Below are 107,757 nucleotides of genomic sequence, written 5' to 3'. Positions count from 1 at the left end.
ACAAGCGCAGCAGTCATCACCCCAGACTGCCGCAAGATCACGCCAACTGAAATGGCGTCTAAGCAGGCCGACCGGAGCACCGAGGTGCTCCGGTGACATGTGCAAAGGCCCCCTTGACCATCGGGGGGGAGCGCCAAAGGCTCGTGGAACGCTGCCGCACCCGTCCGATCGCGCACGCCGCCGCCGAGGCCGGAGTCTCCCGCCCCTGCCTGTCCAAGCGGAGGAACCGGTACGACATGCACGGCGAAGCAGGACTGCAGGACCGCCCAAGCGTCCCGCGATCCTCACCGTCGCAAGCCAGGGACCCCCCACCACTGGCCCAATTAAACGCTGCCGCACTGATAGAGGGTCTGCGTCGCGCCGACCTCACCCCTACCGGGTCCGGGGGACCCGTTGGCGTCCGCAGCCGACGACTGCGTTCCGCCGTAGGCCGAGGCCGGTACCAGGGTGCAGCTGGACTCGACCCATTTGGTGATCCGGGTGGTGCTCGTCGTACTGTCGGCGTTGCCGCCGAACATCGCGCCCATGCCCCGGCTGCTCCCGCTGACCAGCACGTACTTGAGCTTGCCCGAGTTCACCAACTGCTGGAACTGACGCGGTGTGGGGAACGGAACCCGGCCCGTGAAGCCGCCCAGCGGAAGCACCTCGGCGCCCTTGGCGAGGATGTACGGGGAGGCACCGCTCCAGCTTGTGGTGGCGAACACGTACTGCGCGGAACCTCGGTGGGCGGTCGTGAAATCCAGCAACTTCTGCTGCTGCGTGGTCAGTTGACCGCCGCTGTCGCCGAAGCCGCCCATGCCGCCACCGCGCGCAGTGCCCTTGCCGCGGGCGCCGCCCCACGGCGACTGGCCCATCCGGCCGGCCGCCAGGTTCGACTGGCCGCGGCCACCGCCCCCGCCGCCCCTGCCGCCGGACGGACCGACCGAGCCCATGCCGGAGCTGCCGTACGACGGGTTGAACACCTGCACCGCCCAGGCGCTGGGTGCGAACAGCACCGCCGCCAGCGAAGCGGCGAGACCGGCGAGGGCGAGCCGCCCGCCGGACCGGACGCCGGTGCGGGCGAGGGCGAGCAGCACGACGGCGGCCACCGCGAGCACGCCCACGGCGGGCGCCAGCCACGGCAGGTAGGTCGGGAACCCGTCGGCTATGTACGCCCCCCACGCGGCCGTCGCGGCGACCGCACCGGGCAACAGCCAGGCGCGGCGGCCACCGGCCCGGTATGCGTGCCACAGCAGCGTCATACCGCCACCGGCGAGCGCCGCCAGCGGCACCGCGATCACGCCCATGTAGTACGTGTGGCCGCCGACGCTGCCCGCACTGAAGACCAGAAAATACGTGGCCAGCCAGGTGCCCCACATGACGAAGCCGAGGCGGATCCGGTCCGTACGGGGCTTGCTGCGGCGCCACCACAGGCCGCAGGCAATGGCGATGGCGGCCAGCGGGTAGAGCCAGCCGGTCTGCGAGGCGAGCGACGAGCCGAACATCTTCGACCAGCCGTTCTGGTCACCACCCCAACCGCCGCCTCCGCCGCCATACCCCTGCAGGCCACCGTGCCCGGCGGCCGACTGCTGCCCGGCCGCCTGCTGGGCGGCACCTGCGGCCCGCGGTCCGGAAGCGGAACCGAAGGGTTGAGCCGAGGCGGAGTCGGAACCGGAGGCACCGCCGAAGCCGCCTTGTGTACCGCGGCGGTGACCCCCGGTACCGCGGTGGCCCGCGCCCGGGTGCTGTCCTGTCCCAGCAGTGCCGGGCCCGCTGGGCGCGGTCGCGCCGGACTGGCCACCGTTCTGGGCCACGCCGTAGCGGCCGCCCACGTTCTGGCCCGCGCCCAGGGCGCCTGTCGCACCGTGCCGGCCGCCTCCGTGGCCGCCGCCCTGGGTGGCGCTGATGCTGCCGGTGGAGGCGGCGCTGATCCCCAGCGACGAGAAGCGGTTCAGGAAGTTGTAGCCCACGACCATGCTGAAGGCGGAGTTGTTGGTGGTGCCGTCCACATAGGGCCGGTCCTTGGCCGGGGTGAGGGTGACGGCGAGCATCCAGGAGCAGGAGACCGCGGCCATCACGACGGCGGACACTGTGAGGTGCGCCAGCCGCTTGCGCAGCGCGATCGGCGCCGAGATCAGGTACACCAGCGCCAGCGCGGGCAGCACCGCCCACGCCTCCAGCATCTTGGACTGGAAGCCGATGCCGACCCATACGCCCGCCATGACCAGCGGCCGCAACCGGCCTGCTTCCGCGGCGCGTTGGGTGGCCTCCGCGGCCAGCAGCACGCAGAGCGTGAACAGCGGATCCTCCACCGCGGTGCGGAACAGGCCCACGACGACCGGCGTGACCAGGAACGCCGTGCCGGCGATCAGCGCCGCGTTGACCCCGGCCCAGCGGCGGACCACCCGGTAGAGCACCAGGAGGCCGGCCACTCCCTCGATTACCTGAGGAAGCGTCAGCGCCCAGGGGTGAAATCCGAAAATGCGGGCTGAAATGGCTTGCGGCCAAAGGAATCCTGGCAATTTATCCAGCGTGATGGAATTTCCCGGGTCGAAGGAACCGTAGAAGAACGCCTTCCAGTTTTCGGTCATGCTGCGCGCGGCGTTCGCGTAGAACGTGTGGTACTGGCTGTGGTCGATCCCCCACGCATAGAGCGTGGCGGCGAGCACGGTGATGACCAGAAGAGCGGGCCGCGCGTACGCCGGTTGGTCCGCCGGCGATCTCCATGGCGCGCGACGGATCGCGCCGTTGGGGACGGTCGGGTCGAGGACTGTTGTAGCCATGTTCGGCAGTCTTCGTCACGCACGGGGGTTCCCCACGCCAAAGCGGTCATATTCAAGGAACTTCTCACCGGAACAAGAAGAAGCTTTGAAAACACCCTGGGGATGCCTTTAATCGGCATGATCCCCTTCATCACCCCTCGAACATTTCGGCACGCAGAGTAGAGGCACAGCTCATTCACAGGGAATTCATGTAAAGGTCGGCGCCCGGGCCCAGCAGTACTGCGGTCATCGCCCCTCAGCCCGGCCGGCCGTGGGAGCCCTCCTCCAGAGTCGCGCGAAGGGTGGCCAGGGTTGCGGCGATGCGGGTCAGCTCGTCAGGGGGAACCGCCGCGGTCAGCGAGATGAGTCCGCTTTCGACAATGGGGCGGGAAGCGGCCAGCTGCCTCTCACCCTCGGATGTGAGGCGGAGGACGGACCGTTCCTGGGGATGTCCCGTACATCTCACGGCGGTTGGCGGGCGGTCACGCTCCCTCTCCTGAGGGACGTCACTTACATCTCCGTGCGGACGCCGACGGAGAGGCACGGTCCTAGCGTCTCCACCATGACAAGAACCCGTCGTACAGCCACCGCTGTCGTCCTGGCGCTCGTCCTGCCGCTGCCCGTCGTGGCCGCAGCCCCCGCACCGGCCACCGCGCCCCCCGTGCACCGCGCACGCGCGGCCTCCGACGCCGCCGTCTCTCCGGCCGAACTGCCCGCCCCCACAGGCCCGTACGCCGTCGACCGTGACATCCTGCACCTCGTCGACCAGCATCGCCAGGACCCGTGGGTCCCCTCGGCCGGGCAGCGGCAGCTGATGGTGTCGGTGTACTACCCCGCCAGGCCCGGCACCGGCGGCCCCGCCCCCTACATGACCACCGAGGCCGCCAGGCTGATGCTCCAGCTGAAGATCCCAGGCACCACGATCCCACCCGAGGCGGTCAGCGAGACCCGCACCTGGTCGCACACCGGAGCGATCCCGAGGCACGGCAGATACCCGCTGATCCTGCTCTCCCCCGGCTTCACCATGCCCCGCACCGAGATCACCAGCCTCGCCGAGGACCTGGCCAGCCGCGGTTACGTCGTCGCCCTGGTCGACCACACCTACGAGAACTCCGGCACCACGTTCCCCGACGGGCGGACCCTCACCTGCGTCGTCTGCGACGACCCCGACACCTACCCGCCCGAGGCCATCGAGGACAGCCGGGCGAAGGATCTCTCGTTCGTCATCAACGAGTTGACCGACCGCCGCCACCCGTCCTGGCGCTACGCCCACCTGATCGACGGCAGAAGGATCGGCATGGCGGGCCACTCCCTCGGCGGCGCCTCAGCCGTCCCCACCATGGCCCACGACAAGCGTGTCCGGGCAGGCGTCGACCTCGACGGCACTCTGTTCTCGCCCGTCCCCGAAGACGGCCTCGGCGGCCGACCGTTCCTGATGATCGGCCATCCCGTCGGCACCCACGAGGATCCCTCCTGGACGGCCGCCTGGAGCCGCCTCAGCGGCTGGAAACGCTGGCTGACCGTCACCGGCTCCAACCACGGCAGCTTCACCGACATCCCGGTCCTCGCCGACAAACTCGGCATCCCCGAACCTCCGGGCACGACGCTGTCCGCCCAGCGGGCCGTCGACCTCACCCGCACCTACGTCACGGCCTTCTTCGACCTCCATCTACGGGGCATTCCCGAGCCCATCCTGAACGGACCCACGCCGGCCTACCCGGAGGTCACCTTCCATCCGCAGTGATGGGGCCGCGGCCGCAAGGACTCGCCCACCGACCTTGCGCGAGGCCCGCGGCCGGCCCACGCGGCCGAGCTGCTCGACCGCCCGATCACCAGCCGAGAACTGGGACGTGCCGGGTTGTCCAGAGCGAGAAGCTGTCGCGCGTCCGAGCGAGGCCACCGTGACACATCGACCGCCGGCACCAGGCACCCGTCGTCGAAACGCCGAAGCGGCAACCCGGCCAGCCCGGCCTGGACCACGGCCGACATCGATCCGGCCGGGATCCAGGCCGCAGCACACCGCGCCGTGCCCACCGCCATGCTCGGGCAGTGCGGCTCCCTGCCCCCGCCCAGGGATGAGTTCGCCACCATGGGGCTCAAGGGGTCCTCGGTCCGTGGCCGGAGCCTACAGACCGCCGACCTCGGCTCGGGGGCGCCAAAGGAGCTTTGGACAAGCCCGGTTGGCGGCTGGCCGGATCCACGCAATGCGTCCTTCTGGCATGGGACGGTGCCCTCCAGCGACGGTGAGCACCCCATGACGGGCTCCCGCTGCCGCAGGAGGCACGGCCCGTAGCATTCCGGGCGTCGTCACCGACGGGCGAACACTTGACGCTCCCCGGTCCCCCGAGCGAGCCACCCGGCTGTCCTCTCCCGGGGGAGGCGACTCCCGCCACAGGACGTTAGGCTCACCGTTCAAGGCAGTCCGGCCCGCGGTGCCATGTGGTGCGGATACTGAACAGGTCGTACCGAAAGGGCGGACGGCACGCGGGACCACGGCCCGGTCCTCATGCCTCCGGAGTGGGACCCACGGGATCGTGAAAGATGATGATGGAAGACCAAGCAGCGCCTGAACCATCGGGCCCGGAATCCCCCTCGCCAACGGCGCGTGCGCAGGACAAGGCCCTTTTCGCACGGGTGAACCCGGTGGCCGCCGCGTCCGCCCGACTCCGCGTGCCGTCGCGGTGGTGGGGAGCGCACCCCGTCGCCACCAGGGACTGTGGGGTGGCGCTCGTCTTCACGGTGCTCTCGTTCGCGGCGCCGCTGTCGCGGTTCGGGGTGCAGTTCGGCGACCTTCCCACCCGTGACGCCTCGGTGGCGAGTGTGCTGCTGTCCCTGGGGCAGACCCTGCCGCTTGCGGTGCGCACCCGGTGGCCGGCCGCCTGCCTCGCCGTGGTGGGGACCTCGTTCGCGGTGTACGAGTGCCTCGGCTGCCCGCCGGCCTTCGGCAGTCTGGGGCTGTACGTAGCGCTGTACTCCGCGGGCGCCCACCAGGACCGCTTCCGGCGGGTCGTACCAGTCGCGGCGACCGGCGGATACGTGGTCTTCGGCGTCGCCTTGCACGTGCTGGGCTCACCCGAGGGCCTGACCGACTACGTGCTCTATTACATGGTCCTGGCGGTGGTGTGGGGTCTGGGTGTCCAGGTACGCGGGCGGCGGGCGCAGGAGGCCGAGCGCCGGCGCCTGTCCGCGCAGATGGCCATCGCGGCGGAACGCAGCCGCCTGGCCGGGGAGTTGCACGACGTGGTGACCCACCATGTGACCGCGATGGTGGTGCAGGCAGGTGCGGCGCAGTACCTCACCGAGTCGCCGCACCGCCTCCATGAGGCCCTCGACGCCATCGCCGGCACCGGCCGCCACGCCCTGGCCGAGCTGCGATTCCTGCTCGGCGTACTGGAGGCGACCGGTGATGCGGCGCCCCGGGAACGGGCACCGGTGCCGGGCCGGGTGCCTGATCTGGTGAAGCAGACACGAGCAGGCGGCCAGCCGGTCGAATTGGTCGAGGACGGAGAGCAGCCGACGATGGCCACAGGTGCCCAACTCACGGCGTATCGCGTCGTGCAGGAATCCCTGACGAACGCCGTGAAGTACGCCGCGGGCCGGCGGACGCTGGTACGGCTCGCGCACACCCCCGACTGGACGGACGTCGAGGTCACCACCGCGGGAACGGCCGGCGGCGCTCCCGCGTCCGCCGCCCCGCTGGGCGGCGGCCCGCACGTCTCGGGCGGTCGGGGCCTGGCCGGGCTGCGGGAACGGGTGGAGATGCTGGGGGGCGAGTTCACGGCGGGGCCCTGCCCGGAGGGCGGGTTCCGGGTGCACGCACGCATCCCGGCGGGAGGTGCCGTATGAGCGTTCCGCCACCTGCGATCAAGGTGCTGGTGTGCGAGGACCAGGGCCTCGTGCGTGCCGGCTTCGTCACGATCCTCTCCGCCCAGCCCGACATGGAGGTCGTGGGCGAGGCCGTGGACGGCCGGGAGGCGATCCGCAGCGCGCTGGAGCTTAAGCCGGACGTCGTGGTCATGGACATCCGCATGCCCCTGCTCGACGGAATCGAGGCCACCCGCATCCTGGCGGGGCCCGACTCCGCCAGCCCCGCCAGGATCCTCGTCGTGACGACCTTCAACGTCGACGAGTACGTGTACGAGGCCCTGCGCGCCGGCGCCAGCGGCTTCCTGCTGAAGGACGCCCCGCCGCCCGAACTGGTCAACGCAGTACGCGTCGTCGCCGGAGGCGAATCCCTCCTGGCCCCCGCCGTCACCCGCACCCTGATCGGCCGCTTCGCCGAACGCGTACGCCCCTCCGCCGCCCCTGCGTCACCCGAGCGCGAGCGCCTCAAGGTCCTCACTCCCCGCGAGCACGAGGTCCTTCTCCTCCTCAGCGAGGGCCTGTCGAACGCCGAGATCGCCACCGAACTGGTCATCAGCCACGAGACCGTGAAGACCTACGTCTCGCGCATCCTCACCAAACTCGACCTCCGCGACCGCGTCCAGGCGGTGGTCCTGGCGTACCGGGCGGGGTTGGCGGGCCGCGGCGACCGAGCCTGAAGATCCTGTGACGCCGGCCGGGCCCGGCGCACGCGGGGCCTTGGCCGCGCTCATTTCCTGGCCGGCCACCCCACCGAGGCGGTATCCGGGCCATGGACCGGCTCGCCCGATCGGCATGGTCCCGCGCCCCGCATGGCTCACTGGTCCACCAGGACCGGGCCACCCCCGCCGTTCCGCCACCCGCGGAATGCCGACAGAAGCAGGATGCCCGACAGCGCTGTCCGGTTGTTCGGACGCTTTGCCCCTCGGGGTGATCCGGGCGGCGCGGAAAGGTTGCAGCAGCGGCTCGATCCTCGCCCACAGCTCATCCGTAACCCCACGGCGGCCGCTGCGTTCCAAGGGGCGGCCCCGGGATCCCCCGAGCGAGCTACCTGTTTTGTCCTCTCTGCCGTGACCCGCGCCACCGGTTGTCTCTTGTTGACTCGGATCGTCAACACAACGGCCGAAAGAGGGCCGACCATCCGAGTAGCCAAGGACAACGCCATGACCTCGACACGCAGTTACGCGAAGCACGGTTTTCCCAGAGGGCGCCGAATCGCCGCGGCTGTGCTGGTCTCCACGCTGGCAGGAACCGCACTGGTCGCGTGTGGTGCCGACGCCAAGGGCGTGCAGCCGGCCAAGGTCTCCGGCAGGAGCGTCGACGAGACTGCGGGTGGCGCCAAGATCACCTGGGGCGAGTGCCCGGCGCCGGCCCAGGGGCAGACCCGTGACGCCCGCCTGATCTGCGGGACGTTGGAGGTCCCCTTGGACTACCAGAACCCGGGTGGCACGAAGATCGACGTGGCGGTCTCCCGGCTGTCCACCGCAAAGCCCGGGAAGCGACGTGGTGTCCTGCTGCTGAACCCCGGGGGGCCGGCCCTGGGCGGTCTCGACATGCCCGAAAGCATGGCTTCCACCCTGCCGAAGTCCGTGCTGGACCGCTACGACCTGATCGGTTTCGACCCGCGCGGAGTCGAACACAGCACCCCGCAGAGCTGCGGACTGAAGGACCCCAGCGTGTCCGGGCTCTTCCCCTATCCCGCCGCGGACGGCTCGATCACGAAGAACGTGGCCCTCGCCGAGGCCGACGCCAGGCAGTGCGCCGACAAGGTGGGCAAGAACCTGCGGTACTACAACACCGCCAACACCGCCCGCGACATGGACCGCATCCGCCAGGCGCTCGGTGAGAAGAAGCTCTCCTACTGGGGCCAGTCATACGGCACCTACCTCGGCGCCGTTTACCGCTCCCTCTTCAAGGGCCACACCGACCGGATGGTCCTGGAAGGCAACGTCGACCCCACCAAGGTATGGGCCGACCAGGTCGCGGACACCTGGGGCAAGGGCATGGCCGACCGGTTCCCCGACGCCGCCCGCGTCGCCGCGGCGCAGGACAGCACCCTCAAGCTGGGCACGAACGTCGCGCAGGTGACCCACACCTACCTCGCCCTCGCCGACCGGCTCGACCGCGCGCCCGTGACGATTGCCGGCACATCGGTCTCGCTGGACGGGGCGCTGCTGCGCAACATGACCTACGCCCTGCTTCTGCACAACGACACGCTTCCCGTGCTCGCCAAGTTCTGGAAGGCCGCCGCCGACCTGACCGGCGGCAGCACCACGGCCGCCGACACCGCAGTCCTCAAGGAGGTGTTCGCCGACACGCCGCCGTCCCCGGGCATCCCCACGGACAACCAGGCCACCATGTTCATGGCTCTGACCTGCGGCGACGCCGAATGGCCGCACGACGTCCACGGCTACGCCGTCCGCACGGTCGCCGACCGCGAGAAGTGGCCGCTCACCGCGGGGATGCCCGCCAACATCTGGGCATGCGCCTACTGGGACAAGCCGGCTGAGGCGACCGTCAAGGTGACGCCCGGCGGCCCGCGCAACACCCTGATCCTGCAGAACCGCCGGGACAACGCCACCCCGTGGGAAAGCGGCGTCGGGCTGCACAAGGCCCTCGGAGGCGGCTCCGCCTTCGTCGGCGTGGACAACGGTGGTCACTACGTCTACGACGAAGGCTCCGCCTGCGCCGACAAGGCCACCGTCGGCTTCTTGACCACCGGCCACCTGCCGGGCAGGGACGTCTACTGCACCGACGTCACCCACAAGTAGCCCGCCCGCACGCGGTGTTTCCTGTGTGGTCCGCGGCGATGGCCGAGAACCGCTGCATCGGCATTCGAATCAGCCCCGAAGAACAGATCCACTCCCTTCGCACCTCCGCCGGCCCCCCGAACGCACCGTGGCTCCCGGAGGCGTAGCGCCAGCGGTCAGAAGCTTGAGGAACCCGTTCGGGTGATCTTCCGATGAGTCATGGCGGGACTCGGGGCACGGTATCCGTATGAACACACAGATCGACTGGCCGAAGAAAGTCATTCTGCGAACGCTCACAGTCAGTGCTGCCCTGGTCTTTGCTCTTGCAGCAGAGTCGGCAACAGCCGCGTTCGCTGCCCCCGCGCCGCTCACCCCGCACGCCATCTCAAAGGCACCGGCCGCCGGCGGCGACGAGAGTACCGCCAACTGCGTCGTCACGGTCTGGGTCCCGGTCTGTCTGTGACAGGTGCGGCAGCAGGCCCCAGCCAGCCGGTGGAAGGGCGGTGAGGGTACGCGGGACAGAGAACGCCGCGGCCTCACCCGAGCCGCCCACTTCACGCGTGCTCGCTCCGGAGTGCGCGATTCGCCGGGGCCACGGCCTTGAGCGACCGGGCCCCGGCGAAGTCACCACGTCAGCGGATCATGACAGCGGCGGGTAGGCGTTCTGCATGAGCTGCTGGAACTGGGCGGAGAACCAGTGCCCCGCCAGCGGTGCGTTCGGCAGGGCGCCGGTGGGGTTGTTGCCGTTGCGTGCGTTGCCGCCGTAGGTGGGGTCGCACATGCGGTCGAAGCCCTTGCCCTCGTCGTTGGAGACGGCGGAGCTGGAGCCGTCGGACTCGCCCGGCGGCTTGACCCACACGTAGGCGTCGATCCCGGCAGCGGGGGCCGCGGTGGGCCGCTGGCCAAGTCCGGCGCCGCTCTGGTTGCACCAGTTCCCGGCGTGGATGCGCCGGTCGATGCGGCTGCCGTTGACGTAGTCGTCTACGGAGGTCTGCGGTCCGGGGCCGGTGGGACGCGCGGAGCCGCCCCAGCCGTTGCGGGAGGTGTCGATCAGCATGCCGATGCCGGAGTTGAATCCGGCCGCGACGAGCTTGTCGCGCATCGCCTGGGCGAAGGACTGTTCGTCCACGTACTGGTTCCAGTCCACCCACTTGGACTGGCGCACCGTCTGACCGTTGACGGTGTCGGTGATCTTGAAGTTGGGCTCCTTGACCGGGCTGTAGTTGGCGGTGTTGACGATGAAGCCGGCGACGTCGTTGACGCTTGCCCCGTTGCTGGTGGCGACCTTGGCGAACTCCTGGACGGCCGGGCCGAGGTTGGAGTCCCAGCCGAGCCAGCCGTGGTGACCGGCGTCGATGTAGTTGTAGACGTTCGGGATGGCGCCGAGCTTGTCCAGGGCGTACGAGACGCCCTTCTCGTAGTTGCCGTTGCTCTTCATGGTCACGCAGGCGTCGGTGGTGGTGGGGGTGCCGCCGGCGTTGGTGACCAGGTTGGGCAGCGAGTCGGGTTCGATGACGGTGGCGATCCGCAGCCCCGCGTACTTCGGGTCCGAGATGACCGCGGCGATGGGGTCGATGTACTGGGACTTGTACTTGTCGAGGTCGTTCGGGCCGAGTTCGCCGTTGGAGGCCAGAGCCGCGCAGTCGCGGCCAGGCAGGTCATAGATGACCAGCTGGACGACCAGGTCGCCCGAGCCCTTCTGCTTCAGTGCCTCGTCCAGGTGCGCGCGCAGACCCATACCCCCGTTGACACCGTTGATCGCGGCGATCCGGTCCAACCACACGGCGGTCGGCTGATCGGCGATACGGCTGCCGCCCGGCTCGGCGGCGGCCTTGGCCGACCACTCGGGGTTCACGTACACCTTGGCGCCGACATAGGGGTTGTCGACGCGGTTGCCGGTGTCGCCACCGCCACCACCGCCGCCGGTACCCCCGCCAGTACCTCCGCCGGTGTCGCCCCCGCTACCTCCGCCAGTGCCGCCGCCACTGTCGACGTTGCAGGTGACGCCGTCGAGCGTGAACGTGGCGGGCACGCTGTTGGTGCCGCTGTAGGAGCCGTTGAAGCCGAAGCTGACCGAGCCGCCGCTCGCGAGGGCGCCGTTGTAGCTCTCGTTGGCCGCGGTGACATCGGCACCGTTCTGGCTGATCTTCGAGTTCCAGAAGTTGGTGATCTTCTGGTTTCCGGCGTACGACCACTTCACCGACCAGGCCGACTTGGCGGCCGCGTTGTTGGTGATGGTCACGGCGGCGGTGAAGCCGGTGTCCCACTGGCTCTGGATCCTGTAGTCGACGGTGCAGGGGACGGCCGAGGTGGCAGCGCCGGCCTGGCCGACGACGAGCGCCGTCCCCGACAACCCGGCGACCAGCGTCAGGGCTGCGAGCAGCGATGTCCTGGTGTGACTCATGAGTGCGGGTTTCCTTCTTCTGTGGGGAGTTACGGGGTGAGGGCGCGCAGGTGGTCGCGCAGCCCGACGCCGTACGCGGTGGGTGTGCCGTCGTAGGCGGAGATGAGGGAGGGACCGGAGGAGCAGTCCCAGGTGTTCCAGGTCCAGCCCAGATAGGACAGGCTGTGGTCGTCGAACCACTTCATGACCTGGTCGGTGAAGAAGTGCGAGCAGGTGTTCTCGCCGATCTCCCCGGCGACCAGCGGCACTTGGGCGGCGACCGGGGCGAGGGTGGAGTTCCAGCAGCCGGCGCTCACGCAGGCGTTGAAGTTGTAGACGTGGTACGCGGCAGCGAGATTGCCCGCAGGGTCGGCGGGTTTGTACGCCAGCCACTGACTGAGGTCGTTGGAGTAGGCGAGCCCGCCGGCCATGACGACGTTCTTCGCACCCGCCGCGCGGACGGCGTCGACCAGATCCTGCATGCCGGCGACCTCGTAGGAGATCCCCGGGCAGGTGCCTCCGTCCCGCCAGCACTTCCAGGCATCCGTCGCGTCGGCGGTCGCCCGGTCCGGGTAGGGCTCGTTGAACAGGTCGAACACCACCGCACGGTCGTCCTTGAAGACGCCTGCCACCGAGGACCAGAAGGACGGTGCGTACCGCGCGTCCGGCATGGGCTTCTGGCAGCCGGCGTGCACGTCCGAGCAGCCGGCCGAGTTACCGGTGTACTGACCGTAGGTCCAGTGCAGGTCGAGAATCGGCGTCAGCCCGTGCGCCTCGGCTCGCGCGACCACCTCCTTGACGGCATTGACGTAGTTGACTCCGCCGAACTCGGGTTTGATGTCGGAAAGTCCCAGCCAGCATTCCTCGTTGAGCGGGATGCGGATCGCGGCCGCCTTCCAGTCGGCGATCGCTTCGATCGCCGCGTCGTCCATCGGCCCGTCCCAGATGCCGCGGCCCTGTACGCACATGAACTCGCCACCGGAGCGGTTCACGCCGAGCAGTCGGCGCGGTGTGCCATCGGCGTCCACGAGCTTGCTGCCCGAGACATGCAGCGCGGGCGCGGTGCGGTTCGGCGGTGGATCGGTCGGCGGCGGTGCCGTGGGACCGGTGTCGACGTTGCAGGTCGTGCCGTTGAGCTGGAAAGCCACCGGCACGGCGTTGCTGCCCGACCATGAGCCGACGAAGCCTGCGCTGACACTCGCCCCGGAACCGAGGGAGCCGTTCCAGCTCTCGTTGCCCGCGGTCACGGTGGTGCCGGACTGGGACCACTTGGCGTTCCAGCCCTGGGTGACCTTCTGACCGCCTGCGAAGTCGAAGCTGAGGCTCCAACTGCTCAGCGCAGCCAGGTTGTTGGTGATCTTCACGGAACCCTGGAAGCCGCTGTCCCACTGGCTGGTGACCGAGTACTCCACCGAGCAGGCGGGTTGCGCTCCCTGCGCCGTCACCACGGGAATGGTCATGGCCCCGACAAGGGCGGAGGCGCCGGTGACGGCTAAAAGTACTGAACGCGGGGGGGGGTCGCATGAGCGACTCCTTGCAGCTTGGCGCGCCGTGACGGACGCGTCGACTGATTGGAACCGCTCCCACTGGTGCGGACGAACGTAGCGTCAACCGGGCGGGTTTCATAGGGGTCCTGCGAAATATTTCGGTGCGACGAGCCGCTTTGAACTTTCAACTCCTCAACGTCTTGACCGCGCCCGCCTCGATCCCCACCATGGGAGCGCTCCCACTGGTTTCAAGTCTTGACCTCTCCCCACGAGTCGCGTGATCAAGGAGGAACCAGCGCATGGATCCCGGACGTAAACGCAGAGCCGTACGGCGGATGTGGACCGCCGTGGCGGCAGCGTTCGCCCTGCCCCTGTCGATGCTCGCCGCCGGCGCAACCACTGTGCAGGCGGCCGGTGTTCAGTGCAGCATCGACTACAAGACCAACGACTGGGGTTCCGGCTTCACCGCCGACCTGACCATCACCAACCGCGGTACCGCCGCCATCGACGGCTGGACGCTGACGTACAGCTACTCGGGCAACCAGCAGCTGAGCAACGGCTGGAACGGCACCTGGTCGCAGTCCGGCTCAGCGGTCACCGTGAAAGACGCCGGGTACAACGCGAAGATCGCCGCGGGCGCAGCCGTCTCCACCGGTGCGCAGTTCAGTTACAGCGGCACCAACACCGCCCCCACCAGCTTCGCGATCAACGGCACCACCTGCGCCGGCGCGCACCAGCCGCCGGTCACCGTGCTGACCAGCCCCAGCGCGGGCGCGGTGTACACACAGGGCGACGCGGTCCCGCTCGCGGCCACCGCCGCCGCGGCCGACAACGCGACGATCAGCAAGGTCGAGTTCTACGACGACACGACCCTGCTGGGCACGGACACCAGCGCGCCCTACACACTCTCCGCCTCCGGCTTGACCGTGGGCAGTCATTCGCTGGTGGCGAAAGCCTACGACAGCCTGGGCGCCTCCGCGGAGTCGACGCCCGTCGGCATCACGGTCGCCTCGGGGCCCGCCGTGGTGGCGTCGACGAACCAGCTCGCCGTACAGCAGGGCAAAACAGGCACGTACGAGGTGAAGCTGTCCGCCCAGCCGTCCTCGAACGTCACCGTCAACACCACCCGAGCGGGCGGCAATTCGGGCCTGTCGGTGACCGGCGGCGCCTCGCTCACCTTCACGCCGTCGAACTGGAGCACTCCACAGAAGGTCACCATCACCGCCGACAGCTCCGGCACCGGCGCGGCGACCTTCGAGTCGACGGCCGCCGGGTTGGCCAAGGCGACGGTCACCGTGACGCAGATCGGCGGTACGAAGACGTACGACGCCCGCTTCCTGGACCTCTACGGGAAGATCACCAACCCGGCGAACGGCTACTTCTCCCCCGACGGCATCCCGTACCACTCGGTGGAGACGCTGATCGTCGAGGCCCCGGACCAGGGCCACGAGACCACCTCGGAGGCGTACAGCTATCTGCTGTGGCTGCAGGCGATGTACGGCAAAGTCACCGGTGACTGGTCCAAGTTCAACGGCGCGTGGGCCCTCATGGAGAAGTACATGATCCCCACCCACGCCGACCAGCCCACCAACTCCTTCTACAACGCCTCCAAGCCGGACACCTACGCGCCCGAGGAGGACACGCCGGACCAGTATCCGTCGAAGCTCGACCCGTCCGTGTCGGTCGGTTCGGACCCGCTCGCCAGTGAGCTGAAGTCGACGTACAACACGGACGATGTCTACGGCATGCACTGGCTGCAGGACGTCGACAACGTCTACGGCTACGGCGACACGCCTGGCGGTACCTGCGAGGGCGGTCCGACGGCGAAGGGCCCGTCGTACATCAACACCTTCCAGCGCGGGCCGCAGGAGTCGGTGTGGGAGACGGTGCCGCAGCCGACCTGCGACGCCTTCAAGTACGGCGGCAAGAACGGCTATCTGGATCTCTTCACGGGTGACTCGTCGTACGCCAAGCAGTGGAAGTTCACCGACGCACCGGACGCCGACGCGCGTGCCGTGCAGGCCGCGTACTGGGCCGATGTGTGGGCCAAGCAGCAGGGCAGGGGCAGTGACGTCTCCGCGACCGTCGGCAAGGCGGCGAAGATGGGCGACTACCTGCGCTATGCGATGTACGACAAGTACTTCAAGAAGATCGGCAACTGTGTCGGTCCGTCCACCTGCCCGGCCGGCACCGGCAAGGACGCCTCGCACTACCTGCTGTCCTGGTACTACGCCTGGGGCGGCTCGAACGACACGAGCGGCGGCTGGGCCTGGCGCATCGGTTCCAGCTACGCCCACAGCGGCTACCAGAATCCGCTGGCCGCCTACGCCCTCAGCTCCTACGCCGACCTGAAGCCCAAGTCGGCCACCGGGGCGACGGACTGGTCCAAGTCGCTGCAGCGGCAGCTGGAGTTCTACCAGTGGCTGCAGTCGTCCGAGGGCGGGATCGCGGGTGGCGCGACCAACAGCTGGGCGGGCCGGTACGCGACACCGCCGGCTGGGAAGTCGACGTTCTACGGGATGTACTACGACGAGGCCCCGGTGTACCACGACCCGCCGTCCAACCAGTGGTTCGGCTTCCAGGCCTGGTCGATGGAGCGGGTCGCCGAGCTCTACCAGCAGACGGGCAACGCCCAGGCGAAGTCGATCCTGGACAAGTGGGTCAAGTGGGCGCTGTCCAAGACCACGATCAACCCGGACGGCACCTACCAGATCCCCTCCACGCTGCAGTGGTCCGGCCAGCCCGACACCTGGAACGCGTCGAGTCCCGGCTCCAACAGCGGGCTTCACGTCACCGTCGCCGACTACACCAATGACGTCGGCGTGGCCGCCGCGTACGCCAAGGTCCTGACGTACTACGGCGCCAAGTCCGGTGACGCCACCGCCAAGTCGACGGCGAAGGCGCTGCTGGACGGCATGTGGAACAACTACCAGGACAGCCTGGGCATCGCCGTCCCCGAAACCCGCACCGACTACAGCAGGTTCAACGACAGCGTCTACGTACCCAGCGGTTGGACCGGCACGATGCCGAACGGGGACGCGATCAACTCCACGTCCACCTTCCTCTCGCTGAGGTCCTTCTACAAGAACGACCCGGCGTGGTCGAAGATCGAGACCTATCTCAAGGGCGGCGCCGCGCCCGTCTTCACCTACCACCGGTTCTGGGCCCAGGCGGACATCGCCCTGGCCATGGGTTCGTACGCGGAGCTACTCGAGTAGCCCCCGCCTGGCTCCGCGTGCGCGACCCCGTCACAAGGAGACGGGGTCACCCGGCCGGGCGGCCCCACCCGCACAGGGGACCGCCCGGCCGTCACACCAACCGGGTGCTTCGGTGGCGAGTTCGCCAACCGGCAATGCCCCGTACGCGTACCCCCATTCCATCATGGACGGGAGCGCTCCCAAATCACACAGATGCAGAAGGGAAACGAAACACTGTCCTGATCCATGCGGCCAGGTCGCTCACCAGTTCCCGTGCCCCTGGCAAAGTCGTGTGCTCGCGCCTCCGCCCCCGTAAGATCGGTGATCTCGTGGGGGGAGGTGGTCATGGGCAGACGGCGGCCGGGGACGCCGACGCTGGAGGAGGTGGCTGCCCGCGCCGGGGTGGGACGGGGCACCGTCTCCCGCGTCATCAACAACGCGGCAGGCGTGAAGGAGTCGACACGCCGGACCGTGCAGCGAGCCATCGAGGAACTGGGCTACGTGCCCAACCTCGCGGCCCGTTCACTGGCCGGGCGGCGGGCCGACGCGGTCGCCCTGGTCATGACGGAACCGGACTGGCGGCAGTTTGCCGAGCCTTTCTTCTCCGAAATCGTCAGCTCGCTCGGGGACGCACTGTCCGACACCGGAATGCAGCTGATGCTGACCCTGGTCCGCTCGGATGCCGAGCGGCAGCGCTTCCTCGAGTACGCGCGCGGCGGCCGGGTCGACGGCGTTCTGCTGATGTCCGTGCACGCCGGCGATCCACTGCCGGACATGCTTGCCGAGGCCCGGTTGCCGACCGTGCTGCTGGGGCGCCGCTCCGGCGACGAGTACGTCAGTTACGTGGACGTGGACAACGTCGGCGGAGCCCGCAGCGCCGTCTCCCATCTCTTGGAGCGGGGCCGCCGAGCGATCGCCACCATCACCGGGCCGGCCGACATGTACGTGACGCAGTGCCGACTGCGCGGCTACCAGGAGGCTTTGGCGCTGGCGGGCCTGGAGGGCGAGCAGACCCTGGTCGCCGAGGGCGACTTCACGACGGAGAGCGGACGCCGTGCCATGGCCGCGCTCCTGCGGCGGCATCCGGAGATCGACGGCGTCCTCGCCGCGTCGGACACCACGGCTGCGGGAGCCCTGGAGACGCTCCACTCGGCTGGGCGTCGGGTGCCGGAGGACGTCGCCGTGATCGGTTTCGACGACTTTCCGCTGGCTCAGCGGACGACACCGCGACTGACCACGGTGCGTCAGCCGATCGAGGCGATGGGGCGGGCCATGGTCCGGCTGCTGCTGGAAGAGATGGAGGAGGGCGCCGTGGCCTGGCGGCACGTCATCCTCCGCACGGAGCTGATGGTGCGCGAGTCCACCTGACCGTCGCTCGGCGTATCCCCGGGGGCGCCTCTCATGCCGCACGCTGTGATGCAGACCGTTTCTGACCTGCGGCTCCCAAATCGGCTCGCCCTTCTTTGCACCGAGAGCCTTGTCATGGACCTGAACCATCTCTAGTGTCCGTGCCGAACGGCGGAATGGGAGCGCTCCCAATCGCCGTCAATGGGAGCGCTCCCGCAGATCCCCCCATCCCCCATCCCTCCCCAGAGGATCCGCATGCGACCTTCACGACACCATGCCCACAGCGCGAGGGGAATGCTCGGCGCGCTGCTCACCTCGCTCGTCTCGCTCGCCGCGCTTCTGACCACCGCGTCGGGGGCCCAGGCCGACACCACGGTCTGCGAACCATTCGGGTCGACGACCATCCAGGGCCGCTACGTCGTCCAGAACAACCGCTGGGGCACCAGCGCCACGCAGTGCATCGCCGTCACCGACTCCGGCTTCAGGATCACCCAGGCCGACGGATCCGTCCCCACGAACGGCGCTCCGAAGTCGTACCCGTCCGTCTACAACGGCTGCCACTACACCAACTGCTCGCCCGGAACCAACCTCCCCGCTCAGCTCGGCACCATCTCCAGCGCGCCCACGAGCACCTCGTACAGCTATGTGAACGACGCGGCGTACGACGCCGCCTACGACATCTGGCTCGACCCCACGCCCCGCACCGACGGCGTGAACCGAACCGAGATCATGATCTGGTTCAACAGGGTCGGATCCGTTCAACCCGTGGGTTCGCCGGTCGGCACCGCCACCGTGGCCGGGCGTGAGTGGCAGGTGTGGTCGGGCAACAACGGCTCCAACGACGTGCTGTCGTTCGTCGCACCGTCGGCGATCAGCAGTTGGTCCTTCGACGTCATGGACTTCGCGCGGCAGGCGATCTCCCGCGGACTGGCGCAGAACAGTTGGTACCTGACGAGTATTCAGGCGGGCTTCGAACCATGGCAGAACGGCACGGGCCTCGCCCTGACCTCGTTCTCCTCGACCGTGAACAAGGGCTCCTCCGGTGACCCGGGCGGCCCCGGAGGCTCCGCCGCCTGCAAGGTGGCGTACGCCACGAACGTCTGGCAGGGCGGCTTCACCGCAGACGTCACCGTCACCAACACCGGTTCCTCCCCGGTGAACGGCTGGAAACTGACGTTCACCCTGCCTTCCGGACAGCAGATCACCAGCGCCTGGAACGCGAACGTCTCTCCCTCGTCGGGAGCTGTCACGGCGAGCAACATCGGCTACAACGAGCAGATCACCGCCGGCGGCCAGGCGTCCTTCGGGTTCCAGGGAACCTACAGCGGCGCCTTCGCCAAGCCCTCCGGCTTCAGCCTGAACGGCACAGCCTGCACCACCGCTTGACCTACGGCCACCCACACGGGGCCCGCCCGATTCCGCCCCGCGGACCGGCGGGCCCCGCACCCGTTCGGCAGTGCTGGGCAGAAGACGACGTCACAGCGATCGCGCCCAGCCCTGCTCCCCTGTCGTCGACGCCCCAGACCCTGGCCCGACGGAAAAGTCGGCGGCAGCCTTTTCACCACCCCTCACCGTGATCCACCACTAGATGATCTTTGAAAGCGGGCCCATGCGGCCCCACGGCAATGCTGCGGTTTCAGCAATCCAGGCAGTACGGACCGGAGGGCGCCCTCGGAAAGTCGTCTCGTCCGTCCAGCCGACCGCAGAGGCGTTCGGCCAGAGTGAGGTCTTCGGGGAACAACCCCACATGCGGCCTTCTGGGGTGCTGTAGTCGACAAGGGACCAGTTCGCACAACCCCATGCCAGGAGCGGTACAGCAGATGGCGTGTTGGCCCGTAGGACTTTCTGCCGCTGCTGAAGTGGGTCCGGCTGGACCGCTTTCACTACGGCAGGTAGTGCATTTCGGGGAAGGTCCGCGAGGGGCCGTCGAGCAGGTGGGCGCGGTGGTGGCGCAGGTGTTGGTCGAAGAAGGCGAGCGGGTATGCCTGCTGGATCTTGACGGCTCTGGCCGGGGCGAGGGTGCCGATCCAGGCCTTGAGCTCTTCGTCGCTCATGCCGACCAGTTTCGACATCTGCGGTATGAGGACCTGGGTGTCGCCGTAGGACGGGTGGATGGCGCCGTCGGCTTGGACGTTGAGGCGCCAGCCCTTCAAGTGGGACCAGAAGACAGCCACGTTCGGGTCCTGGGCGCGGGTGAACTCGGCGGTCATCATCATGAACGGCCGGTGCAGGTCGGTGGTGATCGTGGGCGTGGGGCCGGGCTGCATCGGTCCGTCCAGGCTCAGCCCGGCCCGCACGCGCCGGTCCGTCAGCAACACACAAGCAGTGGCGGTGCCGCCCTTGGACCAGCCGAACATGCCGAGGCGTGACGTGTCGAGCACCTCGCACAACCTGTCGGGCAGTGGCCGACGTTCGTAGTCGGGGTTGTGCCCGGCGGCGAGCTGCTCGACGCAGTCGAGGACGAAGCGGATGTCTGTGGCGTAGTCCACCGCGTGCATGGCGTGTCGGCCGTCCCTGATCGGGGTGATGACCTGGCCGTCGGGCAGCTGGCTGAACGCGTCGTTGATGTGGTCGACCGTCACCACGACGTAGCCGTGGCTGGCGAGTTCCTGCACGATGACGGTGTGGTCGGAGCGGTGGCTTCCGGCGCCGTGCGAGTACACGATTACGGGCAGCCTCCCGCCCGTACGGTGGACTGGGGCACCCTCGTGACCGGCCGTCAGCGGGGCCAGGACGACGTCGGGCGGGAAGTCGGCGGAGGCGAGCAACGACCGCAGCACGGCGGCGGGCATCCACGGCACGCGCGGGTACCGATCGGCGTCGGCCCGGGCCGGGTACCAGAGGCTCGCCATCAGCTGGCGATAGTGGCCGGGGCCGGCGTCGGGATCGGGGCGGGAGGTGTCGACGAGGTGCAGCTCCACCACGCCCACAGGGTGCGGGCCGTTGGGCTTCGGCAACGTCAAGCGCGCCGGGGCCGAGCCGGACGGGGCCGGCATGGCGCCCGGTTCGGCCGACGCCTGGTCGGCCCAGCCAGGGCTCGCGGCGATGAGCGGCATGGTGGCCCCGGCCGCGAGCGCGGCGGCCATCATCCGGCGGCGCGTCATCCCGTCCCGGCTTGTGAACGGCGTGGTGGTCACTGACCCTCCCCAGTTCTTGATTCCCGGATATGTCACGGCACGCCGGTCCGGCAGTCCGTGAACGCGGTCAGAACGTTGTCACCCTTGCCACTGCGGGGGCATCCGCCCACAGTTGGCCAACGGGAGGCGCGTATCGACCCGTGGGCTGACATCCGCAGGCTGAACCGGCTTCAGGGAATTGGTCTGAACTGGGGCATGCGATAAGCCGGTGCTCTCCTTGCCGCCGTCTGCGATGCGCGGCACGCTCTGCCGGGCGCAGCCACTTCGTGCCAGCAGAGGTGGTTGGTGGCGGCCTCGTACGTCGCGCCGATCCCGCCGGCCCGGGTCGTCGGGTCGGGTTGCCACCCGGGCGCTCCCGTCGGAGGTGGGACGTGGTAGGTCTCGGTGTCGTAGCTGTTGTAGGCGCCGTCGACGACCAGCACGGTCGCCTCCGTCGTAGGGTCCGTTCGCTGTCGAGGCCGAGGTGCGTACGCCCGGTCTGGCGGGCGGGGTGCCGCCGATGCGGCTGCCCACGACCAGGTCGACGTCGGCGAACGTCGGGCCGGCCGCGTGCAGGCCGTACGGCAGGGAGGCTCGGTCGAGGCGACCCCGTGGCGTCGCCCGCCCCGGCGCACGGCCTCGGCACGGGCCCGTCGAGCCGTCCATCTGCGCGTGGCCCGCGTTGCTCCAGCGGAAGCGCATGCGGGCTCAGGGCAGAGGCGGAAGACCAGGCCGCCTGTATGCCCGTGCCTTGTGGTGCGGCTCAGGTGGATCGCGGCCAGGTCTGCAGCAGGGTGGCGAGGCGTGCGGTGGTGCAGGCTGGATCGCGCAGCATGTCACGGAGGGCGACGGCGTCCTCCCGGGTGGGCTTGACCGGGATCCCGGAGGCCTCCAGGTACATCACGCCTGTGGCCGCGGCCACGGCCATGTTGGAGCGCTCCAGCCAGCGGCAGCGCCCGAGGATGTGCACCAGCGCGGCGGCGCGTGCGTAGGGGCCTTCGTAGACGGGAGTTTCCAGCAGTTCGGCTCTGTGGCAGGCGACGGCGGCCACGGGTATCCCGTAGTCGTCGGGGGCGGGGTCTGCCGCGCCTGCGACCTCCGCGACCTGGAGGATCCAGGGGACGTCAATATGCAGGTCCATTACGCGGCGTGTGCCCCCGAGGAGCGGCGGTCGGCGTCCTCGGCCTCGTCAAAGACCGCCTGGTGCTCGTCGAGGAAGCGCCTGGCCGCGTCCAGGCCCCGCTGCCGCATCCCGCCGACGTCCTCCCGCACCAGAGCAGCGATGTAGTCGCCGACGCTCATTCCGCGGTCCTTGGCCCGGGCTGTGGCCAGCTCCGCGATTTCGTCGTCGACCCGCCAGCCCTTCTGTGTCTTCGCCATCCTCTGATGGTAACAGGTGGTACCAGGGCGTGAACGGCCTTCCGGCGCAGGGCGGGATTGGCCTGCAGCCGCGATCTGACACCCGTCGGGGCCGTCCCGCCGCCCGGGCAATGTCAGTGGTGGCAGGCAGGATGAAGGGCATGACAACACCTGCAGCTGTGATCACGGATGTAGCCGCCTACGCGCAGGCGGTCGAGGACGCGGTGAAGGCGTCGGCCGCCTACTACGGGGGCGGCTCCTCTCCCCTGGATGACGACGCCTACGACCGGCTGGTGCGGGGCATCGCCGCATGGGAGGCCGAACATCCTGACCGGGTGCTGCCGGATTCGCCGACGGGGAAGGTCGCCGGCGGTGCGGTGGTGGGCGATGTGCCGCACACGGTGGCGATGTTGAGTCTGGACAACGTGTTCTCGCCGGAGGAGTTCACCTCCTGGGCCGCCTCTCTGGCCCGGCGCATAGGCCACGAGGTCGAGCGGTTCAGTGTCGAGCCGAAGCTGGACGGGCTCGCGGTCGCCGCCCGCTACACCGGCGGCCGCCTGAGACAGCTGATCACCCGGGGGGACGGGACGGCCGGGGAGGACGTCTCGCACGCGATCGGCACCATCGAGGGCCTGCCGACCGAACTCGCCGAGCCGGTCACCGTGGAAGTCCGGGGCGAAGTCCTGATGACGACCGCCCAGTTCGAGCACGCCAACGAGGTGCGTACCGCGCACGGCGGGCAGCCGTTCGCCAACCCGCGCGGCGCCTCTGCGGGCACCTTGCGCGCCAAGGAGCGCTCCTACACCATGCCGATGACGTTCTTCGGCTACGGCCTGCTGCCCATGGCCGACACCGAGACCGAACTCGCCGCGCGGCTGGGCGCGAGCGCGCACAGCGATCTGATGGCGCAGGCCGCCGCGTTGGGGATCAACACCACCGCCGCCACCGCGGTGCCCGGCGTCACCGCCGACACCGTGGAGCAGGTGCTGGCCCGGGTGCAGGAGATCGCCGGGCTGCGGGCCGAGTTGCCGTTCGGGATCGACGGGATCGTCATCAAGACGGACCTGGCCGCCGACCAGCAGACCGCAGGGTCGGGTTCGCGCGCTCCGCGGTGGGCGATCGCCTACAAGCTGCCGGCCGTCGAGAAGATCACGCGGCTGCTAGGGGTGGAGTGGAACGTCGGCCGCACCGGCATCATCGCCCCACGCGCCGTCCTGGAGCCGGTGGAGATCGACGGCGCCACCATCACCTACGCCACCCTTCACAACCCGGCCGACATCACCCGCCGCGACCTGCGCCTGGGCGACCGCGTCATGGTCCACCGGGCCGGCGACGTCATCCCCCGCATCGAGGCCCCGGTCGCCCACCTGCGCACCGGCGAGGAGCAGCCCATCGCCTTCCCCGAGACGTGCCCGCGCTGCGGATCCGCCATCGACACCAGCCAGGAGCGCTGGCGATGCGAACAGGGCCGCAACTGCCACCTCGTCGCCTCCCTCTCCTACGCCGCAGGCCGCGACCAGCTCGACATCGAGGGCCTGGGCGCCACCCGGGTGGTCCAGCTCGTCGAGGCGGGCCTGGTAACCGATCTCGCCGACCTGTTCACCCTCACCCGTGACCAGCTTCTCGCGCTGGAACGGATGGGCGAGACCAGCACCGACAACCTCCAGGCCGCGATCAACACGGCCAAGGGGCAGCCGCTGTCGCGAGTGCTGTGCGCGCTCGGGGTGCGCGGCACCGGCCGCTCCATGTCCCGCCGTATCGCACGGTACTTCGCCACCATGGACCACATCCGCGCCGCCGACACGGAAACGATGCAGCAGGTCGAGGGCATCGGCACCGAGAAGGCCCCCTCGATCGTGGCCGAACTGGCCGAACTCGCCCCGCTCATCGACAAGCTCGCCGCCGCCGGGGTGAACATGAGTGAGCCCGGTGCCACCCCGCCCGCGCCGACCACCGGGGACACGGGCGCCGACGGCGGCGGGGATGCGGCAGGCGGGCCGCTGGCGGGCATGACCGTCGTGGTCACCGGCGCGATGACCGGTGTGCTGGAGAAGCTCAGCCGGAACCAGATGAACGAGCTCATCGAACGAGCGGGCGGCCGCTCTTCCTCCAGCGTCTCCAAGAAGACCACCCTGGTGGTCGCCGGCGACGGCGCCGGATCCAAGCGCGCCAAGGCCGAAACCCTCGGCATCCGCCTGGCGAACCCGGATGAATTCGCCGCCCTGGTCGCCGACTTCGTCGACTGAGCTCTCCGGCAGGTGAGCCCCGGCTCACCACCACAAAGGCAACAGGCCCGCCCGTCACCACTTACGGCCCCGGCTGGTCTCCCCCGTCCAGCCGGGGCTTTCCCGTGCCTGTGGCTGGTCCCCGTCGGGGACCACGTCACAGGCACCGTCCACCACGTCTGTGCAATCTTCCCGACGCTTGACCCATAGGATTTGAACATGTTCAATTACGCGGGAGTCGAGAAGGAACTGCCGTCGTCCGCGCGGCAGATCTCATGAGGAGGCACGGTGGGTTCGGGTGTTTTGGATGTCATCGCATACGCCTTCCTGATCTACACGATGCTGATGGCGTTGTTCTGCGTCTTCGTCGGGTCCAGGACCTCCTGGAGGATGGGCTGGCTCATCTCAGCGCCAGTGATCTTCGCGCCATGGGGTTTGGTGCTGATCGAGTTCGCCGTCCACTGAGGTCTTTCAGCGTTGCCGCTCCAGGGCGAGGGCCGCTACGGAGACCGACGACGGCCAGTGCTCGGTTGACGGCTCGCTTGCCCGTGTCGGCCGAGTGCACCACGCTGAGCCCCGAGCACGAGGACTGCCGGCGAGCCCAGATCGCGCACCGATGAGTTTCTCGCGCCGCGCCGGTCTATAAGCCGGACACCCACGGACGGAAGGCTGGGCCATGCGGAAACTGGTCTACGGCATGAACCTGACCCTGGACGGCTACATCGCCGCGCCCGGCGACGACATCGGCTGGAGCGGACCGCCCAGTGACGAGCTGTTCCAGTGGTGGCTCGAGCACGAGCAGGCGAGTGGCCTGTCCCTGTACGGGCGCAAGCTGTGGGAGACGATGAGTTCCTACTGGCCGACCGGCGACCAGCAGCCGGGCGCCACCCCGGCGCAGATCGAGTTCGCGCGGAACTGGCGGGACACGCCGAAAGTGGTGTTCTCCGCGACGATCGACAAGGTCGACTGGAACACCCGCCTGGTCACCGGCGACGCGATCGCCGAGATCACCCGGCTCAAGGCCGAGGACGGCGGCCCGATGAACATCGGCGGCGCAACGCTCGCCGGGGCGGCCATGCGCGCCGGGCTGATCGACGAGTACGCGATCGCCGCCCATCCGGTCCTGGTGGGCGGCGGCACGCCGTTCTTCACCGCGCTGGACAACTGGGTGAACCTGAACCTGGTGGAGACGCGGACGTTTCCCGGCGGCGTGGTCCTGACCAGGTACGAGACGAGGCGCTGAGCAGCAGCACCCAAAACAGCCGGACGCCGGACGAGAGACCGGTCATGACGGTGGCTGGACGGCCAGGAGCAGAGCGATGTTGGTCATGGCGCCTTTCGCCGCGAGGCTGTCAGTCCGGGATGATCCACGGATCGTCATTGGTCTGCCGTGGACCGGCAGTCGTTCCACAGGGCGGCGAGATGGGCCGGGATCTGGGTGATGCCGGCGCATCCGCGGGCATTGGCAGGGAAACTGTCGCTGGCCACATAGCGCCAACCGGCTCCCGGGCGATCGGTGAAGTACTTCATCGCAGCTCCGTCGTCCTGCAGGGCGACCTGCTCCGCCTCCGTGCTGCCGGGAGTGAGTCGGAAGCGGGTTCCGGCGTAGAAGGTCCCCTTGCAACTGCCGTAGTAGAAGGTGCCCTTGACTGGGGCGATGTGGGTGAGAGGCGGTTGAGCGTGTCTGCGGTAGGCCGCCGTGACGCTGAGCTTGACGGCGGGCGACACCGGCAGCGATCGGCAGCCGTGAGCCCGGGCCAAAGAGCCGGCGGCCGTGTGCCCGGCCGACGGACTCGCCGCCGGGGACGCCACGGCCGACGAAGTAGGCGTGTGCGCCGCGCTCGGAGTGCTGCTGGTCGCGGTGCTGCCGTGCTGCGTGCAGCTCGTGAGCAGGGCCACCGCGGCAGCGGCCATACCCAGAGTGACACCGCGATGCGGAAAACGGTTCCGGCGTGTCATTTCGAACCCACCCCTCTCAAAGCGTTCATACAGGTCCGGGATGACGTAACTCGGATACGTTTTCCGGTCTTGGGCACAGAGACGCTGCGCCGTGCACCGCGGTTTCATCACGTCCGCGTCGGCTCACCGGGCCGCTGCAGCACCATCCGCACAACGGGCCAGACCTCGATCCCGCCGTGGCTCAGGCGGCCGGAGCCGTCAGATACGTCAGGTACACCCCTCCCCCGCAGTCGGGCATCTTCCGTAGCGTCCAGCGGCCGTCGAAGGTCGTGGAGGAGAAATTCGACTCGGCGTCGTCCTCCTCCACCTCGCCCTCCCGCAGGGTGTATCCGGCCTCGGGGAGCCGCTTCTGCAGGAACGCCAGCGTGCGGTCGAAGCCGCTCCTGACGACCATGGCGACGACGAGCCGCTCGCCGGAGCGGCGCTCCATCGAGGTCACGACCGCGCCATCGGGCACCGGAAGGTTCGCCGGGAAGTCCTTGGGCATCGGCGGTGAGGCGGCACTGGGACAGCCGCCGGGCGCGGTGGCGATCGGCGTGGCGGCCAAGGGCCCGGCATTCCTTGTCGGCGCCGAGCACCCGGTGACAGCCGCCAGACCGAGGACGACGCCGGCCAGTACGGCAGCCAGAGGCCAGGACTTCACCTACTGACCTCCTGTCGGCTTCTTGCGCTGGCCGGCGACCATGGCGTCGTACGCGCCGTACAGGGTGTTGCCGGAGGTCTGGCGGGCGATGGAGGCCAGTGCGTCGTAGTTCTGCGCGCCGCCGGTGGCGCAGGCGCCGGTGCAGCCGTCGGCGTAGGCGGCGAGCACACGGCCCCGGGCGTCGAGGGTGATGTCGTTGAAGTCCAGGAGATTGCGGTCCTTGCCACAGGTGGTGCCACCCGTGCAGATCGATCCCTTCTGGACCGGGTCGGTGGGGGTGGCATCGACGGTGACCCAGGACTGCCCTCCGTCGTAGGTGGTGGCCACGTACAGGTGCCAGACGCCCGTGAAGTTGTTCGCGTCCTGATAGTTGCCGCCGGTGGTGGTGCCCAGGAACGCGAAGGCGGCGCGGTTGTCGTCGCCTGCGGTCACGGCCGGGAAGACGATGTTCTTGATGCCGAGGGACGCCCCGACGTTCTGGTCGTACAGCCACGTCCTGCCCTTGTCGTGGCTGACGGCGATACGTGCGGTGCCGTCGCTGTTCTGGTAGCCCATGTACACGGTCCCGCCGGCCCCGATGCCCACGCTCGGGTCGGAGTCACCCGGGGTGCTGGAGGGGTTCTTGCGGACGCTCCAAGTAAGCCCGTTGTCCTCGGAGACGGCTACGGCCTGGTTGCCGCCGCAGCCCTTGTTCGGCACATACACCGTGCCGTCCGGTGCGACCTTCACATGCCCGTGCAGGCCGCCGCAGTCCAGCAGCGAGTACATCGGAACGGCCGGCCCATACGTCAGACCGCCGTCCCGGCTGACCGCGCAGGAGGCGTCGGCGATGTCCTGGGAGCAGTAGTAGACGGCGTTCGGATACGACGTGACAGGGCCCGGACCGCCTGGGACGAAGGGGCCGCCGCCAATGCTCTGGTGGTCGACACCGGAGTTGATGCCGGAGCCGCCCGTCGGCGTCCACGTCTCGCCGTCGTCCTCGGTGTAGCAGGTCAGGGCGGTCTTTCCGGCCAGCTGCGACTCGAAGGTGCGGTGGGTGGCCTGATCGGTGAACAAGATCGGGTCGAGGCTGGTGGTGCTGCCCTGGGGGCACCCGTTGGCCGCACTCGCGCTCTTGTCCTGCCAGGTGGCGACGCCGGCGCTGTCATAGGTGACCTTGAGCGTCGAGGTGTACGCCTGGAACAGCGCGGCGCCGGTGGCACGGTCGACGCCGATCGAGGGTTCACCGGCGTCATGTGCGTGCGCGATGCCGTCGGGTGCCGACGAGTTCGCATACGTAGGGGGGACTGCTGTACTCGGTGGCGGATCGACCGGGTTGGCGACCAGGCTCGCGGTGCCGGTGAAGCTGTCGCCGAGCGGCGCGTACGGCACCACACGCACCGTGTACGACGCAGCCACCGCCGGCAGCAGCACGCTCTCGGGGTCGCTGGCGGAGGCCGCCGCGGCCACTTCGTGGCCCTCCGGATCGAGGACGTACAGGTCGAAGTCGGCGGCGGTGTCGGGCCACTTGACATCGATGCGCAGGCTGTGACCGGCGTCGTAGCCCACGGGCACCGACACCTTCAGGGTGTAGTCGTCGCAGAGCTGCGGGCTGCCGCAGCTCACCGTCCCGGTGGTGCCGGAGACGTTGGGAACGGCGAAGGGACCGGCGCTCCACGTCGTCGTGGGTGCTGTGTCGCTGACCGTTCCGGAACGCGGGGTGGCGGCGTCGGCCGACACGCTCGGCAGAGCGCCGACGACGAGCGCCAGCACCCCGAGGACGACACGCCCCCGCGAGCGCGGGTGACGCTGACGACAGAGTGCGGAGAGAAGAGCCACAAGCACCTCAAGGGTTCCGAGTCGGACGAGGGACGATCGTGTGCGGCGTCAGGGACGGGGCTTCGTCTGCTCTACGGGGAGGCGTGCGACGTCCGTCGCGGGAACTCGAACCGTTTCCCACGGCGGGTGGCGAGGCGCAGGAAAGGCCTGGGAAAGGTGCAGTCTTCTGCTCGTTTGGCGTCCATAAAACACCCATTCATGCGCTGTGGTTTCATGGAGGTGCGCACTTCGTGGCGTACACCACCGACAGAGAGTTGTGAGACATGGCGGCACCGCAGGCCCGGTGGAGCGCGCTGCTCGAGATGCTGACGCGCGACGGGCGGATCGAAGTCGAGCCGGCCGCAGAGGAGTTGGGGGTCTCCGCCGCGACCATCAGGCGCGACCTCGACGAGTTGGCCCGCCAGCAGATGGTCACCCGCACGCACGGCGGAGCGGTGATCAACGCCATCGCCTATGACCTGCCACTGCGCTACAAGGCCGCGCGCAACGCTCCGGAGAAGGAGCGGATCGCGCACGCGGCTGCCGCGCTGGTGAAGGCCGGCGCCGTGGTGGGGCTGAACGGCGGCACCACGACCACCGAGGTGGCGCGGGCGCTGGCCACCCGCGCCGACCTGAGTTCCGGCGGTGCGGAGACGGCGGTCACGGTGGTGACCAACGCTCTGAACATCGCGAACGAGCTGGTCGTACGGCGCCATGTGAAGCTCGTGGTGACCGGCGGAGTGGCCCGTCCGGCGTCCTATGAGCTGATCGGGCCGCTGGCCACCGAACTGCTCGCCGAGATCGCGCTGGACCAGGTCTTCATCGGGGTGGATGCCATCGACGTGGCCCACGGCGCGACCGCCCACCACGAGGGCGAGGCCAGCATCAACCGGGCGCTGGCCCGCCGCGCGCAGCAGGTCATCGCGGTCGCCGACGCCTCCAAGCTGGACCGCCGGGCCTTCGCCCGCATCTGCCCGGTGGAGGACATCGACGTCCTGGTGACCGACAAGACCGCCTCGGACCAGCTGACCGAATCGTTCACGGCGGCCGGGGTCGAGGTCATCCGCGCCTGACTCCGCACGCCGCTCCGGTGACGGTCAAAGGGGCGGATCCCGGCGTCATCCGCGGACACCGCCCGCCGTCAACCCGGCCACCAGGTGGCGCTCCACGAAGACGAACAACACGACCACCGGCACGATGGCGATGATCGAAGTGGCGAACAGGTACTGCCACTGCTCGTGGTACGAGGTGACGAAGCCGGGAATCGCCCTGGTCAGCGTCATCCGGTTGCTGGACGAGGTGACGGTGAGCGCCACCACGTACTCGTTCCACGCACCGATGAAGGTGTACACGAGCGCCGTCACCACACCGGGCATCGCGAGCGGCAGGACGACACGGGTGAGCGCGCCGAACCGCCCGGTGCCGTCGAGCCAGGCCGCCTCCTCCAGTTCCCGGGGGATGCTCGCCAAGTACGCGTTGAGGATCCACACGCAGAACGGCAGGTTGAACGCCGCGTTCACCAGGATGAGGCCCTCCGCGGTGTCGGTCAGGTCGAGGCTGACCATCTCCCGGTAGATGCCGACCAGCAGCGCGGTCGGCGCGAACATCTGGGTGACGAACACGAGCAGCAGGAAGGCGCCGCGCCCGCGGAACCGGTGCCGGGCGGTGTAGTAGGCGGCGGGCAGGCCGACGGCCAGGGTGAGCAGCGTCGCCGCCCCGGCGACATACAGCGAGAAGAGCAGCGCGTCCCCCACGTGCGGGTCGGTGAGCGACCAGATGTGCGTGAAGTTCGACCACTGCCAGCGGGAGGGCAGACAGGACGGCGGGGACTTCATCAGCTCGGGTGTCGGTTTGAGCGCCGTCAGCAGCATCTCCGCGTAGGGCGCGAGAAACGCCACCGCCACCAGCCATCCGACGGCGGTGAGCAGAACCGTGCGCAGTTTCATCGGTCGTGGCGGCCTCCTGCGCGGCACGGCCTTGCGGGGCATGACGGCGGTCCTGCTCACGCGGTGTCCTCCTGTCGGCGGACGACGCGCAGATAGACCAGCACCACGACCAGGACCAACCCGAAATTGACGACGGCCATGGCGGCCGACTCCCCCACTGACTGGTTGTCGAAGGCGAGTTTGTACAGGTAGGTGGTGGTCGTGTCGGTGGCGAAGCCGGGGCCGCCGCGCGTCATGGCCCAGATGATGGGGAACGAGTTGAACACGTTGATGACGTTGATGATCGCGGCGACCACCAGCGAAGGACGCAGCAGCGGCAACGTGATGGCCAGGTAGCCGCGGACCGGTCCGGCGCCGTCCACCCGCGCCGCCTCGTACACCTCGGCGGGGATGCTCTGCACTCCGGCCAGCAGGACGAACGAGGTGAACGGCAGGGAGACGAACACCGCCACGCCCATCATCGCGACCAGCGCCTGCCCGGGATCGGCCAGCCAGTTGACGGGGGCGTCCAGCACGCCGAGGTCCATGAGCAGCCGGTTGACCACGCCGTAGAAGTCGTTGAGCATCCAGCGCCAGATGAGCGCCGTCATCAGCACGGACGAGGCCCAGGGCACGATCAGCGCCCACCGTACCAACCGGCGCCCGGGGAACCGGGAGTTGAGCAGTTGGGCCAGGCCGAGCGAGAGCAGGATCGTGACGGTGACCACGCCGATGACCCATACGAGGGTACGCAGCAGCACTCCTTGCAGGTCGTCCTCGGCGAACAGGTCGGTGTAGTTGCGGAGGCCCGCGAACCCCTGGGATCTTCTGCCTGAACAGCGGGTAGACCAGGCCGTCGCGGGCGAAGTCGGAGAACTTGTTGTAGTTGAGGATGTCGGGTTCCTGCTTGGTCTGGACGTACGTCTTGACCTTGGAGTCCATCTGCTCCCAGTCGACGACTTCGAGGTTCACCCGGTAGCCGGGGTTCGCGGCTTCGAAGTCCTTGATCAGTGCCGTCCAGTAGGCCTGGGTGTCGTCGTCGTACTTCGCCGCGACGAACCGGATCGTCCTGCTGTTCTTTTATGCGTGATTTGCTGCTTTATCAATCAACAAACGACATGATGCTCAATGAATCGTGCACGGTGTCAAGGGCCTTCATGTCACGCATCCGTCAAGCAGTGCGCTGCCCGACGGCCGACGGCAGGCCGCGGCAATGAGGCCTAGGCGGGCGGCCAAACTGTTTATAACGGAGAGGCAAATTCTGCGGCGCCGAGATCCAAGCCCCGCACCCCACCTGTTGACAGGTGGCAGCTACAGCAAGAGCATGTGCGAAATTGCTTGGAATCTTGCAAGAGCACGCATCATCAAGCAGACCGCACGCCCTGCCCGGCATCGCGCCTCCTCGTGGCCGTGCACTCCGCACGCCAACCGCACGTCGCACCGCCCCTCTTAGCCCCGTCCTGTCCGACAGGAGGACCCGAGTGCACGCCCGACTGAGCAGCCCCGGCGGCCTGTTGATCGCTGCCGCTCTGACCGCCGCCCTGTTAGCGGCGCCGGTCTCCGGATCCACCGCCGCCGCCCTCCCTGCCGCAGCCCCCACCGAAGCGCCGAAGGTCACCCGCACCGCGCATGCCGTCACGGTCTCCGTACCAGCCTCCGTCGACGCCCCTGGCTACAGCCTCGACGTAGCCACCGACGAACTCGCCCTGACCACACGCCGTGCCGGGAAGACCGTGCTGGCCACCGCCTCCGGCGGCACCGGTGCCCTGCGCTTCTCCGCGGCCGACGGCAGCCTGCAGCACGCGACCGGCGTCACCGGCTGGACCTGGAAGAACGGCGTACTGACCGTCACCGCCGCCAGCACACTCGACGGCGCCACAGTGGAGGCCCGGATCACGCCCCGGGCCGACCGCTACCAGCTCGACTGGGACGTCCACGGCGGCGGCCCGAAGCAACTCGGCCTCGTCTACGACCTGTCGTCGGCGGGTCACTGGTACGGCCACGGCGAGGCGGAGACGCCACAGGGCGGACCGGGGGTCGACCAGCCGTGGCCGCTGGACAGCGGTCAGGTGGAGCACACCGGCTTCGGCCCCGCCTCGTACAACATGATCGATCCGTTCTGGTACACCTCGGCCTCGACCGGACTGCGCGTCGACACCGGCGACACCATGGACGTCAACATCAACGGCGGCAAGGACGGCCTCGGCCGCTTCACCGTCGACTCGGCCGGCACCTACAAGGCCACCGTCTTCGTCGAGTCGACCCCGCTCGCCGTCTACCGCGACTACATCGGCATCGTCGGCAAACCGGCCAAGAGCGACGCCACGTACGAGCAGTACGCCAAGCCGCTGTGGAATTCCTGGGCGCAGTTCTACACCAAGGTCGACCAGCAGAAACTGCTCGCCTACGCCACCGAACTCCACGACAACGGCCTGGGCGGGCACACCATCCAGCTCGACGACAAGTGGGAGTCGAACTACGGCAATCTGACCTGGGACCGCAAGACCTTCCCCGATCCCCGGGGCCTGTCCGACAAGATCCACGCCATGGGGTTCGACTTCGGCCTCTGGGTCACCCTGTGGATCAACCTCGACTCCGCCAACTACCAGTACGCGGCCGACCACGGCTATCTGCTCATGGACGCCAAGGACACCAGCAAGCCGTGCCAGGTGACCTGGTGGAACGGCCAGGCCGGGATCATCGACCTGGCCAACCCCGCCGCCAAGGCCTGGTACGAGGGCAACCTCAAGACCCTGATGGACAAGTACCGGATCGACGGGCTGAAGTTCGACACCCGCTTCTTCGACGAGAAGTGCGCGCCACGCGCGGGCCACCAGGCCACGGACTACCAGAAGCTCGGCACCCAACTGGCCGACGCCTACGACCTCCAGGGCGCCGGCATCCGGGTCCACTGGAACTCCACCGCCCACCAGGCGGGCTTCGTCACCCGCCAGGTCGACAAGGGCACCGGCTGGGACTCCCTGAAGGCCTCGGTCAGCCAGAACCTCGCGATCTCCACGATCGGCTACCCGTTCGTCGAGTCCGACATGATCGGAGGCTCCGGCGGCCAGGCGGCCCCCACCAAGGACGTCCTCATCCGCTGGGCGCAGTCGGCGTCGCTGATGCCGCTGATGTACGCCTCCACCTCACCGGTGGAGACCAACGACGTCACCACCGGCCAGAAGGTGACGTACGACCAGCAGACCATCGACCTGTACAGAGCGGCCATCAAGGCGCACGAACGGCTGGCCCCCTACATCTGGGACCAAGTGCAGTCCACGCTGAGGACCGGCGACCCGATCATGCGCCCGCTGTTCTTCGACTTCCCCAAGGATCAGGCGAGTTACACGGTCGCGGACGAATGGATGCTGGGCCCCGCCGTCCTGGCCGCCCCCAAGCTGGGCTCCGGCGCCACCCGTACGGTGTACCTGCCGTCCGGCACCTGGTTCGACGTCAACCAGGGCACGGTCATCCACGGCCCCGCGACCCTCAAGGGGTATGCCGCGCCGCTCGGGGTGACGCCCACGTTCGTGAAGCTCGGCGCCAGGGGCGCGGCGAAGGCTGTCCGGGCTCTGAAGCGCGACGACGTCCCGGCCGCGTCCGTCCTGATCGGTCCGGACGCGCCCGGCACCGGGTCCGGCAAGCCCTTCGAGGTCACCACCACGGCCACCAACTGGGGTACCGGGGCCATCGGTTCCGTCCGCGCCGCCCTGGCCGTGCCCGACGGCTGGACCGCGCGGCCCACCGGCGCCACGACCGCGCGCTCCCTGGCCCCCGGCGCCGCGTACACCACCACCTGGACGGTCACCCCGGCCGCCGACGCCACATGGGGCGGCCATGACCTCAGGGGCACGGTGACCTACAAGACCAGCGCCGGGAGGACCGTCACCGTCGACGACACGGTGCGGGCCACGGTGGAAGCGGCCCCCGGCGGCGTCCACGACCCGTACCGCACGACACAGACCACCGACGCCCAGTACGCACAGGCCGGCGACCAGTTCGCCATCTGGGCGGGTGGGCAGGACCTGTCCGGCTGGAAGGACGAGAAGGGCGCCGTCTACCTGCCCGGCGCGGCCGGCCAGCACTCCACGGTCCAGACGGAGCTGGTCTCGCAGAGCGGCGACAGCCCGGCGGCCAAGTCAGGGCTGGCGATCGCGAACGACCTCACCGACCCGGCGAAGGGCGGCTACGCGGTGCTGGCCATGACCAGGAGCTACGGGCTCGAGTTCATGACCGACAGCAACGGCGACGGCGTCCTCGACACCTGGGCCGGCGGCGGCTCCACGTACTACCCGGCGCACCTGCGGCTGGTCCGCGACGGCACCACGTACACCGCGTACGCCAGCAAGGACGGCCAGAGCTGGACGACGGTCGGCACGGCCCAGGTGCCGTCGGCCGCCGGGAGCGAGGACACGGGGCTGGTCGCCAGCGCCGTGAACGCCAATTTCCCCGGGTCCACCTCCGAGGCCGTCTTCAAGGCGTTCTCCGTCACTTCCTGAATCCCCGTCACTTTCCGAGAGGGACCCGGACCATGTCACGCGTTCCGACGGCCGTCGCCGCCTTCGTCGCCGGGGTTGTCATAGCCGCGACAACCACGGCGATCGCCGGCACCGGCAGATCCGCCACGGACGTCAACGAGAGAGCCACGACCACCTGGCTGACCGTCAAGGTCGCCGACGCCATGGGGACCAGGGACACGATCACCTGGATACCCACCGGCTCCTTCGCCTCCTCCGCCGAGGTGCGCGTCCCCCGCTACCCGACCGCCGCCATCCAGGGCAAGGACACCCGGAACCTGTCCCTCTCCGCCGTCCGCAACGAGCAGGTCTCAGCCCAGCTGGCCATCGCCTCCGGGCACGACCTGCACGACGTGCGGGCGAGCGTCGGCGACCTCACCGGACCCGGCGGGGCGAGGATCTCCGGCGCCGGGACACAGGTCCGGTTCGTGAAGTACGTGCCCGTGCAGCGCTCCAAGACCGAGATGGACTGGTCGGCCACCATCGACCAGGTCAGCTCCCCGACCGAGGTCTCCGGCGACCGCAACCCGGACGTCGTCGGCGACGCGCTGCAGGAGGGCCCCTCGGTCGACGTACCCGCCTACGCGGCACAGCCGCTGTGGTTCACCTTCCACATCCCGAAGACCGCGGCCCCCGGCACCTACACCGGCACGGTCAGGGTGACCGCCGACGACGGCACCAAGGTCACCTACCCGCTCTCCGTCCAGGTGGCGAACGCCGCCGTGCCGGACGCGAAGGACTCCAGCTTCTTCCTCGACGTGTGGGCCCAGCCGGAGACCATGGCGCTGAACGCCGGTGTGGAGCCCTGGTCGGACCGGCACTGGAAGCTGATCGAGGCCTACGACAAGGACTTGGCGGGACACAGCCAGAAGGTCGTCAACACCACCATCGTCGACAACCCGTGGCACCACCAGTGGTCGCTGGGCACTCGCCGCTCGCAGACGGCCACGCCCTACTCCAGCATGGTCGCCTGGAAGTGGGACGGCAGCCGGTTCTCCTTCGACTTCTCCCGCTGGGACAGGTATGTCCGCACGGCGCTGAAGGCAGGCGTCGGGCCCGACATCGGGGCGTTCTCCATGCTGGCGTTCCAGGACGGCGAGCACCTCACCTACACCGACACCCGGACCGGCAAGAGCGTCTACGAGAACGTCGACCTGGGCGGCACCCGCTGGCGCGAGGCGTGGGGGACCTTCCTGCCCGCCTTCGTCAAGCATCTGCGGGGCAAGGGGTGGCTGGACCGCACGTATCTGTCGTTCGACGAGCGGCCGGTCCCATCCATGACGGTCGTCAGGGACTTCGTCCACGAAGTCGCGCCGGATTTCGACCAGCGGATCTCCGTCGCCGGCTCGGCCGGCACCGCCGACCTCGCCTCCGACCTGTCCGTCAGCTGGGACACCATCGACCGGATGACGGCCCAGCAGGCCGAGGAGCGCCGGGCCGAGGGCAAGGTCACCACCTTCTATGTGTACGGCACCCCGGCCCACCCCAACACGCTGTCCTACTCCCCCGCCGTGGAAGCCAGGATGCTGCCGTGGATCGCCGCCCAGCGCCACCTCGACGGCTTCCTGCGCTGGTCGTACAACAGCTGGACGTCCGATCCCTTCAGCCAGCCGGTGTACATCTTCACGCAGGGCGACGAATACATGGTCTACCCCGGCAGGAACGGCCCGATGTCCAGCATCCGCTGGGAGCAACTGAAGGAGGGCATCGAGGACTTCGAGCTGATCGACGAGCTGCGCAAGAAGGACGGTGGCACCGCCGACGGCGAAGCCCTGACCCAGGCCCTCAGCACGGCGACGCGCAACCTTGACGGCCGTACGAAGGACGTAACCGATGTCGAGACCGCGCGGGCCGCGGTGGTGAAGGCGCTGACGTCATGAGAAGAACCTGGCTCGCCCTCCTCACCACCGCACTCCTGGCCGCCTGCTGCCTGGCCGCGCCCGCCGTGCAGGCCGCCGCCCCCAGGACGGCGCCGGCTGCCGCGCCGCAGGCGCATACCGTCACCTACGACCGGTACTCGGTGCGGATCGACGGGAAGCCGGTGTACCTGTGGGGCGCCGAGCTGCACTACTTCCGGCTGCCGAGCCCCGACGCCTGGCGCGACGTGCTGGAGAAGATCAAGGCCGCCGGATTCAACTCCGTGTCCCTGTACTTCGACTGGGGCTACCACTCCACCGCCCCCGGCTCCTACGACTTCACCGGCGTCCGCGACGTCGAGCGGCTCCTCGACGAGGCCGAACGAGCCGGCCTGTATGTGATCGCGCGCCCCGGTCCGTACATCAACGCCGAGGTCTCCGGCGGCGGGTTCCCGGCCTGGCGCAAGACGCACGCGGGCGTGAACCGCACCGCCGACGCTGCGTACATGAAGGACGCCCGGGAGTGGATGAGCCGCATCAACCCGATCATCGCCCGTCACCAGCTCACCCATGGCACAGGGTCGGTGATCCTCTACCAGGTCGAGAACGAGTACCAGGGCGGCGGCCTGTCCGCCGACTACATGCAGACCCTCATCGACTGGGCGCGCAAGGACGGCATCGACGTCCCGACCTTCGTCAACGACGGCGGCCCGAACCGCAACTGGGTCAGCGGCAAGGGTGCCCCGGACATCTACGGCTTCGACGCCTATCCGCAGGGCTTCGACTGCTCGGCCCCCGACGCCTGGAAGGACCTGCCCGACTACTCCTACGTCAAGGACTTCAAGCCCCAGTCCCCGCTGATCATCCCCGAGGCGCAGGGCGGTGCCTTCGACGCCTGGGGCGGCTCCGGCTACGCCGCCTGCCGCCGGCTCACCGGTACCGATTTCACTCGCGTGTTCACCAGGATGAACATCGCCGCGGGGGTCACCGGCCAGTCGTTCTACATGACGTACGGCGGCACCAACTGGGGCTGGCTCGCCGACCCCAACGCCGTCTACACGTCGTACGACTACGGCGCACCGATCACCGAGTCACGCCAACTCACCGACAAGTACGAGGAGTTCAAGCGGCTCGGCTACTTCGTCAACGCGGTGAAGCCGTTGGCCCGCACCGACCGGGCCCAGGCACCCACGCCGAGCGACGCCGCCCTGCGGATCGACCGGCGGGTGAACCCGGACGACGGCACCCAGTTCTTCACCCTCCGGCACGCCGACACCCGCGCGACGACCACCGAGGCCACGACCTTCTCCCTGTCCGGCCGGGACGGCGACTACCCGCGCGTCCCGCAGCAGGGCACGGTCACGGTCGCCGGCCGGGACGCCAAGATCCTGGTCGCCGGCTACGACCTCGAACGGCAGCGGCTCGTCTACTCCACCTCCGAGATCATGACCCACGCCCGCATCGGCGCCGACGACGTGGCGCTGCTGTACGGGAGGAGGGGTGAGGCGGGAGAGACCGTACTGCGGTACAGGGGCAAGCCCAAAGTCACGGTCCTGGACGGCAAGGCGGACGTCACCTGGGACGCCGGACGCGGTGACCTGCGGCTGAACTACATCCACCAGGGCCTCGTCCGGGTACGCGTGGGCGACCTCGTCCTGCTCATCGCGGACGTTCAGGAGACAGCGCAGTGGTGGCGGCAGGACACCGACGCCGGGCCGGTGCTCGTGCGCGGCCCGTCCCTCCTCCGTACGGCCCAAGTCGACCACGACACAATGAAGTTGACGGGCGACTCGACGAAGGCCGCGAAGATCGAGGTCATCGCCGACACCACGCACGTGACGTGGAACGGGCGCCGCACCGCGGGCACCTCCGCACCCCGACCGGTGGAACTCCCCGCCCTCACCGACTGGCGAACCCGGGGCGAGAACCCCGAGTCCACAACCGACTTCGACGACTCGGCATGGACCGTCGCCGACCATCTCACGGCCGACAACCCGGACCTCGCCGGGTACACCCCGGTCCTCGCCATGGACGAGTACGGCTTCCACCAGGGCGACGTCTGGTACCGGGGCCGCTTCCGCACCACGGGCCGCACGAGCGCGGTGACCCTGAACGCGAACACCGGCCCGCACGGCCTCTACGCGGCCTGGCTGAACGGTCGCTACCTCGGCCACTTCGGCGACGGCAGACACACCTTCGACATCCCCGAGGGGACCCTCGCGGGCACCGGCGACAACGTGCTCTCCGTCCTCGTCGAGAACGCCGGCGACAACGAGGAATGGGGTCACGACTACTCCAAGGAACCGCGCGGACTGCTCTCCGCCGACCTCATCGGCGCCGACTCCACCATCACCTGGAAGATCCAGGGCACCCGAGGTGGCGAACACCCCCTCGACACGGCACGCGGCGGATACAACAACGGTGGCCTGTACGGCGAGCGCTCGGGCTGGTCGCTGCCCGGCTACCCCGACGCGTCCTGGACCCGTGCGACCCTCGCCGCGCAGTCCGCGAAGTCCGGCCCCGGCGTGCGCTGGTACCGCACCACGGCCCGGCTCGACCTGCCCCGCGACCAGGACACCCCGCTCGCCCTCGAACTCGCCGACGGGACGGGCGGCAAGGGCTACCGGGCACAGATCTTCGTGAACGGCTGGCTCATCGGCCGCTATCTCGCCGACACCGGTCCGCAGGCCCGTTTCGTCATCCCGAGCGGCCTGCTCGACGAGCACGGTACGAATACCATCGCCCTCGCTGTCTGGTCCACGCAGGACCGCTCCGGACCCGGCTCCGCACGCCTCGTCGACCTCGGCGCGAGCGCGGGCGGCATCCCGATCGGCACCGTGCGGGCACCGTCGTACGACGCGAAGACGTACGCGAACCCCGCGTCGGGTGCCCAGGTGACCCTGGCCGCCGGGCCCTTCCTGAGCGCGGGTGAGGCGGGCCGGGCGACCGTCTCCTTCCACGTCTCCACGAAGGCGGCACACGACGTGGACCTGTCGCTCAAGGCCCCCGACGGCTGGACGACCAAGGCCGACGGTCCGACACACTTCGCGCGAGTCGCCCCCGGCGCCACGGTCACCACCGAGTACACCGTCACTCCGCCGGCCGGCACGGTGCCGTACGCCCTGCTGTCGGCGACGGCCTCCTACCGGCAGGGCGGCCGCACCTCGCAGACCAGTGGTGAACGGGCCGTCCAAGTACCGCCGCGCCCACCCGCCGGGGACGTGTACGTGAGCGATCTGCCGTTCGTGCGGGCCGTCAACGGCTGGGGTCCGGTCGAGCGGGACACTTCGAACGGCGAGAACGCGGCCGGTGACGGGCACACCCTGACCGTCGCCGACACCACGTACGCCAAGGGCCTCGGTGTGCACGCCGACAGCCAGGTCCGCGTCCATCTCGGCGGCGTCTGCAGCCGGTTCACGGCCACCGTCGGCGTGGACGACGAGGTCGGGGACGGCGGCAGCGTCTCCTTCAAGGTCACCGCGGACGGACGCGACCTCTTCACGACCCCGACCCTCCGGGGCCCCGACCCCGGTATGCCGGTCGACGTGGACGTCACCGGCGCCCGCTGGCTGGACCTGACGGTGGACAGCGGCGGGGACAACTCCACGGACCACGCCGACTGGGCCGCCGCCCACCTCACCTGCACGGGAGGCAACGGATGAGCCCCGCGAAGCGATGGCGTGCCGCTCTGGCCGGCCTCGCGTCCACCCTGCTGCTGATCGCGCTCGTGACCACGGCCCCGGCTCGCGCGGCGGCCCGGCCCACGGACCTGGCGACGACCGCCCGACCCTCCGCCCACGCCATCACCTACGACCGCTACTCCGTCACCGTCGACGGACGACGCATCCTGCTCTGGTCCGGCGAGTTCCACTACTGGCGGTTGCCCAGCCCCGGCCTGTGGCGCGACGTCCTGCAGAAGATCAAGGCCGGCGGGATGACACTACGTCAGCGATCTGCCCTTCCAGTCGTCGAGCAACGGCTGGGGGCCGGTCGAACGCGACCAGTCCAACGGCGAGAACGCACAGGGCGACGGACAGCCGATCCGCCTGCACGACGTCACCTACGCCAAGGGGCTCGGCATGCACGCGGCCGGCTCGGTGCGGGTGTGGCTCGGCGGCACCTGCACGAGGTTCACGGCGGCGCTGGGCCTGGACCAGGAGACGTACGGCCGGTCGGACGGTCCGGCCACGGTCGCCTACAGCGTCCTCGCCGACGGAGTGAGCGTCTACGAGAGCGGAACCGTCGACCGCGACACGGCGACCAAGAGGATCGACGTGGACGTCACCGGGGCCCGGCGACTCGAACTCGTCGTCTCGGACGCCGGGGACGGCAACGCCCTCGACCACGCGGACTGGGCCGACGCCAAGCTGAGTTGTGGTGGCGGCGCCTGATGCCCCGGCGGCGGCCAAGCAGCGTGCCGCGGCTTGCGCCAGGCACACCTGCACAGGACGCCGGGCCTGAGCGCAACGAGCCGCCCCTAAGGGCTTTGCCCAGGGCAGTTGGATCGCATCCCACGAACACCGCATGAAGGGGAGGACCCATGTTCGGACCGCTGGGACACCCGCGTGGGCACCGAAGATCAGCGGCCCTGGCCGCGGGGGCTGTACTGGTGGCCCTGCTGCCGGCGGCCTCCGCCGAGGCCGGGTCCCGGCCGCAGCCGTGGACGGGGACGTGGGCGACCGCGCAGCACGCCTCGTACGACCCGGGTACCTCCGAGGTGACCGTGCGAATACCGGTGCATGTCAGTGCGGGTGGGACGAGCGTGCGGATCCGGTTGACCAATGAGTTCACCGACCAGCCGGTGACGATCGGGCACGCGACCGTGGGGCGGCGCACGAGCGGCTCGTCCGTGTCCGGCCCGCGCAGCCTGACGTTCGGCGGGAAGGGGACCGTGACGATCCCCGCCCACGGCCAGGCGGCCAGCGACGGGGTGCGGATTCCCGTCGCGGCCCGCAGCGACCTGGTGGTCAGCCTGTACTTCCCCGGCAGGCTCACCCACGTCAGCCAGCACTGGATGGGGCTGCAGACCGTCTACTGGACGCCCGACGGCGGCGGCGACCACGCCCGGGACGCCGGTGGGGGCGCGTTCACGAGGACCGACACGACCTTCCCCTTCCTCACCGGTGTCGACGTGCGGGGCGGTACGGCACAGGGCTCCGTGGTCGCGCTCGGTGACTCCATCACCGACGGGGCCGCCTCCACCGCGGACACGAACCGGCGCTGGCCCGATTACCTGGCGGAACGGCTGTCGGCCTGTACCTCCACCGCCGGGGTGTTGAACGAGGGCATCAGCGGAAACCGCATCACGGCAGGCACCGACGGCAATCCCTCGGCGCTGGACCGTTTGCAGCGCGATGTGCTGTCCCAGCCGGGCGCCCGCACGGTGATCCTCTTCGAGGGCGTCAACGACCTCAGCTGGGGCGGCGCCACCGGCGACCAGGTGATCGACGGCATGAAGGAGATCGCCCGCCAGGCCCACGCCCGCGGACTACGGGTGATCGGCGCGACCGTGGTTCCGTACCGCGGCTGGGGCGAGTACTGGACCGAGGCCAAGGAGGCCGACCGGCAGAAGGTGAACGCGTTCGTGCGCGACGGCGGTGTCTTCGACGGCTATGCCGACTTCGACAAGGCGGTACGCGATCCGGACGACCCCACTCGCTACGCCGCCGCCTTCGACTCGGGTGACCACCTGCACCCCAACGACAACGGGATGAAGGCGTTCGCCGACGCGGTCGACCTCGCCGGACTCCGGGTGGCCCGCGACTGCCCCTCGGCCCGCGTCCGGTTCAGCCCCGTCCGTCCGAGCCTCCCGGTCGGCCGCGCCACCGAGATCACCGCGACCGTCACCAACTCCGGTCCCGGGGTGGTCGGCCGGGTCACCACCGGACTGCGTCTGCCGCACGGCTGGACCGCCGAGGCGGAGGGCCCGACGGGGACCGGCTCCCTGGCTCCGGGCGGGAGTTCCACCGTAACCTGGCGCGTCATCCCGTCCGCCGACACGCCCTGGGGGCCGTACGACATCGGCGTACGCACGTCCTTCCGGCAGGACGGCCGGACGAGGCACGACACCGACACGGTGACCGCCGACGTCACCCCCGTCCCGTCCGCGGTCCGGCCCCCGTACCGGACCTTCGCCACCGCCGACGACGCCCAATACGCCCAGAACGGCGGCCAGTTCGCGATCTGGGCAGGCGGCCAGGACCTGGCCGGCTGGAAGGACGAGAAGGCCGCCATCCATGTGCCGGACGCCATGCCCGCCTCCGGCAGCGTCACCGCCCGCCTCGTTCAGCAGACCGGCAGCGGACCCTCCGCCAAGGCCGGGATCGCCGTCGCCAATGACCTGACCGCCCCGGAGAAGGGCGGCTACGCGGTGCTCACCATGTCCAGGAGCTACGGCGTGGAGTTCATGACCGACAGCGACGGCGACGGGAAGCTCGACACCTGGACGGGCGGCGGCTCCTCGTACCACCCGGCCTGGCTCAGGCTCACGCGCGACGGCACCGCCTACACGGCGTACGCCAGCGCCGACGGCACCACCCGGCAGCGGATCGGGACCGCGACCGTGCCGTCCGCGGCCGGCGGTGGCCTCGACGCCGGGATGGTCGCGAGCGCCGTCAACCTCGATCATCCCGGCCGGACCACCACAGCCGTCTTCGACTCCTTCTCGACCACCCACTGAGAGGTCCCCCTGTGAACCTCAGCCGCAGACGCTTCCTGACCACGGCCACCGCTCTCGGCTCAGCAGTCCTCCTCGCCCCGCCCGGCGCCGCCCGCGCGATCAGCGGCGGCATCCCCGACTACCGGCCCACGAAGCCATCCCTCGACACACACCCCGTACCGCGCTGGTACAAGGACGCCAAGTTCGGCATCTTCGTCCACTGGGGTGTCTACTCGGTTCCCGCCGGCTCCGCCCGGCAGATGGCCGCCGAGTGGTACCTGTGGTACCAGAGCTTCGACACCGACCCCACCTGGAAGTACCACCGCGACACCTACGGCCAGGACTTCCTCTACGACGACTTCATCCCGCAGTTCCGGGCCGAGAACTACGACCCGGACGCCTGGGTGCGGCTGTTCGAGCAGGCGGGTGCCGAGTACTTCGCGCTGACCAGCAAGCACCACGACGGTTTCGCCCTGTGGCCGAGCCAGGTGACGGACCGTCACGCGGGGCGGTACGGGCCGAAACGGGACCTGGTCGGCGAGCTGATGGCGGCCGCCCGCAGACGCGGCACGGTGCGCCCGGGCCTGTACTACTCGCTCGGCGAGTTCTTCAACCCGGCGCTCGGCCGCCCGATGAAGAACGCCTACACCGGTGCAGAGGTCCCGATGACCGGCTACCAGCCCGTCGCGGACTACATCGGCGACTACGAGCTCAAGCAGCTGTACGAGATCATCGACCGCTACGACCCGGACCTGCTGTGGGCCGACGGCCAGTGGTTCCGCCCGGCCGGGAATCCGCCGTGGCGCAGCGAGGAGCCCCTCGCCCACTACTACAACAGGGCGAAGAACCGCAGCCGGCCCAAGGGGGTCGTGGTCAACGACCGCTTCGACACGCACTTCGACTACGCCACCTACGAGCAGCGCACCAACCCCACAATGGACGCACAGAAGTGGGAGTGCTGCATCACGATGGGCTACTCCTGGGGGTACAACAAGTTCGAGATCGAGGAGGACTACAAGACCTCCGAGTTCCTCGTCCATCTGCTCGCCGACGTCACCAGCAAGAACGGCAACCTGCTGCTCAACATCGGGCCCAAGCCCGACGGCACCATTCCCGACGTGATGCAGCGGCGGCTGCGGGACATCGGCGCCTGGCTGAAGGTTAACGGGCCCGCGGTGTACGGCTCCACGCCGTGGCTGCGGGCCGAGGAGGAGGGCAGCCCACTCGGCATCCGGTACACCGTCAGCCCGGGCAAGTTCAACATCATCGTCCTCGGCGCTCCCCGCGGCACCCTCTCCCTGCCCGCGGACATCCCCCACTCCGCGACCTCGCGGATCGGGCTGCTCGGCCACAACGGGCCGCTGAAATGGACCCGTTCCGACGGTAAGGTCCACATCAGCGTCCCGGAGACGCTGCCCAGCGAGATCGCCAACACCTTCACCGTCGACTGGGAGCGGCGGTGAACGGCGTGAGCACCCGTACGGACACCCTCGGCCCCACCCTGACCGTCACCACCGAACCGGCCGAGCCGGCCGTCGGTGACGCCGTCACCGCGACCGCGGTCCTCGTCAACGACTGCCCGTTCCCGCTGCGCGGTGCCGTCCTGTACCTGGTGGACCCGGGCGCGACGACCGCCGCGCACACCATCGCGCTCGGTGACCTGCGCCGCGGCGCGAGCATCAGCCGCTGCTGGCGCACGTCGATGCCGACCGACGTCGCCGGGGACATCGCGTTCACCGCGCACGTCGTCTTCGACGTCGACGGCCGCAGCTCCGACTGCGCGCGGGCCGCGAAGACCGTCAGCGTGCCCTATGAGCCGAACGGCGTGCGGGAGCCGTACAAGACGTTCGCCACCACCGACGACGCCCGGTTCGGGCAGTACGGCAGCCAGTTGGTGATCTGGGCGGGCGGCGCCGACCTGTCCGGCGGCCGGGACGAGAAGGGCGGCATCCGCCTGCCGGGCGCCGCCTCCGCGTCGAGTGTGGTGCAGGTCAAGACGGTCGGCCTCACCGGGAGCGACAACCCCAGCGCCAAGTACGGCATCGCCGTCGCCAACGACCTGACCGCGCCGGACAAGGGTGGCTACGCGGTGCTCACCATGTCGCAGTCCTACGGTGTGGAGTTCATGACCGACAGCGACGGTGACGGACACCTCGACACCTGGGCCGGCGGCGGCGCTTCCACCCACCCCGCCTGGCTGCGCCTGATCCGCTCCGGCACCACCTACACCGCGTACTCCACCACCAATGGCCTCGCCTGGAACGAGATCGCGAGCGTGACCGTGCCCTCCGCGAACGGTGCCCTGGATGCCGGGGTGGTGGCCAGCGCGGTGAACCTCAACCATCCCGGTACGACGGTCCGTGCCGTGTTCGACCAGTTCACCGTGGAGGAGTCGTGACCGCCTACCGCCCCGAGGAGGACTTCCTCCCGCCGCCCGTCTCACTGACCGTCACCCCGTCGGACCCCGAGCCCGGCAAGACGGTGACCCTGACCGCCACCCTGACCAACACCACCCGGATCGCTCTGCGCGGCACCGTGCTCTATCTCGCCGTGAGCGACAGCGGGGAACCGGACAGCCTGGGCAGCCTCGCGCCCGGGCGGTCGGTGACCCGCACCCTCCGGACCCGGCTGGCCGAGAACGCCGAAGGCCGGATCTCCTTCACCGCGCACGCACTGTTCGACGTGCACCGCCACGGCTCCGACTGCACGCGCGCGACCTCCTCCGTCGTGCTGCCGTACCGCTCGCTCTCCGGAGCCTTCGACAACGCGGCGATCGCCTCCGACGACGCCCTCGCCGTCGCCGACATCGACGGCTCGCACTCCAGCCTGTCCGCCCAGGCGCTGGCGTCGGTGGGGCTGACTCCGGGCGCCGAGGTCACGTACGGCGGTGTGACCTTCACCTGGCCGGACACCGCGCCCGGCAACCTCGACAACGTCGTCAGTGCCGGTCAGACCGTGCTGCTGTCAGGCTCCGGCTCCCGCCTGTCCTTCCTCGGCACCACCACCTGGGGCGCGGGCAAGGGCGACGGCAAGGTCGTCTACGCCGACGGCACCGAACAGCCCTTCTCCGTCGCCGTCCAGGACTGGTACGGGGCGAGCCCGGCCGCAGCGGTGGTGGTGCCGTACCGCCACATCGCCACCGGCCGGGACGACAGCCCCGTCAGCCTGTTCACCTTCGGCGTCGACCTGGCGGCCGGCAAGGAGCTGCGCTCCCTGGTCCTGCCCAAGGTCAGCGACGGCCTCCAGTCGGGCGTCCCCGCCCTGCACATCTTCGCCATGACGGTCAACTGAGCGTCAACTGAGCTCTGCCGGAAGGATGTTCATGCACGACAACCGAGGCGACCTCGGCACCGCCGGTGTCACCCGCAGACGGATCCTCACGGGCGCGGTGGCGGTGGGAGGCGCCGCGCTGCTGGCCCGGCCGCAGGGCGCGTACGCGGCCGACGGCGCCCTGTTCGACCCCGCTCCCGCCGCGGCCGCGCTGAAACGGCTGCTGCCCGACCACCACCGGCAGATCACCCTGCGGGCCGTCGCCGACGACACCGACCACTTCCGGGTCACCGGCCGGACCGGGCACATCACCGTGGAGGGCACCAGTCCCGGAGTGCTGCTCGCCGGCCTGCACACCTACCTACGGCGGACCGCGCACGCCTCCGTCTCCTGGACCGGCGAGCAGCTGAACCTGCCGCGCACCCTCCCCGCACCCGCCGAGGAGATCACCGGAACGGCGAACGTGCCGCACCGGTTCGCCTTCAACGACACCAACGAGGGCTACACCGGCGCCTACCGCAGCTGGGACGCCTGGCAGCATGAGTTGGACGTGCTGGCCCTGCACGGGGTCAACCGGGTCCTCGTCTACATCGGTGGCGACGCGGTGTACTACGACACCTTCCGCCGCCTCGGCTACTCCGACCCTGAACTGCGCGCCTGGATCCCGGCCCCCGCCCACCAGCCCTGGTGGCTGCTGCAGAACATGTCGGGCTTCGGCGGGCCGGTCTCCCGGCAGCTCATCGAGCGGCGTGCCGCACTCGCCCGGAAGATCGTCCGCCGGATCCGCGAGCTGGGCATGACGCCGGTCCTGCCGGGCTACTACGGCACCGTGCCGGACGACTTCCCCGCCCGGCACGGCGGGGACGCGGCGGTGGTGGCGCAGGGCACCTGGGGCGCCTTCAAACGCCCCGACTGGCTCGACCCGCGCACCGCGGCCTTCCGTGAGGTGGCCGCCGCCTTCTACCGGGCCCAGTCGGAGCGGTTCGGTGACAGCACGATGTTCAAGATGGACCTGCTGCACGAAGGCGGAAACCCCGGAGACGTGCCGGTCGGTGAGGCCGCGAAGGCCGTCGAGGCGGCGCTGCAGAAGGCACATCCGGGGGCGATCTGGGCGATCCTCGGCTGGCAGACCAACCCGTCCCGGGCGCTGCTCGACGGCGTCGACAAGAGCCGGATGCTGATCGTGGACGGTCTGTCGGACCGCTACACCACCGTCACCGACCGCGAGAGCGACTGGGGCGGCACCCCGTACGCCTTCGGCAGCATCTGGAACTTCGGCGGGCACACTCCGATCGGCGCCAACGCCCCGGACTGGGTGGAGCAGTACCCCAAGTGGCGTGACAAGGAGGGCAGTTCACTCGCCGGTGTCGCGGCCATGCCGGAGGCAGCGGACAACAACGCACCCGCCCTGGCCCTGTTGACGGACCTCGCCTGGACGTCCGGCACCGTAGACCTGGACGACTGGTTCGTGGCGTACGCCCTCTCCCGCTACGGCGGCCCGGACCGGCACGCAGCCGCGGCCTGGCGGACGATCCGCGACACCGCGTACAACATGTCCCGCGCGGACTCCTGGAGCGAGGCGCCCGACGGCCTGTTCGGCGCCCGTCCGAGCCTGACGGCGAACAAGGCCGCCGCCTGGGGCCCGGAGAAGGACCGCTACGACACCACGGCCTTCGACGCAGCGCTCACCGAACTCCTGGCCGTGCGAACCGAGTTGAGGGACAGCTCGGCCTACCGGTACGACGTCGTCGACGTGGCCCGGCAGGTCCTGTCCAACCGCAGCCGGGTACTGCTGCCGCAGATCAAGGCCGCGCACGAGGCGCGAGAAGAAGCCCTCTTCGGCAGGTTGACCAGTACTTGGCTGAACTGGATGGACCTCCTCGACGACCTGTTGGCCACCTCCGGCCCGCATCTGCTCGGGCGGTGGCTCGCCGATGCCCGGGCCTGGGGGGCCGACCGGGCCGAGAAGGACCGCCTGGAGTACGACGTCCGCTCCCTCCTCACCACCTGGGGCGGACGCGCCAGCAGCGACGAGGGCCTGCACGACTACGCCAACCGGGAGTGGTCCGGGCTGGTGGGCGGCTTGTACCGCACCCGCTGGAAGACGTTCTTCGACGCCCTCGCCAAGGGAAAGGACCCGGCGCATATCGACTGGTTCGCCCTGGAGGACCGCTGGGCGCACGCCCACGAGACACATCCGACCGAACCCCACGGTTCCCCGTACGCGTTGGCCCGCCGCGTACGCGACCTGCTCGCCGCCACTCCCCATCAGGCGGCCCTCACCGCGGCGGCCGACCGGGCCGCGGTGGCCGAGGGCACGCCCGCGACGGTGACGGTCACCTTCACCAACAGGAACGGTTTCACGGCGGCGCGAGAGGTCACCCTTTCCCTCACCGTCCCCAAGGGCATGACGGCGAAGCCGCTCGATCCGGTGCGTACGGCCTCGGTGGCGTCCGGCGGCACGTTCGCCGCTCGCTTCGAGGTCTCTCTGGCGGGCAAGCCGACGGAACTGATCGGCCAGGTCGTCGCGGTGGCGGCGTACGCGGGAGGCGGGAAGGCGGTCGCGCCGGTACGGCTGCTGGCCGCGACCGGCGTCACGGACCCGTACCGTACGGTCTCCTACAACGATGCGGTGTTCGGCCAGTCGGGCAACGAGATCGCCATCGAGGGTGCCGGGGCGGACCTGTGGGGCGCCACCAATGAGTTCGGGGCGGTGTACCGGGCGGGAGCCTGTCTCGACAAGACCGTTGCCGAGGTCACGGTCACCGCGCAGGACACGACCGGGGGTTGGGCGCGGGCGGGCCTCGTCGTCCGCAACGACCTGGCTGCTCAGGGAAGCACGGGCTATGTGAACCTGGCGGTCACACCGTCCAACGGGTGTGCGCTGAGCTGGGACGCCGACGGTGACGGCCGTTTCGACTCGATCGAGCTGGCGGGCTCCTTCACCGCGCCGGTGCGGCTACGGCTGACCAGGTCCGGCGCCTCGTACCTCGGGGAGGCCAGCACGGACGGCACCATCTGGACGACGGTGGGAACCGCCACGCCGTCAGGTGCGGCAGTTGCACAGGACATCGGGGTGTTCATGACCGCGGCCAACGGCTGGAACGGCACACGGGGCATGGCCACGTTCGACGGGTTCACGGTGGCCTGATCTCTGCGACGGCGGCCGAGGATCGACCCCGGCTCGCAGGCGACACGGGAGACGAAGCCAACGCGGAGCCGGCGGCGGCCAGTCGCCGGCTCTTGACCGATGCCTTCGAGGCAGCGAGCCCGAGACGGTGCTTGGATGGCGGGGATCCCGAGGGTCTCCAGACATGGGTGCGGCCGCGGGCGAGTCGGTCCTCGACGTGTCGACGGGAAGCAGGGACTCACAAGTGGCAGAACTTTGGGTGCGCAGCGGAATGGACCCGGAGGCCCCGGAAGCGGTCGTGGTCGCGGTAGTGATAGATCCGCACGGGTCGCCGGAGGAACGCGCTGTCGGTGAACTGTTCTCGTACGCGTACGAGGGCGAAGACTGTTTCATGCTTGTCGGCACGGACGGCTGGGCCGAGCGGCGCCTGCATGGGGAAGTCCTGAGCGTTGAGATCGTTGTCCACCGGGCTGTACTTGAGGCGTTGGCGATTGACGCAGCCGGATTCCCTGAACGCCCGCTTGTCGAACCGGACGCGGTCCGGCTGCTACGGGTGAGTACTCCTGTCGCTGGACGCCACTATGAACAGGCACTCGATGTGACGGCTGTGCTGAAGGCTCCGGCCCAGGTGACGCCCCAGCAGCTTGTGGCCGACCTCCATTCCGGTGAGGCATGGCCGCTGTTCCTGGCCCCACGCCCTCCGGCGATGACCTGAGAAGCCACCGCGACGGCCGCCACTTCACTGATCGGACCGGGTACTTATGCCTCCAGACGATCCAGCCAGGCGTCTTGACCGTCCGCCAAGGGGAAAGCCAGGGGTAGCGGCTCAAACCGGCAATGGAATGTCATGCCTCGGTCGCGCCCGCCGCCCGTCACGTGGTGGTCCCAGGCATCCGGCACATCCGCATCGCCGTCCACCTCCAGTTCGAAGAAGGTCGTGTGGCGGGGAAACAGGAGGATGGGGTGCGGGGTGTGTTCCTCCGCGAGGGGACGCAGCACCCGAACACATGTCAGCCCGCACTCTTCTTCGACTTCCCGCAGCACTGCCTCTTCCAGTGACTCCTGTAGGGCCACACCCCCCCCGCCGGGATGTGCGTGCCGGGCGGCAGGTCCGCGTCATGGTCGAACACGAGTAACTCCACCGAACCTCCCGCCCGTCGACGCAGCACATACGCAGCCACCCGGATACGCAACGTCAACTCACGCATTCGCGCAGCGTAGGCGCTGCACCTCCTCGGTCGCGGGGGAATTCGGTGTTCTTCGGGTACGGCACCATGTCAAAATCCGGCGCATGGCCGTTCGATACCCATCTCCGCTGCGTCCCGGTGACCGTGTTGGCGTCACATCTCCGTCGAGCGGCGTCGCCAAGGAACTGCGTGAGCGCCTCAACGTCGCCGTTCGTGCCGTTCAGGACCGCGGGTACGAGGTCGTCATCGGCCGGTGCATGGACGGCTCCGGGCACGTCAGCGCTTCCGCCACTGACCGCGCGAGCGAGCTGATGTCGATGCTGACCGACCCCACGATCAAGGCCATCGTGCCGCCCTGGGGCGGAGAGACCGCGATCGACCTGCTCCCACTGCTCGACTGGGACAAGCTGCGGAAGGCAGAGCCCACCTGGCTTGTCGGATTCTCCGACATATCGACTCTGATCACGCCGCTGACCCTGATCACCGGGACGGCGACCATCCATGGCGACAACCTCATGAACACGCCCTATCGAGTACCTGAAGGGCTGCGGTCGTGGCTCGACATCGTCGCAGCGCCCCCGGGGCACCGGTTCACCCAGACCCCGCCCGGTCGCCACCGGACCACCGGCTTCGACAACTTCGCCGCCCACCCCGACATACGCGAGTACACGCTCGACTCCGCGGGCGCCTGGACCCGGCTCGACGGCGGCGGCGACGTCGAGGCCGAGGGAAGGCTGATCGGCGGCTGCATCGAAACTCTGTGCAATCTCGCGGGTACGGCCTACCTCGACGTCTCGGCCTTCGCTCGCGACGCATCACCGGACGGGCTCCTCGTCTATGTGGAAGCAGCCCAAGACGACGCATTCACCATCTGCCGCAATCTGCACGGCATGAAGCTCGCCGGATTCTTCGACCGGGCGAACGCCGTACTCGTCGGGCGGACCAACGCACCCGACAACCGTTCCCTGACCCAGCACGAAGCCGTCCTCGACGCACTCGGTTCTCTCAACCTGCCGATCCTCGCCGACATCGAGTGCGGCCACGTCCCGCCCTATATGCCGATCGTCAACGGAGCGCACGGCCGCATCATTCACACCCCGAGCCGCAGCGAACTGACGCAGACCTTGAACTGAGACATCGGACCGATCACCCGTGGATCAAGATGCCTGTTCTGGCCTCGGTGTGCGTCATGCGATGCTCACGTCATGACTGATCAACCCGAGCTTGCCATCGTCCGCTGGCCAGGTCAGGCCCCTTCCGCTCAGAATGGGCCGGCAGATCTGCTGGCGGCCTACCATCTGCAGACGCAGGCCGAGAAGGGGGAGGCCGTCTCCGGTGTTGATGGGTTGCCGGATCGCTACCGGGTTGAGATCGCGGATCCGCAGACCGTGTTCGTGGACGATGTCGTGCTGCTGGCGTTGAGCGGGGACACCCCGGTGGGCTGTCTGGTGGTGACCGCCTCCGGCGACGGACGGTCCGAGGTGAAGAGGCTCTGGACGGACCCGGCGTTCCGAGGGCGGGGCATCGCGTCCAGCCTGGTCAGCGCCGCGCTCGTGCATGCTGCGGAAAGCGGCGTCAGCGCGGTGCGGCTCTCGGTGTGGAAGTGGCGGGCGGGCGCGATCGCCCTGTACGAGCGGCTCGGATTCACCGTCACCGAGTCATGGGACGAGCGGGACCAACTGGTCTGCATGGAACGAGCCGTGTGAGTGTCACGGCCAAGGGGCATGTGTGTGCCCCAGTAGGCGTCAGATGTCGTGCGGCGAATGGGTCGGCGTCAGGTGTGTGGGGCGAAGGCGGATGTGGACAGTGCGGGGTGGTGCTGGGCGGAGCGCGCGGCGCGGGCTGCTCCGCGTATGGCGGCGTTGTGTGGTCGGGGTACTGGCTGGACGGGGCTGTGCAGGCGTGCGGCCAACTGGTGGGTGAACTCGGGGTGCAGGGCGGCGCCGCCGGCGAGCAGTGGGCCGCGGTCGAGAGCATCGACGAGTTGCGGCTGCGGGTGGTCGCACAGCATTTTGGTGATCATCGTCGTGACGGCGGTGACCAGTTCGGCAAGGCTGCTGGTCGCAAGGTCGCTGGTGCCCATGGTGCCGCGGCAGGCTGCGGTGACGGCTCCGTCGGTGAGCAGGGCGACTTCACTGAGGTGGGCGCCGATGTCAAGGACGAGCAGCGGCTCGCAGAGGTCGGCGCCGGAGTCCAGGGCGATGGCCTTGACGCTGTCGATGGCCCATACGCTGCGCGGTCGCAGGATCTGCAGGGCACCGACGGCGGTGGTGTGGTGGCGGGCGTCGCTGAGGACGGGGGTGGTGAAGACGACGACGGGGTGGGCGCCGGCCGGTAGGCGGCCGGCGAGCAGCCGGGAGATGAGCATGGTCAAGGCCGCCGGGTCGACGATGGCGCCCCGGTGAATGGGGCAGGCCGTGGCCGTGCCACGGGGGGTGGCGGTGGGCACGTCGAGGATGGTCGCGTGGCCTTGGGTCCAGATACGGGTACGGGCGCTGCCCAGATCGAGAGCGATGGCGGGGCAGTGGCGCTGGCGCATGCCGACGCCCCGGCCGTGAGGGTTGGGCTGGGTGTGTGGTGCGCTTGCCGTGGTGCCGCGCAGGACCATCGTCGGCCTCCTTCGCTGCAAGCTGGGTGGCGGGGTACGCGGTGGGGCCCGGTCTCCCCTTGTTCCTCCACCTTGGCCGGGGCAGACAGCCTGCGGCCATCGGTCGGCGCACCCATTTCCGGTGACTCGGAGGGTGCACCGCGGCATCGGCCGGCGTGAACCGCACCCCCTACGGCTGTCCACCGGTGTGAGCCGGCCGTCCGGGAATCTGCTGCTCGGGTCAGGGTCTGCGGGGTGGGCGGATGCGTTCGCCGCGCCGGTGGAGTTCCACGGCCACCGGAGCAGCGGTGAAGACGGACGAGTACGTGCCGACGGCCAGCCCGATGAGGAGCGCCAGGGCGAAGTCGGTGAGCGAGGGCCCGCCGAGCACGGCGAGCGCGGCGAGGATGAAGGCGGCGCCCATGCCGGTGTTCACGGTGCGGGGCAGGGTCTGCAGGATCGCCTGGTTCGCGATGTCGGGCAGCGGTGCTTGGGGGGCCTTTCGGGCCAGTTCCCTGACGCGGTCGAAGAGGACCACGGAGTCGTTGACCGAGTAGCCGATGACGGTGAGCAGGGCCGCCAGGAACACGCCGTCGATGGACCTGCCGAGCCAGGCGAAGACGCCGACGAGGATGACCACGTCGTGGGCGAGGGCGATGACCGCGGCGCTGCCGAACACCCAGCGGAAGCGCGCGGCGAGGTAGACGAACTGGGCGCCGAGGGCCACGGCGAGCGCGATCAGGGCGCCCCGGCGCAGCTCCTCGCCGAGGCTGGGGCCGATCAGTTCGTCGCGGACCTTGTCCGCGCCGCCGGCGAGCTCGCGCACGGTGCCCGTGACCTCGGCCTCCTCGGCGTTGTTCAGCGGCTCGGTGCGAACCGTCAGGCCGGTGTCACCGGAGGACCGCACGACGGCGCGGGGGAATCCGGCATCGGCGAGCGCGGTGCGGGCGGTGTCGGCGTCGACGGGGGTGCTGGTGGCGTACTCGATGAGGCGGCCACCGGTGAACTCCACGCCCAGGTCGACGCCGCGCACGGCGATGCCCGAGGCGGCCAGGACGAGCACGGCGGCGGAGGTGGCCAGCCAGCGGCGGGGGTGCCGCATCAGCTGGGGGTTGCGGCGGGTGAGGCGGTCGCGGACGGCACCGGTGGCCGCGATGCCGGTGAGGCGCGGGCGCCGACGTATCCGGGGGCGGCTCGCGGCGTACTCGGCGAGCACGCGGGTGATCACCAGGGCGCTGAACATGGAGGCGAGCACGCCGATGCCGAGGGTGACACCGAAGCCGCGCACGGGCCCGGAGGCGAGGAAGAACAGCAGGGCGGCCGCGATCAGTGTGGTGATGTTGGAGTCGGCGATCGCACTGAAGGCGCCCCGGAATCCGGCCGCCAGCGCCGAGCGGGTACTGGCGCGGCAGCGGGCCGCGTACTCTTCTCGGGCCCGTTCGAAGACCAGCACATTCGAGTCCACGGCCATGCCGATCGCCAGGACGAAACCGGCCAGGCCCGGCAGGGTGAGGGTGGCGCCGAGTGCGGCCAGGGCGGCGTAGGAGAGGAGTCCGTAGCAGGCAAGTGCTACTACCGCCAGCACGCCCATCAGCCGGTAGAACACGATGATGAACAGCGCGGTCAGCGCCGTGCCGAGGGCTGCGGCCCAGGCGCTCGCGGTGATGGCCTGGGCCCCGAGGGTGGCGCCGACGGTGCGCTGTTCGACGGTTTCGACGGGCACGGGCAGAGCCCCGCCGTTGATGAGCAGGGAGAGGTCGCGGGCTTCCTCCGGGGTGAAGGAACCCGTGATCTGTGTGGCGCCGTCGCGGATGCCGGTGCCGCAGGCGACGGAGGGGTCGACCTGCGGCGAGGAGATGACCTTCGCGTCGAGGACGATGGCCACCCGCCGCGCCGGGTCGCCCGGCTGGTGACAGGCGGCCTCGCCGGTCAGCCGGGCCCATCCCTCGCGGCCGGCTCCCTCGAAGTCGACGGTGACGTGCCATCCGGCGCCGCCCTGCCGGTCGATCCGGGCAGCAGCCTCCTTGACGTGCCCGCCGGTCAGGGCCGCGGCCCCGAGGCGCAGCGGCGTGCCGGACTCGTCGGGCAGGACCTGCTCCCGGGGCCGCTTCGGCAGCGTGCGGGAGGTGTCGTGGGCGGTGCCGAGCACCGGGTGGAAGGTGAGCTGCGCGGTACGGCCCAGGACGTCGGCGGCCTTCTTCGGGTCCTGCACACCGGGCAGTTCGACGATGATCCGGTTGTCGCCGGAGCGGACGAGGGTGGGTTCGGCTACGCCGAGCGCGTCGATACGGCCGCGCAGTACCTCCAGGGTGCGGTCGGTGGCATCTCCGCCGGCATCGGCGGTGGGGCGGGTCTGGAGCACGATCTGCGTACCACCGCGCAGGTCGAGTCCGAGGTGGACCGGCACGGCGACGGCGATGGACAGGGATATGGCGATCGCGGCGAGCGCGATCAACGCCCTGACGCGGGCGGAACGGGTCACAGGAAGCCTCCGGCAGGCGCACCACGACCACCGACGAGACGGTCTGGGTGCTTTGAGGAGAGGGAAGGGGGTGGTGTCAGATGCCGGAAAGGTCAGGCGGTGCCCGCCCACGGTCATGGGGTGTGTGAGGCTCTACGGCTGAGGCGTGCGTGGTCTGCGTCGAATGCCGCGCCGGTCCGGGCGGGGTGACGGCCGTTCCTTGAGCGCAGGTGGCGGGCTGGCAGCGCGGAGCAGGGTGCTCGCGGTGCGGCTCCTGGCGCGTGGCTGCTCGGACGGTGCAGGCGGTGTCGCATCCCTCGTCGGCGCGCGGTCCGGTGTCCCGGTGGTGGGCCGCTGTTGCCGCCATGCCGGCCGTTGGGACGCCCGTCGCTGCGGGCCCGGTGAGGGCGGGAGCGGCCAGCAGCGTCAGTACGACGGCCGTCAGCAGCGCGAGGGCGGGGTGCCGGACGCTGCCGGTGCCGGGGGCGGTGCGCGCGGTGCGGTGCATGCACCGTCCCCCTTTCATCGTGGTGTGCGGCCGCAATCCCTGGGGTGTCCCCCGTGATCGGGCAGGGAGGTCAGGGTTCGATCAGGCCGGCGCGGATGGCGTAGCGGGTGAGTTCCAGGCGGTCGCGCAGGCCGAGTTTCTGCAGCAGGTTGGCGCGGTGCCGCTGGACCGTTTTGACGCTGATGAACAGCAGGTCGGCGATCTCCTTGGAGGAGTGCCCCTCGGCGACCAGTTTCAGGACCTCTTCCTCGCGGGGGGTGAGGATCTGGTCGGGGGTTTCCTCGCCATGGCGGGCCCGGTGGAGGTAGTTGCGGATCAGTGCGGTGACCGCGCCCGGATACAGGAAGGGCTCGTCGCGCATGGCCGCCCGGCAGGCGGCGACCAGGTCCCGGTCGGCGACGGACTTCAGCACATATCCGCTGGCCCCTGCCTTCAGGGCCTGGAAGAAGTACTGCTCGTTGTCGTGCATGGTGAGCATCAGGATCCGCAGGGCCGGTTTGAGGGCGGCAAGTTCGCGGGCGGCCTGCAGTCCGGTCATGCGGGGCATGGCGATGTCGAGCACGGCCAGGTCGACGTCGTGGGTGCGGGCCAGCTCGATGGCCTCGGCGCCGTCACCGGCCTCCGCGACCACTTCGAGATCCGGTTCCTGGTCGAGGATGAGCCGCACACCGCGGCGGACCAGCGCGTGGTCGTCGGCGAGCAGAATGCGGATCGTGCTCGTTCCCGTCCCAGAGGGCACAGTCGTGTCAGGCATGGTCGGAGCTCTTCCTGGAAACGGGAGCCGTGAGCTGGACCCGGGTGCCGGTGCGGGGCGCCGGGGTGATCTCAAGGCTGCCCCCGATGAGCAGGGCCCGCTCGCGCATGCCTCGGATGCCGGCGCCTTCACGGGGAGCCTTGATGCCCGAGCCGTCGTCGGTGACCGTCAGCACCACACTGTCGTCGGTGTGACGCAGGGCTAGGGTGACCCGCCGGCCGTTCGCGTGGCGGGCGACGTTGGTCAGCGACTCCTGGGCGACGCGGTACACGACCAGTTCGGTCTCCGGCGCGAGCGCCGGCAGCTCGGTGTCGAAGCGGCGGGTGACCTGCAGCCCGGTGTGGGTGGCGAAGTCCTCTGTGAGCGAGGTCAGGGCGCTGACCAGACCCAGGTCGTCGAGCACGCCGGGGCGCAGCCGGCGTACCAGGCGGCGGATTTCGTCCAGGCTCTCCCGGGTGATCTCCTGTACCTCGTGGAGCTCCTGGCGCAGCGGCGCCGGTGCGTCGTCGGCGGCGCGTTTGAGTCCCAGCAGGATCGCGGTCATGGTCTGGCCGACCTCGTCATGGAGTTCTTGCGCGATACGGCGGCGTTCGGCCTCCTGCGCCAGCAGGGCCTGGGCACTGCTGGTGGCCCTTTCCTGTTCCAGCCGTTCGAGCATGGCGTTGAACGTGCGCATCACCTCGGCGACCTCGCCGCCGCCGGAGGCGGGCAGGCGCTGGCCGGGGCGCAGCAGGTCCACCGTGGTCATCAGCTTGGTGAGCCGGTCCAGCGGGGCCAGGCCGAGCCGCAGGAGTGCGGCGTTGGCGACCAGCATCACGGCCAGGCCGGCGACCAGGACGACCGCCTCGGTGAGCACAACCGGTACGGAGACGGTCACCGGAGCCCACAGCAGCAGGGCCGTGGCCGTGCCCAGCACCACCGCGTTGAGGGCGAAGATCCGCCAGAACAAGGACACCGGCTGCACGCCTCCCCTTCTTGTCTTCACCTCCACTGTGCAGCCCGCCCCGTTGACGGTGCCGGGTGATCGAAGTGAGCCTGCGGCCAGCCTGCCGCTTCCCGCGTGCCCCGTCGATGGGGCACGGACCCCATTTCCGGGCCTGCGCGCCACCGATGACGCCGCGGTGTGGATCCCGCGGCCGGGCGTAAATGGGGCCCGCGCCCGATGGGTATCCGCCGTCGGCCCGGCCAGGGTGGAAGGCACCGGGCAGCCGACGGCCGACCCGGCAACACCGGCGCGCAGCTCGCCGTCCGGCACGCGACCGTGCCACACCTGCGGTAGATCCTCGAGAAAGGGATGGCTGATGTCACTCGACACCACCCGGGCCGAACACCACCCGCATGAGGCGCGACAGCGCCTGGAACACGCCCGCAGCTCCCGGCTGGCACAGCTGCAGGCCCTCAAGGAGACCGCCCAGACGGCGGACGACCACCTGCTGTCCGAGCAGAGGACCGCGATGGAGCGAACCCTCAAAGAGATCGAGGAAGCCTTCGCCCGCATCGAGGACGGAACCTACGGAACCTGCCTGGGTTGCGGCAAGCCGATCCCCGGGGAACGGCTGGAGATCCTCCCGCACACCCGCCTCTGCGTCACCTGCCAACGCCGCGCCACCTGACCACCGCCCGTTTCGACCTCCCGCGCGCTGCCCTCGAAGGGGTGAAGTGGTGAACCGCCAGACCATCAGCCAGAGCACGGCACAGCCGTCGGCCGAGGACCTTGCCGCCCTGCGCGAGAACCTGCACGAGCAGCGCCTGTTCCGTCAGGAGCAGTTGCAGCAGCTCGCCGGACCGGTCACCTCCCGCACCGAGGACCGGCTCCAGCAGCAGGCCGCCTCCCAGATCGAGGTGCACATCAAGCTCGCCGCCTCCGCCCGCATGGTCCTCGCCGACGTCGAAGCAGCCCTGAAACGCATGGACGACGGCTCGTACGGCATCTGCCATCTGTGCCGGCGCCCCATCGACCGGGAGCGGCTGATGATCGTGCCGCAGGCCCGCTACTGCGTCCGCTGCCAGCAGGTCAAGGAGGCAATCCCATGACCGGCACCTCCCACCCCCACTCCGTCGTCCCGCACCGGCCCTGGCCGATGTGCCGGCGCTGCTGCGGCATCGCCCTGGACATGGGAAGCGCCCGCACCCGTGTCTGGATCGCCGGCCGGGGCGTGGTCGTCGACGTGCCGACCGTGTCCTTCCCCGGCACCGGCGCGGTGTACCCCGTCCAGCGCGGCACCATCATCGACACCGCGGGGTGTGCCCGGATGCTGCAGCGCCTGCTCGCCGGCCGCCTGCCCCGCTTCACCCGCGCCATGGTCATCGTCACCGCTCCCGTGCTGGACGGCGTCGCCTACCGCACCCAGGCCCGCACCGCACTCGACGTGCTGCGGCCGCGCAGTGTCCTGACCGTGCCCGGCGCCCGGGCCATCGCCGTGGCGGCCGGTGCGGACCTGTCCCGTCCGCTGATGGTGGTGGACATCGGCGCCCACCTCACCGAAGCGGTCCTGCTGTGCGACGGCGCCGTCACCGACGCACGCCGCACTGCCCTGGGCACGAGCGACCTGGACGGGACGACCACGCCCGAGCAGATCGCCGAGACGGTGGCCACGATGCTGACCGCGATGCTCCGCCAGGACCGCACCTCGCTCACCCTCGATGCCCTGCACCGCGGCATCCTCCTGGCCGGTGGCGGCGCCCTGCGTCCCGAGATCACCTACCACCTCACCGGCCGGCTGCAGGTGCCGCTGAGCATGGTTCCGGCCCCGCACACCGCAGCCGTCCGCGGCGCCGCCGAACTCCTGCAGGCCGCCCACACCCACCCATCCGCCTCCGGCACCCTCCCGCCAACTGTCCGCCGCCACTAGTGCCTGTCGTTTCGATCAGCACGGCGTCGCGGGCCCTGGCACGCACTCCCCCACTGACTTAAGGGCGTGGAGGGACCCCCAGCCGCGTTGTCGTCACTCTCCCCCACTCTCGAATTCGCTCGAGCGGGGGGGACCCCCATGACCCCGCTCAGGGCAGTCGGGAAACCCCGTTAGCCATAGCCGTGATCCAAACGACAGGCCCTGGGCCGCGCCCTCGTCACCGAGCTCCTCGGCATCCCGCATCCGCTGCGTCCACCGCCGAAAGGAGGACCCATGCCCGGCCGCACACCCCCACCGCCACCTCCGCGGGAACTCCCCCGCGTCATGCTCTGGCGTCTGCGGCGCAATCCCCTGCGCCGGCGCGGCGATCTGCTCCAGGCATGGCTCGGAATCGGCCTGGTCCTGGCCGCACTGGCCGCCACTCCCCTCGCCATGTTCCTGGTCGGCGACGTCGCCCACGACCACTACACCCGCACCGCCCGGCACCAGGCCGAGACCCGCCACGACACCACCGCCACCCTTCTCGAGGACGCCCGGCGCCACCCCGAACCCGGCTCCGCCGAAGCCAAGAAGACCCGCTACCCGACCAAGGTCCGCTGCATCGACCGCAACGGGCACACCCACACCGCCACCGCCGACGTCCAGCCCGCACTGACCAAGGGCAGCATCATCCGCGTCTGGGCCGGCACCGACGGAAAGCTCACCGACCCGCCCCTGAGCCCCCGTCAGGTCCGCGACCGCGCCGTGGGGTCGGCCGTCATCGCCGCCCTCGCCGTCCAGGCCACCGCAGCCGTCGCCTACGGCACCGTCGCCCGCATCATCGACCGCCGCAACCTCGCCGCATGGGACACCGCCTGGGCCGAAACGGCTCCGCGCTGGACGACATCGCCGTAGTCCCCGTCCCGCCAATCGGCCTCGCGACGCATCCCGTGTCCTGCACATGGACATCGCGGACAAGGGCCCCGGCGTCTCGGAGACACGACGGCGCGGGCCTCTGGCTGCCGCTCGCGCGGCGCCTGGCCCGCGCCGTCAGTGGGGGTGTGTCCTACGACCCCGCACCCGCACCCGGGGCGTGCCTCACCGTCAGCCCGCCGTTCGGGTGACCGGCGCAGGTTCCGCGTCCTGCGCATCCATCCCGCGGCGCTCCTGCATCTGTGCGTAGGCCATCAGCCCGAACAAGATCGCCAGCAGAACAGCCGACGAGCCCGCCGTGCCCAGGTCCAGGCCGCCCTTGGCGACCGGCTTGGTGAGGAAGTCGCCTGCTGTCGCTCCCAACGGGCGGGTGAGGACGAAGGCGATCCAGAACAGCAGCACGTTCGGTACCACGGGTACCTTCATCAACGCGACCAGGACGGCCAGCGCCGCGCTGACCAGCAGCGCGCCGCCGGCGTAGCCGAGCCCCGAACTGTCGGACAGGAAGTCGCCCATCGACGTGCCGAGCGTGTTCGAGACGAGGATCGCCGACCAGAACAGGGCCTCGCCCCGGAAGGTGACGATGTCGCGGATCTGGAAGGTCATGCCGCTGGCCTTCCAGAGGGCGAAGATGACCACGAGGATCGAGATCAGGATCGCCGCTCCGGCCGGATAGCCCAGACCCAGCCCCTGCGGGCCCCAGCCCAGCGAAGTAGCCCCCTTCGAGAGATACTTGGCGCTGGCGTCCCGGTTCATGAAGTCGGACATCGTGGTGCCGGCCATGCTGGTCGACAGGATCACGGTCCAGTAGAAGAACGGGTTGTAGTGGCTGGACCTGAGCTGGACCACCAGCGTCACCACGAACAGCAGGAACAGCGCGATCGTGGTGAGGAAGTAGCCGAGCTTCAGGGTCTGTGCGAAGAGGTCGCCCGCCGTCTCGCCCAGAGTCGTCGCCGCGATCTTCATGATCCAGAACGCCAGCGTGACTTCGGGCAGCTTCTTCATCACCGACTTGGTCGTACTCGACGTGCTCGCCACGTCGAGGTGGTCGGTGAGGACCTCTGGTTTCTCCAAGTCACATTCTCCTGTCGGTTGAACGGCAGGGCGCCCGCCCCTGAACCGGACGAGCGCCCTGTGCGATGGATCGGCCGCCATCGGCAACCGTGGTGTCCGACCCTGGCAGCCGCAACCTGAACGTTTCCTGAATGCCCGTCAGGGCCGGTCAGGCCGCGCGCCTGGCACTCCGCGCCTGCTCGGTGACGTCCCTGCGGGTCACGGCCAGGTACACGACCAGACCGAGGATGACCGTCAGGAACAGCGCGCTGGTCACGACCGCGCCCAGACCCACGCCGCCGTGGCCGGTCGGCTGGGAGAGGTAGTCCCCGACGGAAGCCCCGAGCGGGCGGGTGAGGACGTAGGCGATCCAGAAGCTCCACACCGCGTCCAGGCCCAGCTGGAAGTGGGCGAGACCCACCGCCGCGATGGCCAGCGCGAACAGCACGGCGGACACCCAGTAGCCGAGGTCAATGCGCTCCGAGACCAGGTCGCCCGCGGCGGTGCCGAGGGCGAAGGTGAACAGCACGGCCAGCCAGTAGCAGGCCTCGCGGCCGATGGTGTCGATGCTGTGGATCGACAGCGTTCGCTCACGGCGGTACCAGACCATGAACACGATCGCGAGGGCGATCGCGAACACCGTGGTGCTCGTCTCCAGCGGGACGCCCATGGTGTCGGTGAGGTTGTCGCTGATCAGGGTGCCGACGATGCTGATCAGGGCTACGGCCGGCCAGTACACGCCGGCCCGGTACGCCGTGGTGCGGAACTGCACGACCAGCACGACCGCCAGCAGCGCGCCCATCAGCGCCGACACCCCGCTCAGGCCCAGGCCGGCCTTCTCGTTCAGCAGGTCGGCGGCGGTCTCTCCGACCGTCGTGCACAGGACCTTGATGATCCAGAAGTAGACGGTGACTTCGGGGACTTTGTTCCGGCCCATTCGGCGGCCGTACGACGGCGCAACAGCCCCACCCGTCGACGGAATCGCGGCTGTCTCAGACGTCTCATAGGCCATGACGCCCGAACGTGCCACGCGATACCTGAACGCATCCTGACTACCGCGCGGCACCGCCTGCACCGTCCGTCGCACACGAGCAGTATCAGCAGCATGAACACCAGCGCAGTCCGCTTCCGCATAACGGCCCTCCGTCCCGCCACCGCCCCTGCCCCTGCCCCTGCCTCCGCGACGGAAGAAGGCCGCCTTGAACACCGCACCACCCGCCGCCCACCCAGCCCCTGACCGCGCGACCGCCTGGCTGCGGCGCAGACTCGGCCGGGCGGTGGTCCTGTCCTACGCAGCCGCCGTGCTCCTCCCGGGGCCCGGGGTGTGGCTGCGCCGGACCCACATGGTGCCGCTCGGGGAGGTGCTGCACGTTCCGCTGCACTCGGCCCCTGCCCTGCTCTCGCTGGTGCTCTTCTCGGCCGGGCTGCAGGTCCCCGTGCGCGCGCTGGGTGGTCTGCTGCGCAGCCCCAGAGCTCTTCTGGCCGGACTCGCCCTGCACCTGGCGATCCCGCTGCTGGTCATCCCCCTCGTCGCGTTCCTGCTGCACCGGACTCCGGACAGCGACGGCGGAAGCGGGCTGATCACGGCGATGATCCTGATCGTGGCGATGCCCGTCGCCGCCGGGGCCACCGTCTGGACCGGCAGGGGCGACTGCGATCAGCCGACGATGGTGGGGCTCGTCCTCGCCTCCACCCTTCTGAGCCCGCTCACCATCCCCCTGGTCATCACTGCCCTGCTGCCACTGCTGGACGACGCCTACGCGGGCACCCTCACCACGACCGGGCACCACGCCCACGGCGGTTTCGCCTTCGTCGGCGTGGTCCTGCCCTGCGCGGCCGGCCTGCTGTGCCGATTCGCGCTGCCCGCCTCCTGGCTGAACCGGCTCCTCGGCTTCGTCGTGCCCGTGGCCCTGGTCGGCTCCCTCGTCCTGACCTACGTCAACGCCAGCGGCGCACTCGGTTCCTTCCTGACCCACCCGCGCCCGCTGCTGCTGGCCGCCGCACTGGCCGTGGCGACACTGGTCTGCCTGTTGTCCTTCACCCTCGGACGCTCGGCCGCCCGCCTGTTGCGACTGGACGCCCCGGCCGCCTCCTCGCTCACCCTCGCCTGCGGCATGAACAACAGCAGCGCCAGCGCGGTGCTCCTCACCACGACCTTGCCCGACAAACCACATCTGCTCCTGCCCGTCCTCGCCTACGGGCTCCTGCAGAAGACGGCGGCGAACCGGGTCGTGAGGGGACGCACCGCACCCATCTCCTGATCGCTCCGCGAGACTCAGGCTGCTCGGGCCCCCAGCAGGGTGCGCCCGAGCCAGTCGGAGGAGGTCCTGGCGCCGGGCAGACGTAGAAGCCGTCGCCGCCGGTGGCGCTTGACGTTCTGCCGGCCGGTCAATCGCTGCTCGCGCAGTGGCAGCCCCTTCCGCCGAGAAACTCCCGTGGGGCGGTCGAAGCCATTGACGCCGGCTTCGACCGCCCCACGGGATTTTTGTCGGCACACTCAACCCGTCGCCGGGCGTTGTGCGCTTGATCAGCCCATGTCCGTCAGGAGGGCGTTCAGTTCCTTTTCCTGCTGCGCGGGCGACTCCGGCGGGTTCGAGTGGTCGATGCCGAAGGTCTTGAGCACCTTGTCCATCTGGGCGTCGATCGATGTCCAGCCGGTCTGGTCCAGCGGCTGCAGCGAGGCCTGGTCGGCGTCCCACAGGTCACGCAGCGACTGGGCGGCCGCGTGCGCGCCCTTCGCGTTCCCCGAGCGGGCGTCCTGGAGCGAGGTGGAGGCGAGGTTCTTCAGGGCGGCGACCTTGGCGGGCGGGAACTTCTTCACCGCCACACCGGGAGCCATCTGGACGGCGGAGGTGTTGTCGGCCTCCGGCGCCGGACCGACGTGCGGCTGGCCGTGGGCCCAGACCAGCAGACCTGCGGTGGCGACGGCGAGCACTCCGAAGCCGCCCAGCGCGACACGCTCCTTGCGCGGGTCGCTGGTGGCGTGTGCGGCGTGGGCCGCCTCGTAGGTCTCGGTCACGTCCGAGCGCGTCACCGTCAGGTAGACCACCGTCGCCAGGATCAGGCCGAGGAAGATCAGGCTGGTGGTGAACGTGCCCAGGTCGAGACCGGTCGGGTCCCCCGGGTTCTGGGCGACCTTCGGGGAGGCGAGCCAGTCACCGATGTTCGCGCCGAGCGGGCGGGTCAGGATGTAGGCGAGCCAGAAGGACAGCACCGGGTTGGCGCCGTACCGCCACAGCGCCGTGATCGCCGCGATGAGGCCGAGCGGCAGCAACACGGACAGGCCCGGGCTCCAGCCGGTCAGCTCCAGGGTCCAGTCGCCGGTCGCCGTACCGAGCGCGAAGGTGACCAGGACGGTCAGCCAGTAGAACGACTCCCGCGAGAACGTGGTGACCGAGTGGATCGACAGCGTGCGCTCGCGCAGCCACCAGGTGCCGAAGACGACCGCGAGCAGCACGGAGAAGACCGCGGAACTGATCCACAGCGGCACGTTCAGCTGGTCGGTGAGGATGTCGGTGTACAGGGTGCCCGTGACGCTGACAACGACCACGGTCAGCCAGTAGGGGAACGGGACGTACCGCTTCAGCCGCAGCTGGACCGCCAGGACCACGACGAACACCGCGGTGAAGATCCAGGCGGTGTTCACCAGGCCGACGCCCAGCTTCATGTTGATCCAGTCGGCGAAGCTCTCACCCACGGTGGTGCACAGGACCTTGATCACCCAGAACCAGATGGTGACCTCGGGGACCTTGTTGAGCATGAGGCGCCCGCTGCGCGTGCGTGCTTCCGTTGTCGTTGTCATGCAGGGAGGTTTACGCGGGGAACCTGCAAGCAACCTGACTACGTGATCGCACGCGCGGCCGGGAGCGTCACCTCGACGTGGCCGCGGCCGTCCGCGATCGCCCGGACCTCCACACCGGCCGAGGCGGCGATGCGCCGGACCACGGGCAGCCCCAACCCATATCCGTCACCACCGGTCACCCCCACTTCGAAGACGCGGTCGACGTCCGCGGGGTCGAACCCGGGTCCGTCATCCAGGACGTCGACCACGATGGACTCCCCCCGGCTGTGCGCGGTGATCCACACACGGGACTTCGCATGCCGCAGGCCGTTCTCCAGCAGGGGTGACAGCAGTGACACGGCGACGTCGGGCGCCACGGCCACCTCGACCTTCGACGGGAAGGCGACCTCGACCGCGCGGCTGCCGATCGCCTGCCGCGCTGCGGAGCGCAGATCGCACCTGGTCCCGTCGTCCGTCCGTGCGCGCGCCGCGCGCAGAATCGTCGTGATCGCCGTATCGAGGCGGTCCACCTCGCTCAGCACCGCCTCCGGCGCCACCGGCTCGCCGGACAGCTGCGCCAGTTGCGCCTCGCCCCGCAGGACCGTGAGCGGTGTCCGCAGCTCGTGGGCGATCTCATCGGTGAGCCGGCGCTCGTCCGCCAGCGCGTTGTCGACGCGCTCCAAAAGGTGGTCCAGGGTCTGGCCCAGTTCCCCGAACTCGTCGCGGGGGACTCCGAGGTTGAAGCGGCGCCCTGGTTCGTGATGGCCCCAGTCGTCGGCGAGGGCGGCCATTTCGTGCACGACCCGAAGCGCGCGGCGCACCACGAGGTGCGCGACAACGCCGGCGAGGAGGATCGTGAGGCCGCCCAGGATCAACGACAAGGTCAGGCTGCGCTGCTCGGATGTCTCGTAGGGCGTGAGGTCGACCCGGACGATCACCATGACGTGGTGGCCGTCGATCGGAACCTGCCGTGCGTACAGGAGGTAATTGCCGACGGACGCGGTCTGCGATCGCGCCGAGTCCGCGAGCTCCTCGACGCGATCGACGACGCTCGGTGGTACGTTCCCGTCGATCAGGCGGCCGTCGGCATACACCCAGGCGACCTCGTCCAGCGCCTCGCTGCTGTTCTCCGTGAGCACGACACGGCCGCCCTTGGCGGTGACGTTCGCCGCTACCGCCTCGGCGCGGGTATGTGCCAGATCGTGCGCGTCGGCGTCCGTCACCCGGCTCAGCAGCACGTGCGAGACCACGACCAGAATCGCGACCACGGCGGTGGCGATCAGCACGGTGAGCGCGACGACACTTCTGCGGAATCCCGTCACTGCCATCGGTAGCCCACACCGCGGACCGTCGCCAGACGCTCCGCCACACCCAGCGAACCGAGCTTGGCCCGCAGACGGCGCACGTAGGAGTCGAGGGTGTTGTCGCTGACCTGCGCTCCGTGCGGCCAGCCGGCGGCGACGAGGGCATGGCGGCGTACCGCGTCGCCCTGCGAGGCGATCAGGCGGCCCAGTAGCCGGAACTCGGTCGGGGTCAGGCTCATGCTCACCGAATCGTAGGTCACCACGTGTTTCGCCGGATCGAGGACGACCTCGTGCGGTGCGGGCGCCACGGTGGCCCGGCGCAGCAGCGCTCGGACGCGGACCAGCAGTTCCGGGATGTCGAAGGGTTTGGTCATGTAGTCGTCGGCGCCGGCCTCGAAGCCGCCCACCTTGTGATGCAGACCGTCCAAGGCGGTGAGCATCAGCACCGGCACGTCGACGCCGCGGGCCCTCAGGGCCAGGCAGACGTCGCGGCCGTCGGCGTCCGGCAGCCCGAGATCCAGGACGACCAGCTGGGGCGCGGGTGCCAGCTGCCGCAGCAGGCTGTCGGCCGTGGCGGCGACGGAGACGGTGTGGCCGTCGTGCTCCAGGGCGCGCCTGAGGATGCCGCGGACCGCCGCGTCGTCTTCGCACACCATGATGAAAGCCACGGGCTGACCCTAGATACTCGCCTTCCAGTTCTCCATCTGCCCTGATCAGCCGCTCGCCGTCGGGGCCGATGCGGCAGGCTCCGACTACGGCACGGTCCAGGCGGAGGCGAAGGGCTGGCCCTCCTCGGCGGCCAAGGAACTGAGCGGACCCGGGCGCGGGTGGGGAGCAGTCGGCTCGCGGACGCGTCGAGGCCGAGCCGACGCACGGTGAGCACGCGACGACGGCGTACGTCGGCGTCGCCGTCGCCGTCGCCGTCGCCGTCGCCGTCGGTCAGCGAATACGGTCCAGCACCGCGTCTCGCCGGGGAGGTCGGCTCGCCGCCCGGAATGACGCCGTCGCGCAACAGATCCCAGCCTGGCCTTGACTCGCGGATCCGCTCGGCGGTCAGGTCGACGAGTTCGCCAGTCCGCCGGCGCGCCTCAGCGGGCTGCTGAACACCGCGACCGGTCGGCGGCGGCCAGTCTCGGGACAAGAGCCCTGGCCGCAGCCTCACCCGCGTCGGTCAGCGGAACATCGGTCCGGCCCGCGTGCCGGCCCGACAGGCTCCACTCGGTCTGGCCGTGCCTGATCACGATCAGCTCCCCCATGGCCGTGCGCTATCTGATCTTGGGGTGCGACCGGGAGCAGATGCAGCCGGATTCCCCCACGGTCGAGCCGATCACCTGGTACCGCGGCCGCCGCCCCGCCGGCACCCGCCTGCAGCGCGGCTCCCATACTGATCGTTTCAGACCGAGTTCCGGACGTGCGGGGCCTGGCGCAGCGCGGCCGCGACCAGGCCGTCGAGAGCGTCGCGCGGTACTTCGCCGCCGTTCACCAGTCGATCGAAGACCAGTCCGTCGATACAGGTCAGCAGGGTGTGGGTGCGGTTCGCCACGTCCGCGACGCCGTGCGTGGTGAGGAACAGCCGTACGGCCTCGCGGCCGGCGTTCTCGCGGGGCACGAGGATCTCCCGCAGCTCCGGGTGGCGCACGCTCTCGACGGCGCAGGCATGGCGGGCGAGCGAGCGGCGGCGGCCTTCGCCGGTGAGCCGCTGTCGGGTGAGCAGCACCATGCCGTCCACCAGCTCCTCGACGGTGCGCAGGGGTGCAAGCGCTTCGGCCATCGTCTGAAGCTCCGCCTGGTCGAGTTGGACCAGGCGGGTGACGAGTCCGGTCAGCAGGGCGGCGCGGGTGCGGAAGTAGGCCGAGGTGGTGCCGGGCGGCATGACTGATTTCCGGTCGACCGCGCGGTGGGTCAGGCCGCGTATCCCTTCTTCGACGAGCACGTCGAGAGCCGCGTCTGCCAGGAGAGTGCGCCGATCCGAAGCCATGGCCCCTTTCTACACCGGTAGAGACCTCGGGATAGAGTGGGCTTCTACAGGTGTAGAAGAAGGGGGCTCCGGCATGGGGAACACGGCAGTGGTGGTCGGAGGAGGCATCGGCGGGCTGGCCGCCGCGATCGGTCTGTACCGCGTCGGATGGGACGTGACGGTCCTCGAGCGCGCGTCCACGCTCGAGGACGCGGGGGCAGGCATTTCCTTGGCCGCCAACGGCATGCGGGCACTGGACGAACTCGGCGTCGGCGAGGCGGTTCGGTATGCATCGCAAGGCCAGTACAGCGGCGGCACTCGGACGCCCCGGGGCGGCTGGCTGGCCCGGATGGACGGCTCGACGCTGGAGAAGGCGGTGGGCACGCCGATCATGGGCATCCCCCGCTCCACCTTGCACCGCCTGCTCCGCGACTCCCTGCCGGCCGGATCACTGGTGACCGGCTCGGAGGTGGCCGAGGTGGAGCAGACCGACCCTGGGACGGTTCAAGTCGACAGCGGCACCACGGTCCTGAACGCCGATCTGGTGGTCGCGGCCGACGGCATCGGCAGCAAAGTCCGCAGCCGTCTCTTCCCGGACCATCCCGGCCCGGTCCACAGCGGCTCGACGGTGCTGCGCGCCATCACCGAGCGCGCGGTCGATCTGCGCACCGACTTCGAACTGACCTGGGGCCGCGGCGCGGAGTTCGGACACATCGCCTTCCGGGACGGGCGGGCCGAGTGGCACGCCGTCCTCAACCACCCCGTCGGCACGCGGTTCGCCAACCCGCTGGCCGAACTGCGCCGGCTGTTCCACACCTGGCACGAACCGATACCCGCCCTGCTCGACGCGACCCACCCCGCGGCCGTGTTGCATCATGATGTGAACGAACTGCGCACGCCGCTCCCCTCATACGCGGTCGGTCGGATCGCGCTGGTCGGCGACGCGGCTCATGCGATGACGCCCAATCTCGGACAGGGCGCCTGCCAGGCATTGGAGGACGCGGTCACCCTTGCAGCCGCCCTCGGCACCGAGTCCACCGTCGAAGCCGCGCTCGCCCGCTACGACGCCGAACGACGGCCCCGCAGCCAGGCCGTCGCACGGGCCGCCCGGCAGGCCGGGCGGATGGGCCAGCAGCTGTCGCACCCACTGGCCGTCACTCTGCGGAACACAGCGATGCGACTGACGCCGTCCCGGGTCGCCACCCGTATGATCCTGCGTCATCACGCCTGGGTTGCGCCGTCGCTGAACTGATCCGGTTCATGCCCGCCGAGCCGAGACGTGGCTCTTGCCGTTGGCCCGGTGGGCACGGCGTCCCTGGGGCAGCCGCTCACGCACGGGGCCACGGACAAGGCACCCGGGCGAGGGAGACAGCCGACCGTCAGCCGGCTCGGGCGACTGTCCCGGGCGCGCTCCGCGGCCGAACTCTCCCCGCGAAAACGGCTCACGACAGCCACAGGCTCCCACTGCGGAGGCAGAGCGGGAGCCCGAGCCGGAATCAGTCCGGCGGCCGGGTCCGGCAGTTGCGTGCGTGCCGCCGGCCGAGATGCCGTTAAACCCCGGCCGCCTCGATGAACTCGCGCACGGCGGTGCGCGGGTTACCCGAGCGGACCAGTGCCTCGCCGACCAGGACCACGTCGGCTCCCCAGCCGCGGTACTCCGCGACGTCCTCCGGCCGGTCACTCCGGATTCCGCGACCCTGACCGTGCCTTCCGGAATGGCCGTCACCAGCTCGGCGAACACTTTGCGATCCACGTCCAGCGTCGTCAGGTCCCGCGCGTTGATCCCGAGGAGCTCGGCCCCTGCGGCAGCGGCACGCCGAACCTCGTCGCCGGTGTGTGCCTCCACGAGCGGCGTGAGACCCAACTCCTTGCACAAGCCCATCAGGTCGGCGAGCTGACCGTCGTCGAGGGACACGACCATGAGGAGTGCGAGGTCTGCGCCGTGTGCGCGGGCCTCCCACAGCTGATAGGGGTCGACGATGAAGTCCTTGCGCAGGACGGGCACGTCGACCCGGGCTCGTACGGCGTCCAGATCGGCGAGGGAGCCGCCGAATCGCCTGCGCTCGGTCAGCACGCTGATCGCGGCGGCACCGCCGGCTGCGTACTGGGCCGCGAGGGAGGCAGGGTCGGGGATGTCTGCCAGCGCACCCTTGCTGGGGCTCTTTCGCTTCACCTCGGCGATGATGGACACCCCGGGCGCCCGGAAAGCGGGCAGCGGGTCCAGCGCGGGTTGCGCGTCCGCCACGCGGGAGCGCAGCTCAGCCAACGGCGTCGCACGCTTGCGCTCCTCCAGATCTTCGCGAACTCCCGCGAGGATGCCGTCAAGAACGCTCATCGTTTTCTCCCTGTGTCGATTCATCTTCTCCAAGTCGTGCTCAGAGAACAGTCTCATCCGTATCGATCATGGTGTTCGTGCGGGGCGGCCGCGGGGCGCGGAAGGTGAACTTCGCGCGGATGATCCATGGAGCGCCCAGCCTTATTCAGCCGATATCGCCGTGCGGGCGGCTCAGGCCAGACCGAACCGCTCGGCGTGGACTTGCCGCGCGGGAACCTGCAGCGTGGGAGACTGTCCGGCTCGAACGACGAACTCCCCTCCCCCGTAAGCCCGGTGAGCAGGTGCAGCTTCCCACCTCGGGCGGCGACCAGGGCTCGTACCTCATCGGCCAGCACAGCTTCGTTCTCGCTGCGCACCCGGTAGAGCACGACGGCGTCACCGGACAGCTCCTCCTCCAGCAGGGCTCGAACCGGTGTGATCCCCACTCCCCCGGCGATCAGCAGCGCTCCGGGCCGCGTTCGGTGCAACGAGGTGAATGCCCCGTACGGCCCCTCGACGAACGCCCGGCTCCCGACCGAGAGGTGCCGCAGACCGGCGCTGGCACTGCCGACCGCCTTGGCGGTCAGGCGTAGCGTATGGCCGTCATCGGCGTCCACTCCGAGCCGGCCACAACATCCTCGCCGCCGCCCGGCAGCACCGCCTCCGGGTGCCGCGAGACCTGCTGGTCGCGTGCGTCAGCGAGGATCCCGACTACGCGACGACCACCCCACCCGTCACCACCGTCAGCCTCTGCCCGGACCAAGTGGGCGCCGAAGCAGTCGATTTGCTGATCGCGGTCATCAACGCCCGCAGCGGCGTGGACCGGCGCAGACTCGTCCAACCGATACTGACCCCTCGCCGCTCCACACGGCATCCGACGCCGTAAGACATGGGATGTCAACAGAGAGAACGAGCCAACACGCAGCTCCTCCATGCCACATATCCCAGATTTCCAAGCATTCATGGGATGTCCCAGGCCGGAACGTGGTAGCCATACGGGTGCGCTTTGCACTCGCAGAAGGGACGCTGCATGAAAAGATCTTGGTTACTCCCGCTGATCACGCTCGTCGCTGTCGCACTCGGGTTGACGGCGGCGGGCGTGGCCCCTGCCTCCGCCGCCTCCAACACGCCCCTGCGGCTCATGCCGTTGGGCGACTCGATCACCTGGGGCGTGGGCAGCAGTACGGGCAACGGCTACCGCGGGCCGTTGTGGAACGAGCTCGCAGCTGACGGCCATCCACTCGACTTCGTGGGCACGGGCCGGAACGGTTCGATGTCCGACCCCGACAACGAAGGCCACTCCGGATACCGCATCGACCAGATCGCCGCACTCGCCGATGCCTCGCTGACCCGCTATCGGCCCAACGTCGTGACGCTGCACATCGGTACCAACGACCTCCAAGGGGCCTCCGAGGTCAACACCGCCATCTCGCGGCTGAGGTCGCTGGTCGACCAGATCACCGCCGACGTCCCCGACGCGACCGTCCTCGTCGCCTCCCTGGTCGTGTCGACCAGCAGCTCTGAGGAACAGTTCCGGGGCACGTACAACCAGGCCACCCGGCAGATCGTCAGCGACGCCCAGGCCGCGGGCAAACACGTCGCGTTCGTCGACATGAGCAGCCTGACCACGGCCGACCTGGCCGACCCCCTGCACCCCAACGACGCGGGCTACCAGAAGATGGCCGACGCCTTCCACCGCGGCATCCAGTCCGCGGACGGCGCAGGGTGGCTGAGGAACCCCGCACCCGCCCCGGCGCCCGTGCAGTCCGGCCTCGCCGGCAAGTGCCTGGACGTCAACGGCGCCAACACCGCTGACGGAACGGCCGTCCAGATCTGGAGCTGCGGCAACAGCGCCAACCAGCTCTGGTCCGCCTACACCGACGGCACCCTGCGCTCCCTGGGCAAGTGCCTCGACGCCGCCGGCGGGGCCACCGCCAACGGCACCAAGGTGCAACTCTGGGCCTGCCACGGCGGCTCCAACCAGGTCTGGCAGCCCTACAACGGCGGCTACCGCAACCCCGCCTCCGGCCGCTGCCTCGACGTTCCGGGCTTCTCCACCACCGACGGCACACAGCTCCAGCTGTGGGACTGCAACGGCGGCTCCAACCAGAAGTGGACCACTCTGACCGCCGGATGACCCCTGTTCCCGGGATCTGGACCCTGTCCGGGCTCAGATCCCGGGAGAACATCGGTGGCGGGCCGGCATGTTGATCCTCCGACACGCTCATGGCGTCAGACGCCAGAGGGACGTGGTCTCGGCCCTTCGTGCTGTGTGGAGTGCATCGGTGGTGTCCATGGAGCGTGGGTGGCGGGGCTTGGTGTCGATCTTGTCCACGACGCGGAGCCGTGCTGCCTGGATGGCGTCGAGCAGTTGCTGACGCGTCCGGAGGCCGAGGTGCTCTGCCAGGTCCGACAGGACGAGCCAGCCCTCCCCGCCTGGGAGGAGGTGGGCGGACAGGCCGTCGAGGAAGCTGCGGAGCATGGTGCTGTCCGGGTCGTAGACCCCTTGCTCGATGGAGCCGGCCGGTCGGGCGGGAAGCCAGGGCGGGTTGCACACAATGAGGTCAGCGCGGCCTTCCGGGAACAGGCCGGGGCCCGACACCTCGATACGGCCGGTCAGCGCGAGCCGGTGGGCGTTCTCCCTGGCGCAGGCAAGGGCACGTGGGCTGATGTCGGTGGCCACGACGCGCTTCACACCGCGGTGTGCCAGCACCGCAGCGAGGACACCGGTTCCCGTGCCGAGATCGAATGCCGTACTGGAGGCAGGGTTCCGCCGGATTGCGCGTGGCAGTGACGTGCGGGCAACCAGGTCGACGTACTCGCCCCTTACGGGTGCGAACACGCCGTAGTGGGGGTGGATTCGAGTCCCCAGGGCGGGCACGGCGACCCCTTTCAGGCGCCACTGATGAGCGCCGATCACTCCCAGCAGTTCACGCAGAGAGACCGCCATGGGTCCTCCGGAAGGGCCGTAGGCTTCCAGACACGCCTGGCGGACGTCGGGGGCCCGGCGCAACGTCAACCTGTAGTCGTCCTCCAACAGCACCAGGAGCTTTCCGAGGACACGAGCGCGGTGACGGCTGCTGCGTCGGTGCAGGTGGAAGTTCTCGCTCGGGGACAGGCCGGACTTGGCCGGCTTGCGGTCGAGGCGACGGCCCATCGCCTGAAGGAGTTGCCGGGCGTTGTGGAAGTCGCCCTGCCAGAGAAGGGCCGTCCCTTCGCACGCCTGTCGGTGGGCGTCGTCGGCATTCATCCGGTCGTCGGCGACGACAATTCGTCGAGGGAGAGGGGCGGCGTTCTCGGAATGCCAGCGGGCGGACTGGCGGGTGCGGTTCTCGGTCCAGTGGATGGTGGACACCACATACTCCTCGTGGTCGAACATGCAGGGGGACGAGGAGCACTTCGACGAGGAGCAGACCGAACTCACGCCTGTCCGTCGGACAGGCGTGGGCGTTGAGGCAGGTGGCCGTTACCGCTCTCGCGTCGAAGCGCGAGAGCAGACGTCCCAGACGACCATGCCGAGCATCGGATGAGCCCTTTCGGAGGAGTAGGAGCAGGCTCGCACAGGTGCTGCTCGGCTGCCAAGAAAAGCACCAGCCAGGGGTTCCCGACTGAGTGCCGTAGCGGGTCGCTACGGCACTCAGCGGTACATACGTACGATTGGCGACCGCGGTGGTGGGTCAGCGCTGCAGGGTGAGCAGGCCCGGCCGGTACGGAAGCTGCTCGTAGGGGGTGCCGTCCGAGCTGGGAGACCTGCCCTGGTAGAGGAGTTGCAGGTTGCAGGGGTCGATGGTCATGGTCTGGTCGGGGTTGTTGCGGACCAGGTCGCCGTGGCTGATGTCGTTGGTCCAGGTGGCCCCGCTGTTGGCCTTGCCCGCGAAGGGGTTGCTCTCGCTGGCGGCCTGCGGGGTCCATGAACCGTTCAGGCTGGAGGCCGTGAACGAGCGGAAGTAGCGCTGTTCAGTCGCCCCCCGAGCCTCGACGATCATGAGGTACTGGTTCTGGCCCTGGACCTTGTAGACCTGCGGAGCCTCGAAGAGGTTCTTCTCCGTGTCGCTCATGACCGTGGTGTACGACGAGCCGAAGCTGCCCGGGAAGTTCCCGATCGGCATGGTCGACTTGTAGATGCTGCCGTTGTCACCGGCGAAGAACAGGTACATGTTCTGGCCGTCGGCGATCAGGGTCGGGTCGATCGGACTCCCGGTGGGGAGACTGCCGGTGAACAGCGGCTGCGGCGCGGACCAGCCGTTGGCGTTGGTGGGGTCGCTCGATGTGCGGTAGGTGAAGGGCCAGGCAGTGCCCCATCCCAGGGAGGCCAGCACCCAGATGTTCTTGGGAGCGAAGTAGAACAGCGTCGGCGCCACCGCGCCCTGGCTCATACCGGTCTGGGTGGCCGAGGCCATGTCGGACCAGTTCGTGAAGGGACTGAACGCCATTGAACTCCATCCCGATCCCGAAGAGTTCGTCGCGTAGACCAGGTGCTTGCCGTTGTACGTCACGTTGGTGAAGTCCTTCAGCGAGTACCACCCGTTCGACGGCTGCGCCAACGGACCCGTCGAGCTCCACCGGTATGTCGACGGAAGGGAACACGAGTTGGGCGTCCCGGACAGGCCGGTCCACTTTTGGTTGCCGGCGCCGGTGCAATTCCAGAGCTGCACCGCCGTGCCGTTGGCCGTACCGGCGCCCGAAACGTCCAGGCACAGTCCGGACTCCACCCCGACGACCGTACCGTCGGCGTTAACCCGCCATTGCTGGTTCGCCCCACCGTTACAGGCCCAGATCTCCACGCGGGTCCCGGCCGTGGTGGCGTGGCCCGGAACATCCAGGCACTTGTTGCCGTAAACGGTCAGCTGGTTGCTGTCCGTCAGCGTCCACTGCTGGTTGGTTCCGCCCGTGCAGTCCCAGATCTGCAGGAGGGTGCCGTCGGCTTGACTGGCGTTCGGCACGTCGAGACACCGGCCGGAACCGACACCGCGCAAGGCGCCACTGGTGGCCGCCTGAGCCGGGTTGGCGACGAGCATCGCCGCCAACGAGACCAGGGCCGCAACCGCGGCGGCGAGCACCACAGACAGGCGTCTGCGGCTCAAACGTCTTGTGCGCATGAGGGCCTCGCATCCCTTGAGTAACGTTCGTGATACCGAACGATGGTCGAAGTATCGAGCAAATGGCAGCCTGGAGAACGACCGAGTCCCGCATGAGACCTAGTCGCCGGAAGCGCCGTTGTCCGTCGTGGCCATGCACAGCACTCCAGCCACCACACCGCTCGGCCTCATCGATCTTCTCCACTGCGACATGGGATGGATTAACGGATATGAACGTTGCCTGTGTCTAGCCTTGCGACACAAGTTCCTTTTCACTTCAGGATGAGAGTCCCGACCGCGCCCAGACGACCATGCCAAACATTGGATGTTTCGGGGAGGGGTACGAGGACGACATACCACCAGGTCGTCGCAGGCGCCGCATCGCGTTCCAGGGCCTATTCGCTCTGGAGCTGTGCTTTGTTGATGGCGGCTTGAAGTTGAAGCCAGGTCGGATCTGTTGCGTTGGCCGCGGTCACCGTTGCCAGATCGTCTGCTTCCCAGATGCGGTTTCCGTCGGTCAGGACAAGGTGCGTCTCCAGGTCGTTCCCGTCGTCCGCAATCTCGGCGGTGGACTCCACGAACGCTGCGGCTGCAGCCCGGGCAACGTCCCTGCTTGTAGTGCCGGTCTGCGTGGAGCCGGAGAGCACGGACAAGAGCACCAGATCTCCCTCACTGCCGGCAACGAGAAGCTCGCCGGTCGCCGTGGCAGCCAGCGCGGACAAGCGTGCCCCGGTGAGCACATCGTGCTCAATCGTTTGCCGGGTTTCGAGGTCCACCTCGACGAGCGACCCCGCGGGCGTTGCGATCCACAGCACGCCCGGTCGCGATCCGAAGGCGATGTTGTGACGCGACCAGGCGTGCATCTGGTCGAGCCACTCCTGCGGGTACGGATAACCAGGGCTGGGGTCGCCGAGGGGGGTGGCCAGAACGCGGCGCAGCGAAGGGAACTCGAAAACCTCCACCGAGTTGCCGTACGCGTTGCCACGGATCGCGATATGAAGTCCGTCTGCGCTGAAGAGCGGGGTCCCGTAGCCGTCACAGTCCAGGATCAGGGCGCGGCGGAGGGGCCGCATCACGGCTGACCCGGCCCCCTCATCGATGCGCGCGAAAAGGCAGTACGTGGCCCCCTGGTTGCTGTTGAGCGTGACAACAAGTCCGCCCCCTGGATGCTCCGCGACTCCTGTGTCCCACGGAGGTCCGGCACCGATGGTCCCGGACGGAAGGTCAAGGACGTCCGAACTCTCCCACCCGCCGCCTTCGTCACGAAACGACGGTGAACCCCACAGCGTCTGCCCGTCCGGGCTGAAAGCCAGATTGCGGTAGGAGGCCCTGACCGAAGCGTCGTCCGGTTCGGAGACCCCAGCAGGAGTCCATTGCCGCAGTCCGTCTTCCCCTGCAAAAACGAGCAGTGGCTGGTCCGGATGCCACGCCGCAGCGGGCGTTCGCTTTGCCCGCTCCCACCCAAACGCATCCCCATACGCGTTCGACGTGAGGCCCACGGATCCGAGTTCGCGCAGCTGCCCCCCGCCGCAGTCCCAGATGTGGACTGCCGGACGCTCCGAGTCCCAACAGGCCACCAGAGGAAGCCGCGGATGGCATCGCAGCCGTTCAAAAGAGCGTTCGCCGACAACCAGCCCACGTGCCACCACTTCAAGATCAGTCACCCCAGCACCGTAGTTCGCGCCGGCCCGCGCGGCGAGCCCCTCACCGGGATGCGTTCCCTCGCGGCACGCATGCGGTAAGAGATCCCGCCGGTTCTCGTACCCGTACGCACTGGACTTTTCACGCCGCCCTTCCAGACACCCCCGGCACCTCGTACCCCGCGTCGGACTCCGCTTGTTGCCCTCGCGCACCGGGTATCGCAGTCACATGCAGGCATGGCCACGGACCCTGCGGATGGGCCCTCGATGGGAGTCGTTTCTGCGCGGCGTGGTGCGGCGGGTGTCGGCGGGAGATGAGCCCCAGCCGTGGTGGCTGCCACCTTGTGTACTGACGGTGGTGTCGACCGATGTCCACACCACCATCGGTGCCGCGGCGATCTGGATCGTGGCACGTCCGAAGTCACCGCGGGCACGTGAACACATAGCGCTCCTGGAATGGCACGACAAGCGGTGGCGCCATGTGGGAGGCAGCAGCGGACCCGCGGACGATCCTGTCGACGTCGAAGTGCTCGAAGTTCAGCAGGGTGGGGGCGTCTTCAGCCTCACACGCAGCACCGACCCTCCCCGCTCCCTCACCACGGCCCCGTGGATCAGTTGCGTCAAAGTGCGCCTCGGGCGGGACGTGGGGCACGTCCTGATCGATGGCCGCCGACTCGAGAACCCCGAGCAGTGCAGGCTGATCGCGGTTTGGACATCGCCCTACCCCACACGCGCAGCCCGTCCCGTCATCGTGGCCATGGGACGCGACGGCGCGGAACTCTCCCGACTCGGCCCGGATGACAGCCTGGACACCCATACGTGGGCGCGATTGAGAGAGGAGTTGTAGCCGCCTGCCTCCCGTGTCTGCGTCGTACCGGCCGCCGAGTTCCGTCGCGGTCAACCGCAGCCCGCTCCTCGGCCCGGTGGTGGAGTGGTGGTGTCGTGTCCCGGTGAGATCCCAACGCGCCCGTCGTCAACGCTTTTTCGATCTCACAGACGCGACCATCGCCGTTCGCGACCTCTCCCGCAGAGAGGTCTGGTCATCACCGCCGTCGGCGATGACCCATGGGTCGTGTGACTTCGCGCCATAGACGGCCGACGGTCATTGCGCCGTGACGAGTCGTCGCCGTCGGCGCGCTGCTCCCACGCCAGTCTGTGGAGCAGGCTCACGAAGTGGCCGGGGCCGTCTCGTCAGGCGAGGAGGGTGCGGAGAAGCAACTCGTCGTCATCGCCTACGAAACCGGCCTGGCCCGCGCCGGGGAGCGACAGATCCGAGCAGTCGAGCCCCACCGGGTCCGCCACGCTCCTGAAGCGGGTGCCGCAGGCGTCCGGACGGGTCAAGGTGTGGGCGAGGCCTCGGTGAGTGCCATCCACTCTCCGATCGTCTCCTGGTGCGATCCCTTCGCCGTACCCGCCGCGACCGCCTCGGCGTCCTCGACGGAGCACGGCGTTCCTGCTCGGGTGAGCAGGACCAGCGGCCAGGCAGGGCCCGCGCCGGACGGCTCCCCGTCGAACGCCGTCCAGTCCCAGGGCCCGCCGAACCGCCACGCCCGGCCGACGGCATCGGCGACCTCGTCGCCCACCTGGAGGGTCGCGTACGGGCGCATCAACAGTTCGAAGGTGAAGGGGATGCCGTCGCCGGGGTGGATGGTGTACCCCGAACCATCAAGATGCGTCTCGTCCGGGAACTCGCGATAGGACAGGCCTCGGGGCAGCACCGTCACGGTCAGGGTGGGACGGGGCAGCCAGACCGTCTCCAGCGGAGGATCGTGGTGTTCGACGTCCGTCACGTGCACGACGGTGGGTGGCACGCCGACCCGGCAGACGTCTCCCGCCTTCAACTGCTCGGGCGGGGGGTCCGTTCGAAAGAGCTCGGCCTCCACCTCGGGCGAGATGCTTCCGCTGCTGTTCACGCCGAGGGCGACGACCCCGTTCCAGTGCGCGAACTCGTTCCCGGTGTCGATTTCCCACCATGGCCATCGCACCGACACGTGATCCCACGTGGCACCCTGCTCGACCGTGGTGACCGTGAAGGGGCAGGCGACCGACAGCACGTCACCGACCCGGAAGTCCCCCTCGTCAATCATTCGGTCAGGGTAAACGGGTGCCTCCGGTTCCTTTAGCCGCATACGTGGGCCTTCGGGCCTGGGCTCCCGCTCGGACCTGCGGGCCCGCCGTTCGCCACTTTGACGGTGCCGTGGAGGACGTAGGCCCCGTTTGGCGCTCGCGCTGCTCCTGGTCGAAGCCGGCCGGGCGGCCGCCTCCGTGCAGAACGCACTGGAGGCGGCTTGGCACCGGCCACGCAAGATGCTGCCGGCGCGTCCGCCGTCCCGCCGGACTGGTCGGCCGTCGTGGGGCGTTCAGTGCGGTGCGGACAGCCATTGGTTGAGCCATCCGAATGCCGCGGGGTACTCCGCCGACCAGGTGTTGTAGTTGTGCCCGCCGGTGGGCAGCACCAGAGTGCGCACCTCCACCGGGGTGACCCTGGCGGACGCCTGGAACGTCTCGATGTACGACAGCGGACTGGCTCGGTCCTGCCGCGAGGTCGCCAGGAAGAGCCTGACGTGGGCCTTGGTGTGCCGCACGAGGTACGTCGGGCTGTTGAGCCTGCGCACGGTCGGATCAGGCAGGACAGACTCGTCCCCGGTCAGCGGATCGGGGTCGAGGGCGGCGCCCGCCCCGAAGACCTTCGGGAACTGCAGGGGCAGTTTCGCGGCGCAGAACCCGCCGGTCGAGAAACCCATCAGGCCCCAGGCCCGCGGGCCCGGAAGCGTGCGGAATTTGTGGCTGACGAGGTCCGGGACGTCGGCCGCCATCCAGGTCGCCACCTTGCGGTTGCGCAGGTCGCTGCAGTCGGTGTCCACGCTGCCCGGGTTGACCACCGGCATCACCAGGATGAAGGGGTGCACCTTGTTCTGCTTGAGCAGATCCTCGAAGGCGCCCGGCATGCCGCCGTGCTCCAGCCAGGACTGGGGCGATCCCGGGACACCGTGCAGCAGCATGATGACGGGGAACCGCTTTTTCGCGTAGGCGGCCTCGTCGTACTGCGGCGGCGTCCACACGAGCACCTCACCGGACAGTGCGGACCGCTGACCGTGGAAATACGTGTCCAGTACTCCGCCCTTGGTGCTCTTGCTGAACTTCGCCCGGTGGACCGGAGGCCCGGGCATCGCGACCGCGTTGGTGTTCGCCTTGCCGAGCAGGTCGTCCCAGGACGCGTACAGGCCGTAGCTGTTGTTGATCCAGGTGGCCACGACGCTGATGGCCGTGAGCTGACACAGGCCGATCATGACGGCGTGCACAAGCCAGCGCACCGCTCTGGGCCCGCGCACCTTCGGCCACAGCGCAATCGCGCCGACCATCATCACGACCGTCGCGACGATGAGGACAGCGAAGAATGACGTGCTGGTCAGGGACACACAACCACCTCCCGTTACCACCTTGCCCACAAGCTACTGAGCAAGAGGGATCTTCACGATCAACGGTTCCTTCCCACCGCGCGGCGATCGGACGACGGCTTGGAGAGGGGCCGGCCACGGCGGCCGGACTGACCGTGACCGCGGTCACCGATCAGCAAAGTGCCCGCAGCGAGCGTCATCAGCACGGGCCGGGAGAGGCGGTCTGGCTGCCGGTCTGGCGGCTCCTCGGCAGCCGGCGCAACGGGATCGCGATGGCCGCCACGGCTTCCGCGGTTCTGAGGCCCGGAACCGCCCCCACCGCACGGGACAACAGCACCGGCAGAGCGACGCTCTCCAGCAACCCGCAGGTACCGGCGCTGTCCGGCCCCCCGAGCCGGCCGATCCCGACCGTGAGGGCCGGCGAGCCGGCGGCGACGAGTGCGGCGTACCTGGCGCCGCGGAGCCTCGGAGTAGCGGCGATTCCCGGCCGATTCGGCCTAAGGGCCGGTGTACGGCCGCCACAACCGGCCGTGCGGCCGAGACAGCCGGTCGCCGCGCCGATGGTGGACGGCACGCACACGCTGAACACCGCATCCCTCGGGGAGACCGCCCGATGAGCACCAGCTCCGCAGTGCTGACCGGCACCGGTCTGGTCGAGCGACCATCTCAGCGCAGTTGCTCCGCCAGTCCGACGAAGATGCCCTCCGGGCCGCGGAGGTAGCAGAGCAAGTAGCTGTCCTCGAACCGGGCGATTCCGCCGACGAGTTCGGCGCCATGAGGGCGCAGGCGGGCAACGGTGTCCTCGATGTCGTCGACGGCGAACATGACGCGGTGCGTGCCCAGAATGTTGTGCGGTCGGTTGCGCGGCCCGGCGCTGATCACTGCGGGGCTGTGGTACTTGGCCAGCTCGAGCCGGCTGTGACCGTCCGGGGTCCGGAGCATCGCGATGTCGCAGCGGACGCCGTCGAGTCCGGTGCACTGGTCGGCGACGGGACCCGTGATCTCCGCCCTGCCCTCCAGCTCCATACCGAGTTCCACGAAGAACGCGATGGCGGCATCCATGTCCTCGACGACGATGCCGACGTTGTCCATCCGCTGAATCGCCATGCTGGTTCTCCTTCTTCCTCGGGCGACCGGTGGTGGCCGCTGATATCCCTGGGACGAAGCCGATGACACGTTCTCGACATCCGCAGACCGCCGAACCCGGGACGATCTGGCCTGCAACGTCCACCTCGCGGATGAGGCCAAGGAGGCGGTGAAGAACCACCGCCTCAGCCACGCCGACCGCCTCTGGTCCTTCTCCGCGATCAGCGCTTCACCCGCCACCAAGGCCACCTGTTGCGGTCCCACGGGAAGCAACATGCTGCGTCGCTACGAGCCCTTGTCAGGCGCCCGCCCCTCTCCGCTCCGCCCAGGGGCCGCGCAGTTCACTGCCCACCGCCCATGCCACCGACACCATCGGCACCGCCACGACCGCGCCGACCACTCCGGCCAGGACGCCACCGGCAATCACGGAGACGGCCACCACCACCGGATGCAGCCGTACCGCCCAGCTCATCACCAGCGGATGCAGCACATGGCCCTCGATCTGGCCCACGACGACGATCAGCGCCAGCACCACGATCGCGATGACCGGGCCGCGCGACGCCAGGGCCACCACCGTGGCCACCCCCAACGCAATCGGTGACCCCACCAGCGGGATGAACGCGGCAAAGAACTCCAGCAAGGTCAGCGGCAGCGCCAACGGCACCCGCAGCACGAACAGGGCGGTACCGACCAGCACCGCATTGGTGGCCGCCACGATCACGATGCCCCGCGTGTACCCGGCAAAGGTCCGCCACGCCGCACCACCCGCACGGCCGAACGCATCGCGCGCCCGCCGCGGCAGTCCCTCCTGAAACCAGAACCACAACCGGTCACCCGAATGGATGAAGAACACCGAACAGAACAGTGCAAGCGCCCCAACCGTCAGCACCTCGACCAGCCGCCCGGCTCCGCTCACCGCACCGCTGAGCAGAGCCGAGCGATGCGCGGACACAAACGAACCCACCTTGCCCTGAAGATCCGACATCACCGTGGGACTCACATGGAAAGGAGCGCCCTGCAGCCATCGCTCGATGCGCCCCACTCCCCCGCCGAACTCATGCCCCAGCCGACCCCACTCACTCGCCACCAGTTCACCCACCAGCGCCAGCAGCCCAAGGACCGCCATCAGACTGCCCGCGACACCCACCACCACCGCCGGCACCCTCGGCAGCCACCGCGCCAGCAGATCCACGAGCGGACGCAGGACTGACGTCACCACCAGAGCGAGAAACAGCGCCACAGCAACCATCTGCAAACGCCCCAACATCACAAACCCCGCATACGCGACCACCCCCACCACCAACAGCCGCCACCCATACGCAGCCCCCACCCTCAGCCCCCGGGCCACCACCACACCCTCGTCCGCCCCCTGGCCTGGCGTCCGCGCCCTGCGGGCACGCGCCACCGCCCCCACGCCCCGCGCCGGCCGACTCCCGAGCACCACGAACCGCGACCGCCCCCGGCGGCGACGGGCGCCGCCACCGCCACCCGGATACCGACGCAACCAGCGCACGGCACCACCCACCCGCACATCACCACCTCACCTCGCCGAAATCACGCAGCCATGTGTCCCCCCGGCGGCCACCTTCTCAATCGCCGGTGCTCTCACGGACCAGGCGGGACAGGATGTGGCCGTAGCCATATCCCCCTTGTGCTGCGGGACTCGGGCCCGAGCGGTACGAGTGCGTACTGGCCGTCCGCCGCACGGAGGCGGAGCCGTTCGCGAGGTTCGCCGACGCGGACGTCATCGAGGCCGTCCGCCGGCGGTATTGGCCGGCTACTCCTCGGGCTCCCAGGCGATCAGCTGCTCGAACACCTGCCGGTCACCCTCGATCTTCAGGTCGCTCATCGTGAGGCGGCCCCACACGAAGAGGAGCAGCTGCTCGGCCGTGCCCGTGGCCGAGGCGGAGGGGGGCGCGGCGTCGTCCGTGAGGGGTGCGGGCCAGGCGCCGGTCGCGTCCAGCGCGAGGAGCCAGGAGCGGCCCTCGGTGGCGTGGTAGTGGATGGTGGCGGCCTCGTGCGGCCAGGCCGCCGGGGTGGAGTTGCAGGTGTCGAGAAACTCGGCCACGCCGTCGATCGCGACGTCCGCCGGCATGGGCTGCACGGCGCCTGCGGCGAGCTGGGCGTCGTAGGTGTGCACCAGCACCTCGTGCACCCGGCGCCGGGCAACGCCCCAGGCATTCGCCGGCGACACGCCGGCACGCCACCACGTCCAGCACTCGCGCTCCGGGCCGGCCTCGCGCAGCGCACTCAGCAGCAGCTCGTTCGACTCGGCGTACCAGGCCAGCAGCGCCTCGAGCTCGCCCGGCACGTCCGCGGCTTCCTTGGCCGGCGGAGCCTCGGCCGGGCCCGCGGCGACGATCGCGGCCCACCAGCGCTGGCCCGTCCCCAGGTGCTGCACCAGATCGAACAACGTCCACTCGGGGCAGGACGGCACCGGCGCGTCAAGGCTGGACGCGGCGGCAACCGCACTCCGGAACGCGGCCGACCGCTCGTCGATCAGTTGAAGCAGGGCCGAATACTCAAGGCTGTCTGTCACATCGCCTACGTATCACCCCAGTCCAGTCGACCGCACCCTGTTTTCCAGGCCATCAGCTGCGGGAGTTCCGGGACGACGGTGCGGCGCCGACTGCGGGACTGGCACGAGGCCGGGGCGTGCGGCCGACTGCACCAGGTACTGCCGACCGAGCCGCACCGTGCCGGGAAGCTGGATGGTCCGGGCGGTGATCGACGGCTCCCGCCACCAGGCCCGTCGGGGCCGCCCGAAACCGGGCCGCGCCCGCTCGACGGTGCGGTCCGTGTCCGGGTGGCGACACGCCCGGCGGCAGCCGGCAGTTCAGGGATCGGTCCCTGACCTCACCCGGCGCGCGGTCCGACTCGCAGCACGCTCAGACAGCGGCGTGGTGCCCGGTCCCCCATCCGCGTGCGGATGCGCTCGGCGACACCGTCCAGCAGAGGCTCTCGAACCTCCCGGTCGAGCCGGCGGTACAGCGACTGCGAGCGAAGGAGGTCGGCAAAGCCGTCTCCGGTCAGCCACTGAACCGTCGGATACCAGCGCACCGTGGTCGGGACGAACAGTCCTCCGGGGTCCTCGACCAGGCCCCATCCCTCGTCGGTGGCGCGCACGTCGTCCTCCAGCGGCGGATGACCCCAGCCGGGGTTCCCCGGGGAGAACCGCTCGTGCAGATCGGCGCTCTCGGCATACACCTCCGGCTCTCCCGGCCGGCGGACCACGACGTGGCCCAGCAGCGCCATCCAGCCTCCGGGCGAGACAACCTCGTGCGCCCGCCGCCAGCCAACCGTTGGATCGACCCAGTGCCACGACGACGCGGCGACCAGGGCATCGAAGCGTCGGCCACGGTCGTCCCACTCCTCGAACCGCGATGTCTCGATCTCGACACGGGGAAACGAGGCAAGCCGCCGACGAGCGAGTGCGGCCAGTTCTGCGCCCGGCTCGACGGCGGTCACCGAGCATCCGAGCGCTGCGAGCGATCGGGTGGCCTGGCCACTGCCGCAGCCCACCTCCAGCACCGACGATCTCTCGTCCATGCCGGTGATGGCCACCAGGTCCGCGAACAACTCGTCCGGGTACCGGGGCCTGACCCGGTCGTAGAGCTCCGCCACCTCGTTGAACACCCGGCCGAGGCCGTAGGGATCCGGACGCGTCTTCGGGTCATCGGTCACGAGCGCACAACCTATGAGGCCCGCTCCTCAAGACGCCACCGGTTCACCCACAGCCACAGACACGCCCCGTCCGAGCGCTCAGAAAGGATCGGTGCACAGCCTTTCGGGGGTGCGGCTGCTCGGAACGTTGACGCTGCCGGATCGTTGCGCACTGGGCACGATTCCCGGTCTGCTCCTGTCTCGCGTACGCCTGGCACAACCCGGCCGACCGGGTAGGGCTCCGTCGGATCTACGCTGAAGCCGGTCCGTCTTCGCGACCGTGGAATGTGTGAGATCCGAACAGTGAAAGGACTGCCGTGGTGACGGCGAGAACCCGTGACATCGAGAAGGCAGCCGGTGTGCTGCGCGCCGGAGGGCTCGTGGCCTTCCCGACCGAGACCGTCTACGGTCTGGGCGCCAACGCCGAGGACTCCGCCGCCGTCACGCGCATCTTCCAGGTCAAGGGGCGCCCGCCCTCTCACCCGCTGATCGTCCACCTCGCCGACGCTCAGCACCTGGACGACTGGGTCCAGGACGTGCCCGCGACGGCCCGTCTGCTGGCCGAGCGCTTCTGGCCGGGGCCTCTCACGCTGGTCCTGCGTCGTGGTCCCAGGGTGCCCCTCGAAGCGACCGGTGGCCTGGAAACGGTGGCCGTGCGCGTGCCCGACCATCCCGTCGCACTCGCGCTGCTGTCGGCCTTCGGCGGCGGTGTCACGGCCCCGTCCGCCAACCGCTTCGGCCAGGTCAGCCCCACCGCGGCACCCCACGTTCGGGCGGAGCTCGGAGATGCCGTCGACTTCGTCCTGGACGGCGGCCCCTGTGAGGTCGGCGTCGAGTCGACCATCGTGGACGCCACCGGCGAGGTGCCGAGCATCCTGCGGCCCGGCGGGGTGACCCGCGAGGACCTCGAAGCGGTGCTGGGGCGCCCGCTGGCAGTCCACGCTACGAGCAGCGTCCGGGTGCCGGGCCAGCACCCGTCGCACTACGCGCCGCGTGCCCGGGTCGTTCTCGTCGAGCCCGAGAAGGTCGTCGCCGAGGCGGAGACGGCGCAGGAGCTGGGGCACCAGGTCGGGGTCTTCCTACCTCCCTCCGTCGCCGACACTCCGGTGAAGGCGCACGCCGTGGTAGCTCTCCCCGCCTCGACGGCCGCCTACGCACGCGGCCTGTACGGGTTCCTGCGCGAACTCGACCAGCGGGGATGCGACCTCATCGTCGCGTCCCTGCCGGTGGAGGAGGGGATGGGACTGGCGATCGCCAACCGTCTCCGCCGCGCCGCAGGGCCCCGGACCACCGAGTGACCAGGGCGGACGCCGACGCCTCGTGGGCATCGGTGTGCCCGCCCTGAGCGAACGGTCCTGACCGGACTCGCCAAACGATCATTGGTGCCCGCTGGGGTTCAGGAGGCGGCGGGGACGACCGCAGCATCCAGTCCGCGGGCGGCGACGAGCTGCGCACTGCCGTCAGCCAGGCGGTAACACAGGCCCACCACGGCCGCCTGGCCGGCGGCGACCTTCTCCGCCAGCACCCGGGAGCGGTCCAGCAGCAGGTCGACGGTGTGCCTTATGTGCTCCGCGAGGATCTCCTCCGGCTCCACCCGTCCGGCGGCCCGCGCCGCCAGCACGCTGGGGGTCACCCGCTCCACGACATCACGGACGTACCCGGCCGGAGTCATGCCGTCCTCCAGCGCGGCGCACGCAGCGCCCACCGCGCCGCAGGAGTCGTGACCGAGCACCACCACCAGCGGGCAGCCCAGCACGTCCACGCCGTATTCGATGCTGCCCAGCACCTCCGCACCCGCCACGTGACCTGCGGTGCGCACCACGAACAGGTCGCCCAGGCCGCGGTCGAAGATGATCTCGGCGGCCAGCCGGGAGTCGGAACACCCGAACAGCACGGCGAAGGGCTGCTGGGACGGGGCGATCTCGGCTCGGCGGGTGGCGTCCTGGTTCGGGTGCTCGGGGGCACCGGCGACGAAGCGCTGGTTACCGGCCAGCAGCAGCTCGAAGGCGTCGCGGGGTGTCGGTGTCTTGATCTCGGTCATGACCGCAGCCTACGAGCCGAGAGCACTGATCGCGGCACGCGGCCCCCGCCGTTCACAGGCCGGGCCACGCATGGTTCACGGAGTGCCTGCCGGACGGCCGGGCGGCCTGACCGGTGTGCCTCACGCTGCCCGGTGACCGAAGGGCGGGCATGCGCCAACGCGCCCCGGTTCAGAGCGACTTTCGGCCGCCAGGCAACCCGAATCGACTTTTCACACTTTTCACAGATGGCACACAAGAACCTCCTTGCGTGCCTTCAAGACGTGCACGACTCGTCCCGACCAGACGCAGAAAGAGCACTCATGACCAGACACCACCCCACCGTCTTACGGCGTTCGGCGATCATCGCCGCCGCCGCCCTCACCGTCGGCGCAGCCGGAACGCTCGCCGCGCCCGGCGCGGGAGCGGCGACACCGACGGGTACGCCGAAGCTCGAGCTGATCGCCGCCTCCCCCTCGGTGACCGTCAATCGCTACGAGGGCGAGCCGGGGGTCTACCTGGACCTCGGCACCTACATCACGGTCGACGGGGGCCCGCTCGAGATGCGGGTGACACGCAAGTCCTACAACGACCCCGTCATCGCAACCCAGGTGATCCACTCCGGCGGCCGCACGGTGACCAAGACCCTGCCGAACGGCCTGGTGAAGGACTTCTCGGGCCTGCCGGACTTCCTGAAGGTCAGCATCAGCGACGCGTCGGGCGCGACGGTGGCCGACACCACGCAGTCCTTCTGCCCGAACACCCGGGCGGGCCGGATCCGGCCGGACGCCCCGGCCACCTCGAAGTACCCCGACGGCTGCTCCGACAACCCGTTCGCGCTCGGTGGGGTGTGGGGTGTCGAGAAGGGCTGGGCGGCGTCCACGTCCCCCGGCTTCCGCGGGAACAACCCCATCGACCTGCCGGCCGGCGTCTACACCGCGAAGGTGTCGGTGGCGAAGAAGTACCGCGACCTGTTCGGAATGGCGGACAAGACTCAGACCGTCAAGGTGACGGTCCGCCAGAACTCCAGCGGGGGCCAGGGCCTGGCCGGCATCGAGCACGGGCAGAAGAACGCGTCGAAGAGCCTGAAGCCGGCCGCGAAACGCCCGGTCGGCGCGGCGACCGTTCCCGCCGACGTGCCCAAACCCGACCTGCGTGCCCTCCCCGCATACGGCATCGCCATCACCAACGGGGAGGAGGGCGGAGCGGGCGTCGCCCCGGGCAAGGACTACCTCGCCTTCAGCGCCACCGTCTGGAACGGCGGTCCCTCGCCGCTGGTCGTGGACGGGTTCCGCAAGCCCGGCGCGGAGAAGATGGACGCGTACCAGTACTTCTACGACGCCAAGGGCAAGCAGGTCGGGTACACGCCCACCGGCACCATGGAGTGGGACCCGCGGGAGGGCCACCAGCACTGGCACTTCAGCGACTTCGCCAGCTACCGGCTGCTCGGCGCGGACAAGAGGGAGATCGTCCGCAGCGGCAAGGAGGCGTTCTGCCTGGCCAACACCGACGCCATCGACTACACGGTCAAGAACGCCAACTGGCACCCGTACAACACCGACCTCGCCACCGCCTGCGGTGAGGAGACCGCCGTCTCGGTGCGCGAGGTGCTGGACGTCGGCAACGGCGACACGTACAGCCAGTACCGGCCCGGTCAGTCCTTCGACGTCTCGGACCTGCCGAACGGCACGTACTACATCCAGGTCATCGCCAACCCCGACAACCGGCTCAAGGAGCAGAGCACGGCCAACAACGTCACGTACCGCAAGGTCATTCTCGGCGGCACGCCGGGTGCCCGCACGGTGACCGTGCCGAAGTACGGCCTCATCGACGCTCCCTGACAACCGGCGGGCGGAGGCGAGCGCCTCCGCCCGCTCGGCAGTGATCCGAGCGGGAGGCAGGCAGCCGGGCGCAATCAGGTGTGCGGCGCTGAGAGGCATCGCGTCGGACGGCGATTCCCGGCGGGCTGCACGTGAGCAGGTCATCTGAAAAGCGTTCGCCGCCCGTCGTCCAGCGGCGCTAGCCTCACTGATCATGGGAGCACGAGCGCAGTACGTAGTGGTCGAGAACGGCGCCTGGCAGCGGTACTACTCGCACTGGGCCGCCGACCGGGTGGTCGACGACCTGCTGACCGGTCCGGCCGCGGCGACACGCTGCTTCCGTGCCAACCGGGAGATCGACGAATGGCTCGACGACGTGTGGTGCGAGGGCGCCGCACTCGTCGACCACGACCGCCGGATCCTGTGGTGGTTCGCCTTCGCCGACAGCTGGGCCGACCACATCGCCGCCCGCGCCGTACTGGCCCGGACATGGCCCGGCTGGGAGGTCCGCTTCGCGCACGACGGCATGGGTGATCTGACCCACCACCTGGGCCTCGGCAGGGACCTGACCCGTGAACCGGGCTGGTTCGAGACCTTCGAGCCGACCGGGTTCGCGGCCACCGAATCCACCGAGCCCAGCTCCGTCGTGTCTCTGCGTCTGCCCGACGGAAGGGTGCGCGCCTGGGGCAGCGACTGGGAGCCCGTCGACCACCTCGCCGGCGGCCCCGGCCTCATCGACCTGGCCGCCGCGTGCCAGCCCACCCCCGCACTCACCGACATGCCCTACGGCGGAGTCCACTTCGACCCGCAGGCCCGCACCGTCTCGCTCTGGGCCGTGCAGAACGTGGCCGGCATCCACAACTGGCCGTTGCCGGGCTGGCATGACTGGGCCCTGGACTTCCGCGGCGACGACCACACCCGGCAAGCCGCGCTGCTCCCCGCGGACTTCCCCTTCCCTCAGCCGCCGCTCGCGGCCGCACTGCGCAGACTCGGCGACGGCCTCAGCACCCCGCCGCCCGACAACGGCGCGCTCCTTGCCCGCGCCGCGGGTGCGCCCGGTCCGGTGGGCACCGTCCCCGTGGTGAACCCGGCCGCGCTGGTAGCGCACGAACCGGCCGATCCCACCCCGGCCGAACTGGCCGTGGTGCGCACGGCTCTCGATGCACTGGTCGCAGGAGCCGAGGGCGACTGACCACAGGGTTCATTCACTGGGGATTTCCCCGTTGCCCTGTAGCAGGGCGCGCGCCTGCCAGCGCTTCCACGGCTGCCGCGACCGCGCGAGGGCTGGAGATCATGGTCAGGTGGCGGGCTTTGGGGATGAGGGTGGGCGGCGGGGCACCGATGCGCCGGGCGGTCTGCTGCGGGGTCTGCCTGCTGAACACGTCGTCCTCGGCACCGAACACGACCGACTTGGGGATGTCGACGGCCGCGAGTCGCGCCACCTGGCTCGCGGTGAGGCCGGGCACGCCCTCACCGAGCATGCTCCACAGAGCGGCCTCCGCGCCCCGCACCCGCAGCGGCCTACGCCACTGATCCAGTCCGGCGGCGTTGAGAGATGGGCATTCCGGTCCGCACTGGGCGTCGTAGAAGGAGCGGATCAGCCAGTCGGCGCCGAGTCCAAGGCGCAACAGGCTGGTGCGATAGGGATCGATCAGCAGGTATTTGAGGGCCGACGGTGGGCCTGCGCCGGTGTTCAGGGCATCCCCGTCGAGCAGCATCACGCTCCCGATCCGCCCCGGTGCACGCAGTGCTGCCTCCGCGACGACTGCGGCTCCGCTGGAATGGCCCACCAGAAGGGGGCGCTCCCCCGGCCCGCCGAGGTGCAGGGCGCCGAGGAAGCCCAGCAGTTGCTCGGTGAAGTGGCTGACGGTGTACGGGCCGCGGCGTTCGCTGTAGCCGTCTCCGGTCAGGTCCAGCGCGTAGACCCGGTGATCGCGCGCGAGGAGCGGCGCCAGTCGTGACCAGGTGTCCACCTGCTCGAAGGCGCCATGGACGAGGACAACCGGCGAACCAGTCGTGCCCCAGGTCTGGTAACGGGTACGGATATCGGCCGCCTGGACGTATCGCAGCCCTCCTGGAGGCGTGGCGCGCCGTGCAGTGAAGGCGTTGTAGGCCAAGGAGGCCGTGGTGACGACGGCGAGCAGTACGGCGCAGCCGAGCGCCACACGCCTCAACCACCGCCTGAGCCGCGGCCGGCGCGCCGCGGGCGTGCGCTGCACGGCGTCGTAATCCGGCGGCGCGGGCTCGGTCCGCTCGGCCAGAGAGTCGGCATCCATGCGAGTTCCCATTCTGTTTTCAGGCCGGCAACCCCCACAGCCGGCACGGTCACGGACGACACGGCCACGCCGATCAGGCAAACGCCCGTCGTCCTGCCCCACAGCATCGCCCCGTCCAGAACCGGGATCATCCACCGGGGGTCGTCATCACATGTACTCCCGTGGGGGTAGGAACCCGCCCGGGCGAAGCCGAGGGCCCCAGGCCGTGGGGCATCTCCGGGGGCGAGTGACATTGTCGCCGTACAGGACCGAGCGGCTCGCGCTCATCGGTCGGCCTGGCCGCCACCCCCGGCCGGCGTCGCTTCTTTACCGATCTCGACGTGCAGCTCTTCGGCCGGCCGACGCGCGCTTCACTCGGTGATGGTGAGCCCGTCGAGGTCATCGCGCACATCCTGGAGTTGCTGGCTCAACTTCACTGCCGCCATGGCCAGTTCGGCCCTGCAGGCCGTGATCAGCCCGCCAGGGTTCCGGTGCCACAGGTGAGACGTGGGAGGGCGGGCCCGGAACCTCTGTTCCGGGCCCGCCCTCCCACTCGGCGTCAGCTTGCGGCGGGGACCGGGTCACGGGTGCGGGCGTCTCCTTCGTGCCGGGCTCGGCTGTCACCGCAGGAGGAGCAGGGACGGACGCGCACGGGATTTCGCCGCGCGGGACGGCTTTGGCACGGGCCTCGTCGAGTTCGCCAGGGCCTTCAGACTCACGCGGCTGACCGCGCGGGCGTTGCCCACGGAGGCGATGCCATGGACGACCGTACAGAAGATGATGGGCGCGATGAAATCGTCGCCGGGCGGATTGAGTTCGGCGCCGACGGAGGGCCACAACCCGCCCACGGCGGCGCCGCACGGGAGTTCGGCGCCTCTCCGGGGATCCACCGCCGCAACCGGCTAATTCTTTGGCCGGGAAGATTCACCGAAGCCCGGCAGCGCATTTCATAGGCACATCCCGCCCCGCGCACCAAAATCGGCGACGCCGAAAGTTCCTCTTAGACGCCCCAACCGTAGGCGTCGTTTGTCGAGAGCTCCCGCCAGAGCGTCGGCTCGATCTGCGCTGATACCCCTGCGGCTTCGAACATCGGCCTGATCTCGGGTCCCTGCTCCTGGAAAAACGACTCGAAGCTCTGCCGGTCGGGCCACTCGTCGAGCACCATCAAGCTGCCGCCGTCCTCGGAGCCGTAGAAGCGGTGCGCAATGAGGCCATGCCGCTTCGCCGCTTCGAGGACGGCCTCCATCTTCTCCGTGTTGGCTGAGGCGTACTGCTCGATCCCCTTCGGATCCCCGGCGACCGCCAAAGTCATGATCACAGACATAATTCCTCCCACTCTTCGCTTGCACACTCGGCACCGGGATTTTTACAGCAAATAATCGCCAATTCCGTCAAACACACCGCACCCCCGGGACATCCGGCACTGATGCCACCACACCGACCGCTCCGCGCGGCCAACGCGCCCACGACCCGGAGGCCTAACCCGCGGCGGCCACCGAAAGTGCCTCGGCTGTCGCCGCGTCGGCGGGCAGGAACGCCTCGAGCTTCAGCTCGGCAAGGGTGACGTCGACGGCGGTGGCAAAGGTGGTCACGGTCGTGATCAGGTGCAGCTCACCGTACGAGGACTGCAGATGGAGCGGAACTGCGAAACCGAGCAGCCCGGCGGACGGATCGAGTTGCGGAACATATGCGGTGAGTTCGGCGCGCAGCTCCTCCAGGTGGTCGAGGCGGGCCAGGATGTGGCGCGCCCATTCGGCGAGATTGCGGATGCGGGGAGCGAGGCCGTCGGGATGCAGCGCGAGACGGTAAATGTTCGTGCCCGGGCCGACCAGCTCGGGACTCACCCCCTCGGTGATCCGATCGAATGCGCAATTCGCGGCGATCAGGTCGCCGCTGCGGTCCACCACCAGCGCCGGATACGGCAGATGCCCGCGCAGGATGTGATCGATCGCCGTGCGCACGGGAGCCAGCACCGGGTCGTCGAGTGCGCTCTCGGGGTAGGCGGGCGCATACCCCGCGGCCAGCAACAGCTCGTTGCGCTCCCGCAGGGGCAGTTCCAGCGACTCTGCCAGACGTACGACCATTTTCCGGCCGGGGACGGACCTGCCGGATTCGATGAAGCTGAGATGGCGCTGCGTGGTGCCCGCCCGAAGCGCCAGGTCGAGTTGGCTGAGATGTCGGCGGGTACGACGTTCGCGAAGCGCACGGGGAAAGTCCACCGGCCTGTTCTAACGGTGGCGGAGGCTCCCTGGCCATTCCCCGCAGGGAATTGTGGCCTCTCGCACCGGTCGCCGACGATCGCCGGCATGGACATCGGCGTACTTCTTCCGACCGGAACCGCCCAGTGGGGGCCGGCCGACGACCCTCGCGAGCTCATCGCCTTCGGCCGCCAGGGCGAACGCCTGGGCTTCTCCTCGCTCTTCGTCAACGACTCCCTGATCAGCCCGCGCATCGAGGCGCTCACGATGTTGGCCGCCCTCGCCCCGACGACCGAGACCGTGACGCTGGGTACGGCTGCACTGATGCCGTTCCTGCGGCGGCCGATCCAGACCGCGCAGTCGCTCGGCTCGATCGACGTGTTGTCCGGTGGCCGACTGACCGTGACCGTCGGTGCCGGCTTCCCCGGCCGCTTCGGTCGGCCTCTCTACACACTGTCCGAGCTGCCGTGGGAAAGGCGCTTCGCCCGCCTGGACGAGACCGTCGCGCTGTGGCGGGCCCTGTGGGACGGCGCCGACTCCTTCCACGGCGAGATCCTCCGGTTCGATGACATCCCGCCCACCACCAGGCCGTCCCAAGTCGGCGGCCCACCGATCTGGCTAGGCGGCGCGACACCCGCAGCGCTGTCCCGCACCGGACGGATGTACGACGGCTGGCTGCCCTACCCGCCCGATCCCGCCGACTACGCATCCGGTCTTCGCCATGTCCACCAGGCGGCGGCCGACGCCGGGCGTGCAGCCGAGGACATCACCCCCGCACTGTTCGTCTCCGTATGGTTGGACGACGACACCGAGAGGGGTCGTCGAGCACTGGACTCCTACGCACGAGCCACCTACGGCATGCCGCTGCTCGAGTTGGAGAGGATCCAGGCCGTCGTCACCGGCTCCGCCCACCACGTGGTCCAGAGCCTGGGGCTGTACGTCGCCGCGGGCGCCCGGCACATCGTCGTACGACTCGGCGCCCTGGACCTGCACTCCCAGCGTGACCAACTCGAACGGCTCGCAGACCTGATCCCCGCCGTCCAGAAGACAGCCGCTGAGCCTGAACTCGCGCAGTGACGGGCGCCTTGAGAGGCGAGGGTTTTCACAACCTGCACTGGCAAAAGGGGCTGGAGCTCAGCCTGGACTGCTTCATCTGCGGCCGCACCCGGCGCACGGCCTCCTTCCAGTACGGGCTGGAGCACGCCTGTGTTCGGCCGACGACGAGTACCCCGAGCACTCCACCGCGGGCCGGATCGCCGCGTTAGAGGTCACCGACGAACGGAGCGGAAGGCACTGCGGGCCGTCGTCGACTACTGGTGGGCCGTTCTCAGTCCCGTCAGTCCGGAGCGCTCGGCATCCAGACCAACATGGTCCGGCCGGTACGCAACATGTGCGGCCGCTGCGACCACTGCTCGCCACCAGCGAAGAAGCTACCGCGATCCGGCTCCTGACCTGAGCCTCACCCCAGTGCCACATCAGACGACCTTCGTTCCGTTGCACCGCTGGAAGATTCGTCGAAATAGTCTCCGTGCCGCAGCCGGGGAAGCCCCCTTTCCGGCCTTTGACGGAGGGCTGGGCGGACGCAGAGTCGGGTTCTGGAGTGGGTGCTTGCTGGCGTCCTTCGGGGCGCCGAGCAGCCCATTCCCGTCGTCGACGCATATCGCCTGACCTGGTCTCTTCTGATTCTCGCTCCTACGATCGACGTCGGTCGAAAGGGGGCCGGATGGACCGGACCGTACGCACCGTCGAGGACGTACTCGCGCTCTTGGACGGGTTCTTCGCATCTGATTCCGCGGCCGGCCGCCTGGCGACGGGCGACGGTAAGGGCTTTTGGGACCGCTTCTACGCCGACCGGTCGAGGCCGGCCCCGTTCTTCGTGTCCAAACCGGATGAGAACCTGGCCACCTACCTCGACCAGGGCCTGATCGCTCCCGGCCGGGCCCTGGACCTGGGATGCGGGCCGGGCCGCAATGCCGTGTACCTCGCCTCGCGCGGCTTCGAGGTGGACGCCGTCGACCTCTCCCCGGTGGCCGTCGCCTGGGGCGAGGACCGGGCCCACGAGGCCCAAGTCGACGTCCGCTTCCTGTGCGGCGACGCCTTCGCGCTCCCCACCACCCAGTTGAGCGGCCCATACGACCTGGTCGTCGACTCAGGGTGCTTCCACCACCTACCGCCGCACCGCCGCGTGAGCTACCTGGCCCTCCTCGACCGCGTCCTCGCACCGGGCGGCCACCTCGCACTCACCAGCTTCGCCGCCGGAGAGGCGGGCACGGGCTCGGAACTCACCGACGCGGACCTCTACCGTGTAGGCGAGCTGCAGGGCGGCCTCGCCTACACACCCGAGTCGCTGCGCTGGATCTTTTCTGATCTGGTGGAGGTGGAACTGCGCCGCATGCAGGAAGAACCGCCCGAGTCCGCACTGTTCGGCGTCACATTCCTGTGGACCGCGTTGTTCCGTCGAGGTGCGGCTGCCTCAGGCGAGGTTCGCACTGTTGACGACGGCGAGTAGACACGCGTCCACGCGGGGTCCGAGGGCGAACTCGTCCTCGGACCCCGGGCATTACCCGTGTGGTTTCAGAGCATGATGAGTAGACGTGTCTTCGGCTTGAGCTTCCTGTTCACCGAACGGCTCTGCACGTATACCTCCAGCTTGGGGTTGTTCCCTGCCTTCACCGAGACGGTCCCCTGGATGCCCGTGCCGAACAGCAGGGTGCGCGCCGCATCGCCCGTGTAGGCGCGGTCGGTGTCCTTCTCGACCACGATGACTTCCTTGTTCAGCTGAACCTGAGCCCTGGCGCCCAGTTGGTAGTAACACGAACCGCGTTCGTATGTCACACCTGGGTGGGAGTTGACGAAGGGGCGGATCTCGACCTCCTGGTCGACCTTCAGGAGCCGGTATTTGTTCGCCGGAATCGGTTCGAGGTTCGCCCGGACCTCGTCCAGTGATATGTCCTGACCCACGGCGAACAGGTTCTTCGTGCCGCGCACGCCTTGCTCTCGTCCCCTGAGGAAGCTGGTGGCGGCAGCGCGTACGGTGCCGATCGCCTCCTCGACGCCCTTCTGGGAATCCGCATCCCAGATGGCGATGTTCCCGGCCGGGAAACCGTAGTTCTGGGCGGTGCGCTTGGCCAGGGAGTTCGGAACGAGGATCGCGGACGTCCAGTGGCCCGGAAGCGCGCCCATCTTCGCCGTGATTTTGTCGAGCCAGGGGCCGAGGATGGTCATGTCGCCGTCGTGCCGCCTGTCGCCCCCGGATGCGTTCTCCTCGCCGTCCGTCACCACGATCTGGAGGAAGCTGTGTTCGCCGTATTCCTCCCAGATATGACCCAGGTCGTCCAGGGACTTGAGTGAAGCCTCAATGAGGGCCGTGGCGCCATTGTTGACCCGGTACAGACCCCGCATGGACGGCAGATGCTTCACGTCCATGTCCCAGACCAGGTTCTCCACCTTGTGGTCGAAAGAGTAGAGGCTGATCCTGGTTTCGTGGCCGAGGCTGTCTGATTCGGCTTTCAGTCCTGCCACGAACTCGTCCACGACGCGGATGAGTTGACTTTCGTGCGGACGCATGGAACCCGAACAGTCCACCACCAGCGCGACGTGGTTCACCTTGTGCTGGATCTTGTTTGCGGACATGCTTCTGCTCCCCCTCCGAGCTGCCCCGAATGATGTTTTCACTCTATGGGGAGGCACTGACAACGGCCTTTCACGCGTCAGTGGTCACCCCACAGGGGGCTCGCTTCTCCATGAGCACGCGACCACTGCTGCTTCGCCGGGAGTTCATGGGCCGTCAGCCTCGCCGTCACCACCGGTGACGCGCCCTTCGCACACGTCCCCCTCGTTCCGTGGCCGCCTCCCATGACGAGTCCTCAGTATCGGTCACCTGTACGGATTTCATGCCGCCACTGCCATCGCAACCGTGTGCTCCCGCCCCATTGTGTTGCGTCTTGCGTGGCTCTACTGTTCGACTTTGCCTGAGTCTGTTTGATGCTGATTGCTCAGGCGGTATGGAGGCCGCAGTGCGAAGTGATCGGTTCGGTTCAGAGGCTGCGAGACCCGGTCGCGGTCGGTGGTGGAAGGCGGTCCTCGCGACAGCCGCGACCATCGCCCTGGCCGCGGGCATGACCGCGCCCGCAGCAGCGCAGGACAGGGGCGGGCAGGCCCCCGCCGCTTCTGCCGCAAGTCCACCGACGCACACGGTGAAGCTCGACGGCTATTCGTTCCTCGTCGACGGCAAGCGCACCTATCTGTGGTCCGGCGAGTTCCACTACTTCCGGCTGCCGAGTCCTGACCTGTGGCGCGACATCTTCCAGAAGATGAAGGCCGCCGGATTCAACTCCACCTCGCTGTACTTCGACTGGGGATACCACTCGCCGAAGCCGGGTGTGTACGACTTCAGCGACGTGCGTGACCTCGACAAGCTGCTCGACATGGCGCAGGACGCCGGGCTCTACGTGATCGCTCGCCCTGCGCCGTACATCAACGCGGAGGTCGACAGCGGCGGTCTGCCCGGCTGGATGACCACCAAGGCCGGGCACAACCGCAGTGACGACCCGCAGTTCCTGAAGTACGCGGACGAGTGGCTTACGCAGATCGACCGGATCATCGCCCGGCATCAACTGACCAACGGGACCGGGTCGGTGATCGCCTACCAGGTCGAGAACGAGTACTACAACGGTTCGGCCGCCGGCCGCTCCTATATGCAGCACCTGGAGGACAAGGCCCGCGCCGACGGCATCACCGTACCGCTGACCGGCAACAACAACGGCACCTTCAACTCCGGTGCGGGAGCCCTGGACGTCGACGGCCCGGACTCGTACCCGCAGGGATTCAACTGCTCAAATCCCTCGAAGTGGAACGGTGTCCCCGACATCAGCTACGACCACCCGGACGGCAAGCCCCTGTACTCGCCCGAGTTCCAGGGCGGTGCCTTCGACCCCTGGGGCGGGCCGGGCTACGACAAGTGCGCCCAGCTGATCAACGACCAGTTCGCCAACGTGTTCTACAAGCAGAACATAGCCGTCGGCGCTACCGCCCAGAGCTTCTACATGACCTACGGCGGCACCAACTGGGGCTGGCTGGGCATGCCGGAGAACTACACGTCCTACGACTACGGCGCCGCGATCCGCGAGAACCGTCAGCTCGATCCGAAGTACTACGAGGACAAGCTCATCGGGTACTTCACCCAGTCGGTCGCCCCGCTGACCAAGACCGAGGCGATCAGGGCCACACCGCCGGACGACTCCGCGGTCGTCGACACGGCCCGGATGAACCCGGACACCAAGACCCAGTTCCACGTCCTGCGGCACGGCAACTCCACGTCCACGGCGGTCGACAAGACCCATATCTCGCTGGACTTCAACGCCCAGCCCTCCGCGGACACCACGTACACCTGGGACGACCCCGACTCCGCGCTGCAGTACAGCGGTTCGTGGTCGCACGTGGCCAACCAGAGCTACACCGGGGGCGACTACAAGCACACCGAGTCGTTCTCCAACAAGGCCGGTGACTCGCTCACCGTCCCCTTCGACGGCACCGCGATCCGCTGGATCGGCTCGAAGACCGACAACCACGGCAACGCCGACGTCTACCTCGACGGCACCAAGGTGGCCACGGTCGACGACTCCGGCGGCGAGAACCAGGCGGTGATCTTCCAGAAGACCGGTCTGACGGCCGGATCCCACACGCTGAAGATCGTAGTCGCCGGGAACCACAGCTCGGGATCCACGGACAACTACGTGGCCGTCGACGCCATCGACGTGCCGACGGGCAGCGCCGCCGCGGAGCCGACGTACCCGGTGGTGCCCCAGCAGCCGGGCACCGCGATCACCCTCGACGGGCGCGACTCCCATGTGATAACGGCCAACTACCGCCTCGGCGAGGCCCAGTTGCAGTACTCGACCTCGGAGATCATGACCAGCGCGGCCATCGCGAACCGGGATGTGGCCGTGCTCTACGGCGACCCGGGCAGCGACGGAGAGACCGTGCTGCGCTACTCCTCCGAGCCCACCGTGACCACCAGCGGCGGCACCGCCACCACCACCTGGGACAAGGACACCGGTGACCTGCGGCTGAACTACACGCACAAGGGCCTGCTCCGCATCAGCATCAGCGGCGGCGGAAAGCCCCCACTCCTGCTGCTCGTCGGCGACAAGGCCACAGCCGACACCTTCTGGCGTCAGGACACGGCGAGCGGCCCGGTACTCGTCCGCGGCACCCACCTGCTGCGGACGGCGACCAGCCTGGACGGCGGGCGCACCCTGGCGCTCACCGGCGACAACGCCGAGGACAAGAACATCGAGGTGTTCACCTCTGCCGACCGCGTCACCTGGAACGGCAGGACACTCAAGACGAAGGCCACCGAAACGGACAGCCTCACCGGGACGATCCCCGTGGCCGCCCCGGTACAGCTGCCGTCTCTGACGACCTGGAAGCACTCCGAGGAATCCCCCGAAGCGGCCCCCGCCTTCGACGACACCAGCTGGCAGGTCGCCGACAAGACCACCACCAACAGCGTCTCCGGCGTCAACTCGCTGCCGGTGCTCTACGCGGACGACTACGGCTTCCACACCGGGAACACCTGGTACCGCGGCCGCTTCCACGCCACCGGCAAGGAGACCGGCATCCACCTGGTCTCGGACTCCGGAGGAGACGCGCAGGCCTTCTCCGCCTGGCTGAACGGCACCTTCCTGGGCAGCTCCACCACAGGCAGCGCCGACTTCACCTTCCCCGCAGGGTCGGTGAGGTCGAAGGGCGACAACGTCCTGTCCGTGCTCACCGTGAACATGGGACACGAGGAGGACTACAACTCGACCAACGGCAACAAGACCGCGCGCGGCCTGACCAGCGCCTCCCTCGTCGGGGCGCCGCTGACCTCCGTCACCTGGAAACTGCAGGGCGTACGAGGCGGCGAGAACCTGCAGGACACCGTGCGCGGCCCGCTCTCGACGGGCGGCCTGTACGGCGAGCGCGCCGGCTGGTCCCTGCCGGGCTACCCGGACGACAAGTGGAGCCGGGTGTCCCTGCCGACGACCGACACCCGTCCCGGAGTCTCCTGGTACCGGACCGACGCGACACTGGACCTGCCGCGCGGCCAGGACACCTCGCTCGGGCTGACGTTCACCGACGACCCGTCCCGCAAGTACCGCGCGACGATCTTCGTGAACGGCTGGCAGGTCGGCAACTACGTCAACTACCTCGGCCCCCAGCACACCTTCCCGGTCCCCAACGGGATCCTCAACCCGAACGGCCGCAACAGCATCGCCATCGCCGTGTGGAACCTCGACGGCAGCACCGGCGGGCTGGGCAAGGTCTCACTCACCAACTACGGCAGCTACGCCTCGTCCCTGCGTGTGGCGCAGAACGACAGCCCGCGCTACGACCACAAGAAGTACGCCATGCCCGAGCGTCCGGGGGCAGATGTCGCCCTGGACGTTCCGGACACGGCTCAGCCGGGCCAGGCCTTCACGGCCGAGGCCACGGTGCGGGTGCCGAAGGACCGGCCGTCCGTCTCCGAGCTGACGGCCTCGCTCTCCGCGCCCGACGGCTGGAGCGTCAGCGCCCCGAGCCCGGCTTCGGTCAAGCGCGTACAGCCCGGCGGGTCGGCCATCTTCACCTGGAAGGTCCAGCCGCCGACCGGGACGCTGCCGTCCGCCTCGGCGCTCACGGCGACGGTGCGCTACCGGCAGAGCGGACGGCAGGCCGTGGGTGATGACGAGCGCATCGTCGACGGAATCCCACCCGCCCCGCCGGCCGGCAAGAGCGCCGTGAGCGACCTGCCGTTCCTGTCGTCCACCAACGGCTGGGGACCGGTGGAGCGCGACAGCAGCGTCGGCGAACAGGCGGCCGGGGACGGCCGTCCGATCACCATCAACGGGGTCCGCTACACCAAGGGCCTGGGCACCAACGCGGTCAGTGACGTCCAGCTCTATCTCGCCGGCAACTGCTCCCGGTTGACGGCGGACGTCGGCGTCGACGACGAGACAGGAGGTGCGGGAACGGTCACGTTCTCCGTGATCGCCGACGGCAAGACCCTGGTGACCACGCCGACGATCCACGGCAAGCAGACCGCGGTGCCGATCGACGTCGACGTCAGCGGCGCCCAAGTGGTCGACCTCAAGGTCGGTGACGCCGGCGACGGAAACGGCAGCGACCACGGCGACTGGGCGACGCCGACACTCACCTGCGGTTAGCGTAGGGGCCGCTTCCCGGGCGGATGCCCGGGAAGCGGCCCTGCCTGATCAGTGCCGCCCGGGGCCTTACTGACCGAAGCCGTAGGCGAACAGGTGGTCGGTGCCCGTCGAACCCGTCACCGGCAGCGTGATCGACGCCACCTGCTTGGACGCGTCCAGCGGAACCTTCGTGGCGAAGGCATAGGTCTTGACGCTGTCCCGGCCTCCGCTTCCGGTGTCGCGGTACGACGTCGTGACGGCCGTCGTATCCCCCGCGATCGGCTTGCTGGACCCGCCGTTCAGTGTCCAGTCCGAGAAGCCGACCGTCGCCTTCGAGGTGGTGCCGTCGGTGTAGGTGACGGTCACCGTGCCCGAGATGCCGTCGCTCGGCGCGTTGGTCGCCGCGCCGAGCAGGCCCAGCGACGCACCCGAGGTACCGGCCGGCATCGGAATGGTCTGGCCGGCCATCTCCAGGTTGTCCAGCTGACCGGATGTCACGGTCGGCCAGGTGTAGGAGATGCCGTCGACGGTGACGGTCGAGCCGCTCGTGACACCCGCCGCCGACAGGGCGTTCTGCGAGTACGCCCAGCCGTCGTTGTCGAAGCCGCCCGAGAAGGTGGCGCCGTCGGGATAGATGCCCTCGTTGGTGTTGTACGGCCACAGCGCACCGGCCTTGGCCACCGCCACGCGGAGGCTTGCCCCGCTCAGCGTCGCGCCGCTGCTGTGGTCGGTCAGCGCAAAGGTGACCGGGTAGGTTCCCTCGCTCGCGCCGGCCGTCACATGGATCTTCGCCTCGGCGCTGCCCGAGGCGGGGACGGTCAGCGAGCCGGACGATGTGTCCAAGGTGACGGCGGAGGGCGCCGTGGCCTTCCAGTCGACCGTGACGGCCTTGCCGCCGAGGTTGGTCAGGTCGAGGGTGCCGTCACCGGACGCGCCCGGCTGGAGCACCAGACCGTCACTGGAGGGGCCGGTCGCGGCCAGCACCCGGCTGCCGCCCGTGGTGTCCGAGGGCGGTGCCGCCGACGGGTCGGACGCCCAGGAGGTGTTGGGCTGGGTGCCAAGCGTGAAGTCGATGCTCCCCGCGCCCCTGAACTGCCCGTAGGTCAGCCAGGACGTCTTCCACTCCTTGCCCTTGACGTTGAGGGACTGCACGTACGGCGCGTCGGGCGCGGCCTGCGGCGCGTTGATCCGCACCGACCTGCCACCGGCGAGGGTCGCCTGGGCCACCGGGAACGCCGGGCTGCCGAGCGCCAGGGTGTCCGTACCCGGGGTCTCGGGGTACATGCCGAGTTCGGACCAGACGTACCAGGAGCTCATCGCGCCGAGGTCGTCGTTGCCGAACGAGCCGACCGGAGCGTTGAAGTACAGCTTCTGCTGGGCTGCGCGTACGGCCGCCTGGGTCTTCCACGGCTGGCCCGTGTAGTCGTACTCCCAGGGGATCTCCACGCTGGGCTCGTTGCTCAGGTCGGCGTTGGTGTTGCCGGGGTTGGTGATGTTGTCGAGGAGGCTGTCCAGGAAGGACGAGTACGCCTTGGCGCCGCCGCGTGCCTGGATGAGCTGCCGCAGGTTGAACGGGACCATGGGGGTGTACTGGGCGGAGGTGCCCTCCACGAAGCCGTTGGAGGTGCCGGGGGTGAATCCGCCCGCGAACTGGCCGTCCTTGTTCTTGGCCTGCAGATAGCCGGTCTGCGGGTTGAAGACGTTCATCCAGTCCTGGGCCCGGGTCGCGAACTTCTCGTAGACGTCCGTCCTGCCCAGGGACTTCGCGAACGCGGCCAGCGCGTAGTCGGCGGAGTCGTACTCCAGTTGAGTGGAGACGGGGCCGTAGAAGTTGCAGCAGCCGTAGTCGTTCTCGTCCAGCGGGAGATAGCCCTTGGCGTCCCGTACGGCCTCGCCCGGGCGGTCGTTGTTGGGGGCGGTGGCCTCGTGCTGGAGAGCGGCCAGCGCCTTGTCCGTGTCGAAGTTCGTCGCGCCGAAGGCGTAGGCGTCGGTGATGATGCCGGCGGCCGGGTCGCCGACCATCACGTAGCTCTCGCCGTTGTTCGAGGCCCACTTGGGCAGCAGGCCGGTCTGGTCGTAGCCGTTGAGCATCGAGGTGACGACGTCACTCGCGACCTTGGGCTCCACCATCGCCATCAATTGGGTCTGGGAGCGGTAGGTGTCCCAGCCCGAGTAGTTGGCGTACTGGGCCCGCTGGCCATTGGCCAGTCTGTGGACCTGGTTGTCCATGCCCATGTACTGGCCGTTGGCGTCGGAGAAGACGTTCGGGTGCAGCAGCGCGTGGTAGAGCGCGGTGTAGAACTGCGTCTGCTGGTCGGAGGTGCCGCCGCCGATCTGGAGCTTGTTCAGGACCGCGTTCCAGGCCTGGTGGTTGGCCTGCTCGACGGCGTCCAGGTTCCATGTGTTGATCTCGGTGGCGAGGTTGTCCGCCGCGTTGGCGTCGCTGGTGTACGAGATGCCGACCTTCGCGCTCACCGTGGCGTCGGTGGAGGTGTCGAAGGTCAGGTACATGCCGTTCGCGCCCGTCGTGGGGGGCTGGGCCGCCCGGGTCGTGGCCGACGACGGGGGTGCGGTACTGGCGCTCGGTGCCGGGGACGGCGTGCCGGATGCCTTGCCGCTGCTCCCGTGGATCGTGGGGGCCGGCTTCGCCGGGACGGTGAAGTGCTTCTCCTTCAGCGGGTCCGGCTCGGAGGTCTGCGGTGTCTGGCGGACCTTGCCCGCCTTCAGCGACCTCGCGTCGGGGTTGACGGTGGTGCCGACCCAGGTGCCGCTGCCAGTGAACGGCTGGTCGAACTTGATGTCGAAGTGCAGCGTGTACCTGTTCTTCGCGCCGCAGAAGTGACCGCTGTCGATCGCGCCGCTGATCTCCCGGTCGTTCACCACTTGGACCCGGGTGCCGTCCACCTGCGTGGCACCGCCGCTGAGCTTGAACAGCAGGTTCGCCTGCCGGCCGGCGGGGAAGGTGAAGCGGCCGAGGCCTGCGCGAGTGGTGTCGGTCAGCTCCGTCTTGACACCGTTCGCGTCGGTCACCTTGTAGGAGCCGATGCCCGCCTGCTCGTTGCTGTGACTGAAGCCGACGGACGTATCGCCGAGGCTGCCCGACAGCGCGCCGGTCACCGGCAGGATGGGCAGGTCGCCCGCTACGGGGCAGCCGGGGCCCGACACATGGGTGAGGCTGAAGCCTGAGATCTTGCTGTCGTTGTACTCGTAGCCGCCGCCGTCGGGACGGTGGGGCGTCGTGTCGGGGCCCCACTGCACCATGCCCGCCGGCATGTCGGGACCGGGAAAGGTGTCCACGGCACCGGAGGTGCCGATGAGGGGGTTGACGAGGGACGCCGGATCCTTGACGAAGGCCGGCGTCGCGGTGCTCGCGGCATCGGCGCTGCCCACTGCCGAGAGCGGCAGGGCGACCATGCCCAGCACGCAGACCGCCGCCAGGCGCTGACGGCGTCTCTTTCGATCACGTGGCGCAGCTGAACGTCGGGGTCTCACCATCGGTTGCCTCCGCAGCAGTTCGTGCCTCGCACATCAGGTGTCGGCGCTCCGAGAACGACGCGGCGCCGACGACAGACAACGTTGTCGGGCGCTTTCTCGGTACGACCTGACAACGTTGCCATCCACGAGTGTCGAGTGAAACGCCTGAGCTGATGCGATGTCAACGAGGCCAACCGGACTTTCTGAGGGAAGAGTTCACTGATGGTCACACCCACCGAAGGCGGGGTCGCGTCGCGGCCTGCCCATGGTTTGCCGCCAACTGCCTTGCGCAGAACGGCATTTCATGGCCTCTTCCAGACAGCGATACGGTCCGGTTCATGGATTGGAATGTGCTGACGGCCGAAGAACTGACGGCTGCCCTGCGTGCCGGCGAAGTGACCTCGGTGGATCTGACCGACGAGGCGATCGCCCGTATCGAGCGGGACGACAAGGCGGTCAACGCGATCTGTGTGCCGGACTTCGACCGTGCGCGGGCCGCCGCACGCGACGCGGACCAGGCCCGCGCCCGAGGTGAGGACCGGCCGCTGCTCGGCGTTCCGGTGACGGTCAAGGAGTCCTACAACGTCGCCGGACTGCCCACGACCTGGGGCATACCGCCGCACCGGAACTACCTGCCGGCCGAGGACGCCGTTCAGGTGTCGCGGCTCAAGGCCGCAGGCGCGGTGGTGCTCGGCAAGACCAATGTGCCCTTGCTGCTGCAGGATGTGCAGAGCTTCAACGAGATCTACGGCACCACCAACAATCCCTGGGATCACGGCCGTACGCCGGGCGGGTCCTCCGGCGGATCAGCGGCGGCCCTCGCGTGCGGATTCGGCGCGCTGTCCATCGGCTCCGACATCGGCGGTTCACTGCGCACCCCCGCGCATTTCTGCGGTGTGTACGCCCACAAGCCGACCGTGGGGCTGGCGGCGACCCGCGGTATGGTCCCGCCGCCCACGCCGGCCTTGCCGGCCGAGCACGACCTCGCTGTCGTCGGACCGATGGCGCGCAGCGCCCGCGACCTCACGCTCCTGCTCGACGTCATGGCCGGTCCTGACCCGCTGACGC

The 107,757-nt window shown here is 69.3% G+C and carries 79 protein-coding genes and 6 pseudogenes (1 of these 85 running past the window's edge); 42 read left to right on the top strand and 43 right to left on the bottom strand.

Features of this window, described 5'->3' with window-relative positions; genetic code table 11:
- Positions 1–92 precede the first annotated feature (92 nt).
- Positions 93–293: pseudogene (locus tag ABD355_RS19045) on the top strand (helix-turn-helix domain-containing protein); the annotation flags it as partial.
- 30 nt (positions 294–323) lie between these two features.
- On the opposite strand, the gene ABD355_RS19040 reads toward ABD355_RS19045, so the two are convergent.
- Positions 324–2,762, bottom strand: coding sequence for an ArnT family glycosyltransferase (locus tag ABD355_RS19040; protein WP_344401652.1), 2,439 nt, complete (start codon positions 2,760–2,762; stop codon positions 324–326).
- A gap of 541 nt (positions 2,763–3,303) precedes the next feature.
- Here ABD355_RS19040 and ABD355_RS19035 point away from each other — a divergent pair.
- The 5 genes from ABD355_RS19035 to ABD355_RS19015 all read left to right on the top strand — a co-directional run bounded on the left by ABD355_RS19035 (position 3,304) and on the right by ABD355_RS19015 (position 9,815).
- Complete coding sequence (locus ABD355_RS19035; RefSeq protein WP_344401650.1) at positions 3,304–4,485, top strand: alpha/beta hydrolase family protein; 1,182 nt, start codon at positions 3,304–3,306, stop codon at positions 4,483–4,485.
- Between the two features lie 890 nt (positions 4,486–5,375).
- On the top strand, positions 5,376–6,587 hold the full coding sequence (locus ABD355_RS19030; protein ID WP_425585766.1) for a sensor histidine kinase: 1,212 nt from the start codon (positions 5,376–5,378) through the stop codon (positions 6,585–6,587).
- Complete coding sequence (locus tag ABD355_RS19025; RefSeq protein WP_344401648.1) at positions 6,584–7,282, top strand: response regulator; 699 nt, start codon at positions 6,584–6,586, stop codon at positions 7,280–7,282. The genes ABD355_RS19030 and ABD355_RS19025 overlap by 4 nt, the downstream gene beginning before the upstream one ends.
- Before the next feature lie 483 nt (positions 7,283–7,765).
- Entirely contained in the window at positions 7,766–9,373 is a 1,608-nt protein-coding gene (locus ABD355_RS19020; RefSeq protein ID WP_344401647.1) for an alpha/beta hydrolase, read from the top strand.
- A gap of 226 nt (positions 9,374–9,599) precedes the next feature.
- Positions 9,600–9,815 (top strand): hypothetical protein, encoded by a 216-nt coding sequence (locus ABD355_RS19015; RefSeq protein WP_344401646.1) that lies wholly within the window; start codon positions 9,600–9,602, stop codon positions 9,813–9,815.
- A 177-nt stretch (positions 9,816–9,992) separates the two neighbouring features.
- Here the strand turns inward: ABD355_RS19015 and ABD355_RS19010 are convergent, their stop codons facing one another.
- Positions 9,993–11,756 (bottom strand): glycoside hydrolase family 6 protein, encoded by a 1,764-nt coding sequence (locus ABD355_RS19010; RefSeq protein WP_344401645.1) that lies wholly within the window; start codon positions 11,754–11,756, stop codon positions 9,993–9,995.
- Between the two features lie 29 nt (positions 11,757–11,785).
- On the bottom strand, positions 11,786–13,195 hold the full coding sequence (locus ABD355_RS19005) for a cellulose binding domain-containing protein (protein WP_344401643.1): 1,410 nt from the start codon (positions 13,193–13,195) through the stop codon (positions 11,786–11,788).
- A gap of 326 nt (positions 13,196–13,521) precedes the next feature.
- Between ABD355_RS19005 and ABD355_RS19000 the strand changes: the two genes are divergently transcribed.
- From ABD355_RS19000 to ABD355_RS18990, 3 genes are all read left to right on the top strand, one after another.
- A complete protein-coding gene (locus ABD355_RS19000; RefSeq protein ID WP_344401642.1) occupies positions 13,522–16,440 on the top strand; it encodes a glycoside hydrolase family 48 protein in 2,919 nt (972 codons plus the stop codon).
- A 324-nt stretch (positions 16,441–16,764) separates the two neighbouring features.
- Complete coding sequence (locus ABD355_RS18995; RefSeq protein WP_344401641.1) at positions 16,765–17,787, top strand: LacI family DNA-binding transcriptional regulator; 1,023 nt, start codon at positions 16,765–16,767, stop codon at positions 17,785–17,787.
- Positions 17,788–18,021: 234 nt separating this feature from the next.
- The gene (locus ABD355_RS18990; protein ID WP_344401640.1) at positions 18,022–19,152 is read left to right on the top strand and encodes a glycoside hydrolase family 12 protein; all 1,131 of its coding nucleotides are present in this window, start codon (positions 18,022–18,024) and stop codon (positions 19,150–19,152) included.
- A gap of 497 nt (positions 19,153–19,649) precedes the next feature.
- Here ABD355_RS18990 and ABD355_RS18985 read toward each other — a convergent pair whose 3' ends face one another.
- From ABD355_RS18985 to ABD355_RS18975, 3 genes are all read right to left on the bottom strand, one after another.
- Positions 19,650–20,903, bottom strand: coding sequence for an alpha/beta hydrolase family protein (locus ABD355_RS18985; protein WP_344401639.1), 1,254 nt, complete (start codon positions 20,901–20,903; stop codon positions 19,650–19,652).
- Positions 20,904–21,645: 742 nt separating this feature from the next.
- The gene (locus ABD355_RS18980) at positions 21,646–22,023 is read right to left on the bottom strand and encodes a fic family toxin-antitoxin system, toxin component (protein WP_344401638.1); all 378 of its coding nucleotides are present in this window, start codon (positions 22,021–22,023) and stop codon (positions 21,646–21,648) included.
- A complete protein-coding gene (locus ABD355_RS18975; RefSeq protein WP_344401637.1) occupies positions 22,023–22,262 on the bottom strand; it encodes a hypothetical protein in 240 nt (79 codons plus the stop codon). Before ABD355_RS18975 ends, ABD355_RS18980 begins: the two co-directional genes overlap by 1 nt.
- A 140-nt stretch (positions 22,263–22,402) precedes the next feature.
- Here ABD355_RS18975 and ligA point away from each other — a divergent pair, with 140 nt between their 5' ends.
- The 3 genes from ligA (at position 22,403) to ABD355_RS18960 (ending at position 25,709) form a co-directional block, all read left to right on the top strand.
- Positions 22,403–24,487: an NAD-dependent DNA ligase LigA gene (gene ligA / locus ABD355_RS18970; protein ID WP_344401636.1), complete on the top strand. Its 2,085-nt coding sequence runs from the start codon at positions 22,403–22,405 to the stop codon at positions 24,485–24,487.
- Positions 24,488–24,754: 267 nt separating this feature from the next.
- Entirely contained in the window at positions 24,755–24,931 is a 177-nt protein-coding gene (locus tag ABD355_RS18965; protein ID WP_344401635.1) for a hypothetical protein, read from the top strand.
- A 211-nt stretch (positions 24,932–25,142) separates the two neighbouring features.
- On the top strand, positions 25,143–25,709 hold the full coding sequence (locus tag ABD355_RS18960) for a dihydrofolate reductase family protein (protein ID WP_344401634.1): 567 nt from the start codon (positions 25,143–25,145) through the stop codon (positions 25,707–25,709).
- A 134-nt stretch (positions 25,710–25,843) separates the two neighbouring features.
- On the opposite strand, the gene ABD355_RS18955 is transcribed toward ABD355_RS18960, so the two are convergent.
- From ABD355_RS18955 to ABD355_RS18945, 3 genes are all read right to left on the bottom strand, one after another.
- Positions 25,844–26,380, bottom strand: a complete 537-nt coding sequence (locus ABD355_RS18955; protein ID WP_344401633.1) for a hypothetical protein — start codon at positions 26,378–26,380, stop codon at positions 25,844–25,846.
- Positions 26,381–26,606: 226 nt separating this feature from the next.
- Positions 26,607–27,068: a hypothetical protein gene (locus tag ABD355_RS18950; protein WP_344401632.1), complete on the bottom strand. Its 462-nt coding sequence runs from the start codon at positions 27,066–27,068 to the stop codon at positions 26,607–26,609.
- Positions 27,069–28,820, bottom strand: a complete 1,752-nt coding sequence (locus ABD355_RS18945) for a sialidase family protein (RefSeq protein ID WP_344401631.1) — start codon at positions 28,818–28,820, stop codon at positions 27,069–27,071.
- A gap of 329 nt (positions 28,821–29,149) precedes the next feature.
- Here ABD355_RS18945 and ABD355_RS18940 point away from each other — a divergent pair, with 329 nt between their 5' ends.
- Positions 29,150–29,938, top strand: coding sequence for a DeoR/GlpR family DNA-binding transcription regulator (locus tag ABD355_RS18940; protein ID WP_344401630.1), 789 nt, complete (start codon positions 29,150–29,152; stop codon positions 29,936–29,938).
- Positions 29,939–29,983: 45 nt separating this feature from the next.
- Here the strand turns inward: ABD355_RS18940 and ABD355_RS18935 are convergent, their stop codons facing one another.
- From ABD355_RS18935 to ABD355_RS44720, 3 genes and pseudogenes are all read right to left on the bottom strand, one after another.
- The gene (locus ABD355_RS18935; RefSeq protein WP_344401629.1) at positions 29,984–30,871 is read right to left on the bottom strand and encodes a carbohydrate ABC transporter permease; all 888 of its coding nucleotides are present in this window, start codon (positions 30,869–30,871) and stop codon (positions 29,984–29,986) included.
- Positions 30,868–31,551, bottom strand: coding sequence for a carbohydrate ABC transporter permease (locus ABD355_RS18930; protein WP_344401628.1), 684 nt, complete (start codon positions 31,549–31,551; stop codon positions 30,868–30,870). The genes ABD355_RS18935 and ABD355_RS18930 overlap by 4 nt, the downstream gene beginning before the upstream one ends.
- Before the next feature lie 85 nt (positions 31,552–31,636).
- A pseudogene (locus ABD355_RS44720) lies at positions 31,637–31,855 on the bottom strand (extracellular solute-binding protein); the annotation flags it as partial.
- A 416-nt stretch (positions 31,856–32,271) separates the two neighbouring features.
- On the opposite strand from ABD355_RS44720, the gene ABD355_RS18925 reads away from it, so the two are divergent.
- The 11 genes and pseudogenes from ABD355_RS18925 to ABD355_RS18875 all read left to right on the top strand — a co-directional run bounded on the left by ABD355_RS18925 (position 32,272) and on the right by ABD355_RS18875 (position 50,936).
- Positions 32,272–35,289 carry a TIM-barrel domain-containing protein gene (locus ABD355_RS18925; RefSeq protein ID WP_344401627.1) on the top strand — a complete coding sequence of 1,006 codons (3,018 nt, stop codon included), beginning with the start codon at positions 32,272–32,274 and terminating at the stop codon, positions 35,287–35,289.
- A 32-nt stretch (positions 35,290–35,321) separates the two neighbouring features.
- Complete coding sequence (locus tag ABD355_RS18920; RefSeq protein WP_344401626.1) at positions 35,322–37,187, top strand: DUF4091 domain-containing protein; 1,866 nt, start codon at positions 35,322–35,324, stop codon at positions 37,185–37,187.
- Positions 37,184–40,825, top strand: a complete 3,642-nt coding sequence (locus ABD355_RS18915) for a beta-galactosidase (RefSeq protein ID WP_344401625.1) — start codon at positions 37,184–37,186, stop codon at positions 40,823–40,825. The genes ABD355_RS18920 and ABD355_RS18915 overlap by 4 nt, the downstream gene beginning before the upstream one ends.
- A pseudogene (locus ABD355_RS18910) lies at positions 40,822–41,049 on the top strand (hypothetical protein); the annotation flags it as partial. The gene ABD355_RS18915 and the pseudogene ABD355_RS18910, both read left to right, overlap by 4 nt.
- 67 nt (positions 41,050–41,116) lie before the next feature.
- Complete coding sequence (locus tag ABD355_RS18905; protein ID WP_344401669.1) at positions 41,117–41,554, top strand: NPCBM/NEW2 domain-containing protein; 438 nt, start codon at positions 41,117–41,119, stop codon at positions 41,552–41,554.
- A gap of 149 nt (positions 41,555–41,703) precedes the next feature.
- Complete coding sequence (locus tag ABD355_RS18900) at positions 41,704–43,842, top strand: GDSL-type esterase/lipase family protein (RefSeq protein ID WP_344401624.1); 2,139 nt, start codon at positions 41,704–41,706, stop codon at positions 43,840–43,842.
- An 11-nt stretch (positions 43,843–43,853) separates the two neighbouring features.
- On the top strand, positions 43,854–45,284 hold the full coding sequence (locus tag ABD355_RS18895) for an alpha-L-fucosidase (RefSeq protein ID WP_344401623.1): 1,431 nt from the start codon (positions 43,854–43,856) through the stop codon (positions 45,282–45,284).
- Positions 45,285–45,289: 5 nt separating this feature from the next.
- Positions 45,290–46,219 (top strand): DUF1349 domain-containing protein, encoded by a 930-nt coding sequence (locus ABD355_RS18890; RefSeq protein ID WP_344401622.1) that lies wholly within the window; start codon positions 45,290–45,292, stop codon positions 46,217–46,219.
- Entirely contained in the window at positions 46,216–47,112 is an 897-nt protein-coding gene (locus ABD355_RS18885) for a beta-glucosidase (RefSeq protein WP_344401621.1), read from the top strand. The genes ABD355_RS18890 and ABD355_RS18885 overlap by 4 nt, the downstream gene beginning before the upstream one ends.
- A 31-nt stretch (positions 47,113–47,143) precedes the next feature.
- Positions 47,144–50,242: an alpha-N-acetylglucosaminidase gene (locus ABD355_RS18880; RefSeq protein ID WP_344401620.1), complete on the top strand. Its 3,099-nt coding sequence runs from the start codon at positions 47,144–47,146 to the stop codon at positions 50,240–50,242.
- A gap of 223 nt (positions 50,243–50,465) precedes the next feature.
- The gene (locus tag ABD355_RS18875) at positions 50,466–50,936 is read left to right on the top strand and encodes a hypothetical protein (RefSeq protein ID WP_344401619.1); all 471 of its coding nucleotides are present in this window, start codon (positions 50,466–50,468) and stop codon (positions 50,934–50,936) included.
- A 44-nt stretch (positions 50,937–50,980) separates the two neighbouring features.
- Here the strand turns inward: ABD355_RS18875 and ABD355_RS18870 are convergent, their stop codons facing one another.
- Positions 50,981–51,295, bottom strand: coding sequence for an NUDIX domain-containing protein (locus tag ABD355_RS18870; protein WP_344401617.1), 315 nt, complete (start codon positions 51,293–51,295; stop codon positions 50,981–50,983).
- A 217-nt stretch (positions 51,296–51,512) separates the two neighbouring features.
- Here ABD355_RS18870 and ABD355_RS18865 point away from each other — a divergent pair, with 217 nt between their 5' ends.
- Positions 51,513–52,541, top strand: coding sequence for a S66 family peptidase (locus ABD355_RS18865; RefSeq protein WP_344401615.1), 1,029 nt, complete (start codon positions 51,513–51,515; stop codon positions 52,539–52,541).
- Positions 52,542–52,613: 72 nt separating this feature from the next.
- A complete protein-coding gene (locus ABD355_RS18860; protein ID WP_344401614.1) occupies positions 52,614–53,114 on the top strand; it encodes a GNAT family N-acetyltransferase in 501 nt (166 codons plus the stop codon).
- Positions 53,115–53,182: 68 nt separating this feature from the next.
- Here ABD355_RS18860 and ABD355_RS18855 read toward each other — a convergent pair whose 3' ends face one another.
- The 5 genes from ABD355_RS18855 to ABD355_RS18835 form a co-directional block, all read right to left on the bottom strand.
- Positions 53,183–54,016, bottom strand: a complete 834-nt coding sequence (locus tag ABD355_RS18855; RefSeq protein WP_344401612.1) for a hypothetical protein — start codon at positions 54,014–54,016, stop codon at positions 53,183–53,185.
- A gap of 220 nt (positions 54,017–54,236) precedes the next feature.
- Complete coding sequence (gene secD / locus ABD355_RS18850) at positions 54,237–56,477, bottom strand: protein translocase subunit SecD (protein ID WP_344401610.1); 2,241 nt, start codon at positions 56,475–56,477, stop codon at positions 54,237–54,239.
- A gap of 76 nt (positions 56,478–56,553) precedes the next feature.
- Positions 56,554–56,964 (bottom strand): DUF6153 family protein, encoded by a 411-nt coding sequence (locus tag ABD355_RS18845; RefSeq protein WP_344401608.1) that lies wholly within the window; start codon positions 56,962–56,964, stop codon positions 56,554–56,556.
- A 70-nt stretch (positions 56,965–57,034) separates the two neighbouring features.
- Positions 57,035–57,718, bottom strand: coding sequence for a response regulator (locus ABD355_RS18840; RefSeq protein WP_344401607.1), 684 nt, complete (start codon positions 57,716–57,718; stop codon positions 57,035–57,037).
- Positions 57,711–58,673 carry a HAMP domain-containing sensor histidine kinase gene (locus ABD355_RS18835; RefSeq protein WP_344401668.1) on the bottom strand — a complete coding sequence of 321 codons (963 nt, stop codon included), beginning with the start codon at positions 58,671–58,673 and terminating at the stop codon, positions 57,711–57,713. Before ABD355_RS18835 ends, ABD355_RS18840 begins: the two co-directional genes overlap by 8 nt.
- A gap of 346 nt (positions 58,674–59,019) precedes the next feature.
- Between ABD355_RS18835 and ABD355_RS18830 the strand changes: the two genes are divergently transcribed.
- The 4 genes from ABD355_RS18830 to ABD355_RS18815 all read left to right on the top strand — a co-directional run bounded on the left by ABD355_RS18830 (position 59,020) and on the right by ABD355_RS18815 (position 61,464).
- Complete coding sequence (locus ABD355_RS18830; protein ID WP_344401606.1) at positions 59,020–59,331, top strand: TraR/DksA family transcriptional regulator; 312 nt, start codon at positions 59,020–59,022, stop codon at positions 59,329–59,331.
- A 46-nt stretch (positions 59,332–59,377) separates the two neighbouring features.
- Positions 59,378–59,752 (top strand): TraR/DksA family transcriptional regulator, encoded by a 375-nt coding sequence (locus ABD355_RS18825; RefSeq protein WP_344401605.1) that lies wholly within the window; start codon positions 59,378–59,380, stop codon positions 59,750–59,752.
- Complete coding sequence (locus tag ABD355_RS18820; protein ID WP_344401604.1) at positions 59,749–60,570, top strand: rod shape-determining protein; 822 nt, start codon at positions 59,749–59,751, stop codon at positions 60,568–60,570. The genes ABD355_RS18825 and ABD355_RS18820 overlap by 4 nt, the downstream gene beginning before the upstream one ends.
- A 273-nt stretch (positions 60,571–60,843) precedes the next feature.
- The gene (locus tag ABD355_RS18815) at positions 60,844–61,464 is read left to right on the top strand and encodes an Rv1733c family protein (protein ID WP_344401603.1); all 621 of its coding nucleotides are present in this window, start codon (positions 60,844–60,846) and stop codon (positions 61,462–61,464) included.
- 189 nt (positions 61,465–61,653) lie between these two features.
- Here the strand turns inward: ABD355_RS18815 and ABD355_RS18810 are convergent, their stop codons facing one another.
- Both ABD355_RS18810 and ABD355_RS18805 read right to left on the bottom strand, forming a co-directional pair.
- Positions 61,654–62,556: a COG4705 family protein gene (locus ABD355_RS18810; RefSeq protein ID WP_344401602.1), complete on the bottom strand. Its 903-nt coding sequence runs from the start codon at positions 62,554–62,556 to the stop codon at positions 61,654–61,656.
- Positions 62,557–62,704: 148 nt separating this feature from the next.
- The gene (locus ABD355_RS18805) at positions 62,705–63,547 is read right to left on the bottom strand and encodes a COG4705 family protein (RefSeq protein ID WP_344401601.1); all 843 of its coding nucleotides are present in this window, start codon (positions 63,545–63,547) and stop codon (positions 62,705–62,707) included.
- 187 nt (positions 63,548–63,734) lie between these two features.
- On the opposite strand from ABD355_RS18805, the gene ABD355_RS18800 reads away from it, so the two are divergent.
- Positions 63,735–64,796 carry a bile acid:sodium symporter family protein gene (locus tag ABD355_RS18800; protein ID WP_344401600.1) on the top strand — a complete coding sequence of 354 codons (1,062 nt, stop codon included), beginning with the start codon at positions 63,735–63,737 and terminating at the stop codon, positions 64,794–64,796.
- A gap of 266 nt (positions 64,797–65,062) precedes the next feature.
- On the opposite strand, the gene ABD355_RS18795 is transcribed toward ABD355_RS18800, so the two are convergent.
- From ABD355_RS18795 to ABD355_RS18775, 5 genes are all read right to left on the bottom strand, one after another.
- Positions 65,063–66,337, bottom strand: coding sequence for a COG4705 family protein (locus ABD355_RS18795; protein ID WP_344401599.1), 1,275 nt, complete (start codon positions 66,335–66,337; stop codon positions 65,063–65,065).
- A 38-nt stretch (positions 66,338–66,375) separates the two neighbouring features.
- Entirely contained in the window at positions 66,376–67,644 is a 1,269-nt protein-coding gene (locus ABD355_RS18790) for a sensor histidine kinase (protein ID WP_344401598.1), read from the bottom strand.
- Positions 67,635–68,288 carry a response regulator transcription factor gene (locus tag ABD355_RS18785; RefSeq protein WP_344401597.1) on the bottom strand — a complete coding sequence of 218 codons (654 nt, stop codon included), beginning with the start codon at positions 68,286–68,288 and terminating at the stop codon, positions 67,635–67,637. The genes ABD355_RS18790 and ABD355_RS18785 overlap by 10 nt, the downstream gene beginning before the upstream one ends.
- 420 nt (positions 68,289–68,708) lie before the next feature.
- A complete protein-coding gene (locus ABD355_RS18780; RefSeq protein WP_344401596.1) occupies positions 68,709–68,876 on the bottom strand; it encodes a histidine phosphatase family protein in 168 nt (55 codons plus the stop codon).
- Positions 68,877–69,013: 137 nt separating this feature from the next.
- The gene (locus ABD355_RS18775) at positions 69,014–69,598 is read right to left on the bottom strand and encodes a TetR/AcrR family transcriptional regulator (protein WP_344401595.1); all 585 of its coding nucleotides are present in this window, start codon (positions 69,596–69,598) and stop codon (positions 69,014–69,016) included.
- A 73-nt stretch (positions 69,599–69,671) separates the two neighbouring features.
- Here ABD355_RS18775 and ABD355_RS18770 point away from each other — a divergent pair, with 73 nt between their 5' ends.
- Positions 69,672–70,829 carry an FAD-dependent monooxygenase gene (locus ABD355_RS18770; RefSeq protein ID WP_344401594.1) on the top strand — a complete coding sequence of 386 codons (1,158 nt, stop codon included), beginning with the start codon at positions 69,672–69,674 and terminating at the stop codon, positions 70,827–70,829.
- A gap of 298 nt (positions 70,830–71,127) precedes the next feature.
- On the opposite strand, the pseudogene trpC reads toward ABD355_RS18770, so the two are convergent.
- Both trpC and ABD355_RS18760 read right to left on the bottom strand, forming a co-directional pair.
- Positions 71,128–71,912: pseudogene (gene trpC, locus ABD355_RS18765) on the bottom strand (indole-3-glycerol phosphate synthase TrpC).
- Between the two features lie 171 nt (positions 71,913–72,083).
- Positions 72,084–72,502: pseudogene (locus ABD355_RS18760) on the bottom strand (oxidoreductase); the annotation flags it as partial.
- Here ABD355_RS18760 and ABD355_RS18755 point away from each other — a divergent pair.
- Both ABD355_RS18755 and ABD355_RS18750 read left to right on the top strand, forming a co-directional pair.
- Positions 72,388–72,777, top strand: a complete 390-nt coding sequence (locus tag ABD355_RS18755) for a substrate-binding domain-containing protein (RefSeq protein WP_344401593.1) — start codon at positions 72,388–72,390, stop codon at positions 72,775–72,777. The pseudogene ABD355_RS18760 and the gene ABD355_RS18755 sit on opposite strands and share 115 nt — an antisense overlap.
- Before the next feature lie 144 nt (positions 72,778–72,921).
- Positions 72,922–74,028 (top strand): ricin-type beta-trefoil lectin domain protein, encoded by a 1,107-nt coding sequence (locus ABD355_RS18750; protein WP_344401592.1) that lies wholly within the window; start codon positions 72,922–72,924, stop codon positions 74,026–74,028.
- A gap of 87 nt (positions 74,029–74,115) precedes the next feature.
- Here the strand turns inward: ABD355_RS18750 and ABD355_RS18745 are convergent, their stop codons facing one another.
- The 3 genes from ABD355_RS18745 to ABD355_RS18735 all read right to left on the bottom strand — a co-directional run bounded on the left by ABD355_RS18745 (position 74,116) and on the right by ABD355_RS18735 (position 78,633).
- Entirely contained in the window at positions 74,116–75,246 is a 1,131-nt protein-coding gene (locus ABD355_RS18745) for a methyltransferase (protein WP_344401591.1), read from the bottom strand.
- 322 nt (positions 75,247–75,568) lie between these two features.
- Positions 75,569–76,990, bottom strand: coding sequence for a non-reducing end alpha-L-arabinofuranosidase family hydrolase (locus ABD355_RS18740; protein WP_344401590.1), 1,422 nt, complete (start codon positions 76,988–76,990; stop codon positions 75,569–75,571).
- 374 nt (positions 76,991–77,364) lie between these two features.
- A complete protein-coding gene (locus tag ABD355_RS18735; protein WP_344401589.1) occupies positions 77,365–78,633 on the bottom strand; it encodes a hypothetical protein in 1,269 nt (422 codons plus the stop codon).
- A 334-nt stretch (positions 78,634–78,967) separates the two neighbouring features.
- Here ABD355_RS18735 and ABD355_RS18730 point away from each other — a divergent pair, with 334 nt between their 5' ends.
- Complete coding sequence (locus ABD355_RS18730) at positions 78,968–79,456, top strand: hypothetical protein (protein ID WP_344401587.1); 489 nt, start codon at positions 78,968–78,970, stop codon at positions 79,454–79,456.
- A gap of 490 nt (positions 79,457–79,946) precedes the next feature.
- Here the strand turns inward: ABD355_RS18730 and ABD355_RS18725 are convergent, their stop codons facing one another.
- The 6 genes from ABD355_RS18725 to ABD355_RS18700 form a co-directional block, all read right to left on the bottom strand.
- A complete protein-coding gene (locus tag ABD355_RS18725; RefSeq protein WP_344401586.1) occupies positions 79,947–80,696 on the bottom strand; it encodes a hypothetical protein in 750 nt (249 codons plus the stop codon).
- A gap of 273 nt (positions 80,697–80,969) precedes the next feature.
- Positions 80,970–82,028 (bottom strand): alpha/beta hydrolase, encoded by a 1,059-nt coding sequence (locus ABD355_RS18720; protein ID WP_344401585.1) that lies wholly within the window; start codon positions 82,026–82,028, stop codon positions 80,970–80,972.
- A 645-nt stretch (positions 82,029–82,673) separates the two neighbouring features.
- Positions 82,674–83,114, bottom strand: a complete 441-nt coding sequence (locus ABD355_RS18715; protein WP_344401584.1) for a VOC family protein — start codon at positions 83,112–83,114, stop codon at positions 82,674–82,676.
- A 277-nt stretch (positions 83,115–83,391) separates the two neighbouring features.
- On the bottom strand, positions 83,392–84,624 hold the full coding sequence (locus tag ABD355_RS18710; RefSeq protein ID WP_344401583.1) for an AI-2E family transporter: 1,233 nt from the start codon (positions 84,622–84,624) through the stop codon (positions 83,392–83,394).
- Positions 84,625–84,870: 246 nt separating this feature from the next.
- Positions 84,871–85,632: a maleylpyruvate isomerase family mycothiol-dependent enzyme gene (locus ABD355_RS18705; RefSeq protein WP_344401581.1), complete on the bottom strand. Its 762-nt coding sequence runs from the start codon at positions 85,630–85,632 to the stop codon at positions 84,871–84,873.
- Positions 85,633–85,949: 317 nt separating this feature from the next.
- A complete protein-coding gene (locus ABD355_RS18700) occupies positions 85,950–86,777 on the bottom strand; it encodes a class I SAM-dependent methyltransferase (RefSeq protein WP_344401580.1) in 828 nt (275 codons plus the stop codon).
- A gap of 299 nt (positions 86,778–87,076) precedes the next feature.
- Here ABD355_RS18700 and ABD355_RS18695 point away from each other — a divergent pair, with 299 nt between their 5' ends.
- Positions 87,077–88,054 (top strand): L-threonylcarbamoyladenylate synthase, encoded by a 978-nt coding sequence (locus ABD355_RS18695; protein WP_344401579.1) that lies wholly within the window; start codon positions 87,077–87,079, stop codon positions 88,052–88,054.
- Between the two features lie 98 nt (positions 88,055–88,152).
- Here the strand turns inward: ABD355_RS18695 and ABD355_RS18690 are convergent, their stop codons facing one another.
- Complete coding sequence (locus ABD355_RS18690) at positions 88,153–88,797, bottom strand: carbonic anhydrase (RefSeq protein ID WP_344401578.1); 645 nt, start codon at positions 88,795–88,797, stop codon at positions 88,153–88,155.
- Between the two features lie 300 nt (positions 88,798–89,097).
- Between ABD355_RS18690 and ABD355_RS18685 the strand changes: the two genes are divergently transcribed.
- Both ABD355_RS18685 and ABD355_RS18680 read left to right on the top strand, forming a co-directional pair.
- The gene (locus ABD355_RS18685; protein ID WP_344401576.1) at positions 89,098–90,615 is read left to right on the top strand and encodes a lysyl oxidase family protein; all 1,518 of its coding nucleotides are present in this window, start codon (positions 89,098–89,100) and stop codon (positions 90,613–90,615) included.
- Positions 90,616–90,808: 193 nt separating this feature from the next.
- Positions 90,809–91,786: a hypothetical protein gene (locus ABD355_RS18680; protein WP_344401575.1), complete on the top strand. Its 978-nt coding sequence runs from the start codon at positions 90,809–90,811 to the stop codon at positions 91,784–91,786.
- A gap of 13 nt (positions 91,787–91,799) precedes the next feature.
- Here the strand turns inward: ABD355_RS18680 and ABD355_RS18675 are convergent, their stop codons facing one another.
- The 4 genes and pseudogenes from ABD355_RS18675 to ABD355_RS18660 form a co-directional block, all read right to left on the bottom strand.
- Positions 91,800–92,870: an alpha/beta fold hydrolase gene (locus ABD355_RS18675; protein ID WP_344401574.1), complete on the bottom strand. Its 1,071-nt coding sequence runs from the start codon at positions 92,868–92,870 to the stop codon at positions 91,800–91,802.
- A gap of 680 nt (positions 92,871–93,550) precedes the next feature.
- A pseudogene (locus ABD355_RS18670) lies at positions 93,551–93,739 on the bottom strand (hypothetical protein); the annotation flags it as partial.
- Positions 93,740–93,849: 110 nt separating this feature from the next.
- Positions 93,850–94,173, bottom strand: a complete 324-nt coding sequence (locus tag ABD355_RS18665; protein WP_344401571.1) for a hypothetical protein — start codon at positions 94,171–94,173, stop codon at positions 93,850–93,852.
- Positions 94,174–94,327: 154 nt separating this feature from the next.
- The gene (locus ABD355_RS18660) at positions 94,328–95,068 is read right to left on the bottom strand and encodes an MmyB family transcriptional regulator (RefSeq protein ID WP_344401570.1); all 741 of its coding nucleotides are present in this window, start codon (positions 95,066–95,068) and stop codon (positions 94,328–94,330) included.
- A gap of 87 nt (positions 95,069–95,155) precedes the next feature.
- Between ABD355_RS18660 and ABD355_RS18655 the strand changes: the two genes are divergently transcribed.
- Complete coding sequence (locus ABD355_RS18655; protein WP_344401569.1) at positions 95,156–96,124, top strand: LLM class flavin-dependent oxidoreductase; 969 nt, start codon at positions 95,156–95,158, stop codon at positions 96,122–96,124.
- Positions 96,125–96,770: 646 nt separating this feature from the next.
- On the top strand, positions 96,771–97,556 hold the full coding sequence (locus ABD355_RS18650) for a class I SAM-dependent methyltransferase (RefSeq protein WP_344401568.1): 786 nt from the start codon (positions 96,771–96,773) through the stop codon (positions 97,554–97,556).
- Positions 97,557–97,621: 65 nt separating this feature from the next.
- Here ABD355_RS18650 and ABD355_RS18645 read toward each other — a convergent pair whose 3' ends face one another.
- On the bottom strand, positions 97,622–98,680 hold the full coding sequence (locus ABD355_RS18645) for a vWA domain-containing protein (protein ID WP_344401567.1): 1,059 nt from the start codon (positions 98,678–98,680) through the stop codon (positions 97,622–97,624).
- A gap of 485 nt (positions 98,681–99,165) precedes the next feature.
- On the opposite strand from ABD355_RS18645, the gene ABD355_RS18640 reads away from it, so the two are divergent.
- On the top strand, positions 99,166–103,236 hold the full coding sequence (locus tag ABD355_RS18640; protein WP_425585765.1) for a beta-galactosidase: 4,071 nt from the start codon (positions 99,166–99,168) through the stop codon (positions 103,234–103,236).
- Between the two features lie 66 nt (positions 103,237–103,302).
- On the opposite strand, the gene ABD355_RS18635 is transcribed toward ABD355_RS18640, so the two are convergent.
- Positions 103,303–106,629 (bottom strand): lectin, encoded by a 3,327-nt coding sequence (locus ABD355_RS18635; RefSeq protein WP_344401667.1) that lies wholly within the window; start codon positions 106,627–106,629, stop codon positions 103,303–103,305.
- Between the two features lie 398 nt (positions 106,630–107,027).
- On the opposite strand from ABD355_RS18635, the gene ABD355_RS18630 reads away from it, so the two are divergent.
- On the top strand, positions 107,028–107,757 hold the beginning of the coding sequence (locus ABD355_RS18630) for an amidase (protein ID WP_344401565.1). Its footprint extends 740 nt past the window's final position; 730 of the gene's 1,470 nt are visible here — the first part of the coding sequence; the start codon lies at positions 107,028–107,030; the stop codon falls past the right edge of the window.

Origin of the sequence: Streptomyces longisporus, from assembly GCF_039532765.1 — a bacterium.
In the GTDB taxonomy this organism is placed as follows: Bacteria; Actinomycetota; Actinomycetes; order Streptomycetales; family Streptomycetaceae; genus Streptomyces; species Streptomyces longisporus.
This window is presented reverse-complemented; position numbering and strand designations above follow the sequence as displayed.

What these genes read in the sequence shown, in the direction of transcription:
- ABD355_RS18640 (WP_425585765.1), top strand. Translation starts at nt 99,166, where the DNA reads ATGACCGCGCCCGCAGCAGCGCAGGACAGGGGCGGGCAGGCCCCCGCC.
- ABD355_RS18635 (WP_344401667.1), bottom strand. Translation starts at nt 106,629, where the DNA reads ATGGTCGCCCTGCCGCTCTCGGCAGTGGGCAGCGCCGATGCCGCGAGC.
- ABD355_RS18685 (WP_344401576.1), top strand. Translation starts at nt 89,098, where the DNA reads ATGACCAGACACCACCCCACCGTCTTACGGCGTTCGGCGATCATCGCC.
- ABD355_RS19000 (WP_344401642.1), top strand. Translation starts at nt 13,522, where the DNA reads ATGGATCCCGGACGTAAACGCAGAGCCGTACGGCGGATGTGGACCGCC.
- ligA (WP_344401636.1), top strand. Translation starts at nt 22,403, where the DNA reads ATGACAACACCTGCAGCTGTGATCACGGATGTAGCCGCCTACGCGCAG.
- ABD355_RS18865 (WP_344401615.1), top strand. Translation starts at nt 51,513, where the DNA reads ATGGCCGTTCGATACCCATCTCCGCTGCGTCCCGGTGACCGTGTTGGC.
- ABD355_RS18655 (WP_344401569.1), top strand. Translation starts at nt 95,156, where the DNA reads ATGGACATCGGCGTACTTCTTCCGACCGGAACCGCCCAGTGGGGGCCG.
- ABD355_RS18715 (WP_344401584.1), bottom strand. Translation starts at nt 83,114, where the DNA reads ATGGCGATTCAGCGGATGGACAACGTCGGCATCGTCGTCGAGGACATG.
- ABD355_RS18780 (WP_344401596.1), bottom strand. Translation starts at nt 68,876, where the DNA reads ATGGGGGAGCTGATCGTGATCAGGCACGGCCAGACCGAGTGGAGCCTG.
- ABD355_RS18955 (WP_344401633.1), bottom strand. Translation starts at nt 26,380, where the DNA reads ATGGCCGCTGCCGCGGTGGCCCTGCTCACGAGCTGCACGCAGCACGGC.
- ABD355_RS18770 (WP_344401594.1), top strand. Translation starts at nt 69,672, where the DNA reads ATGGGGAACACGGCAGTGGTGGTCGGAGGAGGCATCGGCGGGCTGGCC.
- ABD355_RS18860 (WP_344401614.1), top strand. Translation starts at nt 52,614, where the DNA reads ATGACTGATCAACCCGAGCTTGCCATCGTCCGCTGGCCAGGTCAGGCC.
- ABD355_RS19010 (WP_344401645.1), bottom strand. Translation starts at nt 11,756, where the DNA reads ATGAGTCACACCAGGACATCGCTGCTCGCAGCCCTGACGCTGGTCGCC.
- ABD355_RS18795 (WP_344401599.1), bottom strand. Translation starts at nt 66,337, where the DNA reads ATGACAACGACAACGGAAGCACGCACGCGCAGCGGGCGCCTCATGCTC.
- ABD355_RS19015 (WP_344401646.1), top strand. Translation starts at nt 9,600, where the DNA reads ATGAACACACAGATCGACTGGCCGAAGAAAGTCATTCTGCGAACGCTC.
- ABD355_RS18680 (WP_344401575.1), top strand. Translation starts at nt 90,809, where the DNA reads ATGGGAGCACGAGCGCAGTACGTAGTGGTCGAGAACGGCGCCTGGCAG.
- ABD355_RS18805 (WP_344401601.1), bottom strand. Translation starts at nt 63,547, where the DNA reads ATGGCCTATGAGACGTCTGAGACAGCCGCGATTCCGTCGACGGGTGGG.
- ABD355_RS18995 (WP_344401641.1), top strand. Translation starts at nt 16,765, where the DNA reads ATGGGCAGACGGCGGCCGGGGACGCCGACGCTGGAGGAGGTGGCTGCC.
- ABD355_RS18915 (WP_344401625.1), top strand. Translation starts at nt 37,184, where the DNA reads ATGAGAAGAACCTGGCTCGCCCTCCTCACCACCGCACTCCTGGCCGCC.
- ABD355_RS18880 (WP_344401620.1), top strand. Translation starts at nt 47,144, where the DNA reads ATGCACGACAACCGAGGCGACCTCGGCACCGCCGGTGTCACCCGCAGA.
- ABD355_RS18790 (WP_344401598.1), bottom strand. Translation starts at nt 67,644, where the DNA reads ATGGCAGTGACGGGATTCCGCAGAAGTGTCGTCGCGCTCACCGTGCTG.
- ABD355_RS18775 (WP_344401595.1), bottom strand. Translation starts at nt 69,598, where the DNA reads ATGGCTTCGGATCGGCGCACTCTCCTGGCAGACGCGGCTCTCGACGTG.
- ABD355_RS19020 (WP_344401647.1), top strand. Translation starts at nt 7,766, where the DNA reads ATGACCTCGACACGCAGTTACGCGAAGCACGGTTTTCCCAGAGGGCGC.
- ABD355_RS18755 (WP_344401593.1), top strand. Translation starts at nt 72,388, where the DNA reads ATGCCCCGTACGGCCCCTCGACGAACGCCCGGCTCCCGACCGAGAGGT.
- ABD355_RS18920 (WP_344401626.1), top strand. Translation starts at nt 35,322, where the DNA reads ATGTCACGCGTTCCGACGGCCGTCGCCGCCTTCGTCGCCGGGGTTGTC.
- ABD355_RS18940 (WP_344401630.1), top strand. Translation starts at nt 29,150, where the DNA reads ATGGCGGCACCGCAGGCCCGGTGGAGCGCGCTGCTCGAGATGCTGACG.
- ABD355_RS18820 (WP_344401604.1), top strand. Translation starts at nt 59,749, where the DNA reads ATGACCGGCACCTCCCACCCCCACTCCGTCGTCCCGCACCGGCCCTGG.
- ABD355_RS19025 (WP_344401648.1), top strand. Translation starts at nt 6,584, where the DNA reads ATGAGCGTTCCGCCACCTGCGATCAAGGTGCTGGTGTGCGAGGACCAG.
- ABD355_RS18900 (WP_344401624.1), top strand. Translation starts at nt 41,704, where the DNA reads ATGTTCGGACCGCTGGGACACCCGCGTGGGCACCGAAGATCAGCGGCC.
- ABD355_RS18815 (WP_344401603.1), top strand. Translation starts at nt 60,844, where the DNA reads ATGCCCGGCCGCACACCCCCACCGCCACCTCCGCGGGAACTCCCCCGC.
- ABD355_RS18650 (WP_344401568.1), top strand. Translation starts at nt 96,771, where the DNA reads ATGGACCGGACCGTACGCACCGTCGAGGACGTACTCGCGCTCTTGGAC.
- ABD355_RS18665 (WP_344401571.1), bottom strand. Translation starts at nt 94,173, where the DNA reads ATGTCTGTGATCATGACTTTGGCGGTCGCCGGGGATCCGAAGGGGATC.
- ABD355_RS18975 (WP_344401637.1), bottom strand. Translation starts at nt 22,262, where the DNA reads ATGGCGAAGACACAGAAGGGCTGGCGGGTCGACGACGAAATCGCGGAG.
- ABD355_RS18725 (WP_344401586.1), bottom strand. Translation starts at nt 80,696, where the DNA reads ATGATTGACGAGGGGGACTTCCGGGTCGGTGACGTGCTGTCGGTCGCC.
- ABD355_RS18740 (WP_344401590.1), bottom strand. Translation starts at nt 76,990, where the DNA reads ATGCGCACAAGACGTTTGAGCCGCAGACGCCTGTCTGTGGTGCTCGCC.
- ABD355_RS18830 (WP_344401606.1), top strand. Translation starts at nt 59,020, where the DNA reads ATGTCACTCGACACCACCCGGGCCGAACACCACCCGCATGAGGCGCGA.
- ABD355_RS19035 (WP_344401650.1), top strand. Translation starts at nt 3,304, where the DNA reads ATGACAAGAACCCGTCGTACAGCCACCGCTGTCGTCCTGGCGCTCGTC.
- ABD355_RS18675 (WP_344401574.1), bottom strand. Translation starts at nt 92,870, where the DNA reads ATGGATGCCGACTCTCTGGCCGAGCGGACCGAGCCCGCGCCGCCGGAT.
- ABD355_RS18845 (WP_344401608.1), bottom strand. Translation starts at nt 56,964, where the DNA reads ATGCACCGCACCGCGCGCACCGCCCCCGGCACCGGCAGCGTCCGGCAC.
- ABD355_RS18750 (WP_344401592.1), top strand. Translation starts at nt 72,922, where the DNA reads ATGAAAAGATCTTGGTTACTCCCGCTGATCACGCTCGTCGCTGTCGCA.
- ABD355_RS18855 (WP_344401612.1), bottom strand. Translation starts at nt 54,016, where the DNA reads ATGGTCCTGCGCGGCACCACGGCAAGCGCACCACACACCCAGCCCAAC.
- ABD355_RS19040 (WP_344401652.1), bottom strand. Translation starts at nt 2,762, where the DNA reads ATGGCTACAACAGTCCTCGACCCGACCGTCCCCAACGGCGCGATCCGT.
- ABD355_RS18990 (WP_344401640.1), top strand. Translation starts at nt 18,022, where the DNA reads ATGCGACCTTCACGACACCATGCCCACAGCGCGAGGGGAATGCTCGGC.
- ABD355_RS18645 (WP_344401567.1), bottom strand. Translation starts at nt 98,680, where the DNA reads ATGTCCGCAAACAAGATCCAGCACAAGGTGAACCACGTCGCGCTGGTG.
- ABD355_RS18960 (WP_344401634.1), top strand. Translation starts at nt 25,143, where the DNA reads ATGCGGAAACTGGTCTACGGCATGAACCTGACCCTGGACGGCTACATC.
- ABD355_RS18840 (WP_344401607.1), bottom strand. Translation starts at nt 57,718, where the DNA reads ATGCCTGACACGACTGTGCCCTCTGGGACGGGAACGAGCACGATCCGC.
- ABD355_RS19005 (WP_344401643.1), bottom strand. Translation starts at nt 13,195, where the DNA reads ATGACCATTCCCGTGGTGACGGCGCAGGGAGCGCAACCCGCCTGCTCG.
- ABD355_RS18980 (WP_344401638.1), bottom strand. Translation starts at nt 22,023, where the DNA reads ATGGACCTGCATATTGACGTCCCCTGGATCCTCCAGGTCGCGGAGGTC.
- ABD355_RS18690 (WP_344401578.1), bottom strand. Translation starts at nt 88,797, where the DNA reads ATGACCGAGATCAAGACACCGACACCCCGCGACGCCTTCGAGCTGCTG.